This window comes from Bacillus sp. BACIII (genome assembly GCF_057836745.1).
Genome location: NZ_CM174437.1, coordinates 2,815,001 through 2,928,610 on the forward strand (window position 1 = coordinate 2,815,001; position 113,610 = coordinate 2,928,610).

A 113,610-nucleotide genomic window follows, 5' to 3' on the forward strand; every position below is an offset into this window, starting at 1 on the left:
GCGGGCCCCCGTCAATTCCTTTGAGTTTCAGTCTTGCGACCGTACTCCCCAGGCGGAGTGCTTAATGCGTTAGCTGCAGCACTAAGGGGCGGAAACCCCCTAACACTTAGCACTCATCGTTTACGGCGTGGACTACCAGGGTATCTAATCCTGTTCGCTCCCCACGCTTTCGCTCCTCAGCGTCAGTTACAGACCAGAGAGTCGCCTTCGCCACTGGTGTTCCTCCACATCTCTACGCATTTCACCGCTACACGTGGAATTCCACTCTCCTCTTCTGCACTCAAGTTCCCCAGTTTCCAATGACCCTCCCCGGTTGAGCCGGGGGCTTTCACATCAGACTTAAGAAACCGCCTGCGAGCCCTTTACGCCCAATAATTCCGGACAACGCTTGCCACCTACGTATTACCGCGGCTGCTGGCACGTAGTTAGCCGTGGCTTTCTGGTTAGGTACCGTCAAGGTGCCGCCCTATTTGAACGGCACTTGTTCTTCCCTAACAACAGAGCTTTACGATCCGAAAACCTTCATCACTCACGCGGCGTTGCTCCGTCAGACTTTCGTCCATTGCGGAAGATTCCCTACTGCTGCCTCCCGTAGGAGTCTGGGCCGTGTCTCAGTCCCAGTGTGGCCGATCACCCTCTCAGGTCGGCTACGCATCGTCGCCTTGGTGAGCCGTTACCTCACCAACTAGCTAATGCGCCGCGGGTCCATCTGTAAGTGGTAGCCGAAGCCACCTTTTATGTTTGAACCATGCGGTTCAAACAAGCATCCGGTATTAGCCCCGGTTTCCCGGAGTTATCCCAGTCTTACAGGCAGGTTACCCACGTGTTACTCACCCGTCCGCCGCTAACATCAGGGAGCAAGCTCCCATCTGTCCGCTCGACTTGCATGTATTAGGCACGCCGCCAGCGTTCGTCCTGAGCCAGGATCAAACTCTCCGATAAATGGATCACAGACTAAGTTCACTGCATCCTGCAGTAACGTCTGTGTGATCTGCATCGTGCAGACCTTAGTTTGACTGACTACGCACATCGCTGTGCGATTTATTTAAAACTTTGAATTAACAGGTACGTTTTGTCTTGTTTAGTTTTCAAAGATCATCACCGCTTGTTGAAGCAGCTTTATTATCTTACCACTCAGCTTCTTTTATGTCAACAACTTTTTTCAAGTCGTTTTCGAAGCTTTTTGTTGTTGTCTGCTGTTCATCAGCGACGTTTAATAATATACCATGCACCCGCTAAATATAGCAAGTGTTTTTTTCATCTTTTTTTAAAACTATAATTCGTTATATTCATCTCCGCTGCGGCATACGATGTAATCAAGCATGGACAAGATAAGGAGGCGTCATCAGTGAACCACTTCTACGTGTGGCACATCAAAAGGATAAAACAGCTGCTTATTATTATTATTGCCGCATTTGCAGCAGCCAGCTTTTTTTATATACAGAGAGCTGTCCCCCTTCCTGTATTTTTAACCGATAACGGTCCAAAAGCGATTTCTAAAGGGGAGACGAAATCAGACGAAGTGGCATTAACATTCGATATCAGCTGGGGCGATGAAAAGGCGGTTCCGATTCTGAACGCGCTGAAGGCAAACGGCATTAAAAACGCCACTTTTTTTCTGTCAGCTTCTTGGGCGGAACGGCACCCGGACACAGTCGAACGTATGATTAAAGACGGGCATCAAATCGGAAGCATGGGCTATGCGTATAAGAACTATACCAGTCTAGAGGATCAAGACATCAAGAAGGATATCCTCAGAGCCCAGACAGCATTTAAGAAAATGGGTGTGAAGAATGTTCATTTACTCCGCCCGCCGACCGGACAATTTAATAAAAAGGTTCTTACCATTGCACAGCAGTACCACTATTCAGTGGTTCATTACAGCATTAACTCACAGGATTGGAGAAATCCCGGCCCTGATAAAATCATTGAAAATGTAAACAGTCATATAAAAGGCGGCGACATTGTTCTGCTGCACGCCTCTGATTCAGCAACGCAAACGGAAGAAGCGCTCCCCGCCATCATTCACAATTTAAAACAAAAGGGTCTTAAAAACGTGACTGTCGGTGATCTGATCGCAAATACTGACGTCAAGTCATCAGAAGTGAAATAGGCTACCTCTGGGCAAACTTCGGCAGCATTAACAGCTGAAATGCGTTGCAGCCCATCAGCGGAATCAGCATCAAATAAAGCCAGTCCTCATTATTCACCCTTAACGCAGGAACCCATTCAAGCGCTGTAATAACAACCATTAAAAATAACGATGAAACGAACGTATTTTTTGAGGACTGCTTTTGTTTTATATATGCCGTCAACAGGCCGACAGCAAGAAGGGCAAGCGGAAGCCAGACAAACCCTGCAATCGAGTCATCCCGCTCACCAAAAAACAAAAATCTCACATACATTAAATCAAAAGCAACAAACAGAATGATAAACAGCTGAAGCAGATTCCAAAGCGAGCTTGATCTGAGGATTTCAAGGGCAAAACGGTGCACTGTCAAAAATACAAAAAATCCCATTTGACTGATCACACTGAAGATCATGCCTACTCCGATAAACCAGATTAGAACGGAGAAAATCTGACCGGCCTCAAAATTCAGAAAGAACCCCTTATACTCCCCCCACTTCAGTGCAAATCCCACGACGCTTGTAATAAGAGCGCCCACAGCTAAAATCGAAAAGAAAAATCGAACAAGCCCGCGGCTTTTCATCTCTTATTCATCCCCCTGACAATCGCGTTCAGCGATATTTTGTTATGTATAAATCCATTCCGGTGAATCATATTAAAAGTAAGAACAAGTAAGGAAGGAGCTTACGCATGTCAAAAGCCAAAACGCTATTGATAAGCTGTTTTGTTGTATTATCTGTAACAGCTTGCGCTCCAAAAGACCAAGCAGCGGATATGGATTATGACCAGACTAAAAAAATGGTTGTCGATATATTAAAAACAGATGATGGAAAAAAAGCAATTAAGGAAATATTAAATGACGATGCGATGAATGAGGCATTGGTGATTGATCAGAATGCCATTAAAGGCACAATAGAGAAAACCCTCACCTCTAAAAAAGGGGCGGAGTTCTGGAAAACCATCTTCGAAGACTCAAAGTTCGCCGAGAGCTTTGCAAAGACACTTCAGCCCGAGCACGAAAAAATCATAAAAAAACTGATGAAAGACCCTGATTATCAGAAAAGTTTTATGCAGATCATGCAGGACCCCGGCATGGATAAAAAATACTACGAGCTGGTGAAAAGCCAAAAATTCCGCAGTTACTTAGAAGATGTGATTACAGAGACACTTTCCAGCCCGCTTTTCAAAAAGCAATTTGAGGATGAACTGAAAAAAGCGGCTTCAAGCTCTGAAAAAGAAAGCTAATAAAAGGCCGGGCCGTATTGATCCCGGCCCCTTTTTTATTCAGCTGTTTTTTCAATAACTTTTTGGGCGATCCCCATATAAATTTCTCCGATCGGATGGCTTCTGTCATAAACAGAAGGCGCAAACTGGTCTTTGTCCCAATCAGGCTGTTTTAAAGGAATTCTGCCAAGCAGCGGCACCTGCAATTCCTCTGCAAGCTTATCCCCTCCGCCTTGGCCGAACACATATTCTTTCTCGCCGGTTTTTGCACTTTCATAGTAAGCCATATTTTCAATGACCCCTACAACTTCATGATCTGTCTTAATCGCCATAGAACCCGCTCTCGCCGCTACAAATGCAGCCGTAGGATGCGGCGTTGATACGATAATCTCTTTGCAGCTCGGAAGCATCGTGTGTACATCGAGCGCAACATCCCCCGTGCCCGGCGGCAGATCGAGAACGATGTAGTCAACCTCTCCCCAGTCAACCTCATGGAAGAAGTTGTTCAGCATCTTACCGAGCATAGGCCCTCTCCAAACAACCGGAGCGTTTTCTTCGACGAAAAAGCCCATAGACATGACCTTTACTCCAAATCTTTCGACAGGAAGCAGTTTTTCTCCTTCTACTGTCGGACGAACTGTAATACCCATCATGTCAGGCACGCTGAATCCGTATATATCCGCATCGATCAGGCCGACTTTTTTGCCGAGCCGAGCAAGAGAAATGGCCAGATTGACGGAAACCGTTGATTTGCCGACCCCGCCTTTTCCGCTTGCCACTGCCAGAAAGACCGGCGGATGTTTCCTATTCAGTAAGGTTTCACTTTCAGACGCCGGCTGGCTGAATTTCGCCAATGTCTCTTCCGGCAGCTCTTCAAACCGAAGACCGACAGTTTCCGCTCCTGCTTCTTTTAGAACAGATACCATTTCCTGCTGAATGCTCATTTGCTCAGCCGTCCCCGTTTTTGCCAATGCAATTTTCACACTGACATGCCGTTTTTCCGGCTTGACCTTTACTTCCTTAACGGCATCCAATTCTCCCAGCGGTCTATGAAGAAAAGGTTCGCGCATTTTTCCGATTATATTTCTAACTTCATCTTCTCTTATCATCGAACCCTCACCCTTTGTGTATTCGTTTACAAGTGGTATTATACCATATATTAATTATAGAATCGGCGAAAAACCCTCCTTACTCGGGAGGGTCGCCTTTCTCTGTGAAGTATCTCAATACGCCCTTATACACGGAAGAAGCGATGATGTCCTGATATTTAGGCTGGCCGAGCCTTTTCGCTTCTGCCGGATTGGATAAAAATCCGATCTCCACCAGCGCGCCCGGTTTGGTTACATTCTGCATTAAGTATATGCCGTGTATCCGTTTCGCCTTTCTCGTCGTATTCTCCAAGTTAATTCTCAGTTCATCTTGTATATACTTTGCCACTTTTTCATTCTCTTCGTATTTTCCATAGTAAAAACTTTGGGCGCCGCTCCATCTCGGTGACGGTATGGCGTTCAGATGAATGCTGATATAAAGCTCCGCCTCTGAACGGTTGATGAGTTCCACACGCTTTCTAAGGTCTTCCGCTTTGCGTCTGCTGTAGCCTTTCGTCCCTTTAGGCGCCAAGTCGGTATCCGTCTCCCGCGTCATGATGACCAAAGCCCCTTGCTCCTGTAAATAGTCTCTCACCCTAGAGGCCACCTCAAGAGTAATATCTTTTTCAAGATGACTGCCTCCCGTAGCGCCGCCGTCCGGTCCGCCGTGTCCCGGATCGAGATAGATGATCTTCCCGCTCAGCGGCAGGCTCCACGGCCGCCAGGAATCATCATTATGAAATTGAAACCGGAATAAACACAATAATATGATAAAGCCAAGTAAAAAACCGAGCCATTTCAGTTTTTTTCTCATACTTTTCCCTCCCGCTTGTCCCCGTTATTAATAAGTATGGGACAAGGGAAGAAATTATGATTACCTCATGCGGAGCTTACATTGTTTTTCTCTTTGCAGGAATCCTTCCGTCCACCAGCTGTTGATAAACCGGCAGGACGCTTCATAGATTTCTTTTTGTTCTATGGAAGAATATTGCTCATGCGTCCAATTGCAAAGATATTCAAAAAAATCGACCGTCAGTTCTTCCTCTTCTTCAGCCGAACGCGCGTTTGCCCTCTGCAGGGCCTCGCCATAATAGCCAAAGACGCCGAACCGGCCGCCTAATAAATACGCTTCTATTGCAAAATCTATGCACCCTTCACTGAGAATCCCGTTTTCGTCCTGAAAAAAGGGAAACAAGGGGGTGAGACACGCTTTTACGGATTGAATGATTTGCGTCAGTGACAGCTCCTTGAGTAAATTTTTCTCAAGCTCATAATCCTTCTGCCGTTTCACGTCTGAAAAAGATAAAACCTCTGCCATTGCCATTTCACTCTCCTTTTTACTGTTATTTTGAAAGGAATAAGGAAAAAGCATGCTTTGTTGATAGTGGAAATCCTCCCAAATGAAGGGGTTTCATGTTAACTGGGAGAATAAAGAGCAGAGGTGACGTTATGAAAAAGCTGTTTCAATACAATTGGACGGTACGTGATGAGTGGTTTGCGATATGTGAAAAGCTGAGCCGAGAGGAACTGACGAAATCCCGGACGGGCGGAATGGAGAGCATCTTGCGGACTTTATTTCATATCATTGATGTCGAAATCAGCTGGGCTCGTGCCATTTTAGGTAAAGCTGATGTTTTGCCCGCTGAGTCTGATGATGCCAGCATACAGGATCTCCGGAAGCTCTCTGAACAGTATCGGGAGGATGTCATTCAAGCGGTCTCCGGCAAAGGAACGGACCTTGTTAAGCCGGGCTAGATGGACCAAACCTTTCATAAAGATGATATTCTCCGCCATATCCTTACGCATGAGATTCACCATATGGGACAACTGTCGGTTTGGGCCAGAGAAATTGGAATAGAACCGGTTTCAGCTAATGTGATCAGCCGCCCGCAGTAAAAAGCCGCAAAAAAACAGCATCGGTCACGGGATGCTGTTTTTATATTTTGATGCTTCTTGTTACGGAGTATGTATTAATGTATTCATCCAGAACGAGGCCGCCCTTGTCCTCATAAAAACCCGCAACCATGAAGCCTGCGTCAATCTGGCCTTTAATTTGATCCTCTAACGTATGGCCGAATTCAAATGCTTCATGATTCTCCATGAGTTCCTGTACTTTTTTCTTGCTCAGATCTTTTTCATCCGAAAACGGAATGGAATACTTTACTTTTAGGACGCCCTCCTGCTCTAAATCCATATCAAATAAGAACACGACGGGATTTACAAAACCGGAGATTAACGATCCGCCCTTTTTTAATACGCGATAGGCTTCTTTCCATACCGGGAGAACTGAATCAACAAAGCAATTCGATACCGGATGCACGATAAAATCAAATGACTCATCATCAAAACAGCTCAGATCATTCATGCTGCCTTTGACAGTCCGAAGTGTAAGGTGATCCCGTTCGGCAACCATTCTGTCTTGCGCAAGCTGCTTTTCCGAATTGTCAAAGACGGTGACATCAGCTCCTGCAGCAGCCAGCACCGGGCCTTGCTGTCCTCCTCCTGAAGCGAGACAAAGAACCTTCAAACCGTCTATGGATGGGAACCAATCCTCCGGCACGTCTTTTGCGGGGGTCATTCTGATGCTCCAATTGCCTTTTTTCGCTTCACCAATCGTATGGGAATCAACCGCAACCGTCCATTCATTGCCCGTTTCGACTTTTTTATCCCATGCCTTGCTGTTATGTATGGCTAACTTATTCATTATAACTGCGCTCCTTATTGGTAATGAATAGAGTATAACAAAACAATTCTAGAAATACATTGGATAACCTCTTCGATATGAGAAAAAAATACAAAAAAACCACAACCAAGAAGTTGTGGTTTTTGCAATCCAAAACGATTAACGTTTTGAGAACTGAGGTGCACGACGAGCGCCTTTAAGACCGTATTTTTTACGTTCTTTCATACGAGCGTCACGAGTCAGAAGACCAGCACGTTTAAGTGTTGCACGGTATTCTGGATCTGCTTCAAGCAAAGCACGAGCGATACCGTGACGGATTGCTCCAGCTTGACCAGATAAGCCGCCTCCATGTACGTTTACTAAAACATCATAAGTACCAGCTGTTTCAGTTAAAGTTAATGGTTGTTTGATATCTTCGATTAGAGCTGGAGATGGAATGTGCTCGCTGATTTCACGATTATTAACGACGATACGACCTTCTCCTGGAACTAAGCGCACACGCGCTACAGAACTTTTACGACGGCCAGTACCGTAATATTGAACCTGTGCCAAATTGGTAACCTCCTTTTTAATTAACCGCGAAGTTCGTAAACTTCAGGTTTTTGTGCTTCATGTGGATGCTCAGAACCACGGTATACGTTCAATTTTTTGAACATTTGACGACCTAGAGAACCTTTTGGAAGCATGCCTTTGATAGCAAGCTCAAGCATTTTCTCAGGGTAGTTTGTACGCATTTCAAGAGCAGTTCTTGATTTCAGACCGCCTGGGTGCATTGTGTGACGGTAGTAGATTTTATCAGTTAACTTTTTACCAGTTAACTCGATTTTTTCAGCGTTGATGATGATCACATGATCTCCAGTATCAACGTGCGGTGTGTAAGTCGGTTTGTGTTTCCCGCGAAGGATAGATGCAACTTCTGTAGAAAGACGTCCTAAAGTCTTGCCAGCTGCATCAACAACTAACCACTTGCGTTCAATAGTACTTGCGTTAGCCATAGGTGTTGTACGCATTTAATTCCCTCCTAAATGATCTGTCATTTTTTCATAAACTTCTGTTACGTTCTATTTCACAACACAATAAGTTCCGGGGCTTATCGTGGGGTTGAAATACATACCATATGATATCTTATAACTTTATGCAGACTCTGTCAAGAAAATGTTACACCTGGTTTAGTTGTCATAGCAAACGCGCCATAAATACAGCCCGTGCCCCGGTGCGGTGCGCCCCGCGGCTTCGCGATCCTTCACTTCCAGCATTGCTTTTACATCATCAGGAGAAAATTTTCCAGTTCCTGTGTCCAATAACGTTCCGGCAATGATTCTGACCATATTATACAGAAATCCGTTTCCGGTGATCCGCATTTGCAGACCGTCTCCGGTCTCAGTCCAATCCAGTTCGTAAACTGTTCTGACTTTATCCTGAACCGCGGTATCAGCCGCGCAAAAACTTGTGAAATCATGTGTCCCGATGAGGTGCCTTGAAGCTTCCCTCATTTTCTGCACATTAAGCTGATATGCAAAATGGTAAGCGTAATGTCGTTTAAATACGTCCGGGTGTTTCTCCGTATATACAAAGTAGCGATATTCCTTTTGGACTGCGCTAAATCGTGCATGGAACCCATCATCCGCAATCTCTGCTGTTTTGACGGCAATATCATCAGGCAGCAGGGCATTGAGCGCAAACGGCCATTTTTCAGCCGGAATGGACAGCGGCGTATCAAAATGAATGACCTGCCCGGCAGCATGAACATCGCTGTCAGTGCGGCCCGATGAGATGACAGGCACCCTGCCGTCCGTTTTGTGGATGACGGCCAGCGCCTTTTCCAATTCACTTTGAACGGTCCGTTTTCCAGGCTGAACCTGATATCCGTTAAATAAATGCCCGTCATAAGCAATGGTACATTTCATTCTCATTCAGCAGCACCTCTAACTTCTTAAGAAAAACAATAATACGGCTAATACGATGATGAGCAGAATGGCTCCGGTATCCTTTCCGGTCCAGACGAGCTTTCTGTATTTCGTTCTCCCCTCACCGCCCTGGTAGCCTCTCGCCTCCATGGCGACCGCGAGCTCTTCCGCGCGTTTAAAGGCGCTGACAAACAGCGGAACAAGCAGCGGAACAACAGCTTTGATTCTGTCTTTCACCGGACCGCTTGTAAAATCCGCCCCCCTCGCCATTTGCGCCTTCATGATTTTATCCGTCTCTTCCATCAGCGTCGGGATAAAGCGCAGCGAAATCGACATCATTAACGCGAGTTCGTGTACGGGCAGCTTCACCTTTTTAAATGGATTCAAGAGCTGCTCCATTCCATCCGTTATTTCAATCGGCGTTGTCGTCAGCGTCAGCAGCGTCGTCATAAAGATGAGATAGACGAAACGGAGAGAGATAAAAATCCCCTGTACAAGTCCGCCCTCATATACTTTAAACCAGCCAAGCTGAAAAATGACAGACCCTTCATGCGTCATGAAGATGTGCAGTAAAAACGTAAACGCCACAATCCAGATAATCGGCTTAAGCCCCTTCAGTAAAAAGCTGAAAGGCACTCGCGTTAAGGCGATCACCCCAAATGTAAATAAACCGAGCAAAGCGTACGTCTGCACGTTGTTTGCCAAAAAGACGATACATACAAAAAGAAAGATGCTGACAAGTTTTGTTCGCGGGTCCAACCGGTGAATAAGCGATGAACCGGGAACATACTTTCCGATAATCATGCTGTCCATCATTGGTCCTTTTCCTCCTGAAAGAAAGCCTTAATTTCGCTGGCGGCATCCTGCAGGGTCAGCATGGGTTTCTCATACTTGACGCCGAGAGCCGTCTCAAGCCGTCTCTGAAACTTCACCGATTCAGGAAGATCCAGACCCATTTCGGCCATCTCTTCACCTTTTGCAAACAAGTCGCGCGGACTTCCCGTCGCTTTAATGGTTCCTTTATGCATGACGATCATCTCGTCGGCATAGCGGGCAGCATCCTCCATACTGTGGGTGACGAGAATGGTAGTTAAGTTCCCACGCTTATGAAGCGCATAGAACATGTCCATAATGTCCTGGCGCCCTCTGGGATCAAGGCCGGCCGTCGGTTCATCCAAAACCAGCACTTCCGGCTCCATCGCGAGAACGCCCGCAATCGCCACTCTGCGCATCTGACCGCCGCTGAGCTCAAACGGCGAACGATCCAAAATGTCTTCCGGGAGGCCCACAAGCTCCAGCATCTCTTTCGCCTTTCGTTCACCGTCTTCTTTTTTCACACCGAAATTCATCGGTCCGAATGAGATGTCCTTCAGCACAGTCTCCTCAAACAGCTGATGTTCGGGAAATTGGAAAACGATTCCGACTTTTTTCCGCAAAGTCTTAAGATTTTTATTTTTTTTACCGGCTGCCAAAATCGTGCTGCCGAGTTCAAGCTGCCCTTTAGTAGGTCTCAGCAAACCGTTTAAATGCTGTAAGAGCGTCGATTTGCCCGACCCTGTATGCCCGATGACGGCCACATAGCTGCCCTCTTTTATCACGGCATTGATATCATACAGAGCAAGCCGTTCAAACGGTGTCTTCATTTGATAGCGATGTTCTACATCTTTGATTTTAATGTCCACAGCTCATTCACCAGCCCTTCCTGAGTCAGATGGTTTTTCGTTAACGCCAGTCCGCTTTCTTTCAAAAGCAGGCTGAGCTGGAATGAGAAAGGCAAATCAAGACCGATGCGAACCAAGTCTTCATTTAATTTAAAAATCTCTTCAGGCGGGCCTTCTGCATACTTCCTGCCGCCGTTCATTACAATGATTCTGTCCGCCCTTGCGGCTTCTTCCAGGTCATGTGTAATCGAAATGACGGTGGCCGTGCCCTGATCTTTTAAGCGTCTGACAGTATCAAGGACTTCTTCTCTCCCGATCGGGTCAAGCATGGATGTCGCTTCATCCAAAATCATAATATCAGGACGAGCAGCAATAATCCCTGCGATCGCCACTCTTTGTTTTTGACCTCCGGAGAGATGGTGCGGCTCTTGATCAAGAAAATCCTGCATATTGACTTGTTTGACAGCCCAATCTACTCTCTCGATCATTTCTTCGCGCGGAACACCATTGTTTTCTAAACCAAAAGCCACATCATCGCGAACCGTTGTTCCGACAAATTGGTTATCGGGATTCTGAAAGACCATCCCTATTTTTTTTCGCACATCCCACACGGTATCTTCAGTCAGTTTGATGCCGCCGACTTCAATATCTCCGGCCTCAGGCAAAATCAGTCCGTTCAGCGCTCTGGCCAAAGTCGACTTCCCTGAACCGTTGTGGCCTACGATAGCAAGCCATTCTCCTTCGTATACCTCCAGACTCACACCGTCCAGCGCCGGTCTTTCTGCATCTTTGCGGTATCGAAATAAGATGTCTTTTACGGATATAAGCTGTTTTTGATCCACGGGTGCCTGGCCTCCTCTCAGCTATAGCTCTGCTTTTCTGTCTCATAATAAAAAGTTCTGGTATCTAAAAAAAGGGCATAGATCCAGTTAGAAACTGTCCCGCCCTTCTTTAGATACACAAAAATATGTGATTAAACCAATTCGATGATTGCCATTGGTGCACCGTCACCACGGCGAGGACCAAGCTTCATAATACGTGTGTATCCGCCTTGGCGCTCCTCGTAACGAGTTGCAATGTCAGAGAATAATTTTTGAAGTGCATCTTGGTTATTTTCTTCATTTGCAACCTCGTTGCGAATGTATGCAGCAGCTTGACGACGAGCATGCAAGTCACCGCGCTTACCAAGAGTGATCATCTTTTCAACAACAGAGCGAAGTTCTTTCGCACGTGTTTCAGTTGTTTCAATTCTTTCGTTGATGATCAAATCTGTTGTAAGATCACGAAGCATAGCTTTACGCTGTGAACTCGTACGTCCTAGTTTTCTGTATGACATGTGATGTCCCCTCCTTTAATGGAATGCTGTTTCTAAATAAAAAACACACGAAAATCCTAGTTCACATGGAAACTAGATCAATCGTCTTTGCGAAGGCCGAGTCCAAGTTCTTCTAGTTTCGCTTTCACTTCTTCAAGTGATTTGCGTCCCAGGTTGCGAACTTTCATCATATCTTCTTCCGTCTTGTTCGCAAGTTCTTGAACCGTGTTAATGCCCGCACGCTTCAAGCAGTTGTAAGAACGGACAGAAAGATCAAGTTCCTCAATCGTCATTTCAAGAACTTTTTCCTTTTGATCCTCTTCTTTTTCAACCATGATTTCAGCATGCTGAGCTTCGTCAGTTAAACCAACGAATATATTAAGGTGTTCAGTTAAAATCTTAGAACCGAGAGCAATTGCTTCCTTCGGTCCAGTGCTTCCGTCAGTCCAAACATCAAGTGTAAGTTTGTCATAGTTTGCAACCTGGCCTACACGAGTGTTTTCTACCTGATAAGATAAACGAGAAACTGGCGTAAAGATTGAATCGATCGGAATCACGCCGATTGGCTGATCGTCTCTTTTGTTCGAATCAGCAGGTGTATACCCACGTCCTCTTTGTGCAGTAAGGCGAACTCGGAAACTCGCATTCTCACCAAGAGTCGCGATATGAAGATCCGGATTAAGGATTTCAACATCGCTGTCGTGTGTAATATCAGCTGCTGTGACAGTTCCTTCACCCTGTACATCAATTTCGAGCGTCTTCTCTTCATCAGAGTAGATTTTCAATGCAAGCTTTTTAATGTGCAAGATAATCGTTGTAACATCTTCCACAACGCCTTCGATTGTCGAGAATTCGTGCAGTACACCATCTATCTGGATCGATGTTACAGCGGCACCAGGGAGTGAGGATAAGAGGATACGACGTAAGGAGTTACCCAGAGTTGTACCATATCCACGCTCAAGCGGCTCTACGACAAACTTACCAAATTTGGCATCGTCGCTGATTTCAACCGTTTCGATTTTTGGTTTTTCAATCTCGATCATTACTTAAAACCCTCCTTCAAAACGTCGAAACCTCGAATAGAATCATATGAGATTCCATCCGAAATTCCCCATTGTTTAGTCCCGTATGTGCTCAGGCAACGAGTCGGTGCATTCGTTTCATAAATAACTGTATCATAACCCATTATTGACAGGGACACAAAATCTATACAAACAAATTACACGCGGCGACGTTTTGGTGGACGGCATCCATTATGAGGAACAGGAGTTACGTCTCTGATAGCTGTAACTTCAAGTCCGGCAGCTTGTAAAGCACGGATTGCAGCTTCACGGCCAGAACCTGGTCCTTTAACAGTTACTTCAAGAGTTTTAAGTCCGTGTTCGATTGAACCTTTAGCAGCTGTTTCAGCAGCCATTTGCGCAGCAAAAGGAGTAGATTTACGAGAACCTCTGAATCCTAGAGCTCCGGCACTTGACCAAGAAATAGCATTACCATGAGTATCAGTGATCGTAACGATCGTGTTATTGAAAGTTGAACGAATATGAGCGATTCCTGACTCAATATTCTTTTTCACGCGACGTTTACGCGTGTTTTGTTTACGAGCAGCAGCCATTGTTTAGGTACCTCCCTTACTTACTTATTTTTTCTTGTTAGCTACAGTACGACGCGGACCTTTACGAGTACGCGCATTGTTTTTAGAGTTTTGTCCGCGAACAGGCAAACCTCTGCGATGGCGGATTCCGCGGTAGCTTCCGATTTCGATCAGACGCTTGATGTTAAGAGAAACTTCACGGCGAAGGTCACCTTCTACTTTCAGTTTGTCAATAACATCACGGATTTTACCAAGTTCTTCTTCAGTAAGATCACGCACACGAGTATCTTCAGAAACACCAGCCTCTTTCAAGACTTGCTGAGCCGTTGTGCGGCCAATTCCGAAGACATATGTTAAAGAAATAACAACACGTTTGTCACGTGGGATATCTACACCAGCAATACGAGCCATTCTCTGGGCACCTCCTTATTAATTATCCTTGTTTTTGTTTATGCTTTGGATTTTCACAGATCACCATTACTTTTCCTTTTCTGCGAATAACTTTACATTTCTCGCAGATTGGTTTAACTGATGGTCTCACTTTCATGTGTTTCCAACCTCCTTCAGTTTCCGGAGTGCTTTATTTGTAACGGTACGTAATCCTGCCACGAGTTAAGTCATATGGAGATAATTCTACCGTAACTTTGTCTCCAGGTAAAATGCGAATGAAGTGCATGCGGATTTTACCAGATACGTGAGCCAAAACCGTATGGCCATTTTCGAGTTCAACTTTGAACATCGCGTTTGGCAGAGTTTCGACTATCGTACCTTCCACTTCAATTACATCGTCTTTCGCCATTCAAGTGTTCTCCCTTCTTCAAATCAGTAACTTGCTCTCTGACAAATTTCAAAAGAGAAAATCTCAGTTATCCGTTTGTCACACGCCCTGTTTCGTTTATACTGTTCTGAACTTCCGGAGATACGCAATCATAAAGGGTGAATGATTGATATTCTTTTTCTAAGGAGAATGAAATGTACGCTTTTCTCCGTCTGCTTTAGTACATGATGATGAATCGTCATTCCGATAACAGCAGCTAGCCGGTTTTTCACCCGACCAATTGTAACCCTACAATCTGCCCAGGTGCGGAATGAAAAACATGTGTCATGGAATTCATTTCATCATCTAGACTTTTGTCAGTATATCAAAACCCGTTTCCGTAATCGCAATCGTATGTTCAAAATGAGCACACTTTTTCCCATCTACCGTTACAACCGTCCAGTTATCAGCCAATGTTTTCACATACCGGCTGCCAGCGTTAACCATCGGTTCTATAGCGAGAACCATACCAGGCTTCAGCCTAGGTCCTTTGTTTGGCGGACCGTAATGAGGAATTTGCGGATCCTCATGCAAGTCTTGACCAACACCATGTCCGACATACTCCCTAACAACTGAAAACTGCTCATTTTCGACATACGTTTGTATTGCGTGGGAAATATTCGACAAACGTTCACCTGGTTTTGCTTCCTTCAAGCCTTTATATAAAGACTCCTCTGTCACTTCCAGCAGTCGTTTATCATCATCACTGATGTTTCCTACCGGATATGTCCAAGCAGAGTCACCATGATAACCATTTAATTTAGCACCGATATCAATGCTGATAATGTCACCGTCACGCAAAACCCTTTTACCGGGAATTCCGTGAACGAGTTCTTCATTAACTGATACACAGATGCTCCCGCGAAACCCATTATACCCCTTAAAAGATGGGATTGCACCCTGCTTCTCAATAAAACGTTCGGCAATTTGATCCAATTCTTTTGTCGAGATTCCTGGTTTAATGTGCTTTTTCATCTCTTCATGAGTCAAAGCCACGATTCGCCCTGCTTCCCGCATGATGCTAAGCTCACGAGGGGTCTTACAGATAATCATTTGCTCAATCCTCCAAGAAGCTCTTTCACATCTTTGTACACGTCATTAATGTCCTGCTGGCCATTGACGTTGACAAGATATCCTTTCCCGGAATAAAAATCCAGTAAAGGCTGAGTCTGCTTCATGTTGACCTCAAGCCGTTTTGAGACGGTTTCCTCATTATCATCTGCCCGTTGATAAAGGTCTCCTCCGTCTTTATCACAAACACCCGGCGTTTTCGGCGGATTGAAAACCAAATGATAGGTTGTGCCGCAAACACTGCAAATTCTGCGTCCAGTCAAACGTTCCATTAAAGAGTCTTTGTCTACTTTAATGTTAATGACATAATCAATCGGCTTGCCGTATTCCTCAAGAATGTTTTCAAGAGCTTCAGCCTGAGCGACTGTTCGCGGAAATCCGTCCAGAAGAAAACCTCTTTCACAATCATCTTTGCCGAGTCTTTCTTTGACAATGCCGATTGTGACTTCGTCCGGTACGAGCTCGCCTTTATCGATATAAGACTTTGCTTCGAGTCCGAGTGGTGTCTCTTCTTTCATAGCAGCACGGAACATATCTCCCGTTGAGATATGAGGTATCCCATAATCCTCAACAATTCGTTCTCCCTGTGTGCCTTTACCGGCTCCAGGAAGTCCCATTAAGACTAAGTTCATTCGGATTTCCCCCGTCCTCTCTTATTTAGAGGAATGGTTAAAACCAGTCCTCTAATTTTTCATAAATCCTCGGTAATTACGTTTCACTAACTGGCTCTCCAGCTGCTTCATTGTCTCCAAGGCTACCCCCACGACAATTAACAAAGATGTTCCGCCAATCTGTGCACTTTGAGGCAATCCAGCGAATTGAATGAAAAAGATAGGAAGAATGGAAATCACGGCTAAGAATATAGAACCCACAAACGTAAGTCGATACAAAATGCTCGTAATTCTATCTTGAGTCATTTTCCCTGGACGAACCCCCGGGATATAGCCACCCTGTTTTTTAAGGTTATCTGCCATTTGTTCAGGGTTTACCTGCACAAAAGCATAGAAGTACGTAAAGGCGATAATTAATGCGACATAAACCGTCATGCCCACCGGATGTGTATTGTCAAAGTTGGCTTGAATCCACTTTGTCACATCGTTTGTTCCGAAAAATGACGCGATAGTACGCGGCGTTATAAGAAACGCAACCGCAAAGATTACCGGAATAACCCCTGCCGGATTCACTTTAAGCGGAAGGTGAGTTGACTGGCCTCCGCCAGCAGGTGAACGACCTTGCCCTTTTGCATATTGAATCGCGATTTTGCGTACGGCCTGCTGAATGAAAATAACACCAACAATTACGGCCAAAATCGCAATCACCAGTAAGGCGATTTTCACAATATGAATAAACAGCTGATCGCTGCTGCCGACAAATTGAGTCTCATAAATCTGCCCAACAGTTTTCGGAATACTAGCCACAATCCCCGCGAAGATGATGATCGAAATTCCGTTTCCTACTCCATTGGAAGTAATTTGTTCTCCCAGCCACATTAAAAAAGCAGTTCCTCCAGTGAGTACTAAAGCAATAATCAGATATGTCGATATACCGGATTTCTCAATCAGCATACCGTTTGCCAGGTTGTTAAATCCATAAGACATACCTAATGCCTGGATAAAACCAAGCACAATCGTAGAATATCTCGTGAACTGAGCTAATTTACGGCGGCCGACTTCACCTTGCTTAGACCACTCGGTAAACTTCGGCACAACATCCATCTGAAGCAGCTGAATGATGATCGAAGCAGTGATGTAAGGCGTAATTCCCATCGCAAAGATGGAGAACTGATAAAGCGCACCGCCGCCAAATGTATTAAGGAGATCAAAAACCCCCATCGAACTTTGTGTCTGTAACGCCTGAGCATTAACATATGGCACAGGGATAAACGCACCTATGCGAAAGACGATAAGCATGAGTAATGTGAAAATGATTTTATTCCGAATATCACTCACACGCATAAAGTTGGAGATTGTCTTAAACAAGTTAGATCACCTCAGCTGTACCGCCAGCAGCTTCAACAGCTTCTTTCGCAGAAGCAGAGAATTTATTGGCTTTTACAGTTAATTTTTTCTCTAATTTACCGTTGCCAAGAATCTTTACTCCTGCATTTAGTTTGCTAATAACACCAGTCTCAAGAAGAAGTTCAGGAGTGACTTCCGTTCCTTCCGCAAAACCGTTCAATTTGTCTACGTTCACAATAGCGTATTCCTTACGGTTGATGTTTGTAAAACCACGCTTAGGAAGACGTTGGAATAAAGGCATTTGTCCCCCCTCGAATCCAGGGCGCACACCGCCGCCGGAACGAGCGTTTTGACCTTTGTGACCTTTACCAGCTGTTTTACCGTTACCAGAACCAATACCACGACCTACGCGATTGCGCACTTTGCGTGAACCTTCTGAAGGCTTTAATTCATGAAGTTTCATTAGGACACCTCCTTAGCCTATAATTTATTTTTATTGTTCTTTAACAGAAACTAGATGAGATACTTTATTAATCATACCGCGGATCGCAGCGTTATCTTCATGAACGACAGTTTGGTTCGTTTTCTTTAAACCAAGTGTTCTGACAGTAACGCGCTGATCTTCCGGGCGACCGATTACACTGCGTTTGAGGGTAATTTCTAATTTAGCCATTAATGTTCCCTCCTTATCCTAACAGTTCTTCTACAGATTTTCCACGAAGCTTCGCAACATCTTCGGCACGTTTAAGCTCACTTAAACCTTGAAGTGTTGCACGGATCATGTTGATCGGTGTGTTAGAACCTAAAGACTTAGAAAGGATATCAGCAACGCCAGCAAGCTCAAGTACCGCACGTACAGGGCCTCCAGCGATAACTCCAGTACCTTCAGAAGCAGGTTTCAACAAGATATTGCCTGCACCGAAACGTCCGATGATTTCGTGTGGAATCGTAGTTCCAACCATTGGTACTTCAATCAAATTCTTTTTCGCATCTTCAACAGCTTTGCGGATTGCTTCAGGTACTTCTTGTGCTTTACCAGTACCGAAACCTACGTGACCGTTTTTGTCACCGACAACGACTAGAGCTGCGAAACGGAAACGACGACCACCTTTAACAACTTTCGCTACGCGGTTAACCGTAACTAAGCGTTCTTCTAACTCTAATTTGCTTGGGTCAATACGACGCATAATCATGTGTCCCTCCTTTTTTTATTAAAATTTCAGTCCAGCTTCACGAGCTGCATCGGCCAGAGCTTTTACACGTCCATGGTATAAGTATCCGCCGCGGTCAAATACTACGTCAGAAACACCTTTCTCAGAAGCGCGTTTCGCAACGAGTTCACCGACTTTAGCAGCAGCAGCGCTGTCACCAGTGCTTTCCACGTTCAAATCTTTGTCGAGAGTAGAGGCACTAACAAGTGTAACGCCATTTACATCATCGATGATTTGAGCATAAATGTGTTTGTTTGAACGGAACACATTCAGACGAGGTCTTTCAGCTGTGCCTGAAAGTTTAGCACGAACACGAGCATGTCTTTTTTGACGAGCAGCATTTTTGCTAGTTTTCGTAATCATCCTTGGTCACTCCTTTCTTCACTTTAAGCGGTCTTACTTAGCAGATTTACCTTCTTTACGGCGAACAACTTCACCTTCGTAGCGGATTCCTTTACCTTTGTAAGGCTCTGGAGAACGTACAGCGCGGATGTTAGCAGCAGTAGCTCCTACACGCTCTTTGTCTGTACCTTTTACAACTACTTTTGTTTGAGAAGGAACTTCGATTTCGATGCCCTCTTCAGGAACCATCTCAACAGGGTGAGAGTATCCAACGTTTAAAACAAGTTTGTTACCGGATTTAGCCGCACGATAACCGACACCGACTAATTCCAAACCTCTTTCAAATCCTTTAGATACGCCTTCAACCATGTTTCCAAGCAGACTGCGAGTCGTACCATGCAACGCACGGTGCTCTTTATGATCAGAAGGACGAGTGACTGTAAGCACGTTGTCCTCAATTTTGATTTCCATATCAGGATGGAAAGTACGAGTTAATTCTCCTTTTGGTCCTTTTACAGCTACAGTGTTGCCTTCGTTCAGCGTTACTGTAACTCCAGATGGGATCTCAAGCAGTTTTTTACCTACACGAGACATACTAAAACACCTCCATTCTTGTTAAACTTCTTACCAAACGTATGCTAGAACTTCTCCACCAGCTTGTTTTGCACGGGCTTCTTTGTCCGTTAAAACACCTTGTGATGTAGAAATAATCGCAATTCCAAGACCGTTAAGTACGCGAGGTACTTCATTTGATTTAGCGTATACACGCAAACCTGGTTTGCTGATTCTTTTAAGACCAGTGATAACGCGCTCGTTGTTTTGTCCGTATTTCAAGAAAACGCGGATGATACCTTGTTTGCTGTCTTCTACGAACTCAACGTCACGAATGAAACCTTCACGCTTTAAAATGTCAGCAATTTCTCTTTTCAATTTAGAAGCAGGAATTTCAAGCTTCTCATGACGTACCATGTTTGCATTGCGAATACGAGTCAGCATATCTGCAATTGGATCTGTCATAACCATTATATAATTACCTCCTTCCCATTCTTGGGGATTACCAGCTGGCTTTTTTCACGCCAGGAATTTGTCCTTTATATGCAAGCTCACGGAAACAAATACGGCAAAGTTTAAATTTACGAATGACTGAGTGCGGACGTCCGCAGCGTTCACAGCGAGTGTACTCTTGCACTTTAAACTTTGGTGTACGTTGTTGTTTCGCAATCATTGACTTTTTAGCCACGATTTCGCCTCCCTTTCATTGATTATTTCTGGAACGGCATACCTACTTGAGTTAATAGCTCACGAGCCTCTTCGTCAGAGTTAGCAGTCGTTACGATAACGATGTCCATTCCGCGAACCTTTGTTACTTTATCGTAGTCAATTTCAGGGAAGATTAACTGTTCTTTGATACCAAGAGTGTAGTTTCCGCGACCGTCGAAAGATTTCTTAGAAATCCCGCGGAAGTCACGTACACGCGGTAAAGATACAGAAATAAGTTTATCAAGGAAATCATACATGCGCTCTCCGCGAAGAGTTACTTTCGCACCGATAGGCATTCCCTCACGAAGACGGAATCCAGCAATTGATTTCTTCGCACGAGTAACGACAGGTTTTTGACCTGCGATAAACGTTAATTCTTCAACAGCACTGTCGATTGCTTTCGCATTTTGAACAGCATCACCAACACCCATGTTGATTACGATTTTTTCGATTTTTGGCACCTGCATAACAGAGTCGTAGTTGAACTTCGTCATTAAAGCAGGTGAAATTTCTTTATTGTACTTTTCTTTAAGGCGGTTCATGAGATAGACCTCCCTTCCTTTAATTACTATTTATCTAAAACTTGCCCAGATTTTTTAGCAATACGAACTTTTTTGCCATCTTCCACTTTGTATCCTACGCGAGTCACTTCACCTGTTTTAGGATCGAGCGGCATAACGTTTGATACATGAATTGGCGCCTCTTGATTAGAAATACCGCCTTGAGGGTTTGTTTGAGTCGGTTTAGAGTGTTTCTTCACCATGTTTACGCCCTCAACTAGAACGCGGTCCTTTTTAGGGAAAGCAGCAAGGATCGTACCTTGTTTGCCTTTATCTTTACCAGAGATAACCATTACTTTATCGCCTTTTTTCACATGCATCCTGATCGCACCTCCTTGAGTAAGGCATTTATTTCATTAGATAACTTCTGGAGCCAGAGAAACAATTTTCATGAAGTTGTTTTCACGTAATTCACGAGCAACCGGTCCGAAGATACGAGTTCCACGCGGGCTCTTGTCGTCACGGATGATAACACATGCATTCTCATCGAAGCTGATGTATGATCCGTCAGTTCTGCGTGCTCCGCTTTTTGTGCGAACGATAACAGCTCTTACGACTTCACCTTTTTTGACAACGCCTCCTGGTGTTGCTTGTTTAACCGTGCAAACAATTACATCACCAATGTTAGCCGTTTTACGTCCAGAACCGCCAAGAACTTTAATAGTAAGTACCTCACGCGCACCGGAGTTGTCAGCAACTTTTAAACGAGTCTCTTGTTGAATCATTATTTGTTACCTCCCTTCGGAAAAAGAATTCCGAACTTTATTAGATAATAACAGCTTCTTCGACAACTTCTACTAGACGAAAACGTTTAGTTGCAGATAATGGACGAGTTTCCATGATCTTCACGATGTCTCCGATTTTAGCTTGATTATTTTCATCATGTGCTTTTAATTTCTTTGAGTATTTTACGCGTTTACCGTAAATAGGATCCTTTTTGTATGTTTCAACAACAACAGTGATGGTTTTATCCATTTTGTCAGAAACAACACGGCCTTGGTAAACCTTGCGTTGGTTACGTTCGCTCATGCTCACGACCTCCCCTCAGTGATTATTTGTTAGCAGCAATTTCTCTTTCACGAATCACAGTTTTCATGCGCGCGATAGCTTTGCGCACTTCACGAATGCGAGCAGTATTTTCAAGTTGTCCTGTCGCTAATTGAAAGCGAAGATTGAAAAGTTCTTCTTTAAGAGACTTTACTTTTTGTTCAATTTCAGCAGTGGTAAGGTCACGAATTTCATTAGCTTTCATTTGATTCACCACCAATTTCTTCACGTTTTACGAACTTCGTTTTAATTGGCAATTTGTGAGATGCAAGACGAAGCGCTTCACGAGCTACCTCTTCAGACACACCAGAAATTTCAAATAAAACTTTGCCAGGTTTTACAACAGCTACCCAGCCTTCAGGAGCCCCTTTACCGGAACCCATCCGTACCTCAAGCGGTTTAGCAGTGTAAGGTTTTGAAGGGAAAATTTTAATCCAAACTTTACCGCCACGTTTCATGTAACGAGTCATCGCAATACGTGCAGCTTCGATTTGGCGGTTCGTGATCCAAGAAGCTTCAAGAGCCTGGATACCGTACTCACCAAAATGTACTTCAGTACCGCCTTTAGCGCGACCGCGCATTTTTCCGCGATGCTCTCTGCGATATTTAACGCGTTTTGGTAATAACATATTATTTTCCTCCTTCCTCAGTTTTCTTCTTAGTAGGAAGAACCTCTCCACGATAGATCCAGACTTTTACACCGAGCTTACCGTAAGTTGTGTCAGCTTCAGATGTTGCATAGTCGATGTCAGCACGTAAAGTGTGCAATGGAACAGTTCCTTCACTGTAGTATTCAGAACGAGCGATGTCAGCTCCGCCAAGACGGCCGGAAACCATTGTTTTCACACCTTGTGCTCCAGCACGCATAGTGCGTTGGATTTGTTGTTTCTGCGCACGGCGGAAAGAAATACGGTTTTCTAGTTGACGAGCGATGTTGTCAGCTACAAGCTGAGCATCAAGATCTGCTCTTTTGATTTCAAGAATGTTAATGTGTACACGCTTGCCAGTTAGGCTGTTAAGGGCTTTACGAAGTGCTTCAACTTCAGATCCGCCTTTACCGATTACCATACCAGGCTTAGCAGTGTGGATCGTAATGTTAACGCGGTTTGCTGCGCGCTCGATTTCTACTTTAGAAACAGAAGCGTCAGAAAGGCGTTTGCTAATGAATTCACGAATTTTTAAATCTTCGTGCAGGAAGTCAGCGTAATCTTTACCAGCGTACCACTTAGATTCCCAATCACGAATGACTCCGATACGAAGACCGACTGGATTTACCTTTTGACCCACTACTTATCCCTCCTTCTTTTCTGATACAACGATTGTAATGTGGCTCGTACGTTTGTTGATTTGGCTCGCACGTCCCATAGCACGCGGGCGGAATCTTTTTAACGTTGGGCCTTCGTCAACAAATGCCTGAGAAATAACCAGATTGTTAGCGTCCATCTCGTAGTTGTGCTCAGCATTTGCGATAGCAGATTTTAAAACTTTTTCGATGATTGGAGAAGCAGCTCTCGGTGTTAGGTTCAAGATAGATACTGCTTCGCCTACTTGCTTACCTCGAATCAGGTCCATTACTAGACGTGCTTTACGAGGAGCAATACGGACTGTTCTTGCAACAGCTTTAGCTTGCATTTAAAAGCCTCCTCTCTTAGCGTCTTGTTTTTTTATCGTCACTGGCGTGGCCTTTGTAAGTACGAGTCGGTGCGAATTCGCCCAACTTGTGGCCTACCATGTCTTCAGAAATGAATACAGGCACGTGTTTACGTCCGTCATATACTGCGATTGTGTGACCGATAAATTGTGGGAAAATAGTTGAACGGCGAGACCAAGTTTTTACAACTTGTTTCTTGTCCGTTTCATTTAATTTCTCGATTTTTGTCATCAAGTGTCCATCGACAAATGGTCCTTTTTTCAAGCTGCGAGCCATTTTGGAACCTCCCTTCGTGATTGCACTACGGTCCGAAATGAACCGTAGACAACCCCGTTATTTATTTTTACGACGACGTACGATAAATTTATCAGATTTGTTCTTTTTCTTACGTGTCTTGAATCCAAGAGTCGGTTTGCCCCAAGGAGACATTGGTGATTTACGTCCGATTGGCGCGCGACCTTCACCACCACCGTGCGGGTGATCGTTAGGGTTCATTACAGAACCGCGGACTGTAGGGCGGATGCCTTTCCAGCGAGAGCGTCCTGCTTTACCAACGTTGATAAGTTCGTGCTGCTCGTTACCTACTTGACCGATAGAAGCGCGGCAAGCAGAAAGGATCATGCGAACTTCACCAGAGTTAAGACGTACAAGAACGTATTTGCCTTCTTTACCAAGAACCTGAGCAGATGTACCAGCTGAACGTACAAGCTGTCCGCCTTTACCAGGTTTTAATTCAATGTTATGCACAACAGTACCAACAGGGATGTTGATAAGCGGAAGTGCGTTACCTACTTTGATGTCAGCTTCAGGGCCGGACATGATTTCAGTACCTACTTGAATTCCTTTTGGTGCAAGAATGTAACGTTTTTCTCCGTCTACATAGTTGATTAGTGCGATGTTAGCTGAACGGTTTGGATCGTATTCAACTGTAGCAACGCGTCCAGGTATACCATCTTTATCGCGTTTGAAGTCGATAACACGGTATTGGCGTTTGTGTCCGCCACCTTGGTGACGTACAGTCAATTTACCTTGGTTGTTACGTCCGCCTTTTTTGTGAAGGGGAGCAAGCAAGGATTTTTCCGGCTGGTCAGTCGTGATTTCAGCAAAATCTGAAGTTGTCATGCCACGACGTCCGTTAGAGGTCGGTTTATACTTTTTAATCGCCATTTTGAATTTCCCTCCTTCTTTTTACAGATAATTAAGCTTCAAAAATTTCGATTTCTTTGCTGTCTGCAGTAAGTTTTACGATCGCTTTTCTGCGACGGCTAGTCATACCAGTATAGCGGCCGACACGTTTTGATTTCCCTTTGTAGTTCATGATGTTGACTTTGTCAACTTTCACTCCAAAGATACTTTCAACTGCATCTTTCACTTCTGTTTTATTAGCTCTTACATCAACTTCAAAAGTATATTTCTTTTCAGTCATTAAATCAGCAGAACGTTCAGTAATGACGGGGCGCTTAAGAACATCACGAGGATCTTTCATTATGCAAGCACCTCCTCTACTTTTTCAACCGCAGCTTTTGTAATCAGAAGCTTCTCGTGGTTGACAACGTCTAACACGTTGATTCCGTTAGCTTGAACAACTGTAACTCCAGGGATGTTGCGTGCAGAAAGAGATACTGCTTCGTTTGCATCCGCAGTTACGATTAAAGCTTTTTTCTCAACAGACAATCCTTTAAGGATAGCTGTCATTTCTTTTGTTTTAACCGTATCAAGAGTAAGATCTTCAAGAACAATAATGTTGTTGTCGTTCACTTTAGAAGACAATACTGATTTGATTGCCAAGCGGCGAACTTTTTTAGGTAATTTGTAAGAATAGCTGCGTGGTGTTGGGCCGAATACGACACCACCTCCGCGCCATTGCGGTGAACGGATTGAACCTTGACGGGCACGACCTGTACCTTTTTGACGCCATGGTTTGCGACCTCCGCCGCGTACTTCAGAACGATTTTTTACTTTGTGAGATCCTTGACGTAAGGAAGCTCTTTGCATAAGAATAGCGTCGAATACTACGCTCTCATTTGGCTCAATTCCAAATACAGAAGCGTTTAATTCGATATCACCAGCAGTAGAACCGTTTTGGTTGTATAATGCTACTTTTGGCATGATCAATTTCCTCCTTTCCTAAGAGACTTATTTAGATTTAACAGCACTTTTTACAGTGATTAAAGTTTTTCTCGCACCAGGTACGTTACCTTTAATCAAAAGAAGATTGCGCTCAGCATCAACTTTTACGATTTCAAGGTTTTGGACAGTGATTTGATCTCCGCCCATGCGTCCAGGTAATAGTTTACCTTTGAATACACGGTTAGGATCTACAGGTCCCATTGAACCAGGACGACGGTGGTAGCGTGAACCGTGAGACATAGGTCCGCGAGATTGTCCGTGGCGCTTGATCGCACCTTGGAAACCTTTACCTTTAGATACTCCTGTTACATCTACGATTTCTCCTGCAGAGAAAATTTCAACCTTGACTTCCTGACCAATTTCATACGCATCCATATCCACGCCGCGTAATTCTTTAACGAAGCGCTTAGGAGCAGTTTCCGCTTTTGCAACGTGTCCTTTTTCCGGTTTGTTTGAAAGCTTTTCACGCTTATCGTCAAAACCAAGCTGGATCGCTTCATAGCCATCGTTTTCAGCTGTTTTCTTTTGAAGAACAACGTTTGGAGCTGCTTCAATAACAGTTACCGGGATAAGATCACCGTTCTCTGCGAATACTTGCGTCATACCAATTTTTCTTCCTAAGATTCCTTTGGTCATTCGTCACACCTCCTATTAAGATCATTCTATATTTTTGAATTAAAGTTTGATTTCGATATCGACACCAGATGGTAAGTCTAATCGCATGAGAGCATCAACAGTTTGTGGTGTTGGGTTCACAATGTCGATTAAACGTTTATGTGTACGCATTTCAAATTGCTCACGAGAATCTTTGTATTTGTGCACCGCACGAAGGATTGTGTAAACTGATTTTTCAGTTGGCAACGGAATCGGACCAGATACGCTGGCACCAGAACGTTTTGCCGTTTCAACAATCTTCTCTGCAGATTGATCAAGGATTCTATGATCATATGCTTTTAAACGAATACGAATTTTTTGTTTTGCCATTATTTTCCCTCCTTTTCGCCTACATCACGTTAGACAGTTCTCCGTGAGAAAAACCTGATCACCTTGCCATGGCAAAGCGGCCGGGTGTGTCAGCAACCTCTCACTTCATCGCAGTCAAAGACCAACATACACTATTATACAGAAAATAGACGTATGTTGCAAGGTTTATTTGAAGAACCTTGTGGTTTTCACACTTTGATTATTATACAGGTGATGTCTTGATTAATCAAGGATATGCCTGTTTTCTTTCAGAGATGGAAAGATGCGAATCGGCTGACAACTTCGGCAAAGCGGTCAGGCTCCTCCAAGTGAGGCGAATGGGCTGAGTTTTCAAACCAGTGCCATTCTTTATACGGCGCTTCAACCTTCTGATAATATTCGTAAGATGTCGTTCCCGGAACCGTCAAATCGAATTTGCCTGACATAAAACAGCATGGTATTTCAATAGAAGAAACTGATTTCCCGGCATCAAAGAAAATGAGATCCTCCCACAGATGTTTCAGGCTGAACATTTGTCCCCGCGCAGCCAAAAAGCTCCCTCTCACACCGTACGGTTCCCCAAACAGCATTCGTCCGCCTGCTTTTAGAGCGCCGATCGGATTGTGGGTGAAGCCTCCTCCCTTCATCTCGATACAAAGCAGAAACAAAGACCGCTGCACCTGTCCGTCCCATGGAGGTGCACCGATAAAATCCAGCGTCTTTTGCAGCAGGCGGTGCTTACGCTCCCTGCTCCATGCTGTCAGCTGCCGGTAAGCTTCTGCTTCCTCCTTTTGGATATTAACCACTTGACTGATACCGATATACGCATAATACAAATCAGATCTCTTTTGAAGAACGTGAAGCGCCAAAACTGATCCCCACGAATAGCCTGCGATATATACTTTTTGCCTGCCGAATTGCTTACATAAACGTTCGGTCAAATGAATGGTGTCGGCCGTCAGCTGATCCAAAGTCATAGATGATTCTGGAATATCTTTTGAATACGAGAGTCCCGCCCCTCTCTGATCCCAGTTCACAACAGTGAAATGCTCTTCCAGCTTTTTTTGGTATTTTCTCGCATAGCCGATTTGAGGGGTGCCGGGGCCGCCGTGCAAAAACAGAAGCAGCGGATTACTCCTGTCGTCGCCATTAATCATAACGGTCTGTTCGCAGTCGTTAATCAGCAATTGCTGAAGCATTGAAATCCGTTTGTTTGTCTTGAAGTTATCATTCATCACTCTGCTCCTAAAATTTGTATAATCTCTATTATACATTGAATCAGCCGGGAAACAAAAAAAACGAGGCCCCATAAGGGACCCCGCATGTATAAACGAGTCGATTACTCAGTGATTGTAGAAACAACGCCTGAACCAACTGTACGTCCGCCTTCACGAATAGAGAAACGAGTTCCTTCTTCGATAGCGATTGTAGAGATAAGTTCAACGATCATTTCAGTGTTATCTCCAGGCATAACCATTTCTACGCCTTCTGGAAGATTGATGATACCAGTTACGTCAGTTGTACGGAAGTAGAACTGAGGACGGTAGTTAGAGAAGAATGGAGTATGACGTCCACCCTCTTCTTTAGAAAGAACGTAAACTTCAGCTTTGAATTTGCTGTGTGGAGTGATTGTACCTGGTTTAGCAAGTACTTGCCCACGTTGGATGTCTTCACGAGCTACACCGCGAAGAAGTGCACCGATGTTGTCTCCAGCTTCAGCGTAATCAAGAAGCTTACGGAACATTTCAACACCTGTAACAGTTGTTTTGCTGTTTTCTTCTTGAAGACCGATGATTTCAACTTCGTCACCGACTTTAACTTGTCCGCGTTCTACACGGCCAGTAGCAACTGTACCACGACCAGTGATTGAGAATACGTCCTCAACTGGCATCATGAATGGTTTTTCAGTGTCGCGTTCTGGAGTTGGGATGTACTCGTCAACTGCAGCCATTAGTTCAAGAATTTTTTCTTCGTACTCAGCGTCGCCTTCAAGAGCTTTAAGAGCAGAACCTTTAACAACTGGTACATCGTCACCAGGGAAGTCGTATTCGCTAAGAAGATCGCGAACTTCCATTTCAACAAGCTCAAGAAGCTCTTCGTCGTCTACCATGTCGCATTTGTTAAGGAATACAACGATGTATGGTACACCAACGTTTTTAGAAAGAAGGATGTGCTCACGAGTTTGTGGCATTGGGCCATCAGCAGCAGATACTACAAGGATAGCTCCGTCCATTTGCGCAGCACCAGTGATCATGTTTTTAACATAGTCAGCGTGTCCTGGGCAGTCAACGTGTGCATAGTGACGAGTGTCAGTTTCGTACTCAACGTGTGCAGTAGAGATTGTGATACCGCGCTCACGTTCTTCTGGAGCACCATCAATTTGATCGTACGCCATAGCTGTACCTTTACCAGATTTCTTATGAAGTACTGTTGAGATAGCAGCAGTTAATGTTGTTTTACCATGGTCAACGTGTCCAATTGTACCGATATTGGCATGTGATTTGGAACGGTCGAATTTTTCTTTAGCCATTCTAAAATCCTCCTTAAGAGCTTTTAATTAGTGATGTATAGAGTGATAGAAAGTGAAAGCAAGCTTTCACTTCCTCATCTTACAATAGTAGTTATACTTGAGTTAAGTGGCAAAATCAATTATTCGCCTTTATTTTTTTTGATAATTTCTTCAGCAATGCTCTTCGGCACTTCTTCGTAGTGATCCATGAACATAGTGAACGTACCGCGACCTTGCGTGTTAGAACGAAGGGCAGTAGCGTAACCGAACATTTCAGCAAGAGGTACCATCGCACGCACAACTTGAGCGTTACCGCGCGCTTCCATACCTTCTACGCGTCCGCGGCGAGAAGTAATATCGCCCATGATGTCTCCCATGTATTCTTCAGGAATAACCACTTCAACTTTCATGACTGGTTCAAGAAGAACTGGGTTACATTTGCTGACTGCATTTTTCAATGCCATAGAAGCAGCGACTTTAAACGCCATTTCGTTTGAGTCAACATCATGGTAAGATCCATCAAAAAGTTTCGCCTTGATGTCGATTAGCGGGAATCCTGCTAGGACACCATTTTCAAGAGAGTCTTCAAGACCTGCTTGTACGGCTGGGATGTATTCACGAGGAACAACACCACCGACGATTGCGTTTTCGAATTCAAAGCCTGCGCCTTCTTCGTTCGGTTCAAATTCGATCCAAACGTGACCGAACTGACCGCGTCCGCCTGATTGACGTACGAATTTACCTTCAACTTTTGCACCGGTACGGAATGTCTCACGGTACGCAACTTGAGGAGCACCAACGTTAGCTTCAACTTTGAACTCACGCTTCATACGATCAACAATGATATCAAGGTGAAGCTCACCCATACCAGAGATGATTGTTTGACCCGTTTCAGGGTTTGTTTGTGTGCGGAATGTAGGATCCTCTTCAGCAAGTTTTGCTAAAGCGATACCCATTTTATCTTGGTCAGCTTTTGATTTAGGCTCAATCGCTACGTCGATAACTGGCTCTGGGAATTCCATGGATTCAAGGATTACAAGATCCTTCTCATCACAAAGAGTATCTCCAGTAGAAGTATCTTTTAGACCTACAGCAGCTGCGATGTCTCCAGCGTAAACAGTAGAGATCTCTTCACGGCTGTTAGCGTGCATTTGAAGGATACGTCCTACGCGCTCACGCTTGCCTTTTGTAGAGTTCTTTACATATGAACCGGAATCAAGTGTACCGGAATATACGCGGAAGAACGTCAGCTTACCGACATAAGGGTCAGTCATAACTTTAAATGCAAGTGCAGAGAATGGCTCTTCATCAGAAGAATGACGAACGATCTCTTCATCTGTATCAGGACGTACACCTTTGATTGCAGCAACATCAGTTGGCGCAGGAAGGTAGTCAAGAACAGCATCAAGTACAAGCTGAACACCTTTGTTTTTGAAAGCAGAACCAACAAGTACAGGGTAGAATTCAACATTCAGTGTACCTTTACGAATTGCAGCTTTCAGTTCAGGGATAGTGATTTCTTCACCTTCAAGGTACTTTTCCATAAGCTCTTCATCAAGCTCGGCTACAGCTTCAATCAGGCTGTTGCGAAGCTCTTCAGCTTGTTCTTTGTACTCTTCAGGGATTTCTTTCGCATCTGAACGAGTTCCAAGGTCATCTTCGTAGAAATACGCAACGTTTTCTACTAAGTCGATGATACCTTCGAAGTTGTCTTCAGCACCGATCGGCAATTGAATTGCGTGAGCGTTAGCTTGAAGACGGTCTCTTAAAGTTCCTACAGAGTAAAGGAAGTCTGCGCCGATTTTGTCCATTTTGTTGACAAATACAACACGCGGCACTCCGTAAGTTGTTGCCTGGCGCCAAACAGTTTCTGTCTGAGGCTCAACACCTGATTGAGCATCAAGTACGGCAACCGCACCATCCAGTACACGGAGTGAACGTTCAACTTCAACTGTGAAGTCCACGTGTCCCGGTGTATCGATGATGTTTACACGGTAACCTTTCCACTGTGCAGTTGTTGCTGCAGAAGTGATTGTGATACCGCGTTCTTGTTCCTGCTCCATCCAGTCCATTTGCGAAGCACCTTCGTGAGTTTCGCCAATTTTGTGGATACGGCCTGTGTAGAACAAGATCCGTTCTGTAGTCGTCGTTTTACCGGCATCGATGTGAGCCATGATCCCGATATTACGAGTTTTTTCTAAGGAGAACTCTCTTGCCATTGGGTAATTTCTCCTTCCTTATTAGGGAATTATTATTTTGATTATATGAATCCTACCAGCGGTAGTGAGCAAATGCTTTGTTCGCTTCTGCCATCTTGTGAGTGTCTTCACGTTTCTTAACGGCAGCACCAGTGTTGTTAGCTGCATCAAGAATTTCGTTAGCCAGGCGCTCTTCCATTGTTTTTTCTCCACGAAGACGCGCATAGTTAACCAACCAGCGAAGACCAAGAGTTGTACGGCGTTCAGGACGAACTTCTACAGGCACTTGGTAGTTAGCTCCACCTACACGGCGTGCTTTTACTTCAAGTACAGGCATGATGTTTTTCAATGCTTGTTCGAAAACCTCCATTGCATCATTGCCAGTGCGTTCTTTAATGATATCGAATGACTTGTATAGGATTGTTTGAGATTTACCTTTTTTACCGTCGATCATCATTTTGTTGATCAGGCGGGATACCAGCTTAGAGTTGTAAAGCGGATCAGGTAAAACATCTCTTTTTGCTACAGGACCTTTACGTGGCATCTGAATATCCTCCCTTCATAGTTTTAATGATTTATTTAATTACTTTGCTTTAGGGCGTTTCGTACCGTACTTAGAACGGCCTTGCGCACGGTTTTCAACTCCGGCAGTATCAAGCGCACCACGAACGATGTGGTAGCGTACCCCCGGTAAGTCTTTTACACGTCCGCCGCGGATCAGTACAACGCTGTGCTCTTGCAGGTTGTGACCGATACCAGGAATGTAGGCAGTAACCTCGATTCCGTTAGTCAAACGAACACGAGCATATTTACGAAGTGCTGAGTTCGGTTTTTTCGGTGTCATTGTACCCACACGAGTACATACCCCGCGTTTTTGTGGAGAAGATACGTTAGTGTGCTCTTTTTTAAAGCTGTTGTATCCTTTGTTTAGTGCAGGTGACTTAGAGTTTTCAACTTTGCTCACGCGTCCCTTGCGAATTAGCTGATTAATTGTAGGCATGTTGTGTTCCTCCCTTCATTACGTTTTATAACCCACATACCCAGGTGGTTCATCATTAGGCAAAAAACAATGTCTTTACACAAGATGGGCATCTTATATAAAAACAAAAAGTACGCTATAACATAATGGCAACAGCTGCTGCTCCCACTTCAATTCCGCAGGCTTTGCCGAGCTTTTTCATGGAATCTACCATACAGACGTCGATGTCTCGGTTCTTTGCAAGCTGGATCACGCCAGCCGTAAGAACTGTATCCGCGTCTTTTGCCACGACGACTTCCTTCACTGAACCTCGTTTCAGAGCTTTCACTGTTTGCTTCGTACCAATAATAATTGATTTGGCCTGTGATACTTTATCATAAGACATAAACATATCCTCCAAAGTAACAGGTTTTATTTCGAGCACCTTGGTTATATTATCACTCTGCGAGACGGATGTCAACATCGTATGACATTTTTTAGTGCAGTCCGCCGCCAGAATAATTGTAATACTGAGGAAAAGCTGTCGAAACAGCCTTTCCTGCAGCAGTTTCTATTATTCAGCCGGAACCATATCTTCCGAAGGCTGAACGTTTGAAACAGGTTTTACTTTTCTGTAATTCATCATACCGGTACCGGCCGGAACCAGTTTACCGATGATAACATTTTCTTTCAGGCCGAGAAGCTCATCGCGCTTGCCTTTAATCGCAGCATCCGTAAGAACACGTGTTGTTTCTTGGAATGATGCGGCAGACAAGAATGAATCTGTCTCGAGTGAAGCTTTCGTGATACCGAGAAGGACAGGACGCCCTGTAGCAGGCCGGTTGCCTTCAAGCAGCACTTTTTTGTTCGCTTCTGTGAATTGGTGAATATCAAGCAATGTGCCAGGAAGAACATCAGTATCTCCGGCATCGATCACACGGACTTTGCGAAGCATCTGGCGAACCATTACTTCTACGTGTTTATCGCCGATTTCAACCCCCTGCATACGGTAAACCTTCTGAACCTCATGCAGAAGATATTCTTGAACCGTTGTCAGGTCAGTGACTTTAAGAAGTTCTTTCGGATCGATAGAACCTTCTGTCAGCACTTGACCGCGGGTAATCTGATCTCCCTCAGCCACTTTCAGGCGTGAGTTGTAAGGTGCTGTGTATGAACGTGTCTCAACAGCGCCTTGAACAACAATTTCCTGCTGTTTGTCGCGGACTTCATTGATTTCGGCAATTGTACCGTCAATCTCAGAAATTGTCGCTTGACCTTTAGGATTACGCGCTTCGAAAAGCTCTTGGATACGCGGAAGACCTTGTGTGATATCGTCTCCGGCAACCCCGCCTGTGTGGAACGTACGCATTGTTAACTGTGTTCCAGGCTCACCGATAGATTGGGCAGCGATAATACCTACTGCTTCGCCGACTTCAACATCAGTTCCGGTTGCAAGGTTTCGTCCATAGCATCGTTTACATACACCATGAGGAGTGTTACATGTGAACGCGGAACGGATCCACACTTCTTCGATTCCGGCTTCAACGATTTCCAGCGCTTTATCTTCATCGATCAATTCGTTTTCGTTAATGAGCACAGCACCCGTCTCAGGATGTTTGATCTGTTTTCTGGCGAAACGTCCGATCAGACGCTCTTCCAGACGCTCGATGATTTCCGTGCCCTCTTTAAGCGGTTTTGCAAGAATACCGCGGTCAGTTCCGCAATCTGTTTCACGAATGATAACATCCTGCGCAACATCAACAAGACGGCGTGTAAGGTAACCTGAGTCAGCTGTTTTCAGGGCGGTATCGGCAAGACCTTTACGCGCACCGTGAGTGGAGATAAAGTACTCCAATACCGTCAGACCTTCACGGAAACTTGATTTGATAGGCAATTCAATGATTCGTCCAGCCGGGTTGGCCATCAGACCGCGCATACCCGCAAGCTGCGTAAAGTTAGATGCGTTACCACGGGCTCCTGAGTCACTCATCATGTAGATCGGGTTGACTTCGTCTAATGATTTCATCAGTTTGCCTTGGATAACATCTTTCGCTGAACTCCAAATTGAAATGACTCTTTCATATCGTTCTTCTTCGGTGATTAAACCGCGTCTGAACTGTTTCAAGACATTATCAACTTTGCTTTGTGCTTCTTCGAGGATTTCCTGCTTATCATCGAGAACGACGATATCAGAAACCCCTACCGTGATACCGGCTTTCGTTGAATATCTGAAACCGAGGTTTTTCATGCGGTCAAGCATCTTAGACGTTTCCGTGATATGGAATCGTTTAAAGATTTCCGCGATGATTTTACCCAAAATACCTTTTTTAAACGGTGCGTTGATCGGCTGCTCTGCAATCACAGCTTTTACGTCAGCACCTTTATCTAAGAAGAAACGGTCAGGCGTTTTCTCTTCAATGTTGCTCTTCGTAGGTTCATTCATGTAAGGGAATGACTCAGGAAGAATTTCATTGAAGACCAACTTACCGACTGTTGTAATTAACAGTTTTGAACGCTGCTCATCCGTAAATGTCACATTCTTCAGGGAGTTCGCTGCAACAGCTACTCTCGTATGAAGGTGGACATAACCGTTTTGATAAGCAAGAAGCGCTTCATCCGTATTTTTGAAGACCATACCCTCGCCGACTGCTCCGGCGCGCTCAAGTGTCAGGTAGTAGTTTCCTAATACCATATCCTGAGACGGCGTAACAACCGGTTTACCATCTTTAGGGTTCAAGATGTTTTGGGCCGCAAGCATCAGAATGCGGGCTTCAGCTTGAGCCTCAGCTGATAAAGGTACGTGAACCGCCATTTGGTCACCGTCAAAGTCAGCGTTATAAGCTGTACATACTAACGGGTGAAGACGGATGGCGCGTCCTTCAACAAGCGTAGGTTCGAAAGCCTGGATACCTAATCTGTGAAGCGTAGGGGCACGGTTCAGTAAGACCGGATGCTCCTTAATGACAGATTCAAGTACATCCCATACTTCTGGCTGCACGCGTTCGATTTTGCGTTTTGCGCTCTTGATGTTGTGAGCAAGACCTTTTTCAACAAGCTCTTTCATAACGAATGGCTTGAAGAGCTCAAGCGCCATTTCCTTCGGCAATCCGCACTGATACATTTTCAGATGCGGACCTACGACGATAACGGAACGTCCTGAGTAGTCTACACGTTTACCAAGAAGGTTTTGACGGAAACGTCCTTGTTTCCCTTTCAGCATGTGAGAAAGAGATTTTAACGGTCTGTTACCAGGGCCTGTTACAGGACGTCCGCGGCGGCCGTTGTCAATTAAAGCATCGACAGCCTCTTGAAGCATACGTTTTTCGTTCTGAACGATGATGCTTGGCGCACCAAGGTCCAAAAGGCGTTTCAAACGGTTGTTACGGTTGATGACACGACGGTAAAGGTCATTCAGGTCAGATGTTGCGAAACGTCCGCCGTCAAGCTGAACCATCGGTCTTAATTCAGGCGGAATAACCGGAAGCACATCGAGAATCATCCAAGACGGCTTGTTTCCTGAATTACGGAAGGCTTCAAGCACTTCAAGGCGTTTGATCGCACGTGTGCGGCGCTGGCCTTGAGAAGTTTTCAGCTCTTCTTTTAACATATCAACTTCTTTGACAAGGTCGATGTCCTGCAGAAGTTTATTAATGGCTTCCGCACCCATAGAGGCTTGGAATTTGTTTCCGTACTTATCCAGATACGCACGGTATTCCTTTTCGGATAAAAGCTGTTTCTTTTCGAGCGGTGTATTGGCCGGGTCAGTTACGACGTAAGAAGCAAAATAGATGACTTCTTCCAACGCACGCGGTGACATATCCAATACAAGACCCATACGGCTCGGAATACCTTTGAAATACCAAATGTGAGAAACCGGGGCAGCCAGTTCAATATGCCCCATTCTCTCACGACGGACTTTAGCCCGCGTTACTTCAACTCCGCAACGGTCACAAACTACGCCTTTATAACGAACCCGCTTGTACTTGCCGCAATGACATTCCCAGTCCTTAGTCGGTCCGAAAATGCGTTCGCAGAACAGGCCGTCCTTTTCAGGTTTCAATGTACGATAGTTTATCGTTTCAGGCTTTTTCACTTCACCAAAAGACCATGAACGGATTTTATCCGGTGAAGCAAGACCGATGTTCATATACTCAAAATTGTTCACATCTAGCAAGGGGCCTACCTCCCTTTTTATCTTCGGATTAACCGATGTCACTTGCCTTTATCAATCACAGACTATTCTTTCGTTACTGCGTCACGTTCAACGTCTGGAGATGCTGTTTCTTCCGGCGCTTCATCACCTGATAATGCAAGGCCGTCAGCTTGTTTCGCATCTTCCTCGTCTTCTAGATCTCTCATTTCTATTTCTTCTTCATCGCCTGAAAGGATTTTCACGTCCATACCTAAGCTTTGAAGCTCTTTGATCAATACTTTGAATGATTCCGGAACACCAGGCTCTGGAACATTGTCGCCTTTGACGATGGCTTCATATGTTTTCACACGTCCGACCACGTCATCGGACTTCACAGTCAGGATTTCTTGAAGCGTGTAAGCTGCGCCGTAAGCTTCAAGCGCCCAAACCTCCATCTCACCGAAACGCTGTCCGCCGAATTGGGCTTTACCGCCGAGAGGCTGCTGCGTAACAAGTGAGTAAGGACCTGTAGAACGGGCATGAAGTTTATCATCAACCATGTGTGCCAGTTTGATCATGTACATGATTCCGACAGATACACGGTTGTCGAACGGTTCTCCCGTACGGCCGTCATAAAGCACTGTTTTAGCGTCTCTTGACATGCCTGCTTCTTCAAGTGTTTCCCACACATCTTCTTCACGCGCGCCGTCAAATACAGGTGACGCGATGTGAATGCCGAGGTAGCGGGCAGCCATACCCATGTGAAGTTCTAATACCTGACCGATATTCATACGTGATGGTACACCCAGCGGGTTAAGCATGATATCGATTGGCGTGCCGTCAGGAAGGTAAGGCATATCTTCTTCAGGAAGAATCTTCGAGATAACCCCTTTGTTTCCGTGACGTCCGGCCATTTTATCACCTTCAGAAATCTTACGTTTCTGAACGATATATACGCGTACAAGCTGGTTCACTCCCGGAGGAAGTTCGTCTCCGTCTTCACGGTTGAAGACTTTTACGTCGTGGATAATTCCGCCGCCGCCATGAGGCACACGGAGAGAAGTATCACGGACTTCACGCGCTTTTTCTCCAAAGATCGCATGCAGAAGGCGTTCTTCAGCCGTAAGCTCAGTTACACCTTTAGGCGTTACTTTACCTACGAGAAGGTCTCCGTCGTTGACTTCCGCGCCGATACGGATAATTCCGCGGTCATCAAGGTTGCGAAGCGCGTCTTCCCCTACGTTTGGAATATCGCGGGTGATCTCTTCCGGTCCAAGCTTTGTATCACGTGCTTCTGATTCATATTCTTCAATGTGAATAGATGTGTATACATCATCTTTCACAAGGCGTTCACTCATGATGATGGCATCCTCATAGTTGTAACCATCCCATGTCATGAAGCCGACCATTACGTTGCGGCCGAGAGCAAGTTCACCAAGCTCCATTGAAGGGCCGTCAGCAAGGATTTCTCCTTTTACTACTTCATCGCCGACACTGACGATCGGACGCTGATTGTAGCACGTACCTTGGTTGGAGCGGACAAATTTCAGCAAGCTGTACTTATCCAGGTTGCCTTTTACTTTTTGGCCGTCAATTTCTTCATAGCGGCGCACCCATACGTTTTTCGCTTCCACCCGTTCAACGATACCAGGGTGTTTACAAATAACGGCTGCACCGGAGTCTTTACCGGATACGTATTCCATACCCGTTCCGACGATCGGAGCTTCCGGCTGCATCAAAGGCACAGCCTGACGCTGCATGTTCGCTCCCATGAGGGCGCGGTTCGAGTCATCGTTTTCCAAGAACGGAATACATGCTGTCGCAGCAGATACAACCTGCTTAGGAGATACGTCCATGTAATCCACGCGGTTGCGGGCTACAACGGTGTTTTCCCCTCTGAAACGGGCTACGATGCTGTCATCCAAGAAAGAACCGTCATCGCTCAGCTTAGCGTTCGCTTGGGCTACGACATAGTTATCCTCTTCATCAGCAGTCAAGTAGTCGATTCTAGGCGTTACTTTTCCTGTTTCAGGATCAACGCGGCGGTATGGCGTCTCAATGAAACCAAAGCGGTTTACTTTCGCAAATGATGACAATGAGTTAATCAAACCGATGTTCGGGCCCTCAGGCGTTTCAATCGGACACATACGGCCGTAGTGAGAGTAGTGAACGTCACGTACTTCCATACCTGCACGCTCACGCGTCAAACCGCCCGGTCCAAGAGCTGACAGACGGCGTTTGTGCGTCAATTCAGCAAGCGGGTTCGTCTGATCCATGAATTGAGAAAGCTGTGAGCTTCCGAAGAACTCTTTAATAGACGCAATAACAGGTCTGATGTTAATCAGCTGCTGCGGCGTGATTGTATTTGTGTCTTGAATAGACATTCTTTCACGTACGACACGTTCCATCCGGCTTAAACCGATACGGAATTGGTTTTGCAGGAGCTCACCTACAGAACGCAGGCGTCGGTTTCCGAGATGGTCGATATCATCAGTGTCGCCCACTCCGTGCAAGAGGTTGAAGAAGTAGCTGATAGAAGAAATAATATCAGCAGGCGTAATGTTTTTAATCGCCTCTTCAATGTAAGCATTGCCGATCACATTGATCGTCTGCTCTCCTTCTGCATCAGTAGGAGCATAGATTTTAATGGATTGAAGCATCACTTCATCCTCGACAACGCCGCCGTTAGGATAAAGTTTTCTGAAGCCGATTCCATTTTCTAAGTATGGCAGTACTTTATCAAGTGTTCTTCTGTCAAGAATCTGCCCTTTTTCAGCGAGGATTTCACCTGTTTCAGGATCCACCAGTGTTTCTGCAAGGCGCTGGTTAAACAGACGGTTCTTGATATGAAGCTTTTTATTAATTTTATAGCGTCCTACATTCGCAAGGTCGTATCGCTTAGGATCAAAGAAACGGGAATCCAGCAAACTTTTTGCGTTTTCTACTGTAGGCGGCTCTCCCGGACGAAGGCGCTCATAGATTTCAAGAAGCGCTTTGTCACTGTTTTCAGTGTTGTCCTTATCCAGTGTATTGCGGAGATATTCGTTCTCACCAATGAGATCGAGAATCTCTTGATCGGAACCGAAGCCGAGAGCACGCAAAAGAACCGTAACCGGCAACTTACGTGTGCGATCAATGCGGACATACACAACATCTTTCGCATCAGTTTCGTATTCTAACCATGCGCCACGGTTTGGAATGACAGTCGCGGTAAAACCTTTTTTACCGTTTTTGTCTACTTTACCACTGAAATATACACTTGGAGACCGAACAAGCTGAGATACGATAACACGTTCTGCACCGTTGATGATAAAAGTACCGGTATCTGTCATAATAGGGAAATCACCCATGAAGACATCCTGGTCTTTTACCTCTCCAGTTTCTTTGTTAATTAAACGAACCTTCACTCTCAGCGGAGCTGAGTAAGTCACATCACGTTCTTTTGACTCTTCAACGGGATACTTAGGATCTCCTAAACTGTAGTCAATGAACTCAAGAGAGAGGTTACCAGTGAAATCCTCAATTGGTGATATGTCTTGAAACATCTCTCTAAGACCCTCATCAAGAAACCACTGATAAGAAGAGGTTTGAATTTCAATGAGATTTGGTAATTCTAACACTTCGCTAATGCGAGCATAGCTTCTGCGCTGGCGGTGTCGTCCATACTGAACTAGTTGACCTGTCAACTGATTCACCCCTCAAATCATGCGTATTATATGTGTAATAAGCATTCCTTACGATAAAGAAATACTTTTACAAGACAAAAGAAAAAAGGGTTTCTAATTAAGAAAACCACATCCAAAAACAAATACCGATTTTATTAGCATTTCCATGTTTGTATAATTTATACATACACTATGATTATTCAGCATATCATGCAAAATATATACATTGGCATTTTACAATATTAACATAGCTGAAAATTCAAGTCAAACTTTTTTTGCTTTTATGATATAATAGCCTTTCTTTTTTTGAACGACGGAAACTTCGTCAAAAAGCTCCTTCAGTTTTTCAATGGCAGAAGGCCCGCCCTGTTTTTTCTGTATAACGATCCACAACTCACCTGAAGCCCTTAAATGCTCAGCGCTTTTTTCAAAAATGGCATGGACAACTTTTTTTCCGGCGCGGATTGGGGGGTTTGTAATAATAGAAGCAAATGTTTGAGCAGAATCAATATTTGAAAATAAATCACTCTGATAAATCCGAACGTTTTTTATTCCGTTTTTTTCTGCATTTTCATTTGACAGCTCTACGGCTCTTTCATTCACGTCAATCATGTGCACGGTCCGGTCTGTAAATTCACCGGCGAGCGACAGACCGATCGGGCCGTAGCCGCAGCCTGCATCCAGGAAGTCACCATCAACCTCAGGCTCTTCAAACGCTTCAATTAAGACACGCGAACCGAAATCAACTTCCTTTTTTGAGAAAACGCCGCTGTCACTTGTGAATGTATAAGATCTGTCCCGAAGTGTAAATGACCATGTCTGTTTATCGCTTTTGACTGAAGGTTTTTCTGAATAATAGTGTTCACTCATTATTAGAACCTCCTTTTTTAATGGCGCTTAAAGAAAAGCAAAGAAAAAGCCCGCCTCATAAAAGCGAGCTTCCCCTACAGGCAAGTGAAGATTACTTAACTTCTACAGAAGCGCCAACTTCTTCAAGTTTAGCTTTAAGCTCTTCAGCTTCTTCTTTCGCAATACCTTCTTTAAGTGGTTTTGGAGTGTTGTCAACAAGTTCTTTAGCTTCTTTCAAGCCAAGACCAGTGATTTCACGAACAACTTTGATAACTTTGATTTTCTGAGCACCTGCACCAGCAAGGATAAGGTCGAATTCGCTTTGCTCTTCAGCAGCGCCGCCAGCAGCAGCTCCGCCAGCTACAGCTACAGGAGCAGCAGCAGTTACGCCAAATTCTTCTTCGATTGCTTTTACTAGGTCGTTCAATTCAAGTACAGTTGCTTCTTTAACGGAAGCAATGATTTCTTCGATATTTAAAGCCATTTGAAATTCCTCCATTTGTTTTATTTTAGGGTAAAATCAGATTAAGCGCCTTGTTCTTCCTTTTGATCTGCAACTGCTTTAGCTGCAAGTGCAAGGTTGCGAACTGGAGCTTGAAGTACGCTAAGCAACATAGAAAGTAAGCCATCGCGTGAAGGAAGTTCAGCAAGAGCTTTCACTTCTTCAACAGAAGATACTTTACCTTCGATAACGCCCGCTTTGATTTCCAGAGCTTCGTGATTTTTCGCGAACTCGTTAAGAACTTTCGCCGGAGCGACAACATCTTCAGTACTGAATGCGATCGCATTCGGTCCAGTTAAGACATCATTCAAACCATCAAATTCAGCTTGTTCAACCGCACGGCGAGTCATTGTGTTTTTGTACACTTTGAACTCTACGTTAGCTTCGCGAAGCTGTTTACGGAGTTCAGTTACTTCAGAAACGTTAAGTCCGCGGTAGTCAACGATGATCGTTGATTTGCTTTCTTTCAGTTTAGAAGCAATCTCTTCAACAACAACTTTTTTTGTATCAATTGCGCTGCTCATGGTTACACCTCCTGTAGATTTTGTGTAACACTTATACCGCTAGGTGATCACGACTGTGACGACGATTTCATATAAAAAGCCTCCATGTGGACATGGAGGCTGTATATACAAGCATACGTAACGTAATAGCTGTGATATATATACACCTCGGCAGGATATTAAGCCTCAGCGGCCCCTGCTGTCTACGGTATAAATGACATATTATATTTTACAACATTTTGAATCATATCAGAATGCTGATCTAAAGTCAAATATTATTTTACGTTGAAAGTAGAAGCGTCTACTTTGACACCAGGGCCCATAGTAGAAGTAACGGCAACGTTTTTCACGTAAACACCTTTAGCCGCAGCCGGTTTTGCTTTCAGGATTGTATCATACATTGTTGTGAAGTTCTCAACAAGTTTTTCATCCTCGAAAGAAACTTTTCCGATCGGAACATGGATGTTACCAGCTTTATCAACGCGGTATTCAACTTTACCAGCTTTGATTTCGCCGATTGCTTTTTCTACTTCGAATGTAACAGTTCCTGTTTTAGGGTTTGGCATAAGACCTTTTGGTCCGAGCACACGGCCGATTTTACCGACTTCACCCATCATGTCAGGAGTCGCAACGATTACATCGAAATCGAACCAGCCCTGCTGGATTTTCGTGATGTAATCAGAATCGCCGACATAGTCTGCACCGGCAGCTTCAGCTTCTTTCGCTTTTTCGCCTTTAGCGAATACAAGCACGCGCTGAGTTTTACCAGTTCCGTTAGGAAGAACGACTGCTCCGCGGATTTGCTGATCGTTTTTACGAGGGTCAACCCCTAAACGGAAAGCAACTTCAACTGTAGCGTCGAATTTAGCTGTGTTTGTTTTTTTAGTAAGCGCCACTGCTTCAGCGACGTCGTAAGCTTTTGCACGGTCTACAAGCTTCGCAGCTTCAACGTACTTTTTACCTTTTTTAGCCATTTTAAAATTTCCTCCTTATGTGGTTATAGCGGAATAACCTCCCACGAATAAGGGTTGCGAACTTGTGAAAACTCGCAACCCGACAAGAAACAAATTAATCCTCGATAACGATACCCATACTGCGGGCAGTACCTTCAACCATGCGCATTGCCGCTTCAACGTCTGCTGCGTTTAAGTCAGGCATTTTCGTTTCAGCGATTTCGCGAACCTTATCGCGCTTAACGGTTGCCACTTTATTACGGTTTGGTTCACCAGAACCAGACTCAATTCCAGCTGCTTTTTTAAGCAATACTGCAGCAGGTGGAGTTTTTGTAATAAATGTAAATGAACGGTCTTCGTAAACCGAAATTTCAACAGGAATGATTAAACCAGCTTGGTCAGCTGTACGAGCGTTAAACTCCTTACAGAATCCCATGATATTTACACCGGCTTGACCTAGTGCAGGTCCAACTGGCGGCGCTGGGTTAGCTTTTCCAGCAGGAATTTGCAATTTTACAACTTTTACTACTTTTTTAGCCACGAGACACACCTCCTTAAGTCCGTGATGTGGTAATAGGGTAAACCCTCCCACTCAAGGTTTCATTCTTTATATGAATGACGAAATATCAAGCTAGCTGCCTTGGATTAGTCCAAGACGTACCTTTGCTATATTATCATTAATATATAGCAATTTCAAGTTTTTTCACATTACAATTTGTCGATCTGGGTAAATTCCAGTTCAACCGGCGTTTCACGGCCGAACATGTTAACGAATACCTTCACTTTGCTCTTATCATAATCAATCTCTTCAATTGATCCTGTAAAGTTGGCGAATGGCCCGTCTATGACTTTGACTGTCTCATTCAATTCAAAATCAATGTCGGTTTTCCGCTCATCCATGCCCATCCGTTTTAAAATGGTTTCCGCTTCGCCAGGAAGAAGCGGAGTCGGCTTTGAGCCTGAACCGGCTGATCCGACGAAACCGGTAACGCCCGGCGTGTTGCGGACCACATACCAGGAATCATCAGTCATGACGATTTCAACAAGCACATAACCCGGGAACACTTTCTTTTTGACTACTTTTTTCTTGCCGTTCTTAATATCAGTCTCTTCTTCTTCAGGAACGACCACGCGGAAAATTTTATCCTGCATTCCCATTGATTCCACACGTTTTTCAAGGTTTGCTTTTACTTTGTTTTCATAACCGGAATACGTATGAACAACATACCAATTCTTTTCCATTCTATCAGGACTCTGCAGTCCTTCCCTCCCCGCATTTAAAAATGAAGTGTAAAACAAAAAATAGGCTCAGAGCCTATGAATCCTTTTTTCAACACAATAAAAAACCCGCTGAACGGGTTTTGGCAAACGATATTATGATCTATTATAGCACGTATTGCTGATCATTATTCAACTATTAAACGAATTAATTGAGAAATTCCTGTATCAAGGAGGGCAAAAAAGATAACAAAAAAGATAACCGTTGAAATCACCGTGATCGTATAGCGCGTTAACTCTTTGCCTTTAGGCCAGCTAACCTTTTTCATTTCTTTCCCAACATCTTTAAAGAAACTCATCATGCGCATGTAAAAGACCTCCACAATTTAAAAAGCGAACACTATTTTGTTTCTAAATGAGCTGTATGTGAATTGCAAGTGCTGCAGTACTTCTTAACTTCTAACCGCTCAGCCGCTGATGCAGAGCTTTTCATTGTCGTATAATTACGATTTCCGCATGTTTTGCATGCCAGCGTAATCTTTTTTCTCATGTCGATACACCTTTTCCTAAATAGACATTCATTTATCTTAATAAAATAGCACAGTCAGAAAAATTCTGTCAATATGACATAGAAACCCGCTACAGGCTGATTTCTCTTATTTCTAAATACTTCTCAAGCTTGCGCTTCACGCGCTGCAGGGCATTATCAATTGATTTTACGTGTCGGTTTAAGTCATCTGAAATTTCTTGGTAACTTCTTCCGTCCAAGTACAAAACAAGCACCTTTCTCTCCAGATCGCTCAGCAGTTCTCCCATTTTCATCTCAATATCATCGAATTCTTCCTGATTAATAATCATTTCTTCAGGGTTTAACGTTTTTGCGCCTGAAATGACATCAAGCAGTGTTCTGTCTGATTCTTCATCAAAAATTGGCTTGTCTAAAGAAACATAAGAATTTAAAGGAATGTGTTTCTGACGGGTAGCTGTCTTTATTGCGGTAATAATCTGGCGGGTAATGCATAATTCTGCAAAAGCTTTAAATGAAGTAAGCTTGTCCTCCCTAAAGTCTCGGATAGACTTATATAAGCCTATCATCCCTTCCTGTACAATATCTTCTCTGTCGGCCCCTATTAAAAAATAAGACCTGGCTTTCGCCCGTACAAAATTACGGTACTTCGTAATCAAGTAATCTAACGCATCACTATCCCCAACATGAACCTTTTCAATGACCTGCTCGTCCTCCAACTGGCAAAACTGCACTTTGTTGAATTTTCCCTTGCTGTTCTGTAGATTCACTGCGATCCCCCCGGCGCACGTAGATAGAAATATTATACATTAATGGGCGAAAAAGCGTCAACCTAATCCAGGCCGCCGCGCCGCCACTTTTCAAACGTTTTCAAAACCTCTTCGGACAGTTCGATTTTACCCGGGGGTTTTTCGGAAGTGATCTTTGAAACCCGTCTTTGAATCCGGCGTTCTATCGCATCCACTTCCCTCAGCAGCTCCCGGGCGGATTTGCGGAGAGCCCCTTGTCCGAAAATCGCCCACTGCTCCGTGTAATCAGAGGTTGCGACATGAATCTGTGTCGCGATATTATTCAGCGCCTGTGCAAGCTTCTCAATCCGCTCATCCGCCGTTTCATTCTCCCGTGTGAAAATCACTTCGACTCTGTGATTCGTGTGTTTTTTCTCTATGCCTTTTACCAGATGTGCGTCAAACACCACAATGACTTTGATTCCCGTGTACGACTGATACTCCGCCATCTTCTGAATCAGCACATCTCTCGCTTCTTCAAAACTGTTCGCTTTTAAATCCTTTAGCTGCGGCCAAGCTCCGATCATGTTGTATCCGTCTACTAATAGGATGTCCATTTGTCTTTATTCCCCTAAAGGATTGCGTTTCCGGTAGACTTCATACATCAGAAGGCCGGCCGCTACCGATGCATTCAGAGACGTGACTTTTCCGGCCATCGGAAGTTTAATGAGAAAATCACATTTCTCTTTCACAAGACGGCCCATTCCTTTGCCTTCGCTTCCGATAACGAGCGCCAAAGGCATTTTGCCGTCCATAGCGCGGTAGTCTTCCCGGGCGGATGCATCCGTTCCCACGATCCAAATGCCCCGCTCCTTCATCTCATCAAGTGTCCGGGCAAGATTGGTCACCTTCACGACGGGAATATGTTCAATGGCACCGGTCGATGCTTTTGCGACTGTTGAAGTCAGCCCGACCGCTCTGCGTTTCGGAATCACGATGCCGTGCGCGCCGACAGCGTCAGCCGTTCTCATGATGGAACCGAGATTATGAGGGTCTTCCAGCTCATCCAATATGAGAAAGAAAGGCTGTTCGTTTCTCTGTTCCGCTCTTTTATATAATTCGTCTAATTGTGCATATTCATATGCCGCCACCTGGGCGACAACTCCCTGATGCTGCCCCTCCACCATCTGATCGAGTTTTTTTCTCGGCACAAATTGAATGGTGACGCCGCGCTTTTTAGCAAGCTCCATCACTTGCTGCGCCTGTCCTTTTACCGTGTTTTCCGCCATCCATAACTTATAGAGTTTGCGATCCGACTTTAACGTCTCAATTACCGCGTTTTTTCCTATGACGTAATCATGTTGCTGACTCATTTGTTTTCCTCCCTGACGTCCCGACTTGTATAGCTTCTGTAATCAGCTGATTCAGTCTTTCTTCTCTTTTCTCAAGAAAAAGATATCCGAGCAAAGCCTCAAAAGCTGTACTATGGCGGTACGTCTGTACATCTGTGTTTTTAGGCGTCGTCCCTGATTTCGCGTTTCTTCCCCTTCTCACCACGGCTTCCTCTTCCTCCGTGAAAAAGGATTCTTCCTGAAGGCGGAACAGAATGTCTGCCTGTGATTTTGCCGATACGATCCGGCTCGCCTTCTTATGAAGGTCATTCGGTTTCGTATGGCCCTGCTTAAGCAGGTGATGCCGGACATATATTTCAAAAATGGCATCACCCATATAAGCGAGCGCAAGACCGTTTAACTGCTTTGAATCTTTGATTTGTTCAAATTGAAGCATCCGCTTACTCTCCCCGCTTCCAGCGAGTTCCCTGAGCCGTATCTTCAAGAATGATATTCATGCTTTTCAGCTGATCGCGAATTTGGTCTGACAAAGCAAAATCGCGATTGCGGCGGGCTTCATTCCTCTTCTCGATCAATTCTTCAATCTCTTCATCGACAAGCTCTTCTTCGCCGAGCGTAAGTCCGAGAACGGATCCGATTCGGTCAAACATGCTGATGAAAGCTTTAATGACGTGATCCGCCGTATTGTCCTCCTGCATGTAGTAGTTGGCAAGCTTCGCCAAATCAAACCAAACGGAAATCGCATTCGCCGTATTAAAATCATCATCCATCGCTTCTTCAAATGCAGCGCGGTGCTCTTCGATTTTAGCGAGCCATTCATCATCATTGTCAGTCAGATTCGTGCTGCTAATCAAACGATGGTTTAAATTGCTGTAGGCCGTCTTCAGGCGGTTAAACGCGTTTTTTGTTTTCTCAAGCAGCTCTTCCGAATAGTTGATCGGGTGGCGGTAATGAACGGACAGCATGAAAAATCTCAAAAGCTGCGGGTCATACTGCTTAATGATATCGTGCACCAAAACAAAGTTGCCGAGCGATTTTGACATTTTTTCATTATCTATATTGATGTAACCGTTGTGAAGCCAGTATTTTGCGAATGTCTTGCCTGTTAATGCTTCAGATTGGGCGATTTCGTTCTCATGGTGCGGGAATGTCAGGTCCTGACCGCCGGCATGAATATCGATTTCGTCACCCAAATATTTTTTCACCATTGCGGAGCATTCAATGTGCCAGCCCGGGCGGCCTTTTCCCCAAGGGCTATCCCATGAAATTTCTCCGTCTTTGGCGGCTTTCCAAAGAGCAAAGTCCAGCGCATCCTCTTTCTTCTCGCCGACACGGATACGAGCGCCCGATCTGAGTTCATCAATTGATTGCTGTGAAAGCTTGCCGTAGCCTTCGAAGGCTCTTGTTTTGAAATAGACGTCGCCTTCCGATTCATAAGCGTAGCCTTTTTTAATCAGCTCGCTGACAAATTCAATAATGGCGTCCATGTTCTCCATGACTCTAGGGTGAAGGTCCGCTTTCCGGCATCCGAGGGCGCCCACATCTTCAAAATAAGCTTTAATAAACCGCTCAGAAACGGTCGGAACGTCCTCGCCGAGCTCATTAGCCGCCTTAATCAATTTGTCATCAACATCAGTGAAATTCGATACGTATTGAACATCGTATCCCTTATACTCCAAATAGTTGCGTACGGTATCATACACAATCGCCGGACGGGCGTTTCCGATATGAATATAGTTGTATACAGTCGGTCCGCACACGTACATTTTTACTTTTCCTTCCTCAAGAGGAACGAATGTTTCCTTTTTCCGTGTCAATGTATTATAAAGTGTAATGGTCATTTTTGGTTGATCCTTTCTTTTTATCTTCCAGTTCAGCCTGCAGCTCAAAAATCTGCTGCTCCAATGCTCTTAACCGGTCAGCAACCGGATCGGGCAAGTCTTGGTGATTGAGATCGCGTTTGATCTTTCTTCCGTTCTGAATGACGACTTTTCCAGGTATGCCGACAACGGTTGAAAAGTCGGGAACATCACGCAGCACAACGGAGCCGGCACCTACTTTAGAGCCTTGCCCGACTGTTATAGAGCCGAGCACCTTCGCCCCCGTTGCAATTAAAGCATCATCTTTAATGGTCGGATGCCGCTTTCCCTTTTCTTTTCCCGTTCCCCCGAGAGTGACACCTTGGAATACCGTCACGTTATTGCCGATTTCACATGTTTCCCCTATGACGACCCCCATACCGTGATCAATGAAAAACCTTCTCCCGATGGTCGCGCCGGGATGGATTTCAATTCCGGTAAAGAAACGGGCAATCTGTGATATCAGGCGCGCAAGGAAGAAAAATCTCCGTTTATATAAAGCATGTGCAATCCGATGCGCCCATATAGCATGTAAACCAGAATAAGTTAAAACAACTTCAAAATAGCTTCTTGCTGCCGGATCTTGATCGAACACTGTATCTATGTCTTCTTTTAGCATTTTAAAAAACACATGCTTCCCCCCATTCTCTCCCCGCTCCAGTCTGTTTTTCCGCCTATAAAAAAAGCGCCTCTGCATGTAAACATGACAGAGACGCTTTTACCGCGCGGTTCCACTCTGTTTGAAAAACAAAACGATGTTTTCCCAACTTTAAAGCCGGTAACGGCGGCGGCCGCCTTTAAATACTGATTTCCGCAGAAATGTTCTTCAAAGGTCTTAAGGGCGCACTTCTAAAACATAACGCATGAATCTCTCTCAGCCGATGAAGATTCTTTCTGTAATGGTCATTGTTTTATACTCTTCCCTGTCAACAATCGTATATTCAAATGCTTTTCAGGCGTTTTACGGCTGTTTCTCTGCCGATCAGCTCAATAGCCTGCGGAAGCTCCGGACCGTGCGTCTGGCCGGTAACCGCTACACGAATCGGCATGAACAGCTTTTTGCCTTTATGGCCTGTTTCTTTCTGAACGGCTTTAATTGAGGCTTTGATCTGCTCTGGCGTGAATTCTTCAAGCTCTTCAAGCTTCGCAGCAAATACACTGAGCACTTCAGGCACCTGTTCTTCTGCCAGAACGGCTTTTGCCTCTTGATTATACTCGATCTCATCCTTAAAGAACAAATCAGTCAGCTCGACAATTTCAGCACCGTAGCTCAATTGCTCATGGTAAAGAGAGATTAACTTACGCACCCATTCCTGCTCTTCAGCAGAAAGTTCAGTGCCGACTTTTCCTGCTTTTTGCAGGTGAGGCAGGGTCAGTTCAACAACTTGATCAAGATCCAGCGCTTTGACATATTGGTTGTTGACCCATTTCAGTTTATGCATATCAAACAGAGCCGGTGACTTAGATAAACGATTCACATCAAAAATTTCAATAAATTGTTCTCTTGTGAAGAGCTCTTCTTCACCGACAGGAGACCAGCCGAGAAGTCCGATAAAGTTAAACAGCGCTTCAGGCAGGTAACCCAGCTCATCATACTGCTCAATAAACTGGATAATTGATTCATCACGTTTACTTAATTTTTTGCGGCTTTCATTCACGATAAGCGTCATATGTCCGAATTCAGGAATATCCCAGCCGAACGCCTGGAAAATCATGATTTGTTTCGGTGTATTTGAAATATGGTCCTCACCGCGGAGCACGTGCGTCATTTTCATTAGGTAATCGTCAATTGCGACAGCAAAGTTATACGTCGGTGTACCGTCTTTTTTAACGATGACGAAGTCGCCGATACCGTCTGATTCAAAAGAAATCTCGCCTTTTACGATATCGTTAAAAGTGATGATTTTCCCTTCCGGCACGCGGAAACGGATGCTCGGCTGTCTTCCTTCGGCTAAAAACTGCTCCTGCTCTTCCTGAGTCAGGTTTCTGTGTTTGCCTGAATAGCGCGGCATTTCCCCGCGGGCGATCTGCTCTTCACGTTCTTTCTCAAGTTCTTCTTCCGTACAGAAACATTTATAAGCAAGCCCTTTCTCAAGAAGCGCTTCATAATACTCTTTGTAAATGTCATTTCGTTCAGACTGGCGGTACGGGCCGTATTCTCCGCCGACATCCACACTTTCATCCCAGTCTATGCCGAGCCATTTCAGATAGTTAAGCTGGCTTTGCTCCCCGCCTTCGATATTTCGCTTTTTGTCCGTATCCTCAATCCGGATAATAAACTTTCCGCCTTGGCTGCGGGCAAATAAATAGTTAAAAAGCGCCGTTCTGGCGTTACCGATATGCAAATGTCCGGTCGGACTCGGTGCATAGCGGACGCGTACTTCATTTCCCATGTTCAAATACTTCCTTTCATCTCATCTGTAGCCTCTAGCCGAATATATGTATCTATTCTACCACCAAATAGACCGGGCATCAAAATAATGATCAGGCTTTTTGGATCAGAACGGTCGCCTGAGCGGCAATTCCTTCGGCTCTTCCGGTAAACCCGAGCTTTTCTGTCGTTGTTGCTTTTACATTTACTTGAGAGACGTCTGCCTCAAGGCCTTCCGCTATTCGTTTTCTCATCGCATCAATATGCGGCGCCATTTTCGGCTTTTGCGCAATAATCGTGCAGTCTATATTTCCGAGTACGTACCCTTTTTCTTTGACAATGTTCCAGACATGCTGAAGCAGCTTAAAAGAATCCGCATCCTTGAATTCCGGATCAGTATCCGGGAAATGCTTGCCGATATCTCCTTCACCCACCGCTCCGAGGCACGCATCTGCAACCGTGTGCAGCAATACATCCGCATCGGAATGCCCGAGCAGCCCTTTTTCATAAGGAATTTCAATTCCGCCGATGATGAGAGGACGGCCTTCCGTTAGTTGATGCACGTCAAATCCTTGTCCGATTCTAAACATTATGATTCCCACTTTCCGCTTTCATGATTGCTTCCGCTGATATCAAATCATCCGGCGTTGTCAGCTTAATATTGGTATAACTGCCTTCAACGATACTCACCTGATATCCATCAAGACGCTCGACGAGACTGGCATCATCCGTACCTAAGAAGCCTTTGTTTTCCGCTTCCCTATGCGCCTTTTTCAATAAAGAAAGACGAAAAGCCTGCGGCGTTTGAACGGCCCACAAGCTTGAACGGTCAAAGGTCTCCGCGACCCGGGAGCCTTCCGCCCGTTTTATCGTGTCTTTCACAGGAACAGCCAGGACAGCCGCTCCCGTCTCTTCTGCTGTTTCAACGAGTTTATCGATATGCTGATGCGTGACAAACGGTCGCGCCCCGTCATGAACAAGGACGACGGACTCCTTATTAATCACTTTCAGTCCTTCATATACACTATGCTGACGCTCCGCTCCGCCGGTGACAAGCTCAATTTCCGCTTTAACCGGAAACTGGGCAAGCAGCTGACGAAAATCTTCCCGTTCACTCTCGTTTATCACCAGGATTATTTTCTGACAAGGTGCGTGGCTTTCAAAAACCCGCAGTGTGTGTATAATAACAGGCGCACCCTTTAAGCCGATGAACAGCTTATTTTTCCCGGCCTTCATCCGTTTCCCTTGTCCGGCAGCCGGAATGACTACGACATACTCCATCATTAACTCCCTCTTAAAGAGCCTTCTCAAGCAGCTTAGGCTTGGCAAAAATCATTCGCCCCGCCGCTGTCTGCAGCACGCTGGTTACGAGCACATCAATATGTTTCCCTATATAATTGCGGCCTTCTTCCACAACGATCATTGTTCCGTCATCCAAGTAAGCCACACCTTGATTATGCTCTTTCCCGTCCTTAATCACCTGCACATTCATTTCTTCACCCGGGAGCACAACCGGCTTCACCGCGTTTGCAAGGTCATTAATATTCAGTACCGCAACCTTCTGAAGCTCACATACTTTATTTAAATTAAAATCATTCGTCACAACGACACCGGATGTCAGCTTCGCAAGTTTGACAAGCTTGCTGTCAACCTCTTGAATGTCTTCGAAGTCGCCTTCATAAATTTCAACCGTAATATCCAGTTCCTTTTGAATGCGATTCAAAATATCCAGTCCGCGGCGTCCTCTGTTGCGTTTTAAAACATCTGAAGAATCAGCGATATGCTGTAATTCCTCAAGCACAAATTGAGGAATGACAATGACTCCTTCTAAAAAGCCCGTCTGACAAATATCTGCAATTCTCCCATCAATAATAACACTTGTATCCAAGATTTTCAGCCTTTTCTCCTGCTCCTCTTGCTCCTCATCCGCACTTCCCTTTTTCTTCTGCATTCTTGCAGAAATGGAGAACAGACCGATCAGTTCATCCTTTTTCTTAAATCCGACCTGGAAGCCCAGATAACCGAGAAAGAAAGCCAAAAAGACCGGGATGATGGTGCTGAATATACGGTACGGAATATTGTCCAGCGGAATCACGTTTACAATGAGATATGCGATGATAAGTCCAAAAACCAATCCGAGACTTCCGAATAACAGATCCGGCACCGGAGCTCTCAGCAAAGAATCTTCAATCCATTTCACCCAATTAATCACATATTCTGTCGTCCATATACTGATGAGAAAAAAGATAATAGCACCAATTGCAGCAGACGTATATGCGTTTGTTATTAAAGGTATGTCCTGTATATTTGACAGTACAAACAATTCAGGTATTAAAAAGATACCGACAACGCCGCCCACAATAATGAAGAACGCCTGAACTATTCGTTTTAACATACCTCCACCTCCTTTTAAGTAACATTTTTCAGCAGGCTGTCAAAGCCTACAAATATCAGAATAAACAAAAACTAACAATAATATACCCGGATTCTGACAGGTTTAAGCGATACTTAAAGCTGTCTATCTATATAGTGTTTTTCTTGAAGACGTTTTAAACCTTTTTTGATTTTTTGAGCGCGCACCTCGCCGATGCCTTCCACATCATCCAGCTCTTCAACAGTGGCTTCCGTTATGCTTGGCAAAAATCCGAACGCCTCAACCACATTTTCAACAATCGGCATCGGCAGACGCGGAATTTTATTCAGCAGTCTGTACCCTCTCGGCAGCACATAATCATCAAGGTTGGTAGAAGCGGGATATCCAAGCAGCTTAAACAGAATGGAATCATCAAGCAGATCGTAGCTGGACATATCCTGAAGCTCTTTTAACAGCACGAACGGATCTTTGATTTTTTCTTTTACATAGTCTTTGATGAAAAGAGCCGCTTCTTCTTCCATATCTGTAATCAGTTCAATCACCTGCAGACGGATTAAGTGGCCTTCCGTTCCGAGTTCTTTAATATACATGTTGATTTCATTTTTTATACGGAGCACCATTTCATAGCGGTGCATAACGGACAGCACGTCACTGAATGTCACGAGCTCCTCAAACTCTAAAGCGTTTAAAGCCGTAATCGTTTTGTCTAAAATGGTTTTATACTTCTCTAGCGTTTGAATGGCCTGGTTTGCTTTTGTTAAAATAAATCCTATGTCCTTCAGTGTGTATTTCATACTGTCCTGGTATAACGTAATGACATTTCTGCGTTCAGAAATGGCGATGACGAGACAGCCGGTCTGCTTCGCCACCCGTTCCGCCGTACGGTGCCTCATTCCCGTTTCTGAAGAAGAAATGGTCGCTTCCGGCATAAGCTGTGTATTCGCATAAAGAATTTTCTGACCGGAATCACTTAAAATAATGGCACCGTCCATTTTGGCCAGCTCGTATAGGTGAGCGGGCGCAAATGATGTATTAATATGAAAACCGCCATCCACGACTTGCTTTACCTTATCATTGTATCCGACAACAATCAGGCCGCCCGTATTTGCCCGAAGTACATTCTCTATCCCGGCTCTGAGCGGCGTGCCCGGTGCAACGAACTGCAGAATTGCAGACAGGTCAAGCTCTTGTTTCGCCCCTTTTTTCTCTTTTTCCATCTATTATGATCCTCCTAATGAAGTACGAAGCGCTTCTGCAACATTTGCTACTCCGACAACCTCAATCCCTTTTGGTATTGTCCATCCGCCTGCATTCGCCTCAGGTATGACCATACGCTTGAAGCCGAGTTTCGCCGCTTCTTTTACGCGCTGTTCGATTCTTGACACCCTGCGGACTTCTCCTGTCAGACCCACTTCACCGATAAAGCAATCTGCAGGATTCGGCGGTGTATCTCTGAAGCTTGAAGCAATGCTGACGGCTACTGCCAAATCAATCGCCGGTTCATCCAGTTTGACCCCGCCGGCGACTTTTAAGTACGCATCTTGATTCTGAAGCAATAGCCCCACCCGCTTCTCAAGCACAGCCATGATTAACGACACCCTGTTGTGGTCAATCCCTGTAGCCATGCGGCGCGGGTTTCCAAAGCTGGTCGGTGATATGAGCGCCTGAATTTCAACCAGAATCGGTCTCGTTCCTTCCATTGACGCAACGATACTCGAACCCGAAGCCCCGGCAGAACGCTCCTCCAAGAAAATTTCCGAAGGGTTCAGCACTTCTGTAAGCCCCTCTTCCCGCATTTCAAAGATGCCCATTTCATTTGTTGAGCCGAAACGGTTTTTTACAGCCCGCAAAATACGGAATGTATGGTGCCGCTCTCCTTCAAAGTATAGAACGGTATCGACCATATGCTCAAGCAATCTCGGCCCAGCGATCGATCCTTCTTTTGTGACGTGTCCGACGATAAAAATCGGAATGCCGTTTGTTTTCGCGATTTTCATCAATTCAGCCGTACACTCTCTTACTTGTGATACACTGCCGGGAGCTGAGGTGATGTCGCTTTGGTAAACGGTCTGAATGGAGTCTACAACAACAAATGCGGGATTCATCTCTTGTATAGCAGACGAAATATACTCCATATCGGTTTCAGATAAAACATGTAACAATTGGCTGTTGATTCCAAGCCTGTCGGCGCGCAGCTTCGTTTGCTTCACGGATTCCTCCCCGGAAATGTAAAGCACGCTGCCGGCCGTGTCTGCTAATTGTGCGGATACTTGAAGAAGGAGCGTTGATTTCCCGATGCCGGGGTCGCCGCCGATTAATACTAACGAGCCCTTCACAACGCCGCCGCCAAGCACTCTGTTGAATTCTTCGAGCTTGGTGTGAACACGGGGTTCTTCTGATGTTTCAATTGATGTAATGGGTGATGGTTTCTGGACGGTTTGAACGGAGTGGGAGAAAGCCGCCCGCCGATTCGCCGGCTCTTTTTTGACGGTTTCTTCCACCATTGTATTCCAAGCCCCGCAGCCCGGGCATTTCCCCATCCATTTTGCGGATTCATAACCGCATGAGTGGCAGATGAATTTTGTTTTTGATTTAGCCATATATGCTGTAAGACCTCTTCCTTATCGAATATTTCTCTATATAACAAAGTGAGGCATACACTTGCTTACGTATGCCTCATGTTTGTCACTATATTAGTTCGTTTTAGCAGTTGTTTTTACGACAAATTCGCCGTCTTCAACGTCAAGAACGATGTGCTGGCCTTTATCAATATTGCCTCTGAGAAGCTCTTCTGATAACCGGTCCTCCACATGCTTTTGAATCGCTCTTCTTAACGGACGTGCGCCGTATTCCAAGTCGACGCCCTCGTCTGCTACTTTTGCTTTTGCAACATCCGTCAGCTCTATAGAGAGATCTTGTTCTTTCAGACGTTTTGTTAATTGGTCAGACATAAGCGACACGATGTCTGTAAGATGTTTTTTCTCAAGGGAGTGGAAGACGATAATTTCGTCAATCCGGTTGATAAATTCAGGTCTGAAGGCACGCTTCAGCTCTCCCATGACTTTGTCTTTCATGTCTTTATGGTTTTGTGATTCATCCTGCACATTGAAGCCCACATATTTGTTGCGTTTCAGCTCGCTCGCTCCGACGTTTGACGTCATAATCAGGATCGTATTGCGGAAATCAACAGTGCGTCCCTTTGAATCAGTCAAGCGTCCGTCTTCAAGCACTTGCAGAAGAATGTTAAACACATCAGGATGCGCTTTTTCAATTTCATCAAGCAGTACGACAGAGTAAGGTTTTCTTCTCACTTTTTCCGTCAGCTGGCCGCCTTCATCATAGCCGACATATCCCGGAGGAGAACCGACAAGACGTGAAGTCGAATGTTTCTCCATATATTCGGACATATCCACTCTGATCATCGCTTCTTCATCACCGAAAATAGATTCCGCCAGCGCTCTTGCCAGCTCTGTCTTCCCTACGCCTGTAGGGCCTAAGAAGATGAATGAACCGATCGGACGTTTCGGATCCTTCAAACCGGCTCTTGCACGTCTGACAGCCTTCGCAACGGCTACAACGGCTTCATCCTGGCCAATGACGCGGGAGTGCAGAATACTTTCCATATTGAGAAGCTTATCTGTTTCCGTTTGCGCAATTTTAGATACAGGCACCCCGGTCCAGCTGGATACCACCATTGCGATATCCTCTACAGAAACTTCGGAGTTCTCCTGGCCTTGTTTTTCTTTCCACGTTTTTTTCGTATCTTCCACCTGTTCTCTCAAGCGCTGCTCCGTATCACGAAGAGAAGCCGCTTTTTCAAACTCCTGGCTTTGAACGGCAGCGTCTTTTTCCTTACGAACTTCATCGAGTTTCTGCTCAAGCTCTTTTAAGTTCGGAGGCGTTGTGAAGGAACGGAGACGTACTTTTGAACCAGCTTCGTCAATTAAATCGATCGCTTTATCCGGAAGGAAGCGGTCAGAAATATAACGGTCAGACAATTTAACCGCCGCTTCGATCGCTTCATCGGTAATGGATACGCGGTGATGCGCTTCATAGCGGTCACGAAGACCTTTTAAGATCTGAATGCTTTCATCGACTGACGGCTCATCCACCTGAATCGGCTGGAAGCGGCGCTCCAGAGCTGCGTCTTTTTCGATATATTTGCGGTATTCATCAAGCGTCGTCGCTCCGATGCACTGAAGCTCTCCGCGAGCGAGTGAAGGTTTTAAAATATTCGACGCGTCAATCGCACCTTCTGCTCCTCCAGCTCCGATCAGTGTGTGCAATTCGTCAATGAATAAAATGATATTGCCCGCCTGACGTATTTCATCCATTACTTTTTTCAAACGGTCTTCAAATTCTCCGCGGTATTTCGTGCCGGCTACAACCGTTCCCATGTCTAATGTCATTACGCGTTTATCACGTAAAATTTCCGGCACTTCATTGTTGATGATCTGCTGTGCGAGACCTTCAGCAATCGCAGTTTTACCTACACCCGGTTCTCCAATCAGAACGGGATTATTCTTTGTTCTGCGGCTTAATACTTCAATAACGCGCTGAATTTCTTTGCTTCGGCCGATAACCGGATCAAGGCTGTCTTCCCTCGCAATCGCGGTTAAATCACGCGCCAGACTGTCAAGCGTCGGCGTGTTTGCGCTGCTATTTGTCCCTGCTCCGGATGTCCCTGTTTCATTGCTTCCGAGAAGCTGCAGAACCTGCTGTCTCGCCTTATTGAGACTGACACCCAGATTATTCAGAACTCTCGCGGCGACTCCCTCACCTTCACGAATCAGCCCAAGAAGTATGTGCTCTGTTCCTACATAAGAATGACCGAGCTTTCTGGCTTCATCCATTGATAGTTCTATTACCTTTTTGGCTCGAGGCGTATAATGAGGGACAGAGGTGGTGCTTTCCTGCCCTCGGCCAATCAAACTTTCCACTTCTTTCTGCATTTTATCTGAATTGAGGCCAAGCGCTTCTAAAGCTTTAAATGCTATCCCTTCACCTTCACGGACTAACCCCAATAATATATGTTCAGTTCCGATATTTGTATGGCCTAAGCGCAGTGCTTCTTCCTGTGCCAGTGCCAATACCTTTTGAGCCCGCTCTGTAAATCTTCCAAACATCATATCGAATCATCCTCCTGTCTATTTGCACTCATTTCTAAATGCAGCCTTTCCCTGATAAGAGCCGCTCTTCTCGCGTCTCTTTCGTTCGGCCGTAATGCGCCGCCCGAATATTGCTGGAGAAAACCGGGCTGTGTCAAAATCATCAGTTCATTAAGTATATTGCTTGATAGCCCTTTAATGATCCCCAGGTCTATCCCCAGCCGAACGTCAGAAAGGCATTTCGCCGTTTCCTTTGATTCAATCATTCGGCAGTTGGATAAAACTCCGTAAGATCTGAATACCCGGTCCTCTAATTCAATTTTCGAGGTTTGATAAAGCGCTTCTCGGGCTGAGCGTTCCTGCTCAATCAGCTGGGCAGCCACACTATTCAAATCATCGACGATGTCCTGTTCTGATTTTCCAAGTGTGATTTGATTTGAAATTTGAAAGATATTTCCTAATGCTTCGCTGCCTTCCCCGTAAATTCCTCTAACAACTAAACCTAATTGGTTAATTGCCGGTATAATTCGATTCATTTGCCTAGTTAGCACAAGACCCGGCAAATGCATCATGACCGAAGCCCTTAGTCCCGTCCCTACATTTGTAGGACAGCTTGTTAAGTATCCTCTCTTCTCTCCAAAAGCGTAATCCACTTTCTCCTCAATCCAGTCATCAACCTGGTTTGCCGCTTTTATGGCGTTGAGAAGCTGGAAGCCGGGGAAGAGACATTGAATTCTGATATGATCTTCTTCATTTAACATAATGCTGACTTCTTCATTTTCAGAAAGCAGACAGCCGCCAAACGGTGATTCCGTTAAATTCGGGCTGATCAGATGCTTTTCCATCAGCACCCGTTTTTCCAAAGGCTGAGCTTCACTCATTCTGATTAAATGAAATTGACCGATATCAGGCAGTTCTTTCCCTGAAAAATGATCTTCGAATTGCTGAATAATGGATGAGGCTTCTTCATTCGTATACCGGGCAGGAAACTTTATATTTTCAAAGTTTCTGGCCAACCGTATACGGCTGCTGAGTACAATGTCACTTTCAGGTCCCTTTTGCTTCATCCAATTGCTTAATGCGTCCTGAATAAAATGCTTGAGCGACATTACCCTTGTTCCTCCTCACTGTCTGTGCCTTTTAATTTCTGCTCTAACGACCGGATCTGATCCCTGACCTGCGCCGCCTTTTCAAACTCTTCCTGGTGTATTAAAGATTCAAGTTCCTTTTTTAACATTTCCATTTGCCGTCTTACATGCAGGTTTCCGCCTATACGTTTCGGAATTTTCCCGGCATGCACCGTGTTCCCGCTGTGGACTTTTCGCAAGATCGGCGTAATTTGGCTGTGAAATGTATCGTAACACTCCGCACAGCCGAACCGCCCTGTTTTTCTCAGCTGTTGAAACGTCATGCCGCATTTCTTACAGGCCGTGCCTTGCTCTGAATAGCCGAACATTTGAGAACCCGTGTTTTGAAAGGAAGACTCCATATTCAGCAGCCCTGATAATAAATTATGAATCGAGAACCCTTGGTTTCCACTTATACCGTATGAATCACTATTTTCTTTTGCACATTGTTCGCAAATATGAACTTCTTGCTTTTCTCCATTAACAACTTTCGTAAAGTGAAAAGTGGCCGGTCTCTCATTGCACTCTTGACAAATCAATCTTTTCACCCGCTTACTTTAGTTTTAAAGATGTGAGCATCGCCTTCATCATTCTGGCTCTTAGTTCATCCCGTTCAGGCAAATCAATATATAGAACTGAACGATCCATTACACTCACCATCATTTTAGCTTCTCTTTCCGAAATAACCCCGTCCTCTAACAGTCTGAGAATAATGTCATCAGAGGCTGCCTGGGACAAGTGGGTATGAATCTGCGAAATAATATTATTGATGAGGACGACTTCGTTATTCATTTTAACTTTGATAATACGAATATAACCGCCGCCTCCCCGTTTACTTTCAACAATATATCCTCTTTCGCTTGTGAATCTGGTGTTGATGACATAATTTATTTGGGAAGGAACACACTGAAATTTATCAGCAATTTCACTGCGTTTGATCTCTAAAATTTCTTTGCCATTTTGATCTAATACTTGTTTTAAGTACTGTTCAATGATGTCAGAAATATTATGTCCCACTCAACCCCCTCCTTTATTGACTTTGACTATATTTGACTTTAATCTTACTATAAGGTGTTTCGCAAAATTTTTCAACTGTATCGCTCTATCTCTATTATTTCCACTTTGCACAAGCATAAAACCTGCTTTTACAAAAAGGTATATCGTTACTTTTCTCATATTATATAACGTATGCAGAAAAACACAAAAAAGACAGCTCATCATGAGCTGTCTTTACCGTATGATTGCTTGGCGGCGTCCTACTCTCACAGGGGGAAACCCCCGACTACCATCGGCGCTGAAGAGCTTAACTTCCGTGTTCGGCATGGGAACGGGTGTGACCTCTTCGCTATCGCCACCAAACCATTGAGAGTGTTCTCTCAAAACTAGATAACAGTAAGCATACATTCAAAAATGGTTAAGTCCTCGATCGATTAGTATCTGTCAGCTCCATGTGTCGCCACACTTCCACCTCAGACCTATCAACCTGATCATCTTTCAGGGATCTTACTTCCTTGCGGAATGGGAAATCTCATCTTGAGGGGGGCTTCATGCTTAGATGCTTTCAGCACTTATCCCGTCCGCACATAGCTACCCAGCGATGCCCTTGGCAGAACAACTGGTACACCAGCGGTGCGTCCATCCCGGTCCTCTCGTACTAAGGACAGCTCCTCTCAAATTTCCTGCGCCCGCGACGGATAGGGACCGAACTGTCTCACGACGTTCTGAACCCAGCTCGCGTACCGCTTTAATGGGCGAACAGCCCAACCCTTGGGACCGACTACAGCCCCAGGATGCGATGAGCCAACATCGAGGTGCCAAACCTCCCCGTCGATGTGGACTCTTGGGGGAGATAAGCCTGTTATCCCCGGGGTAGCTTTTATCCGTTGAGCGATGGCCCTTCCATGCGGAACCACCGGATCACTAAGCCCGACTTTCGTCCCTGCTCGACTTGTAGGTCTCGCAGTCAAGCTCCCTTGTGCCTTTACACTCTGCGAATGATTTCCAACCATTCTGAGGGAACCTTTGGGCGCCTCCGTTACCTTTTAGGAGGCGACCGCCCCAGTCAAACTGCCCACCTGACACTGTCTCCCCGCCCGATAAGGGCGGCGGGTTAGAAGGTCAATACAGCCAGGGTAGTATCCCACCGATGCCTCCACCGAAGCTGGCGCTCCGGTTTCCAAGGCTCCTACCTATCCTGTACAAGCTGTACCAACATTCAATATCAGGCTGCAGTAAAGCTCCACGGGGTCTTTCCGTCCTGTCGCGGGTAACCTGCATCTTCACAGGTACTATAATTTCACCGAGTCTCTCGTTGAGACAGTGCCCAGATCGTTGCGCCTTTCGTGCGGGTCGGAACTTACCCGACAAGGAATTTCGCTACCTTAGGACCGTTATAGTTACGGCCGCCGTTTACTGGGGCTTCAATTCGCACCTTCGCTTACGCTAAGCGCTCCTCTTAACCTTCCAGCACCGGGCAGGCGTCAGCCCCTATACTTCGCCTTACGGCTTCGCAGAGACCTGTGTTTTTGCTAAACAGTCGCCTGGGCCTATTCACTGCGGCTCTCTCGGGCTTGCACCCTAACAGAGCACCCCTTCTCCCGAAGTTACGGGGTCATTTTGCCGAGTTCCTTAACGAGAGTTCTCTCGATCACCTTAGGATTCTCTCCTCGCCTACCTGTGTCGGTTTGCGGTACGGGCACCTCTCACCTCGCTAGAGGCTTTTCTTGGCAGTGTGGAATCAGGAACTTCGCTACTATAATTCGCTCGCCATCACAGCTCAGCCTTCACGGGAAACGGATTTGCCTATTTCCCAGCCTAACTGCTTGGACGCGGATATCCAATACCGCGCTTACCCTATCCTCCTGCGTCCCCCCATTGCTCAAATGGTGAGGAGGTGGTACAGGAATATCAACCTGTTATCCATCGCCTACGCCTTTCGGCCTCGGCTTAGGTCCCGACTAACCCTGAGCGGACGAGCCTTCCTCAGGAAACCTTAGGCATTCGGTGGACGGGATTCTCACCCGTCTTTCGCTACTCATACCGGCATTCTCACTTCTAAGCGCTCCACAAGTCCTTCCGGTCTTGCTTCACAGCCCTTAGAACGCTCTCCTACCACTGTTCGAAGAACAGTCCGCAGCTTCGGTGATACGTTTAGCCCCGGTACATTTTCGGCGCAGAGTCACTCGACCAGTGAGCTATTACGCACTCTTTAAATGGTGGCTGCTTCTAAGCCAACATCCTGGTTGTCTAAGCAACTCCACATCCTTTTCCACTTAACGTATACTTTGGGACCTTAGCTGGCGGTCTGGGCTGTTTCCCTTTCGACTACGGATCTTATCACTCGCAGTCTGACTCCCAAGGATAAGTCATCGGCATTCGGAGTTTGACTGAATTCGGTAACCCGGTAGGGGCCCCTAGTCCAATCAGTGCTCTACCTCCGAGACTCTTACCTTGAGGCTAGCCCTAAAGCTATTTCGGAGAGAACCAGCTATCTCCAGGTTCGATTGGCATTTCACCCCTACCCACACCTCATCCCCGCACTTTTCAACGTGCGTGGGTTCGGGCCTCCATTCAGTGTTACCTGAACTTCACCCTGGACATGGGTAGATCACCTGGTTTCGGGTCTACGACCACGTACTCATGCGCCCTATTCAGACTCGCTTTCGCTGCGGCTCCGCATCTTCTGCTTAACCTTGCACGGAATCGTAACTCGCCGGTTCATTCTACAAAAGGCACGCCATCACCCGTTAACGGGCTCTGACTACTTGTAGGCACACGGTTTCAGGATCTATTTCACTCCCCTTCCGGGGTGCTTTTCACCTTTCCCTCACGGTACTGGTTCACTATCGGTCACTAGGGAGTATTTAGCCTTGGGAGATGGTCCTCCCGGATTCCGACGGAATTTCACGTGTTCCGCCGTACTCAGGATCCACTCTGGAGAGAACGAAGTTTTGACTACAGGGCTGTTACCTCCTATGGCGGGCCTTTCCAGACCTCTTCATCTACCTCGTTCCTTTGTAACTCCGTACAGAGTGTCCTACAACCCCAAGAGGCAAGCCTCTTGGTTTGGGCTGATCCCGTTTCGCTCGCCGCTACTCAGGGAATCGCATTTGCTTTCTCTTCCTCCGGGTACTTAGATGTTTCAGTTCCCCGGGTCTGCCTTCTCATATCCTATGTATTCAGATATGGATACCACTCCATTACGAGTGGTGGGTTTCCCCATTCGGAAATCTCCGGATCAAAGCTTGCTTACAGCTCCCCGAAGCATATCGGTGTTCGTCCCGTCCTTCATCGGCTCCTAGTGCCAAGGCATCCACCGTGCGCCCTTTCTAACTTAACCGTTAAAAAGAATCACTACGTGATATCTTGCATTACAATTGAATGTGAATTACTTCTGTTATCTAGTTTTCAAAGAACATTATCTCGAAGAATCGAATGATCCTTCAAAACTAAACAAGACAGGGAACGTTCTGTTTATAAGACCCAAGGTCTTATATTCCGTTAAAATCCTTAGAAAGGAGGTGATCCAGCCGCACCTTCCGATACGGCTACCTTGTTACGACTTCACCCCAATCATCTGTCCCACCTTCGGCGGCTGGCTCCATAAAGGTTACCTCACCGACTTCGGGTGTTACAAACTCTCGTGGTGTGACGGGCGGTGTGTACAAGGCCCGGGAACGTATTCACCGCGGCATGCTGATCCGCGATTACTAGCGATTCCAGCTTCACGCAGTCGAGTTGCAGACTGCGATCCGAACTGAGAACAGATTTGTGGGATTGGCTTAACCTCGCGGTTTCGCTGCCCTTTGTTCTGTCCATTGTAGCACGTGTGTAGCCCAGGTCATAAGGGGCATGATGATTTGACGTCATCCCCACCTTCCTCCGGTTTGTCACCGGCAGTCACCTTAGAGTGCCCAACTGAATGCTGGCAACTAAGATCAAGGGTTGCGCTCGTTGCGGGACTTAACCCAACATCTCACGACACGAGCTGACGACAACCATGCACCACCTGTCACTCTGCCCCCGAAGGGGACGTCCTATCTCTAGGATTGTCAGAGGATGTCAAGACCTGGTAAGGTTCTTCGCGTTGCTTCGAATTAAACCACATGCTCCACCGCTTGTGCGGGCCCCCGTCAATTCCTTTGAGTTTCAGTCTTGCGACCGTACTCCCCAGGCGGAGTGCTTAATGCGTTAGCTGCAGCACTAAGGGGCGGAAACCCCCTAACACTTAGCACTCATCGTTTACGGCGTGGACTACCAGGGTATCTAATCCTGTTCGCTCCCCACGCTTTCGCTCCTCAGCGTCAGTTACAGACCAGAGAGTCGCCTTCGCCACTGGTGTTCCTCCACATCTCTACGCATTTCACCGCTACACGTGGAATTCCACTCTCCTCTTCTGCACTCAAGTTCCCCAGTTTCCAATGACCCTCCCCGGTTGAGCCGGGGGCTTTCACATCAGACTTAAGAAACCGCCTGCGAGCCCTTTACGCCCAATAATTCCGGACAACGCTTGCCACCTACGTATTACCGCGGCTGCTGGCACGTAGTTAGCCGTGGCTTTCTGGTTAGGTACCGTCAAGGTGCCGCCCTATTTGAACGGCACTTGTTCTTCCCTAACAACAGAGCTTTACGATCCGAAAACCTTCATCACTCACGCGGCGTTGCTCCGTCAGACTTTCGTCCATTGCGGAAGATTCCCTACTGCTGCCTCCCGTAGGAGTCTGGGCCGTGTCTCAGTCCCAGTGTGGCCGATCACCCTCTCAGGTCGGCTACGCATCGTCGCCTTGGTGAGCCGTTACCTCACCAACTAGCTAATGCGCCGCGGGTCCATCTGTAAGTGGTAGCCGAAGCCACCTTTTATGTCTGAACCATGCGGTTCAAACAACCATCCGGTATTAGCCCCGGTTTCCCGGAGTTATCCCAGTCTTACAGGCAGGTTACCCACGTGTTACTCACCCGTCCGCCGCTAACATCAGGGAGCAAGCTCCCATCTGTCCGCTCGACTTGCATGTATTAGGCACGCCGCCAGCGTTCGTCCTGAGCCAGGATCAAACTCTCCGATAAATGGATCACAGACTAAGTTCACTGCATCCTGCAGTAACGTCTGTGTGATCTGCATCGTGCAGACCTTAGTTTGACTGACTACGCACATCACTGTGCGATTTATTTAAAACTTTGAATTAACAGGTACGTTTTGTCTTGTTTAGTTTTCAAAGATCATTACCGCTCGTTGAAGCAGCTTTATTATCTTACCACTCAGCTTCTTTTATGTCAACAACTTTTTTAAATCGTTTTCGAAGCTGTTTGTTTTGTCTGCTGTTCATCAGCGACGTTTAATAATATAACACCCTTTTGAAAGTATGACAATAGTTTTTTTAAAAAAAGTCCCTGTTTATTTTCATTCATACTTATTTCAGTTTCTCTTCTATAGAAAGAATGCTGTCTTGTGGTTTGGTATATTTTCTTGTATAGTAAGATTGAACTAAATACTTGATGACCACAAGGGGAGCATTAAAGCTGAGAGTGAACGTTTTGTTCTGACCCTTTGAACCTGTTAGTTAACGCTGGCGTAGGGATGTGGCAAAGCCAAATGAATTGCAGTTTTGTAAGCAGCGCGCGGACCTTTTCCCATCCTTCCCCGCGCTGCTTTTTTGTTTATCCTTGATACGGTTGTCTGACCAGGGGGAAAACTATGAATCATTCAACACAGCTTGTGCGCTTAATAGAAATAGCGATTATGACCGGAGCGGCCGTCATTCTGGACATTGTGTCAGGTATGTTTCTCCGGATGCCACAAGGCGGATCAGTCTCTATTATGATGATTCCGATTTTTTTGATTTCATTCCGCTGGGGAGTGAAGGCCGGGCTTACGACAGGCTTTTTAACAGGGATTGTCCAGATCGCCATCGGCAATTTGTTTTTGCAGCACCCGGTGCAGCTATTTCTTGATTATATCGCGGCGTTTGCAGTTCTCGGTTTCAGCGGCTTGTTTGCTTCCGGTGTCCGTGAAACGGCATTGGCTAAAAAAAGAGGCGCATTAACGGTGTATGTGATAAGCGGCGTTTTTATCGGCAGTGTGCTGCGGTATGCGGCACATGTGATCTCCGGAGCGGTCTTTTTCGGAAGCTATGCTCCGAAGGGCACTCCGGTCTGGATTTATTCGCTCGTCTACAACGCGACCTATATGATTCCTTCTTTTATCCTTTCGGCCATTGTCCTTATCTTATTATTCATGACGGCGCCGCGGCTTCTTGAAACCAAGCGGGCAAATTGAAACAGCAGGCGGGTTATGCCTGCTGTTTTTTTATCCAGAGCTGCGTTCTTCTTTCGAATCGCCCAGTTCTTTTGTAAGTTCATTTATGCTTTGTTTTATGTTTCCTTTGCCTGAAAAATTCTCAATGATCTCTTTTACATTGATTCCGGAAGATGCTTTTAAACTTTCCTGAAGACCGGCCATTAAATTGGTTGCATAGCCCGTGACTTTATTGGCTCCGCCGTTTTCACCGCTTCCTCCCGTATCAACGACAGTTATTTTATCAATGTTGGAAAGAGGCGCCGAGACTTGCTTCGCATACTCAGGCAGCATTTTCACAATCATATCGAGGATTGCGGCCTGCCCGTATTTTTCGAAGGCTTCAGCAATTTTCTCTTTAGCTTCCGCTTCCGCAAGACCTTTCAGGCGGGTGACTTCCGCTTCGGTTTCTCCTCTCGCCTTTTCAGCCTCCGCTTTAGCAAGACCGTCAATTCTCACGCGTTCAGCTTCCGCTTTGGCCATCGCTTCAATACTATACTGTTCGGCATCTGCTTCTGCGAGCTGCTTCGCCTTTGCAGCTGCGGCCGCTTGTTCTACCGAATAACGGTCGGCATCGGCCTTTTTCTTCACTTCAGAGTCATACTGGCGCTCACGGCGGAGAATTTCTTTTTCTTCCAATTCAATCTGCTTTTGCCGCTCAATAATTTTAATCTGCATTTCCTGCTCTGTCACCTGCTGGCGGGCTTTTGCTGTTTCGAGGTCATATGCCTGGTCGGCATTGGCTTTTGCTGTGTCCTGCTCTCTTCTGTATTCCGCCATTTTCAGCTGATTGATTTTTTCCGCTTCAGCTATTTCAGTCGCCCGCTCCAGCTCTGATTTTTTTGCGTCTTTATCAGCCGCCGCGCGTTTAATTCTCGTCTCTTTATCCGCTTCTGCCGTGGCTATGTCCGCATCCCGCTTGACTTGGGCGATTCGCGGCTTACCTAATGATTCTAGATAGCCATTTTTATCGCGGACATCTTTAATCGTAAAGGAAACGATCATCAGTCCCATTTTGGCAAGATCCTGAGACGCAACCCGCTGGACTTCCTGAGAAAACTTTTCCCTGTTTTTATAAATTTCTTCAACGGTCATGGAGCCTAGGATGGAACGCAGATGGCCCTCCAGCACCTCACGCGCCTCCTGCTCGCGGTCCTCCTTAGACTTCCCTAAAAATTGTTCAGCTGCTGTTGCGATTTCCCCGATGGAGCCGCCGATTTTTATAATGGCGGTTCCGTCGGCCATTACCGGCACCCCTTGTTCTGTATAAACTTCAGGTGTAGAGACATCAAGCTTGCTTGAAAGTAAACTGAGAGGTTCCGCCTGCTGGAACACCGGAAGCACGAACGTTCCCCCGCCCCGGACGATTTTCAGACGATTTCCGCCTTCATCAATGTGGACGTTCTTATTGCCCAAATAGCTTCCGGTTACGATAAGGGCTTCGTCAGGCCCCGCCGTCCGGTACTTCGTAATAAATACAGCAATAAGTGCGATGAGTAAAAAGAATACGATTCCGATAACGATGATAATCGGCATAGTCATAACAGTTCCCCCTTAGATATCAGATTGGTTCATGCGGCATCACAAAAAGCACTCCGTCTTTCACGTCAATCACTAATACGGCCGTTCCGTACTGAATCTGTTCTTGATCAAAGCTGACCGCAGATTTAGAAATAGCGCCTCCGATTCCCTCTATGATCACTTCCCCATAGCCGTCTTTCGGAACGGAAGTAATAACCCTGCCGATTCTGCCCTTTAAATCCGACTCCCGGTATACGAGCGATTCTTCCGCTGATGAAAGCGGTACAAGGACAAAGAAGTGAAGCAGGCTGACCAAAAAAACTGAAAGCACAAATGAAAGTAATGCAATGACAGGATTTGAAAGCGGAGTTGCGATTTCGCCGATGTAACCTGAGGCTGAAAAGATGGTCAAAAACGACAAAATCAACGTTGGATTTACGAATGAAACAGGAATGGCTTCCGAGACGCCGTGAAACACATCTTGAAAAAACAGAATCAAAAGCGTGAGGCTCCCCGCAATAATCAGTGTGTAAAGATAGATCGTTTCAAGCGGCAGATGAAATACGACCACATTCTTTCCTCCTTTCGGCCTGGATGTCGGAGTGTTACTTTATATACGGTTGCAAAGGAAAATGGTTTCAATTTTCTGATAAGAAAGGCTGATTACATGATTATCCAATCCGGATATGATATGTTTACTCCAAAGGAGGAGATAGGATGAGCATTTTTAATGAAGCCAGACAGCAGACTTGGGAAGAACTGAAAGGACTCTCTGATGAGGAATTCAACCAAAAGCCCGCGGCTGATGAGTGGAGCGTGCGCGAAGTCCTTGACCATTTAAAGAAAATTGACGAATCAGCGCAGGCCCTTTTATCAAAGCAGGCAAAAGACGCACCGTTAAAAGAAATAGAAGAAAAACCGATGGAGTTTATAGAGGACAGAACAACTAAACATCCGGCACCGTCACAGCTTGAACCTGAGCAAAACCGAATATCAGTCATCGAAGCGAAACAAGAATTAGATACAGCAAGACAGCAGCTGACCGCCGTTATTTCGTCATTAAACGAGGAAGACTTTGAACGTGTGCTTCTGCATCCCGTTTTTCAAGAACTGACGATCCGCCAGTGGATTGATTTTATCGGTCATCATGAAAAGCGCCACATTAATCAAATAAAAGAAATTAAACAAAAAATCGAGAAGGTCTGACTCAGACCTTCTCGATTTTTTTCTTGACGCGTTTCGGTTCATAGGAATGGATGGCGACCGAATCACCCGTGCATATGTCTCCCGGCCGTTCAACAATACAGACAATTCCTCTTCTGCCCATTGCGTGCCTCACAAATGCCGCAGCGAGTTTTGGCTGATCCGGGTAAAAGGATTGAATGATTTCTCCCGGCTGAATGCACGGATCATTTTCTCCCTCGCACAACAGAGACGCACCGCTTGGAAATATCATTCTGCTTCCTTCTTTAAGCGGCGTCAGTGCAGAAAAACCGCTGATTGCGATATTAGCGCCGAGCCATTCTGGAAAGATATGAGAAACCCCCATCGCCGCCGCAATCTCATCACATTCCTCCATGGACACGATTGAAATTTGTCTCCGGTTAAAAATTTCCGTCCCTCTTTGATACATTGGCTCCCGTGCACCGGCTTTTTTTGTCAGTCCGAAATGAAGATCACCGGGAAACCCGCCGTATTCCGCACGAAGCTTGTCCATCTTTTTGGTAACAAATTGTTCCGTATCCGCTATATATACGCCTTCCGCCTTTGCTGTTATGCACTTCCACATCACCCGTCACCGCCTTTTTCTTGACATTATCCTTAAAAAACCCCGCTCTGTAAAGGAGCGGGGTTCAATTATTATACCGTTTTCGGCGTTAAGTCAAAGCAGCGTTTGTAAATCCAGTTGTATGCTTTCTCATTCAAGTCTCTTGGATTTCCGAAGGTTTGCGGATCTTTCATGGCTTCTTTTGATAAGCGCTCAATCATGTCCGGAGACACACCTTGTTCTTCTAAGCTCGGCACCTCTAAATCTTTTACAAGGTCATACATCCAATTGACGGACGCTTTGGCCGCTTCTTCGGTTGTCATGTTGCTTGTATCGATTCCGAATGCTTTGGCGATGCGGGCAAATTTTTCCGGATATCCCTTCCAGTTGTATTCCATTACCGGCCCCATCATTGCTGCGACGCATTGCCCGTGAGCGACAGGGATGATGCCGCCGAGTGTCTGACTCATTGCATGCGCAGCGCCAGCGGATTCACTGCCGTATGAAAGTCCGGCAAGCATCGCCGCCTGTGCCATGCCGTATCTCGCTTCCAAATCCTCTCCGTCCGCGAACGCACGCTTAATATAATGCGCCCCATATTCAATAGCCATTAAAGCCACGGCATCAGTGATCGGCTGCGCGAATTTCATCGTATAGCACTCAATGGCGTGCGCGAGAGCATCGATACCTGTCATGGCCGTCACATGCGGAGGCATGGACGTATGCAGCTCAGGATCAATGACTGTTAAATGCGCGGCGATAAGTGGTCCGCCCGTATTGAATTTAAATTCTCTTTCCTCGTCTGTAATGACCGCCCATTGCGTAACCTCTGAACCCGTTCCGGCAGTTGTCGGGATCGTCGTCAGCGGAGGAATACGGTTTTCCAGCGGCTTTTTGCCTTCCGCGGCTTCATAATCAAGCACGCTACCTTCGTGTGTCGCTTCTACTCCGATCGCTTTCGCCGTATCCATGGAGCTTCCGCCGCCGACAGCCACAAGGCCGTTGCAGCTTTCTTTTTTATACAGTTCAGATCCTTCGTTCACAAGACGTACAGGCGGGTTCGGCTCCACTTTGTTAAACAGGACGACTTCGATGCCTGCTTCCTGCAAGGATTCAATAACCGGGTTTGCCACTCCCGCATTATAAATTCCCGGGTCTGTTACGAGCAGCGCTTTTGTGACGCCAAGCGCTCTGACTTCTTTTCCCGCATGCTGAATCGCGCCGATTCCGTGCTTAATAACTGTCGGGATTTCGAATGTATGGAATTTATGCATGCTTTCTACTTTCATATTTAATGTCATATTATATCTCCTCCTCGTTATGCTTGAAACCAGTTAACAGGTGCAGGTTTCGTGTTGCGGTAAATATGTTTGACTTCCGTGTATTCTTCCAGACCGATTTTGCCGAGTTCGCGGCCGAAGCCTGATTGTTTGTACCCGCCCCACGGCGCTTGCGCGAAATACGGATGAAAATCATTGATCCAAACCGTACCCATCCGCAGTTTTGCGGCTACGCGTTCGCATTTTTCAATATCCTTTGACCATACCGCTCCGGCCAGCCCGTAAATGGTATCGTTGGCGAGTCTGACCACTTCTTCTTCAGAAGAGAATGACTCGACTGTTAAAACGGGGCCGAAGATTTCCTCTTGGACAATTCTCATGTCAGACTTGCAGTTTGAGAAAATAGTAGGTTCATAGAAGAAACCGTTTTGAAGGGCGGGATCATCAGGACGTTTGCCGCCTGTTTCCAGCTTTGCCCCTTCTTCGATTCCGATTTCTACGTATTTTTCAACTTTGGCCCGATGCTCGGCGGAAATCAGCGGACCGCTTTCCGTATCTTCATGAAAACCGTTTCCTAATTTGATGCGTTTCGTGCGCTTGATTAATTCGGCTAAAAATTCATCATGAATGGCTTCGTCCACTAAAAGGCGCGAGCCTGCCGAACAAACTTGGCCGGCATGAAAAAACACGGCGTTGAGCGCTTGATCTGCAGCTGTTTCGAGATCCGCATCTTTAAACACGATATTCGGATTTTTGCCGCCAAGCTCAAGGGCAATCTTTTTCACATTGCCGCTTGCCGCCTGCATGATTTTTTTGCCTGTTTCAATTCCGCCCGTAAAGGACACCAAATCGACGTCAAGGTTTCTCGCCAGCTCATCCCCGACAGAAGCGCCCGGTCCAAGCACAAGATTGGCGGCTCCTTTCGGAATACCGGCTTCTTCTATTAATTGAAAGACTTTAATGGTTGTCAGCGGAGTTATCTCGCTCGGCTTTAAAACGATCGTATTTCCGGCCGCAAGAGCGGGAGCGATTTTCCAGCTCGCCTGAAGGAGCGGATAGTTCCACGGCGTAATTTGTCCGCATACGCCGATTGGCTCTCTGACGATTTTACTTACGGAATCGGGAATCGGAGATGAGATGACCTCGCCTCCGTCTTTATCCGCCAAACCGGCATAATACTGAAATACATTTGCGATATCATCCATGTCGGCTTTGCTTTCTTCAATGGTTTTCCCTGTGTCCAGCGATTCCAGCTCAGCTAATTCGTTCAGATCTCGCCTGATTAATTCCGCAATTTTCAGAACAAATTGACCGCGCTCAAGTCCCGAAAGCACCGGCCACTCCCCTTCATCAAATGCTTTTCTGGCTGCGGCGATGGCTTTCACCGCATCGTCCCGGTCTCCTTCACATACTGTTGCAATTTCTTCCTGATTAAATGGATTGATGATACGGCGGGTCTGTTTTTTTTCTGCACTGATCCATTCGCCGCCGATATAAAGCGTTTTGCTCATAAGAGTCCTCCTTACCGAAAAGTAAGTTTGTTAAATAAAAATTTAATGTTTTTAACAATGTTAATTTAACACATGTTTTTTAACCTGTCAAAACCTTGTTTGTCCGCTTAGGTTTTGACATTTTGCCATGATTCGTTAAGATTAAGAACATAAAGAAATGACTTAATCAATTTAATCTTCAAGAGGAAAAGAGGGACAGTATGGATGAGAATCCAGAATTTGCAGCTATAGAACAAGCAAGGGATCTTGTCATTGATTCCATTGCTGAGACGATGGATCTGTACGGAATCACCCGGAGTGTCGGAATTTTATACGGAACAATGTATATGAGGGATGAAATGACGCTTGATGAAATGCGTGAGGAACTGCAGATGAGCAAACCGAGTATGAGCACAGGCGTCAAAAAGCTGCAGGATTTAAATGTGGTCAAAAAAACCTTCCACCGCGGCACGCGGAAGCATACATTTGTAGCGGAAAAGGATTTCTTTACGTTTTTCACGAATTTCTTCCCGCCGAAATGGGATCGGGAAGTTCAGGTGAATTTGTCCGCCATCGTACAGGCCCAGGCGGATTTGCAGGCCGTTTTGCTGGCAGAAGAAGGAAGCGCGGAATTACAGGAAGAAGCGCGGCAGTTATATGATCAGCTTGAAAGCTCGAAGGCCTATTATCATTGGCTGAAGCGGCTCGCCGATTCAGTCCGGAGCGGAGAGATTTTTAAATTTATTCCGATAGAAACAGACGAAAAAACGCCTGAATCGTAATCAGGCGTTTTTTCTTCGTCATTTTTCGACGTGATTTGATTATTTTCGAGGAAATATAGGAACATAACCCCATTTACTTCCATTAAAATTGATGGTAAATTTTTATAGGTATGGTCGTTCTTTTTTAAGAACGATCGACAAATTTTTTTAAGGGGGATTTTGATATGAAACAAAAGTTTTTCTCAACTGTCATGGCAAGTTTATTCGGCTTGGCTTTACTGCTTTCTCTGCCGACAGCGTCATTCGCCGCTGAATCAGGTTCAACCGTTCACGAGCCGGAAATGTCCACAAAGGCGACCGCTACCTTATTTGCAAAATACACAGGTGCCAGCCAGCAGGAATGGTCATTTTCTGATATCGAATTGACGTACCGCCCGAACACGATTCTGAGCTTAGGCGTTATGGAATTTACCCTTCCAAGCGGATTTGCGGCTACAACAAAGGATACAATCAACGGACACGCTTTGCGTGAAAGACAGATTCTGAATAACGGCAAAACAGTCAGACTTCCGTTAAACATTGATTTGCTCGGCGCAGCGGAATTTAAGCTTTCTCTTAATAATAAAACGCTGCCTGCTGCAGGTACATATAAGTTCCGTGCAGAAAATAAATCATTAAGCATCGGCTCTAAATTCTATGCTGAGGACACAATTGTTGTTCAAAAGCGCAGCACACCGCCGACACAGCCTTGCAACTGCAAATAATTGCGAAAAACGGACCGGCACAAGCCCACCGCTTGTCAGCCGGTCTTTTTTTGTGCCGTTTTTTCTTCCGGCTCTCACATTGACAAACCTTTGAAACAGGAGTACATTCTTGTTTGTTGTATTTGGAGTGACGAAAACAGTTTCTTAAGGAGTTATGAGGATTGGGAAAAATCAAAAATAAACAATTTGCCGTCATCGGACTCGGCCGTTTCGGCGGAAGCATCTGCAAAGAGCTTTTTAAAATGGGGCATGAGGTGCTGGCCGTCGATATCAGCGAAGAGCGGGTCAACGCATACTCCTCTTATGCCACTCATGCCGTGCGGGCAAATGCGACGGAAGAAAGCGAACTTCAATCGCTCGGCATCAGAAATTTTGAATATGTCATCGTGGCAATCGGCGCCAACATTCAGGCGAGCACGCTGACGACGCTGTTATTGAAAGAACTGAACATCCCTAACATTTGGGTGAAGGCGCAAAATTATTATCATCACAAAGTGCTTGAGAAAATCGGCGCTGATCGTGTTATTCACCCGGAAAAGGATATGGGCGTGAGGATTGCGCAAAGCCTGTCGGATGAAAACGTCTTAAATTATATTGATCTGTCAGATGAATACAGCATCGTAGAACTGTCAGCCACGAAAAAACTCCATTTAAAAACCATTCTTGACCTCGGCGTCCGTGCCAGATTCGGCTGCACCATTCTCGCCGTGAAACATAATGGAGACATTCAGCTGTCCCCTTCTCCGGAGACTGTCGTCCATGAATGTGACTGCCTTGTGCTGATGGGGCATAAACGTGATATTAAAAGATTTGAAACAGAGGGAATGTAAAAAAAGCCGGCTGCGGCCGGCTTTTGTGATGCTTATGTTTCTTCATTTAACTGGACGGCGGTTTGGTCAACCCAGCCGATCAGCTTGTCTTTCACCTGAAATTGATACCAGACGGATCCGCCGTTTTGCTTCTCAGAGACAACTTTAATATGCTGGCCGGTAAACTTTTGCGCCGATGCCAGTTTAATAGAATGCTGCTCTTTCGACGGCTTGGACCAAACATCTTCCATGGCGTAGTCTTTGATGGCGCCTTTCTTATCAACTGCTTTAAGAGAGGCATTGATTTTGTCAAATTCATTCAGGTTATAGGTTTCTATGACATCTTTAATTTTTTCCGCATAGTCGGGATCTGTGGCATAGCCGGATTTTTGAAGGGCTGCCGCAGCTGATTTATAATCGTCCGCTTCTATGACGGGTTTATACTTCTTTTTATTCCAAGACGTTCCTTTGACAAATAATTTGGCGTGGTCATCCATGGATTCAAAAAACGTGTTGTACTTACGGAATTTTGCCCGAATCGTTTTTCGTTTCCCTTTTTCAAATTCATCTGTTTTCATCGTGACGTGTTTTCCTTTATAATCACCTTTTACACCGAACAGGTTGCGCGCTTTTCCAGCAAGCTCACTGTTCCCCCAATCCGATTCGAGAATGGCCTGTGCAAGGGTGATGCTCGGAAGGACATGATATTTCTCATATAAAATCTGAGCATGCCCGGAAAGGCTGTCAATAAAGACCTGCTGCCCGTCCACCTCTTCAGGCGGTTTTTCTTCCGTCGCTATGAATTTCGAAAACACCATTGATACCAGAAATAATCCGAATATAAGAGATACAGCAAAAAGGCATCCAAGCACCCTTTTGGTCTTTGCTTTCTTTTTCATATCAACCTTCCTTTAATTCCGGAATCACTAGATTTATAATTTTACTGGTCATTGATGAAAATTTCAATAAAATAGGGAAAAAGACGGAGAAAGAACATGTGTGCAAACAAAAAACCCCTCAAAGAGGAGTCTTTTTTTATGCCATGCTCAGCTGAGGACCGAACAATTCAAATTGAACGGAATCAGATTTAAACCCGAGTGCAAGAATCATATCTTTCATTTGCGTCATAAACGGTGCTGAACCGCACAAGTAAAATTCAGTATCTTGATTCAGATGCAGCTGCTCTAAGAAGCTTTGATCAATCCGGCCGCTGTAAAAAGGCTTGTCCCCTGAGCGGTCTTGTTCCGACGGTTCACTGTATACATAAATGACGTTAATATTCGGATCGCCTGCCGCAGCTTGCTCGACTTCTTTGCGGAACGCGGCGTACTCTCCGTTTTTCGCGGCATGAATAAAAGTAATAGAACGCTCCGGCTGTTTTTCGGCGGCTGTTTTCAGCATGCTCATCATCGGCGTGATTCCGGAACCGGCACTGAGAAGAACAGCCGGTTTTTCGGCGGAAGACAGTTTGAAATCCCCGGCGGGTGCGCTGACTTCAAGTTTATCTCCTTCTTGAACTTCATTGTGGAGATGAGAAGAAACCGCTCCGTCCTTTTTCACGGAAATCCGATATTCGCCTTTTCGGGCAGCATCAGACAGGCTGTATTGGCGAATGTGCGTATAAGGAGAATCTGCAATCCGCACTTTAATGCTGATATATTGCCCCGCTTCAAATTCAGGAAGCGCAGAGCCGTCGCTCGGTTTGATATAAAATGATGTGATGTCTTTGCTTTCTTCGGTTTTCTTTATCACCGTAAATTCTTTATATCCCTGCCATCCGGCCTCATTGTACATATCTTTTTCAATGCCGATGAAAGCCTCTGCAATAACACCGTAAGCTTTTTCCCATGCTCCCATAATGTCAGGAGTTGCGGCATCCTGAAGCACATCCTTGATCGCCAGAAGCAGATATTTTCCGACAATCGGATAATGCTCCGGCTTTACCCCGATGCTTGTGTGTTTATGGCCGATCTGTCTGACCGCCGGAATGATTTGTTCTAATTGATCAATATTCGCCGCAGCCGCAATGACTGCATTTGCCAATGCTGCGCGCTGCGTCTGTTTCTTTTGGTTCGTTTGGTTAAACATATTTAACAGTTCGGGATGATCTTGAAACATCAGGTTATAAAAGCGTCCTGTGATGTTTTCTCCATGTGTTTTCAATACGGGTACTGTGCTTTTGATGATGTCTATTGTTCTCTCATCCAGCATGTTAATCCTCAACCCTTCTAAAGATGTATTTTTAATATATCTTTATAGTAAGAGATATTTCGAATAAAAGATATATCTTAAATGAATCTTTAGAAAAGTCGTCACAATATTGTGTTCAGTTTGGAATCGTTGGTTATTATTTCCTTTTTTCACCTATTGGAACCGGGACACATATGCTAGAAATTATACGTTTACACATGAAAGCAGGGAATTGTATGGTTTCTTATATGGATTACACGTCTCCGAATACACAGTTCACATATGATGTGAATGAGAGCCGTTTTTTCACTAAAGATCATCGGAACTTTATCAATGTATTGGGGATTAAACAGTTAAACACGCTTGAAAATATTTCATTACTGGATATCTTTTTGAGCAAGACCAATGTGATTGAACCGCATACCCATCAAAATGCCGCTGAATTGGTGTACTGTATTTCGGGTTCCGCAACCGTGTCGATGCTGAATCCGTTCACCCGGAAAATACGAAATTACCCGCTCACCCCCGGGCAAGTGGCAAATATTCCGCAGGGGTGGTGGCATTATGAGATCGCGACTTCAGATAATACCCATCTTTTGGCCATATTTGACGCCCATACGCCTGAAGTGATTTACGGCTCGGATATTCTCCGCCTCACGCCGCCCGAGATCATGGCGCATACGTACTGTCTGAATGAACAGGAATGGGAAAAAGCTGTTTCACCGATCCGCAAATCAACTGTGATAGGTCCCGATAAATACTGCGGGCAGTCTGAAAATACGGGTATTCACGATATGAATAAACCTTATCAGCCAAATACGCATTATCCGAATGATCCGTATCGGCATTATGATCCGCCGTTATATTGGGGGTATTAAACGGAGAGCAGGAGCGGCATTAAAAAAAGCCCCTCATGAAAGAGGGGCTCTTAATCATTACGGTCCGGTTCCGCAGCTTACTTTGTACTCACCTTCGGGCAATTTTTTTGAATCACATATTTCTGAAGCAGACGTGAAGACCACAGAGAAAGAGCGGGGAGCGCTGTTAAAAGAAGTGCCACTGCGCTGAAAGAGTTAGTAGAAGATAGATTTTCCTCTTATTCCTTTCATTTAGTTGTTAGAAATGAAGCAGAACACAGAGGCTGCTGCAGAGGATTAAAAACTTATAAAGGTATGGAAGCCAAGGGGCTCGCCCCCCTGACCTCTACGCTGCCAGTGTGGAGATGATAGGGTTTGCTGACCAGTCTTTCTGATAAAAAATCTTCTGTTTGGCGAAAAATGAACAAGTTGGTCCCAAATAGGATTGTAAATTAAAGTTAATTTCCCACTAGACCTGCCATCAAAACGCCCATCACAATCAAGAATAATAGTAAAAGTAAACAAAGTGCTAGGATAACAAAAGAAATATTCTTTGCAATTCCTTTAGGTGATTTGATTGCCAGAATACTCCCCACGACAATTCCTAGAATTCCAAGCGCCCAATGAATATGAGGCAGAAAGCACACTGTGAATAAAAGGATGATAAGCGGCACGATCCCAAAATACTTTCTCATTTCTCTCCTTTCTATTTTCCCTCCATTAAATTGATAAATTGAAAAGAAAATTGAACTTATAAATATTGAGTGCCATATTTTTTAAATATTAGCATAGAATTATCGTTCGAGCTTTATGGCGACGGATACATACGCAAGGTTATCTGCGCAGTTCATTATGGAAACACCTACGGAAGGAATTTCGTGTGAAGGACTTAAAGGGGGATAGATGGCTTATTGTATTTGATTCTCTTTTTCCCTTGAGACTTATGAAGTTGGGAGATGATCAAATGACTGATTTTGAACGAAAAGTTATTATATGTCCCGCTTTGAGAAAAACCCCTCCATTGAACAATTGAAAGGAAAAAACAGGTGGATGTTTTGAAACTAATGAAGAAAACTAAAAAAGCCTTTTCCGAAGAAAAGGCTTTATACGTTCAAGTTTGAAGGCGGTCAGAAGCTACTTTGATTGTATCCTGTGCTTGTTTTTCTACCGAGTTCATACCCAACCCACATACTAAAGTCAATGTCAGACCCAGGACGATGAAGATGCTCTTTTTAAAATTCATACAGGCACTCTCCTTCTTAGGTTTGATTACGATCAGATGAAACTTGATATGATCCATCAAATGAAACAGCTGATGCCGTTAGACCGACCCCTGACATTAAAACGACAGCCGATACAATGATAAATACGCCTTTTCTAAAATTCATACAGGCATTCTCCCCTCTGAATTTGTTTTTGTGTTTGAATCATTTTTCGATGATAAAAATAAGATTTGTCATATTGTTTTGACTCTGCATAAACAGCAGCCGTATCAAGAGCAATATCTTCTACATACGAATAGTTTTTATTTTTCTCAAGGTAATCAATTGTTTTTTTGATTCCCATTTGGTCTATTGCATTAATATATAAAGCATCCAAATATTTTTGCAGAGATTCAAACAGCTTATCCCCGTGATATATCGCTGATGAAAGTCCCTTTTTGCTGATTTGAATCGCCTCGCTTGTTTTCCCTTGTTTAAATAGAAGTTTTGCGTATGTAAACAAGGAATGCGGGAGGTTACCCAATTTATACTTTTCAGATATCTCCGCTGCTTTTTTTAAGTAGATTTCAGCTTTACTATACTCTTCTAGGTCTCCGTAATTCTTTCCTATGTTGTAATAAGCAGAACTGAGCAGCCTTTCATTATTGTTTACTTGTTTCGACAACTCTAAAGCTTTTTCTAAATGCGGCAAACTTTTTTCAAAGCGTTTAAAGTCAACATAATTCCCCGATATGACGAATAGACATTGAATTTTCCGGACTTTATACAACTCATACTGATCGTAAATATCGAGCGCTTGCTTTACGTGATGCATGGAGACGTGGCTTTGTTTCATACCGTAATATGCTTCAGCCAATTTAAAATGAAACTCCGCTCTCTCAATTTCATCATGCACATGAACAAGTTGTTTTTCAGCCTCTCTATAAAAGCCGATCGCCTTTACATACTGCTTTTGATCAAATTCATACATGCCGCGGAAAAATAAAGAGTAATAGCACAGCAGGCCGGAAATTCCTTTATTTGATGCTTCGATTTTTTCCAGCAGCTCGTCAATTGTCGGTCTCACGCGGGTCGTCACCGGTTCTAAATAATCCAGCATGAGCTGATGGCGGAATTTCATGAGGGTGTAGTAAATCAGTAAATACTCGTCTTCTTCCATCTCATTTATTTCCTGCTCCACCTCCGCCTTCAAAATTTCCGCATCCGGAACACTGAACTGACGTATCATTTTGTACCATTCATTAATTTTAACGCCTACCTCCGATGATGGTAAAACAGAACTCACAAGGCCACTCCTCCTTTTATATAATATTCTAACATTTCCATAATATGTTTAGTAAAATAAATGCAGTTTTTTGCGGTCTGCCGGAAAATGATCATAGTTTTATTGAATAAAGGAAACATTATTTCTATACCATTAGACTTATTACAGATTACTTATTTTCACTTAAATGTTGGAAATGGCCATTCAATTTGCGATAATAAAACTAATGTATAGGGAATATAAATGGGAGGGATTAAGGATGTGTCATTTAAAATGAGCATTACTTTATCACTCAAATGTTTTAAGCTCTATGAAAGTGTGTACTTTGGAATAGGTTTATAAGTAGACTCTCTTCAAGTCTACTTTATTTTTTCTCATAAATAAACGAGGTGAAAATCAATGGATGGTATAAAATTTTTGGAAAATGTGTCTCGACTCGGAGTAATCATTTTGGTGTTCTCCGGATATGCTATTTATTGGAAATTAGGTAAAGCAAAAAGAGAGCGAGGGCTTACAAAATTTGAAGCTTGTCTTAGGTTCTCTGTCATGTTTGGCATAATAGCATGGGGTCTTTCGTTTCTTGCTTTGAATTTGTGGTCCTAATCTTTTTTGTCGATATTTGACTTATCCTGTCTAAACAGATTAAAACCAGATAAATATACCCTCCTTTGGTAAAAAATGTGTTACTATGTAGTTGCTTGTACAATTTTCCAAAAGGGGGAGTTATAATGTTGAAAAGATTTCTTTTTCTGGCGTCGGTTTTCTTTCTTGCTATTGCGACAATAGCACCAGCAGCTTCAGCAGCACAGTTGAATCCTAAGGACGGTTTAGATGGCTTAACTGAAGAACAAATTGAAAAATCTGTTGCAGAAGTTGAGCACATCTTTACTAAAATTCTAGTTTTTGATAAAGAGACCGGCTATACAGTCAAAGAAGATGAGCTTGAAAAGTCTCCTTATCCTCCAGCTCAAAAAGAGGGCATGATCGCTTTCGCTAATTATATGAATAAGGAATATAATTATACGGATGCCCAAATCAGTAGTGTTCAAGGATGTTTAGAGGATGCACTTAACTTAAGTAAAGGTGCTTTGAATCAAGTTCAAAGAGCAATTGAAAAGGGCGAGTGGCTGACTGTTGTAGGATTTCTAGGAACTATAGGTTTAGCAATTTCCCCACCAGCAGTATTTGCATTCTTCCTGCTATGTGGTGCTCCAGTAGCAAAGATTGCTCCGCAAGAAAATTGATAAACAACAAAGCCGCCTTTAAAGGCGGCTTCTTCAATCCTAATTGAAGGCGAAAAGCAACTAAACTTCCTCAAAATAAATTTTTCGTCCCCAAATTGTCCCCAATTGCTTTTTGGGGCTATTGGCTCTGTTCCAGACAAATAAAAAAACCCTTATAGAATAAGGGTTTAAAGGTATGGAGCCAAGGGGGCTCGAACCCCTGACCTCTACGCTGCCAGCGTAGCGCTCTCCCAGCTGAGCTATGGCCCCGTGCGGTAACGTCATGTTTTATTATAGACGAGTTTCCTTCGAATTTCAAGCCGAAAATTCAGTTTGCTTACATTTTTCTGAGACGTTTTTCAAACATAGAAAAGACCCTCCGGGGGCCTCTTCGTTTATCGCACGAGCATGATTAAAATGATGCCGAGGATGACACGGTAAATGGCGAACGGGACAAGCTTAATCCGATTAATAAGCCGAAGAAAAAATTTGACGACTAAGAGAGCGACGACAAAGGCGCAGATAAAACCGACAAGAAAAAATGGAATCATGTCAGGAGAAAGACTGCTCCAGTATTTCACCAGCTTCAGAAGGCTTGCACCCGCCATAATCGGAATGGCCATGATAAATGTAAAGTCTGCGGCTGCCCGATGATTCAAGCCGAGAATGACACCTCCGGCAATCGTTGAGCCTGATCGGGAAAAGCCGGGCCACAAGGCGAGACATTGGAATAAACCGACACAGAAAGCCTGTTTGTAGGTGATTCTGTCTACCGTATTGATCGTATCTTTTCTTTTATTGACCCAGTCCGCAATCAGCATAAGCACGGCTCCGGCAATTAGTCCGTAAGCGACCGTTCTGACGGAGAATAGATAGCGGTCAATGAAATCCTCAAATAAAAAGCCGAGCACTGCGGCCGGAACAAGACCGACAGCGATTTGCGCGATGGTCAGCCTGTATCCTTTCTGCTGGTCGCGCGTCACGTTTTTTTTGAGGCCGAGTAAATTTAATATCCGATCCTTAAACACAATGGCCACTGCCAGGATCGAACCGAGCTGGATCACCACTTTGAAGGAATTGGCGGCTTCAGGATTCATCAGGCTTCCGGATTTCAGCCAGATGTCATCCGCTATGATCATATGTCCCGTGGAAGAAACCGGCGCGTATTCCGTCAGCCCTTCCACGATCCCCAAAACGGCTGCTGTGAACATCTCCCATAGTGTCATCCTATTCTTCCCTTCATTTATCATTTACAAAAGAGAAGCTCTCCTCTGAAGGAAAGCCTGTCTTATAATAAATATCATGTCGGTTCCGATTTTATGACTTCGATACGGCATCATTTTTTTCTTCTTCATATAAATGCGAGCGCATTTTGAACCAATCAAACAGATGGGTCGTGACCACTTTGATGACCGCGTAGCCCGGGATGGCTAAAATAATGCCGACAACCCCGAACAGCTTTCCGGCGGTTAAAAGAACAAAGATGATGGTAATCGGGTGAATGTGAAGATTTTTCCCCATGATCTGCGGCGAAATTAATTTTCCTTCCACGAGCTGGACAACGGTCCATACAATCGCAAGCTTCAGCAGCATAAGAGGCGAAGTGACCAAAGCGATAATAATCGCCGGCGTGATGGCAATGGTCGGCCCTAAATACGGAACAACGCTCGTACAAGCGGCAATGACCGCAAGCAGTGACGCATAATCAAGTCCGATAATCAGATAGCCGATAAATAATAAAAACCCGATGCAGAAGCTGACGATGACCTGTCCTCTGATATAGGAGCTTAATCTGTGGTTCATTTCACTCAGCATCGTATACGTTTGTTCTTTCAGACGGGTGGGCACAAATTTCAAGATATAGATTGGCAGTTTTTTGCCGTCTTTCAGCAAATAGAACAAAATAAACGGCACGGTCACAATTGAAATAATCACTTCCGTCAGCGCACCGATAAAATTCCCGACTCCGGTAAATGTGCTGTTTGCAATTGTCGCCGCCTGCGCCGATACTTTATTGGCAAGATCGGAAATGTTGATATTCATCGTCTTTTGCGCCTGATTTACAAAATCGCTTCCGATCAGGCTTTTCGTCTGATCTTCAACGATGTCCACATATTTTGGCAGGTTGTCGATCAGGCTCATGATCTGTTCCTTTAAAAACGGAATAATAGAAACGATCGTAATCGTAATCAGCCCTATAATAATGAGGTAAAGGAGCAGGATGGAATAGACTCTTTTCACTCTTATTTTTTCCAATATATCTACGATCGGATTAAGCAGATAATAAACAATTCCTGTCAAAATAACGGGGAGTGCAATCGTTTTGAGCAGGACGATAATGGGTGTGAAAATAAATGATGTCTTCATAAAGACAAGGATATTGAGACCGATGAGCAGCAATACAAGCAAAAACAAGACAAATTTATTGTCTAAGAAAAACTGTTTAAATCTGCCGCCCCATGTTTGCAATGTTTCCACTATTGTTCCTCCATCATATGTATTTTACTTAAATTGTACACTATCGTTCCTATAATGAAAAATAATAACCGGTCTCTATGGGAATTTTTCCTATACTTTTGGCGGACAGCCTTTTTTCCATTTATGTTTCTTTGAAAAACAGCTATAATGTAAGCCAATACATAGAAGGAGCGATAGCAATGATTCGATTTGCAACAGTCGGAACGAATTGGATTACAGAACGATTTCTGGAGGCGGCTTCTGCTATTGATGATTTTCAATTAACGGCGGTTTATTCCAGAACTGAGGAACGCGCTGCGGAATTTGCCGGCAAGCACGGTGCAGCTCATTATTTCACCAGCCTGAGAGAATTGGCGGAAAGCGAAGCCTATGATGCGGTGTATCTCGCCAGCCCGAATGCATGCCATAAGGAGCAGGCAATCCTTTTTATGGAACACGGCAAGCATGTGCTGTGCGAAAAACCGTTTGCGTCTAACGCAAGGGAAACGGAAGACATGATTCACGCAGCCAAAGCAAACGGCGTTCTCTTGATGGAGGCCATGAAAACGACGTTTTTGCCGAACTTCAGCATGCTTCAAAACCACTTACATAAAATCGGGCCGATCAGGAGATTCACAGCAAGCTACTGCCAATATTCATCACGATATGATGCATATAAAAACGGAACGGTGCTTAATGCGTTTAAGCCTGAATTATCGAACGGTTCGTTAATGGACATCGGCGTATACTGCATTTATCCGGCCGTCGTCCTGTTCGGCAAACCGAAAAACGTCATTGCGACCGGTCATAAACTAGCATCCGGCGTTGACGGCGAGGGCACGGTTATTTTGTCATACGACGGGTTTGAAGCGGTACTGATGCATTCAAAAATATCAAATTCGTTTGCCCCGGCGGAAATACAGGGTGAAGACGGCACAATCGTGCTGGACAGCATTCACGGACCGGAGCGGGCGGAAATCCGCTATCGTGACGGACGGATGGAGGACATTTCCGTTCCTGATCTGAAACCGGCGATGTATTATGAAACGGCTGAATTCATCAGCCTTCTTCGGAACGGACAGCAGGAGTCTTCCGAAAATACCTTTGAACGCTCTTTCATTACGGCAAGCATTATGGAAGAAGCGAGAAAACAAATCGGAATTGTCTTTCCCGCCGATCAAAACTAAAAACATCCGCCCGGGTTTCGGGCGGATGTTTTTTATTTGGACGCTAACAGGTCAGCGAACGCTTTTGCATAGTGCGGAAGGTCGGGCGGGCGGCGGCTTGATACAATATGGCCGTCAGTTACGACAGCTTCATCCAGCCACTGTGCCCCGGCATTTGTCATGTCGTCTTTGATGCCGGGCGTGCTCGTTACTTTTTTTCCTGCGAGAATTCCGGCAGATATGAGCACCCAGCCTGCGTGGCAGATCTGGCCGATCGGCTTTTTCTGCTCGTTCATCGTACGGATGATGTCCAAAACTTCCGGATATCTTCTCAGTTTGTCAGGAGCCCAGCCGCCAGGCACGAGCACGGCATCATACTCCTGAATAATCAGGCTCTTAAAATCGTAATCCGCCGTCGCGGGCACGCCGTATTTTCCTTTGTATGAACGGCCGGCTTCTTCTCCTATTAAATGGACGATCGCGCCTTCCTCCCTCATCCGGTAGACGGGATACCAAAGCTCTAAGTCTTCAAAGTCGTCACTGACAAGCGCTATGACTTTCTTGCCTTCTAATCTCATCACTGCCACTCCCTTCTTTTTTTCAAGTGTATCGCTTTTTTCAGCTGAGGAAAAGAAACAGCTCGTTACAGCTGTTCTTCGTCTTCAGACTGAATCGTAAATTTCCGTGTGACCTGCTGCAGTTCTTCGGCCATGTTCGCAAGCGTTTCAGCAGAGGAACTGATTTCTTCCATGGAGGCCAGTTGCTCTTCGGCTGACGCGGCGATGTCTTGAATGCCGGCGGACCCTTCTTTGGCGACTGAGGTAATGTGCTCCACCGCGTTTGTCACGTTTTGCGACCCGGCCGCAAGCTGCTCAAGCGTTCCGTTCATATGCTGCAAAGCGCCTGAAATCTGAGTCGTCATTCCCGAGATTTTTTTGAAGCTTTCGGCCGTTTGGTCCGTAATATCGAGGCCTTCTTTCACGTCTTGATTCACCGCTTGGAATACAGAAAGCGATGTGGCGATTTCTTTGACGATTTCCTGAATCAGCGTTTCGATTTCCTTGGCGGAGTCGGCTGATTGTACGGCAAGCTTTCTCACTTCTTCCGCAACGACGGAGAAACCGCGCCCGTATTCGCCGGCTCTGGCCGCTTCGATAGCCGCGTTTAGAGCAAGCAGGTTTGTTTGATCGGCAATGCCGTTAATGACGTTCAGAATGCTCTTAATGTCATGCGACTTCGTTTCCAGCCCTTTTACGACCGCTTCCGCCTGCTGTACGGAACGATCAATTGTTTTCATCTGGCCGACCGTTTTCGCCACTAATTTTTCTCCGCTTCCGGCCGTATCAGAGGTTTGAATGGCCGATTCGGTAATTTCCGCCGATACATTCGCCGTCTCAGCAATGCCCGTATTCATTTGGGACAGGTGATCAGCACTTTCTTCCAATTTCTCGCTTTGTAATTCGTTTCCGTTTGAGAATTGCTCAATCGCCAGTGTGATATGCTCGGTCGCCTTGCTTGTCTGACCGGCAGATGCCGTCAGCTCTTCGGATGAAGAAGCGACATGTTCGACGGATGATTGAATGACACCGATGACAGACCTGAGTGATGCCGACATCTCATTGAAACTTTGACTGAGCTGACCGAATTCATTTTTCGACCTGATGTTAATAACTTCGGTTAAATCGCCGTCACTGATTTTAGCTGATGTCGAGACAAGTTTTTTGAGCGGTTTTGAAATCGAGCGAACGATAAAGAAGATTAAAATCCCGCCGACGATAAGAGAAACCGCAAGAATGATCAGCGCCATTTCCATGACAGGCGCGGCTGCGTCATGTATCTCACTGACAAAGAATGTGCCGGCGATTTTCCAGCCCGTCAGTTTATTTGTCGTGAAGGCCATTTTCTTTTGCTGTCCTTCAAACGTGTATTCAAACGATCCGCTTGATTTAGAAAATACTTCTTTCGTCCACTCTCCGGAGCCTTCCGTTCCCGCTTTGATGGTCGGATGGGCAATGTATTTTTTATCTCCCGTTGTAATGAAAGCAAATCCTTTATGACCGATCTGTACGCGTTCGGAAGCGTTCAAAAGGTCGCCCAGTTTAATATCCAGCGCTACAACGCCTGAGCCGTCTTTTGTCTGCTGGGCAATCGTAACGACCGTTTGTCCGGTTGCAGCGTCCTTATAAGGATCGGTAAACACCGGCTGTCCGCTTTTTTCTACCGCTTTTGTATACCACTCGCGCGTGAGCGGATTGAAATCGGACGGCACGTCAGCGGACGGATATTTCACAAACGCTTTGTCGGCGGACGCGGCATACATTGATGTGATATCGTCATTTACGGTGACATACTGCTTCATATTTTCAAGCAGGTCGGATTTATTTTTTTTGTTCATTTTTTCCTTTGTGATTGATTCACTGTAATAGTCAAGTGCTTTCAGCTTGCCTTTGAGCATGTTTTCCAGCACGCTGTTCAGTTCGCTGACATTTCCTTGAGCGCTCCGGGTCAGTTCGTTTTCTAATGTACTCCCTGCCGTTTGGTAGCTGAAGTAGGCAAGTATGCCGACCGGAAGCACCAATACGGCTAAAAATGCCGTGATAAGCGGCTTGCTGATGGATGGCTGTTTGATCCAATGTATCAGTTGTTTCATTTTTTTCGTCTCCTTCTTTGAAAAGCTAAATTTATTATCGACAGCTAGGATAAAAGATTTATTAAAAAAACTAAAAAAAACACCCAAACAGCACATTTGGGTGTTCTATGACCTATTATTCTATTTTAAATTGTTTCGTCATATCACGTAATTCTTCCGCCATCTGGGATAACGTTTCTGAAGACGAACTGATTTCTTCCATGGAAGCCAGCTGTTCTTCGGCGGAGGCCGCGATATCCTGAATGCTGGCTGAACTTTCTTTTGCGATGGACGCGATTTGCTCAGAAGCTCCTGAAATCTGCTGCGAACCGGCTGTCAGCTGTTCTACTGTCGCATTCATGTTTTGAATTTCTCCGGCGATCTGGTTCGTCATTTCCGAAATCCGCCTGAAGCTCGTTTCGGTCTGATTCGTAATATCCAGCCCGCTCTCCACCTCTTTGTTGACGGATTGGAACATGCCAAGAGATGTATTGATTTCGTTGACGATTTCTATAATTAAGCTTTCGATTTCTTTCGCTGAATCGGCAGACTGCACCGCAAGTTTTCTCACTTCTTCTGCGACGACGGAGAAGCCCCGGCCGTATTCACCGGCACGCGCGGCTTCAATTGCGGCGTTCAGCGCAAGAAGATTTGTCTGATCGGCGATTCCGTTAATGACACGGAGAATGTTTGTAATGTCTTTTGATTTTGTTTCAAGCCCGCGCACCACTTGTTCAGCTTCTTTCACTGACCGGTCAATGACGTTCATTTGACCGACCGTCTGGTGGACGAGCTTTCCGCCTGAATTGGCGACTTCCGCTGATGTGACGGAGGATTCGGTAATGACGGCAGATGCTTTCGCCATATCTTTGAGTCCGCTGTTCATTTGGTAAATATGTTCCGCGGCGCTTTCAATTTTTTCACTTTGGCTTTCATTTCCGTTAGAAAATTGTTCGATTGCCAGTGTGATATGTTCGGTTGCCTTGCTTGTCTGCTCCGCTGAAGCCGTCAGCTCCTCTGAAGAAGACGCGACGTTATTCACGGAATCCTGAATGGCATGGATCAAAGACCGAAGTGAAGCTGCCATATTGTTAAAGCTCTTGCCAAGCTCGCCTAATTCGTCTTTTGACTGAATCTCGATCGTTTCGGTTAAATCGCCTTCACTGATCTGTTTCGATGATGTCACAAGCTGTTTGAGCGGTTTTGTGATTGAACGGATAATCAGCACCATGACGATGGTTCCGATGACAATTGCTATCACCAGAACGAGCAGGGACAGATGAAGGATCGGCAGCGCCGCTTCATGAATTTCGTCCTGATACATCGTTCCGCCGATTTTCCAGCCTGTCAGCCCGTTCGTATCATAAGCCATTTTCTTTTCCTGGCCGTCGTATTTGTATTGAAAATCACCTTTTTTGCTGCTGTACAGCTGTTCAGCCCAATCCCCGTCTAATGCTGTGCCTGACGTGCGGTTCGGGTGGGCGACCACTTTTTTGTCTTTCGTCAGGATAAAAGCGTAGCCGGATTTTCCGATGCTCACTTTCTTTGTCGTTTTCAGAAGCTCTTCGATTTTCATATTGATGGCGATGACCCCTGAGCCGTCTTTCGTCTGCTGAGCGATCGTCACGACCATCGTATTAGTGGAAGCCGTGCGGTAAGGATCTGTTACAACAACTTTCCCCTTGTTTTCCACGGCTTTTTTATACCAGTCTCTTTCAAGGGGATTATATCCTTTAGGCATCTGCACATCGGGATACCGTGTGAAATGGCCTTCCGTGTCACTCGTATAGATGGATTCCACATCTTTATTGATTTTCAAATACTCTGTGAATTTATCCATAATTTGCGATTGGTTTTTCGGCTTGTACCGATCCTTGGTGAGCCAATCGCTGAAATATGCGGTTCCGTCTTCCTTCTGGCTGATGCTGGTATTGATCATATTATTAATCTGCTGCACATTATCTAATGCGCTTCCCATCATCTGGCTGTCAAGCGTGCTTACCGCCGACTGATATGCGATAAAAGCCAGCGTTGAAATCGGCAGGATAAGAATGGTCAAAAAAGAAATGAGCAGTTTTCTTGTAAGCGATCTCTGCTTGATGATTTGCATTATTTTTTTCATCTGCTATATCTCCTCTTACGTGTTTACCCTTCATATCGGCGATTATGGGTAAATATACATACCCAAAAAGAAGAAATATAACAAAACATACTTTTTACCTATTGAAAAAGTAGTCTTTTAGACTTAATTAAAAACTTATTTTAAAGCGTTTTGTCAGCTCGCGTAATTCTTCCGCCATTTTTTCCAGCGTGACGGCGGATGAACTGATCTCTTCCATAGAGGCGAGCTGCTCTTCAGCAGAAGCCGCAATGTCCTGAATGCCGGCCGCGCTTTGTCTGGAGACGGCCGCGATATCCTCTGAAGCGTTCGATACTTCCTGAGATCCGGCGGAAAGCTGTTCTACGGTTGCATTCATATTTTGCAGTTCACCGGCAATCTGATTTGTTTTGACGGAAATGTCCCGGAAGCTTTTTTCCGTTTCGTCCGTCAGCTGAAGTCCGCTTTTCACCTCGTGATTGACGGATTCCAGCATTCCAAGCGATGTATGAATTTCTTTAACGATTTCATGGATTAAGGTTTCGATTTCTTTTGCTGAATCGGCTGATTGGACGGCAAGCTTTCTCACTTCTTCGGCAACGACTGAAAAACCGCGTCCGTATTCTCCCGCTCTTGCCGCTTCAATGGCTGCATTTAAAGCGAGAAGATTCGTTTGATCGGCAATGCCGTTAATGACGCGCAAAATGCTGGTGATGTCCTGCGATTTGAGCTCAAGCCCTTTTACGACTTGTTCCGCTTTACTTACGGATTGGTCAATGGTGTCCATCTGGCCTGCTGTTTTCTTAACAAGCCGCTCTCCGGCACCGGATATCTCCGCCGATTCAATAGAAGTTTCCGTCACAACGGCTGCCGCTTCCGCCAGATCGCTGAGCCCGTCTTTCATGTCATTCACTTGGGCTGTCGCTTTTTCAATGCTTCCACTTTGGTCTTCCGTACCATTAGAAAACTGTTCAATCGCAAGGGTGATATGTTCCGTTGCTTTGCTCGTCTGCTCGGCGGAAGCCGTCAGCTCCTCTGAGGAGGAAGCGACATGTTCAACAGAGTCCTGAATTCCCTGAATAAGCGTCCGGAGTGAATCTGTCATATGATTAAAACTTTTACTGAGCACGCCAAGCTCATCTTGAGAGCTGACTTGAATGGTTTCCGTCAGATCTCCGCTTCTGATTTTTTCCGCTGACGCTGCGAGACGTTTTAACGGTTTTGTAATAGAGCGGATGACAAAATAAATGAAAACCATTCCTGCGGCAACCGCTATGGCCAAAATGATAATGGCTGTGATCAAAACCGGTCTTGCCGCATCCTTGATTTCATCAACGGACATGGTTCCGCTGATCTTCCATCCTGTCGCTTCATTGGTCACGTATGCCATTTTTTTCGCTTTCCCGTCCAGTGTATATTCAAAGTCGCCTTTTTGCCCGCTGTATAATGTATCAACCCATTTTCCTGATACCGCCGCGCCGGCTTTTTCATCACTGTAGGCAACGGCTTTTTTATTTTTGCTGAGGATAAAGGCGTATCCTTCTTTTCCGATATTGACTTCTTTTGTCATCGTAATGAGATCGTCGATTTTAATATCAATGGCGACGACGCCTGATCCGTCTTGCGCCGCGCGCGCCATGGTGACGACCATCTTTTTGTTTGAGATGGACTCATAAGGGTCCGTGATGATGGTTTGGCCTTTATTCTCCATGGCTTCCTGATACCAGCTTCTATCAAGCGGATTGAAGTCGGCCGGCATATCAGCATGCGGATAACGGGTAAACGCGCCTTCCTTGCTGCTTGAAAATACAGCGGCAGCTTTATCATTGCTTTCTATGAACTGCTTGAATTTTTCTTTCATTTCCGTTTGGTTTTTTTCTTTAAATTTTGCGCTTGTCGCCCATTCGCTGAAATATGCTGAGCTTTTTGTAAACGTCCCGATCCGGTCATCAATCATATTGTTTAAGATTTGCACATTCCCTTCGGCGCTTTCCATCATTTGATTTTCAACGGATGAGGCAGCCGAACGATAGGCGCTGGCAGCCAGCACTGCTACCGGAATGATTAAGATCAGTAAAAATGAAATGATGAGTTTTCTGGCTATTGATTTTTTTGCGATGTTTTTTGCTGTTTTTTTCAATTTTGTAAACCTCTTTCAATCATTTACTGTTTATATCGGCAATCTCCCTTTTTATTACATTGAAAATTTAGTCATAAATGAAAAATAGTTCTATATACTCTTTTTACAGGTAAGACTTTTTATTTAATTTTCCCGGTGCAGCCATAAAAAAAGACGCCTCCCATCCGGAAAGCGTCCTTTTTTACTAGTTGATTTTAAATTGTTTCGTTAATTCCCGCAGTTCTTCGGCCATTTGCGCCAAAGTGTCGGCGGATGTGCTGATTTCTTCCATAGATGCAAGCTGTTCTTCTGCGGATGCGGCAATATCCTGAATGCTTGCTGCGCTTTCCCGTGATACGTCCGCAATATCGGTTACCGCGGCTGAGACATGCTGAGAGCTGTCTGACAGCTGTTCAACCGTTCCGTTCATGGATTGCAGCTTCTCGGCGATGTCGTTTGTCATGCCGAAGATATTCTGGAAGCTTTCTTTCGTTCGGTCCGTCACCGCAAGTCCTGATTGCACTTCTTCATTAACGGATGTAAACATATGAAGCGACGTATTAATTTCAGCCGTGATTTCCTGAATGAGTTTTTCAATCTCTTTTGCAGAACCGGCGGATTGGACGGCAAGCTTTCTCACTTCTTCGGCTACCACTGAGAAGCCCCGCCCGTATTCACCGGCTCTTGCCGCTTCAATGGCTGCATTTAACGCAAGCAGGTTTGTCTGATCGGCAATGCCGTTGATGACTCTTAAAATATGAGCGATGTCTTTTGATTTGGCCTCAAGACCTTTTACAACAGCTTCCGCCTGCTGGACGGATTGATTGATGAGATTCATCTGCCCGACAGTTTGCTGCACATATTCTTCCCCGGTCCCGGCAGCTTCCTTCGATTGTTTAGATGCTTCCGTAATGGATGATGATGTGCGGGAAACGGCGGTGAGCCCGTCATTTATATGATTCAGCTTGGCTGAGCTTGAATCGACTTTTTCACTCTGCTCTTCGTTTCCGTTTGAAAACTGCTCAATCGCCATCGTAATATGCTCCGTCGCTTTGCTTGTCTGCGAAGCTGAAGCGGTCAGCTCTTCTGATGACGCGGCCACGTTGTCGACTGAGTTTTGGATCGCGCTGATCAGTCCGCGCAGAGATTCTCCCATTTCATTAAAGCTTGCACCCAGTTCGCCCAGTTCATCTTTCGAGCGGATCTCAATGGTTTCAGTCAGGTCTCCGCCGCTGATTTGTTTAGACGAGCGGACAAGGCGTTTCAGCGGTGTTGTAATGGATCTGACAATAAACAGAATTAAAATTCCTCCGATGATAATGGATGCTGCAAGGACGATCATTCCCATCGTCAGCACCGGTTGTGAGGCGTCTTTAATTTCGGTGAGCTCCATGCTCCCCTCTATTTTCCAGCCGGTCAGTTTATTTGTCGTAAACGCCATTTTTTTATTTTCATCACCAAGCTTGTATGAAATCATTCCGCTTTCTTTGCTGTATACCTCATTCAGCCACGGGGTTGAGACTTTATCGCCCGGTTTGTGGTCTTTATGCGCGACATAGGTTTTATTTTTAGATGTAATAAACATGAAGCCTTTTTGGCCGATTTTGATTCCCTGCATTCGCTTCAGCAGCTGGTCAATCGTAATATCCATGGCCACTACTCCTGTTCCGTCCTGCATCTGCTTTGCCACGGTGACGACCATGCTGCCGTCGCTTGCTGCGGTGTAAGGGTCGGTGACAACGAGCGTGCCGCCGGCCTTTACAGCGTCTTTATACCATGGGCGTGTTCTCGGATCGTAATCAGCCGGAGTATTTTCCTTCGGCGCCTGTGTGTAGCTGCCGTCTTCCGTTCCTCCGTAAATGCGGGCTACGTCCTTATGAATAGACGTGTATTGCCCGAACTTTTCTTTAAGAGCGGACATGTTTTTCTTTGAGAATGATGACCCTTTTAAGGTTTCACTAAAAAATTCAATCGCCTTTGCTTTTGCGCCGATATCATTTGTAATCGTTGTGTTAAAAGATTCGATGTTGTTTTTCGCGTTGCCTGAAATCTGATCATCCAGCGAATTGCTCGCCGTATGGTACGAACTGAATTGTAACACGAGAATCGGTATGATTAAGATCAAGATAAATGAAATGATTAATTTACGTGAAATCGAAGCCTTCGTGCACCAATTGATGAATTTTTTCATATTAAGCTGCTCCTTCATGTGTGATACCTTATATATCGGCTCAATTTTCACATTTTGTTAACATTTCCTCCTTTTTCATGACTTGATTTTCATTGCCCAAGCTTCCTGCATATCTTATAAAAAAAGATAGGGGGGGCGGCAGATGATTATCATTTCCGGCCAAGTGCTTCGGCCCCAGGACATTGCTAATTGGCAAACGGAAGAAAGCCTTGTTCCGTATCTAAATGAACTGACCCATTCTCCCGTACAATTTGATTACGGATCGATTGCTGAACTGATGTTTGAAGCACGGGTGCGGCGCCATATTGTGGAAGCCGCAAGAGAACTGCACGGATCAGGCGCAAAATTTGCAACGTTCGCCAAAACATACGGAAATACGGCTTATTGGAGACTGACGCCGGAAGGAGCCCTGGAGCTGAAGTACAGAATTCCCGCTTCAAAAGCGATTCGGGATATTGTTGAAAACGGGGCGTTTTATGCATTTGAATGCGCGACGGCCATTGTTGTGATTTATTATCTGGCCGTTTTAAAGACAATCGGTGAAGAGCGGTTTGACCGCCGTTTCCCGGATATTACTTTGTATGACTGGCACTATGAGCATCTGCCGATCTACACGGAAACCGGCAGCCACTTTTTAAGGGGAGATTGTTTATATTTTAAAAATCCTGATTTTAATCCTGCAAAGGCCCAGTGGCGGGGAGAAAATGTCATTGTGATGGGGAATGACCGATATTTCGCCCACGGTCTCGGGATTCTGACCGCTGAACAGATTATCCAGAAATTGAATTCTTTAAGAAAAAGAGATGCCGTGCAGTCAGCTTATCTGCTTTCTCAGGCGACAAGGCTTGATGCGCCCGCGCTTTATCAGATGATGCATTAAAACAATCCCATCGTCTGTCAATGTGACGATGGGATGTGAAATGCTTTTCTTTTTCGGTAAAAAGCCGTCGTGCCGAGCGCTTGGTTTGCCGCCCATTCAAACTTCTCTAAATCATGGCGGGTGACGGCTCTGTCCCATCTGCTCCATTTAATGGCCCGGACAAAGTAATACCCTTTAATCGGCGCCATGGTGACTTTGGAATGCGGAAAATCTTCAAAAACAAACTCAATATTTCCTCTTTTTTTATAGGACATTTGAAGAATCTTCATCTTCCATCACCTCACAGCATCTTGATTATGATCGGCACAAGCGGTCCAAAACAGCTTTCACATCTGTCGGCCCTTCAAGTTTCGCGGCGGACTGGCCCGCCCATAAAGACATGTACTCCGCATCTCCCGATTGAGCCGCATGCCCGCGCATCGGCTTTGTGAGCGTATTATGCAGCGGATAAGGCAGCGTATTCCCCTCGTCAGCTTCATATGTTTTCATGAACTGATTCACGATTCCGCGCGCCTGTTTTCCCGAAAACAAGGTGGTCAGCCGTGTGTCGGCTCCTTTTGATTCGGCAATGGCTTTTTGATATGCCGGTGAAGCGCTGCTTTCTTCACAAAGGAGAAACGGCGTGCCGACTTGAACGCCGTCCGCACCTAAACATCGGGCCGCCTGCACCCCGCGGCGGTCAAAAATGCCGCCTGCCGCAATGACCGGGATATTCAGCGCGTCTTTTGCCTGCGGAATGAGCGCCATAAGACCGAGAGCCGGTTCTCCTTTAACCGGCAGAAACGATCCGCGATGTCCCCCGGCTTCTATTCCTTGAAGGATAACGGCGTCCATTCCCCGCTCTTCAAAAGCCTTCGCCTCCTCCGGCGTTGTCGCCGTGCCGAACAGGAAGCAGCCGTTTTTCTTCAGCTTTTCCGCCGTTTCTTCCGGCGGCAGGCCGAAGGTGAATGAGCACGCTTTGACCCCGTAACGGATCAGAAGGTCCGCTTTTTCTTCAAAATCGTTCCACTCTTCTTTCAGATCGGAGAACGGCTTGGCGTCTTTTGCCCTTGGGATGCGCGCTTTCCATTGTTCAATCAGTTCCTCCTCAGGCATCTGCCTTTCTTCCGGGACGAACAGATTCACTTGAAAGGAGCGGTCGGTCAGGTCTTTCATCTCGATAAGCTGTTTTTCAAGCGCCGGCGGGCTGACGTATCCTGAAGCGAGGCTTCCGAGCGCCCCTTCATTTGATACCGCCGCAGCCAGGCGCGGCGTGACAAGCCCTCCGGCCATCGGCGCCTGAATGACCGGCTTTGTTAATGATAAGGCGTCCATCCACTCACTCATTTGCGGATGCCTCCGTTTCAGCGTGGATTTTGATATAACATGTTCTGTTTCTCGGACCGTCAAATTCGCAAAAATAAATGCCCTGCCACGTTCCGAGGATCAGGCGCCCGCCTTCTATGATGACATGCTGGGATGCGCCCGTTGTACTCGCCTTCATATGTGCCGCCGTATTTCCCTCCATATGCCGGTCCAGTTCGTGCTCCCACGGATACACTTCGTCAAACCTGCGGAGCATATCCCTTTTTACATCCGGGTCGGCATTTTCATTGATGGTAATGCCGGCGGTAGTATGGGGACAGTATATGAGCGCCAAACCGTTTTTCACGCCGGTTTCGCGGAGAAACGCTTCCGCTTCATGTGTGATGTCGATCATTTCATCCCGTCTGTTTGTTTGAATCTGCAATTGTTTCAGCATATGAATGCCTCCTCTCTTTTTCTCTTCCTTTCCCATATTCGTTTCTGTATTTGTCTTTTCCTGTCGGATCGCGATGATAAACGCAGATCATAAAAAACTTCAGCCCAAAAACTGAAGTTTTTTACCATATATATACGCGGGCCTCATAAGGCTTTAAAAGGAAGGATGTCACATGCCGATGCATCTGTGTTTCCATGTTTGCGAGCACGAGCGCATCGGCAGCAAGCGGATAACCGGGATGCCTGTATAATGCGGGAGTTTTAGACAGATTGGTGATGATCAGGGCGGTTTCCGTTCCGTTTTTTCTTAGGTAGGCATAAATCTGCCGGTCTTTTGGAAGCAGCAATTCATAAGTTCCGCTGATCAATACGTCATGTTCTTTTCTGAGGGCGATCAGCCGTTTGTAGAAATGGTATACAGATGTTTCATCCTTCATTTGCGATGCAGCATTCAGCCATGTGTGATTCGGATTCACCCCGAGCCACGGAGAAACATCAGAAAACCCGCCGTTCGCCGTCCCGCTCCATTGCATCGGTGTCCGTGAATGATCCCGGCCCTTCTTCCAGATCGTCTTCATCACTTTTTCATGCGGAACGCCGCGGGACGTCTCTTTTTCATACAGCTGTTTGATTGTGACGTCGTCGTAATCTTCAATGGATGGGAACGAAACATTGGTCATGCCGAGCTCCTGTCCCTGGTAAATAAACGGCGTGCCTTTCATCAGCATATACATCGCGGCAAGTGCCTTAGCGCTTTCTGTCAAAAACCGTTCGTCACCCCATACCGAAACGGATCGGGGCTGGTCGTGATTTTCCATAAATAACGCATTCCAGCCCTTTCCTTCAAGGCTGTTCTGCCATTCGGACAAAACGCGCTTAAGCGCCGGGATGCAAATGCTTTGATCATCATCCGTATCCCAAAGACCGAGGTGTTCAAATTGAAAAATCATATGGAAGACGCCGTTTTCTTCACCGGCCCAATCAGCCGCCTCCCAAGCCGTCACCCCGTTCGCCTCGCCGACCGTCATGATCGGATAATGTGAAAATGTTTCCCGCTTCAGCTCTTTTAAGAGATCCACAATGCCTTCTGTATTCATATGATACGGGAAGGACGGGACATACGGGAGACCGTCCGGATTCGGCATGTCAGGGAGCCCTTCTTTTTTCTTGATGTGAGAAATGGCATCCACCCGGAAGCCGTCAATTCCTTTATCAAGCCACCAGCGGATCATCTCATAAACGGACTGCCTCATCGTTTCGTTTTCCCAATTTAAATCAGGCTGTTTTTTATCAAACAGGTGAAGGTAATACTGGTTTGTCTTTTGATCATATTCCCACGCCGATCCGCCGAAAATGCTTTCCCAATTGTTCGGCTCTTTGCCGTTTTTTCCGTCTCTCCAGATGTACCAGTCCCGTTTTTCGGAATCTTTCGCTGAGCGCGATTCGATAAACCAAGGATGTTCATCACTCGTATGGTTGACGACGAGGTCTATAATCAGCTTCATGCCGAGCGCATGGATATCCGCGAGGAGCCGGTCAAAATCCTCCATCGTCCCGAATTCTTCGGCGATTTGTTTGTAATTTCGAATATCGTAGCCGTTGTCGGCGCCCGGCGAGTCAAAAACGGGGCAAAGCCAGATCACATCAGCCCCCAACTCTTTTATGTAATGAAGCTTTGCTCTGATGCCGTTTATGTCGCCGATTCCGTCCCCGTTCGAATCCATAAAGCTGCGGGGATAAATTTGATAGACGGACGCCGTTTTCCACCAATCCGTTTTCATACCGTTCACTCCTTTCTCTACAGCATATGAAGGAGCGGGATGAAGAAGCATTTTTTTCGCAAAAAAAGCCTCATTGCAAAAGCAGGAGGCTCAGAAATCGGTTTTTTTAATTTCAACAAAGCGGATATGGTGGTCTTCTGCTTCAAGCACCTTGAATTCGCATCCTTCAGCATGAAACACATCACCGTTTTTCAGCTCCATTTTTTGTGTGAGGAGCCAGCCCGCAATCGTGTCTATGTCTTCATTTTCGATCGCGATATCAAGAAGATCATTCACCTCTTCTATCAGCGCTTTTCCGTCCATCACATAATGATGCTCGCCTTTTTTGACGATGTGGGGCATTTCGTCCTGGTCATATTCATCCCGGATTTCGCCGACGATTTCCTCCAATATGTCTTCGACGGTCACAAGTCCCGCCGTACCGCCGTATTCGTCAACAAGAATCGCCATATGAATCCGCTCCTTCTGCATGCGGATTAACAGCTCCTGGACAGGGATGCTTTCAATGACTCTGATGACCGGACGCATCATTTCTTTTAACTCGATGGAGCGGCCGAGAAAATACGCTTTAAATAAATCCTTGTTGTTAATAATGCCGAGAATGTGGTCTTTATCTTCCTTAATGACCGGATATCGCGTATACCGCTCGTTGATGATCAGGTGCATAGCTTCATCAGCTGACTGCTCGAGCGAGATGGCGGCGATTTCGGTGCGCGGCACCATGATTTCTCTGGCGACACGGTTATCGAATTCAAATATTTTGTTGACGTAACGAAATTCGGATTGATTGATTTGACCTTTTTTATAGCTTTCAGACAAAATCAGCCGCAATTCCTCTTCACTGACCACGACTTCATGTTCTTTCACCGAATGAAATCCGAACAGCTTGACCAAAAATCCGGCTGAGCCGTTTAACAGCTTGATAAACGGATACATCACTTTATAAAAGAGAATGAGCGGTTTCGCCGTCCACAGACTGACGGCTTCAGCTTTTTGAATGGATATCGTTTTCGGCGCAAGCTCGCCGATGACGACGTGCAGATACGTAACAGCGATAAACGCCGCAATAAACGTGACGACGTGCGTAATGGATGACGGCATTCCGATCAGACTGAAAACAGGATGAAGAAGCCGCTGAATTGTCGGTTCGCCGAGCCAGCCGAGTCCGAGCGCCGTAATCGTAATGCCGAGCTGGCACGCTGATAAATACTCGTCGAGATTTGTAATCACCCTGTGCGCCGCAAGCGCCCGGCTGTCACCGGTTTCAACCAGCTCTGCAATTTTTGAACCGCGGATTTTGACAATCGCAAATTCCGCAGCGACAAAGATGGCCGTTAATCCGATTAACAGCAAAATGAGAATCAGTTTTAATATAAGCAAAAAAACCCCTACCGCAAACGGTAAGGGGCCACCTCCTTCGTGTTAATTCTCATCACGACCATTTAAGAAAATCATCACAAAACGAAGCAGCTCGAATAATGAAACGAGCGCCGCAGCCACATACGTCAGCGCAGCGGCGTTCAGCACTTTATTCACGCCGTGTTCTTCACTGTTGCGAATGAATCCTTCCGACACGATAATCCGCTTCGCCCTCGCGCTGGCATTAAACTCGACAGGCAGTGTGACAAGCTGGAAAAAAACAGCGGCAGAAAACAAAATAATGCCGAGCCCGATTAAATTCAAGCTGCCAAGGAGCATTCCGCCCAAGAAAAGCAGAGGGGCGACTCCGGAGGCAAAATTGACGACCGGAAAAATTTTGTGCCTCAACACAAGCGCGCCGTAAGATTCCTGGTGCTGCAAAGCATGTCCGACTTCATGGGAAGCGACGGAAATGGCGGAAATGGAGCGGCCGTAATAGACCGGCTCAGATAAACGCACCACCCGCTCCGTCGGGTCGTAATGGTCTGTTAAAGTGCCTCTTACCGGTTCTACCGGCACATCATATAAACCGTTTATATCAAGAATCCGTCTTGCCGTTTCCGCCCCGGTCCGCTGACTGGAAGCTTCCACGTCTGAGTATTTCTGAAAATTACTTTTCACTTTAAATTGTGCCCAAAACGACAATCCCAATGCAGCAATTGTTAAAAAGACAAACAGCATATTATCCTCTTCCTTTTTCTCTTATATCGTACGATCTGCTTATATATTATTTTAATGATTGCCCGCTTTCCTGTACAGAAATCCGCTTCTTTTTTCTGACAGGAATCAATCCTCCGAGCAAAATCAGAACACAGCCGGCCATTGCGGTATAAAACGGAAACGTGCCGACAGTCCCTTTTGCGAAAGCGAGCCATGAAAAGCTGCCGGACATATGATCATATCCATTTAAATCGAAAATAAGCAATACGGCCGCTGAAGCGAGCAGCTGCGCTCCGGCCAGCGCCGCCAGCAGTTTTCGAATGACTGTCATCTGACTCACCCTTTTTCGGTCCGCTTTCTTTATCATATGAAAAAATGAAGGTGAATATGTTTTCGCTGATTTTTGAAAGACATCAAACGAACTGGGACATACTGTATAAAAAAGATACAGGTGTGATCCATCATGAAAGTGACAAATGGCGAAAAAGAACAGCTGAGCAATGCGATAGACAGAATGAATGAGGGGCTTGACGCCTTCATCCAGCTCTATAATGAATCGGAAAACGACGAGCCTCTCATTCAGTTTGAGGATGAGACGGCCGATTTAATCAGACAGGCGCGTGACTCATACGGGCAGGAACAGCTGAATGAAAAATTAAACACAATTATTAAGCAGATTTTGTCCATCTCTTTCTCGAAAGAGGAGCCGGCCGAATGAAATCAAACCGTATCTTTATTTCCTGGCTGAGATGGCCGTTATATATCCGGATCGGACTGATCATTATCGCCTTGATCTTATTGTTCGGCCAATTGATTTACATGCTTGAACCGAAGCAATTCACGTCTGTGTTTGAAGGGGTTTGGTGGGCGGTTATTACGGTAGCCACGGTCGGTTACGGCGATTATGTTCCGCAGACGCCGCTCGGGCAGATTGCCGGCATGGTGCTTGTATTAAGCGGAGCGAGTTTTGTGACCGCCTATTTCGCTACGCTTTCTTCAGCCGTGTTCAGCAAACAGCACCGTTATATCGAAGGGAAGGTCGCCTTTAAAGGCAAGGGGCACGTCATTCTTATCGGGTGGAATGAGAAGTCGCATATGCTGCTGAAAGAACTGCAGCACATCGCACCGTCAAAAACTGTCGTCCTGATTGATGATTCATTAAGGGAAGGGCCGCTTATTGAAAATGTCCATTTCATCCGCGGACATGCCGCTGATGACAGCACGCTCAATAAAGCGAATATTACGGAAGCCGATACCGTCATTCTGACAGCAGACCAGCAGAAAAATGAATCCGAAGCTGATATGCTGTCGGTATTAACGCTTCTCGCCATCAAAGGGCTGCATCCGTCCGTTTATTGTATCGTGGAAATTTTAACAGAACGGTATGTCAAAAACGCCGAACGCGCAGGAGCCAATAAGATCCTGTGCACATCACGCCTGTCGAGCCGGGTGATGTTTGAGCATTACCGGGTCAAAATGCAGCTTGCCAAGCCGCAGACGCTGTCCGATCTGACGCTGGAGAAAAAGGTTCGCATCATTCCCGTCCCCGAGGAATTACAGGGCTCCTCTTATCATGATTGTGCGCGCTATTATCTCAAACGGAATACAACGATTATCGGCATACAAAAAGAAGAGGGGCCGATGCTGACCCCTCCCCTGTCATACCAGGTGCTCAGCACTGATCTTTTTTTGGCGCTTTAATGCAGCAGGACATCTTCCAGCTCTTTCACGAGCGAGATGCCGATATCTATATATGAGCGGTCAATTGCCGCATCCCGGCGTTTCGGCTCGGAGAATTGGTTGAATAATGATTCAAAAACTCCGCCGCCTGCTGCATCATCCGTTTCCTGCTGATAGACGTGCCTCAGCAAAAAGGGTGTGCCGATTGTAACGGCCGTTCCCCGTTCATCAAGGCGTCCTTTATTTGCTTCAACAGGGATACGGAGAAACAAATAGCCGTCCTGATCGGAAATTTTGTAATCAAAGAATCCCCGGTCATATTCCCAGCCGCCTCCGATGGTATAACCGATCGGTTTCAGCACCTGTTCCAATTCGCGGAGTAAAAAAGACTGTCCTTCAAGTGAAGATGGTATGCTGATCATGTCCATACGCTCCTTTTAGTCTTTAGCGTCCCCGGTCTGCGATATCTTCATACGGCTTCCGCAAAGAATCAGGAGCAGCAGACAGACGCTGAAAAGAGGTAACGGCGCATTCAATCAGAACATACGTCACAATTGCGGAGAGAGCGGCATCCGGCGAAATGAGGAAAACGGCTGCATACAGACAGCACTTCGTAATGAGCGAATACATCCAGCCCACCTTCAGTTTCAGCCGGACCATATCCGTAAACAAGCCGAGGGGAAGAGCGAAAAAAATGATCGTTTGTAAGAGGGAAGCAGAGGACGGGTTCAGCGCAAAAAAGACAATAGCAGCGGAACAGAAGGAAATGACGGTATGCTTACATAAGAGCCGTGTCAATTCATCATCACACCTTTCACGGTTTAAAAAAGGCTGACCCGTCATGCGGGCCAGCCATTCTTTTTATTTCTCAAGGCGTTTTTCAAGCTCTGCTTTTTTCTCTTCAAAGCCCGGTTTGCCGAGAAGCGCGAACATGTTCACCTTGTAGGCTTCAACACCCGGCTGATCAAACGGGTTGACTCCGAGCAGATAACCGCTCATTGCCACCGCTTTTTCAAAGAAATAGACGAGATATCCAAATGTATATGCGTTAAGCTCCGGAATGTTGACGATTAAGTTCGGCACTTTTCCGTCTGTATGGGCCAGCATCGTACCTTGGAACGCTTTTTTATTGACGAAATCGACCGTTTTGCCGGCTAAGTAGTTTAAGCCGTCGAGATCATTTTCCGCTTCTTCAATTGTCAGCTCATGCTTCGGTTTTTCTACGTTTAATACAGTTTCAAACAGATCTCGTCTGCCTTCTTGCACGTATTGGCCGAGAGAGTGAAGGTCTGTTGAGAAGTTTGCGGAGGAAGGATAAATTCCTTTCTCGTCTTTTCCTTCACTTTCACCGAAGAGCTGCTTCCACCATTCTGCAAAGTACTGCAGGGCTGGCTCGTAGTTAATGAGCATTTCAATGGTTCTGCCTTTATTGTACAGAACGTTGCGGACGACGGCATATTGGTAAGCCGCATTCTCTTCTAATTCCGAGCTGGAAAAGTCTTTGCTTGCATCAAGCGCGCCCTTCATCATTTCGTCGATATCAGCCCCGCTTACCGCAATCGGCAGAAGGCCCACCGCAGTCAGAACGGAGAAACGTCCGCCGACATCATCAGGAATAACGAATGATTCGAAGCCTTCTTCGTTAGAAAGCGTTTTTAAAGCGCCGCGCTCTTTGTCAGTCGTCGCGTAAATCCGCGCTTTCGCTTCTTCTTTTCCGTATTTTTCTTCAAGAAGTTTGCGGAAAATCCGGAAAGCGATGGCAGGTTCCGTCGTCGTTCCTGACTTTGAAATGACATTGATAGAGAAATCAGCGTCTTCCAAAAGATCCATAACGTCTTTCATATAAGTTGAGCTGATATTGTTGCCGATAAAGATGACTTGAGGGTTTTTGCGTTTATCTTTCGGCAGAACATTATAGAAAGAATGGTTGAGCGCTTCAATCGCCGCTCGGGCGCCTAAGTATGAACCGCCGATTCCGACGACGAGAAGCACGTCTGAATCTGATTTGATTTTTTCAGCGCTTTTTTTAATGCGCGCAAATTCTTCTTTATCGTAGTTTTCAGGGAGGTCCACCCATCCTAAAAAGTCGCTTCCGGCGCCTGTTTTTTCGTGGATATTATGATGTGCCGTTTTTACGAAATCACGTGCGTATGTAAGTTCATGTTCATTGAAAAAAGGTAACGCTCTTGAGTAATCAAAGCGTACATGCGTCATTTGCTTGTCCCTCCATCACGGTGAATTGTTTTCTCTTCCACTTTATATGAACTCTACTTCTAAATCAAGTCATGAAGAAGGCTTGGCGGATACGGGATTTGCGTTAAAAATGCATTCATTTTTTCTTACAATGTATCGGTTTTGAGATAGGTATTGTACAGAACGTTATATTTGTATGTATGGTGAGAAAGATCACTAATCAAATGACGAAAAATGCAACAAAGGTGATTGCACGCGCAATAAATCAAATACTTCCATTTTTAAAAATAGTGTCTATATTTGGGGTATCATGTTAAGATGAAAATAATTTCAAACCGGGAGGTGATTTTATGACTAAAACCATTGGTCTTATTTGTGGAAGTTTACGAAAAAACTCGTATAATCGAGCAATTGCTCAATCATTGATTGACTTGGATCATTCAGCGCAATTTCGTTGGATTGAAATAGACCGTCTTCCTTTTTTTAACGAAGATTTAGAAATGGCCGGAGCGCCAGAATCCGTAACATCCTTTAGAGCAGATATACAAGACGTTGACGGCGTCATCATTGTAAGTCCAGAGTACAATTCCGGAATGCCAGGGGTATTAAAAAATGCATTGGACTGGGCATCGAGACCGCGGACCTCTTCTGTTTTCAACAGAAAACCGGTTGGCTTAATCGGAGCAACCCCCGGAGGGTTCGGTACTGCCTTTGCCCAAATGCAAATGAGAGAAGTACTTGAAGCTATGCAAGTCAATGTGCTGCCCTTTCAAAAAATGCTGATTTCGCAAGTCCATGAGAAAATGGATTCCACTCAAAACATACTTACGGATGAACAAACAAACCGTTATCTTCAACGCTATTTACAACAGTTCATCCATTGGATTGATTATGCTCCGGTTCCCGTTCCAGATGAATAAAAGGATCATAACCCTCACTAAAAGTCACCTCAGAAGCTTTCTATCTATACAACATATTCTTAAATTGTTTACAGAAAATACAATATATGGATTTACCTTCGACAAACTTACTTGTTGAATTTAAGGAGGATGATAAAATGTCTGATCTTTATTCCCGTCTTTCAAAAGATGATGCTGCTGTTCTTTTGGTGGATCATCAAACCGGCCTTATTTCCGGTCTGGTACGTGACTATGGTGTTGATGAATTTAAGAACAATGTATTGGCTCTTGGCGATACGGCTAAATTCTTTGATTTACCGGTTATTTTAACAACAAGTTTCGAAAACGGACCTAATGGCCCACTCATGCAGGAATTGACGGATCTCTTTCCTGATGCACCAAAAATAGCCCGTCCTGGACAAATTAATGCATGGGATAACGAAGACTTTGTGAAAGCCATTGAAGCAACTGGGAAAAAACAGCTTATTATCGCAGGTGTAGTTACAGATGTCTGCGTTGCGTTTCCTGCACTTTCCGCAATCAAGGCAGGTTACGAAGTGTTTGTTGTGACAGATGCTTCGGGAACATTCAGTAAGCAAGTAGCAGATGCATCATTAACCCGTATGGCTCATGGGGGCGCACAGCTTATGAACTGGTTTAGTGTAGCATGCGAGTTGCAACGTGATTGGCGCAACGATGTTGAAGGGTTTGGCGCATTAATTTCCAGTCATCTTCCCGGCTACCAAAACTTAATGGGGAGCTACATGGGAGCGCAGCGCGATCTTAGTACACAAAATGCATAAAAAAGAGCGCTGATTAAATCAGCGCTCTTTTTTATTCTTACTTTTCTTCATCTTCATGATTCTATGCGCCGACTCGCTCTTTCAACATACAAAAAAGATAAGGGAGTCAAATCCGCATCATATTCAATACGATACGGATGAAACGGTTTTCCATAGTTGTTTCACTTGCTCCTGATTCACTACGGTTAGATCTGCAGGATGGGACCTTACAGAGACGCCTTCAGGATGGCCAGCACGTCATCTTTGTTCAGTTTTTGGAAATTGCCGAATCCGCCATGTTCCATTTCTTTTGCGGCGATATCTGCGATCAGCTCAAGCTTGTCTTCGCCGATGTCATAATCCGCAAGACGGGACGGCGCGCCGAGGCTTGACCAGAACGCTGATAACTTATCGATTCCTTCTAAAGCAATTTCTTTATCTGTTTTGCCTTCGGTATCAATGTCAAACATGTTGAGCATGAGGTTTTTAAAACGGTCTACATTTGTATCAAGCGTGTATCTCATCCAGTTCGGGAACAGAATCGCAAGTCCTCCCGCGTGAGGGATGTCATAAACCGCTGAGACGGCGTGCTCCATCGTATGGGAAGCCCAATCGCCGAAATAACCCATTTGCAGCGTGCCGTTTAATGCGATCGTACCCGCATATAAAATCGTTTCACGGTGCTTATAGTTCTCAAGGTCTTCCAAAAGTTTCGGCGCTGTCTCAATCACCGTCTGAAGCACCGCAAAACACATTCTGTCCTGAAGCGGCGTGTTTTCAACATTGTGGAAGTATTGTTCAAATACGTGGCTCATCATATCCACCATGCCGTATACGGTTTGGTTTTCCGGAACGCTGAATGTATTCTCAGGGTCTAAAATAGAGAAACGCGGATGAGTGACATTGCTGCCCCATACGTATTTTTCATTCGTTTCCCAATTTGTGATAACGGAATCAGGGTTCATTTCAGAGCCTGTCGCCGCAAGCGTCAGCACCGTGCCGAACGGAAGCGCGTCCTGTGCCGTTACTTTTTTGCTGTAAATGTCCCATGCGTCTCCGTCATACTTCGCTCCGGCCGCAATCGCTTTTGTACAGTCGATGACACTTCCGCCGCCGACTGCGAGAAGAAAATCAATTTCATGCTGTCTGCACAGCTCAATTCCTTTTTTCACCGTTGCCAGACGCGGGTTCGGTTCAACGCCCGCAAGCTCATGAACGGCTGCGCCTTCTTCTTTTAAGATGCCTGTTACTTGGTCATACAGGCCGTTTCGCTTAATGCTGCCGCCTCCGTATACAAGCAGCACGTTTTTCCCGTATTGCTTCAGCTCTTTTTTCAATTGGTCGATTTGACCTTTTCCGAAAATCAGTTTCGTCGGATTGTAGTACGTAAAGTTCTCCATTTATCATAACCTCCAAAAAAAAATCGTAAGGGAATTACTATAACACAGAAAAAAAGGAGCTGCCAATTCAGCCGCCCCCTTTATTCTATTACAATGATGCCTTCAGTATCGCAAGCACATCTTCTTTCTGCAGTGATTTGAACTGTCCGAATGCGCCGTTTGCCATTGCTTTATCTGCAATCGTATCCAGCTTTTCATCTGAAATATCATAATCAGCGAGTCTGTTCGGAGCGCCGAGGCTCGTCCAGAAAGCAGACAGTTTGCTGATCCCTTCAAGCGCGATCTCTTCATCTGATCTGCCTGCCTCGTCAATGTCAAAAACACGGACGGCAAGCTGCTTAAAGCGGGCCGGATTTTCTTTGAGCACATGTCTCATCCAGTTCGGGAACAGAATCGCCAAACCTCCAGCGTGCGGGATATCGTACACCGCTGACACCGCATGCTCGATGTTGTGTGTAGCCCAATCCCCTCTTGCGCCCATTGACAGCATTCCGTTTAATGCGATGGTGCCTGTATATAAAATCGTCTCACGAAGCTCATAGTTCTCCAGATCATTGATCAGCTTCGGCGCTGTTTCAATCACCGTGCGCAGAAGTGATTCACACATCCGGTCCTGATACGGCGTGTTTGACGTGTGGTGGAAATATTGTTCAAACACATGACTCATCATATCGACCATGCCGTAAATGGTGTGGTCTTTCGGAACGGTAAATGTGTTTACCGGATCAAGAATAGAGAATTTAGGATAAACGAGCGGGCTTCCCCATCCGTATTTCTCCTGTGTTTCCCAGTTTGTGATCACTGATCCGGCATTCATTTCTGAACCGGTCGCCGCAAGCGTCAGCACTGTTCCGAACGGCAGCGCTTCTTTCGGCTGGTGTTTTTTCGTGACGATATCCCACGCATCACCATCATATTTAGCGCCCGCCGCGATAGCTTTCGTGCAATCAATGACACTTCCGCCGCCGACGGCCAATAAGAAATCGATGCTGTGTTCTTTACAGAGCGCAACACCTTTGTTCACTGTTGAGACACGCGGATTCGGCTCTACGCCTGCCAATTCATGCACCGTAACTCCGGCTTTTTTCAGCAGCCCGGTTACTTGATCGTAAAGACCGCTGCGCTTAATGCTGCCGCCTCCGTATACGAGCAGCACGTTTTTTCCGTACGGCTTGATTTCTTCTGGAAGCTTTTCAACCTCTCCCTTTCCGAAAATCAATTTTGTCGGATTCCAATATGTAAAGTTTTGCATGACATCTCCTCCTTTGGATTTATATTATGCAGAAAGTTGACGTTCAATGTAAAGCAATCCGCTTTTTTGACGGCACATCACACGGTTTCATAACAGCGCGTTCCCGGGAAAGGCACTGATACAGCATGAGACAGGATGTGATTTTTACGGCGGAGAATGAAACATGCATAGTTTCTTTGCTTTGTCACAATCTATAACTGTTTCACGAATTCATAGAGGAGGTTGTTTACATGAGTGTTATTCAGCGTATCTGTCTCGTTTTAACAATTATCGGCGCGATTAACTGGGGACTGATCGGATTTTTCCAATTTGATTTAGTAGCAGCCATCTTCGGCGGCCAAGGATCAGCTCTGTCGCGGATTATTTACGGCCTTGTCGGCATCGCCGGTCTCATCAATCTCGGCCTGCTGTTTAAGCCGAACGAAGAAACATCCCGCGAGGAAGCGGCAAATCCAGAAGTCAGATAAACATAAAAAAAGCACCGAACATACATATCCGGTGCTTTTTTTGATGCTTATTTTTTGATAAGGTCTTTGCGGTTAGACTGTTCGATCCACTCTTCAAGCTTATCTTTCAGTGTGTTGAAACCTTGCGGAGCAGATGCTTCTTCAGAAACTTGAGCCGCTTTCGGTTTTCTTGGCTTGCTTTCTTTTCTTTCAGGCGCTGCTTGAGTCGCACGGATAGAAAGGCTGATTTTGCCTTTTTCTTCGTCAACTGCAAGAACTTTCACTTGTACTTCGTCACCGATAGAAAGGTGCTCGTTAATGTCTTTTACGAAACCGTGAGTGACTTCAGAAATGTGAACAAGTCCTTGAGTTTCTTCATCTAATGCAACAAACGCACCATACGCTTGTAATCCTGTTACTTTACCAGTGTAAACACTGCCCACTTCAAATTTTGCTGCCATTCATAACAACTCCTAAGTTAAATTAAATACAGTTTATACGCAATTTAAAATTATATCATACAAGTTTGTTTTTCGCAAAGGGAACTTTTTTGTATGATGATGTTTAAGCACAGAAAAAGGAGGGTATACTGTGATTACGAAGGCTTTCTAGTATTCCCCCCCTTTTATTTGGATGCGAACCGGGTTCGTATCTTTTTTTATGCCCTTTTTTCAACAAACCGTTTGATTCTGACGAGCGCTTCCTGAATCTGCTCAATAGATGTTGCATAGGAACATCTGATATACCCTTCGCCGCTCGGGCCGAATACATTCCCCGGAACGACGGCTACTTTTTCTTCAAGAAGCAGCTGTTCCGCGAATTCTTCTGAACTCATGCCTGTCGATTGAATGGAAGGAAAAGCATAAAACGCTCCGCCCGGATGGTGGCAGCCGAGTCCGATTTCGTTCAATGTTTCCACAATCAGATTTCGGCGTCTCCGGTAGCTTTTTTTCATTCGTTCGACGTCTTCCTGACCGTTTTTCAGACCTTCAAGCGCTGCGTACTGCGCCATAGAAGGCGCGCACATCATTGCGTGCTGATGAATTTTGAGCATGGCATCCCTGATTACGGGAGGCGCCGCCGTAAATCCGAGTCTCCATCCCGTCATGGCAAATGCTTTGGAGAACCCTGAAATCAGAATCGTCCGCTCCTTCATGCCGCCGATGGCCCCCATGCTCGTGAAAGGCTCATCATACGTCAGCTCGGCATAAATTTCATCGGCAAGCACGATCAAGTCATGTTTTTCAGCGAAGGCAGCGATCGATTCAAGTTCTTCTTTCGAATAGACGGAACCGGTCGGATTTGACGGCGAGCAAAGAAGCAGCGCTTTCGTTTTGTCCGTCAGGGCCGCTTCAAAATCGGCCGGGGATGCTTTGAAACCTTTTGCAGCGACAGTCTGAATCGGCACCGGCTTCGCCCCCGTCAGCGTCACGAGTGATTCATATGCGACAAAACACGGTTCGGGAATTAACATTTCCTCTCCGGGATTCATAATGGCACGGACAGCGAGATCAAGCGCCTGGCTTGCCCCTACCGTAACAATCAATTCACTGTCAGGCGAATAATTCAGGCCGAACCGCTGATCTAAATAGCGGCTGATCTCTTCCCTCAATTCATAAAGACCCGCATTTGCGGTATAAGCCGTGTAGCCCTGTTCTAAAGAAAGGATACTCGCTTCCCTCACATTCCAAGCCGTCACAAAGTCAGGCTCTCCCACTCCCAGTGAAATGACGCCTTCCATCGTAGCGGCCAGATCAAAGAATTTACGGATGCCTGACGGTTTAATCTGCTGCACATAATCAGATAAATAAGAAGTCTTCGTTTCCATTTACGGAGACACCACGATTCTTTTGTCATCGTCTCCGCTTTCAAAGACTTTGCCGTCATGCTTATATTTTTTCAGGATGAAGTGCGTTGTCGTGGAAACGACAGACTCAAGGGTGGACAGTTTTTCAGAAACGAAGCTCGCCACGTCTGACATCGTATTGCCGCGGATGACGACAGATAAGTCATACACTCCTGACATCAGGTACACTGATTCGACTTCCTGGAATCTGTATATCCGTTCAGCTACTTCATCAAAGCCGACATTTCGTTTCGGAGTGACTTTTACGTCAATCATCGCCGTGACGCCTTCCAGCCCGTCGACTTTGCGCCAGTCGATCATCGCCGCATAATCAATGATGACTTTTTCCTTTTCAAGCTTTTCAATGATGCTTTTGACTTCATCGGCGGGAATGTTCGCCATTTTCGCGATCGTTTCCGCATCAACGCGGCTGTTTTCGTCTAAAATTTCTAATATTTCTGTTTCTTTTTCGGTCAGCTTCATACGTTTCACACCTTTGCATTATCAAAAATCTTCATGACATTATATCACGATTTTCGACAAATGCTAAGAAAAACCCGCAAGAAACCAAAGCTAAAATCTGACAATAAAAAAAGCCATTACACTACAACACAGAAAGGACGGAGAAGACGCTCATGGAAGCTGTTTCACCGATTAAACGGGCCGCGATACACGGAGTTGAGCTGTATTACGAGCATTATGAGAATCCCGGCAGACAGACGCTCGTCTGCGTACACGGTTTTTTATCTTCGGCATTCAGCTTCAGAAAACTGATTCCGCTGCTCAGAAACCATTATGATATTATCGCCGTTGACCTGCCTCCTTTCGGACAATCGGAAAAGTCACGGACGTTCGTATACACTTATGCAAACCTCGCCAAGCTTCTGATCGGACTTCTGGAAAAACTCAATATCAGCCGGGCCGCGCTCGTCGGCCATTCGATGGGCGGCCAGATTTCCTTATCCGCGTCTCTGCTTAAACCCGAGCTATTTACTAAAATCGTCCTGCTGTGCAGCTCGGGGTATTTAAAACGCTCGCATCCGTCGATTATAGTCGGAACGCATATCCCTTGTTTTGACCTGTATCTTAAATATTGGCTTTCAAAAGACGGCGTGCTGAAAAACCTGTTAAATGTCGTGCACGACCGGACGCTTATCGACCAGGAAATGATTGACGGTTATGAAAAACCATTTACAGACCGCCAGATTTTCAAAGCGATGACAAGGTTCATCAGACACAGAGAGGGCGATTTGGACTCCGAGGATTTGAAGAAAATACAAAACCCCGCTCTTTTAATATGGGGGGAGGAAGACCGGGTCGTGCCGGTTTCAGTCGGAAAACGGCTTCATCACGACCTGCCGGAATCTATTTTATATTCGCTTAAAGATACGGGGCACCTCGTCCCCGAAGAGCGTCCTGAGTTTGTTTCAGAGCGGATTTTTGAATTTGTCCAATAAAAAAACCGGCGTTTCCGCCGGTTTTAAGGGGTGCAGGAGCTGCTTTCTTTTATGAGCAGAAGCTGCGCGGCGGCCTTTTGGCAGTCTTCGATCGGAAGCTTTTGTTCAAATGAAACTTCAAAGATGTCCTGTATGGCTTCTGCCAGCTTGCCGGCGCTGTCTTCACGATATACGGCCTGAACGATATCGACGGCTTCTGTCTCATAAAATTCTTCTCCATATTTAAACGGGTCCCACTTGGCAATGATTTTCATCATTTCCATGACCGCTTGGCTTTCTTCCATTTTCATCACCGCTTATAATAAAGTTTGCAAATCTATTTTATCATAGATACGATGTGAAAAATAATGATACAACAGGAGTGACATACATGAACTTTGACCTTCGAGAAAACCGCTTTGGCACTCAATCGGTGAAATGGGACAAGGCGGAAGCGTTATTCGGCGTATCGGACGCACTTCCGATGTGGGTGGCCGATATGGATTTCCGCGCTCCCGAAGCAGTCACAGACGCATTAAAAGCCCGTCTTGACCATGGCATATTCGGTTATACGTCTCCTGATGAAAACACA

122 protein-coding genes, 1 tRNA gene, 4 rRNA genes, 6 pseudogenes, 1 riboswitch and 2 other annotated features (2 of these 136 only partly in view) are annotated in these 113,610 nt (G+C 45.4%); of the genes and pseudogenes, 20 read left to right on the top strand and 113 right to left on the bottom strand.

Annotation, left to right across the window (positions count from 1 at the left end):
- A 16S ribosomal RNA gene (locus ACXN9U_RS13635) occupies positions 1-942 on the bottom strand (it extends 608 nt beyond the left edge of the window).
- A 406-nt stretch (positions 943-1,348) separates the two neighbouring features.
- Between ACXN9U_RS13635 and pdaB the strand changes: the two genes are divergently transcribed.
- Positions 1,349-2,113 (top strand): polysaccharide deacetylase family sporulation protein PdaB, encoded by a 765-nt coding sequence (gene pdaB, locus ACXN9U_RS13640; protein WP_045926996.1) that lies wholly within the window; start codon positions 1,349-1,351, stop codon positions 2,111-2,113.
- Between the two features lies 1 nt (position 2,114).
- Here pdaB and kbaA read toward each other — a convergent pair whose 3' ends face one another.
- The gene (kbaA, locus tag ACXN9U_RS13645; RefSeq protein WP_007410420.1) at positions 2,115-2,711 is read right to left on the bottom strand and encodes a KinB-signaling pathway activation protein; all 597 of its coding nucleotides are present in this window, start codon (positions 2,709-2,711) and stop codon (positions 2,115-2,117) included.
- A 107-nt stretch (positions 2,712-2,818) separates the two neighbouring features.
- On the opposite strand from kbaA, the gene gerD reads away from it, so the two are divergent.
- Positions 2,819-3,373: a spore germination lipoprotein GerD gene (gene gerD / locus ACXN9U_RS13650; RefSeq protein ID WP_016935887.1), complete on the top strand. Its 555-nt coding sequence runs from the start codon at positions 2,819-2,821 to the stop codon at positions 3,371-3,373.
- 35 nt (positions 3,374-3,408) lie between these two features.
- On the opposite strand, the gene ACXN9U_RS13655 is transcribed toward gerD, so the two are convergent.
- The 3 genes from ACXN9U_RS13655 to ACXN9U_RS13665 form a co-directional block, all read right to left on the bottom strand.
- Positions 3,409-4,461 carry an Mrp/NBP35 family ATP-binding protein gene (locus ACXN9U_RS13655; protein ID WP_489201800.1) on the bottom strand — a complete coding sequence of 351 codons (1,053 nt, stop codon included), beginning with the start codon at positions 4,459-4,461 and terminating at the stop codon, positions 3,409-3,411.
- 79 nt (positions 4,462-4,540) lie between these two features.
- On the bottom strand, positions 4,541-5,254 hold the full coding sequence (gene cwlD / locus ACXN9U_RS13660; protein WP_159353711.1) for an N-acetylmuramoyl-L-alanine amidase CwlD: 714 nt from the start codon (positions 5,252-5,254) through the stop codon (positions 4,541-4,543).
- Between the two features lie 60 nt (positions 5,255-5,314).
- Entirely contained in the window at positions 5,315-5,758 is a 444-nt protein-coding gene (locus ACXN9U_RS13665) for a DUF2521 family protein (protein ID WP_224988808.1), read from the bottom strand.
- A gap of 131 nt (positions 5,759-5,889) precedes the next feature.
- Here ACXN9U_RS13665 and ACXN9U_RS13670 point away from each other — a divergent pair.
- Positions 5,890-6,336: pseudogene (locus ACXN9U_RS13670) on the top strand (DinB family protein).
- A gap of 40 nt (positions 6,337-6,376) precedes the next feature.
- On the opposite strand, the gene ACXN9U_RS13675 reads toward ACXN9U_RS13670, so the two are convergent.
- The 73 genes and pseudogenes from ACXN9U_RS13675 to ACXN9U_RS14035 form a co-directional block, all read right to left on the bottom strand.
- Entirely contained in the window at positions 6,377-7,144 is a 768-nt protein-coding gene (locus ACXN9U_RS13675; RefSeq protein ID WP_224988797.1) for a class I SAM-dependent methyltransferase, read from the bottom strand.
- Positions 7,145-7,282: 138 nt separating this feature from the next.
- Positions 7,283-7,675 (bottom strand): 30S ribosomal protein S9, encoded by a 393-nt coding sequence (gene rpsI / locus ACXN9U_RS13680; RefSeq protein WP_003225846.1) that lies wholly within the window; start codon positions 7,673-7,675, stop codon positions 7,283-7,285.
- A gap of 20 nt (positions 7,676-7,695) precedes the next feature.
- Positions 7,696-8,133, bottom strand: a complete 438-nt coding sequence (gene rplM, locus ACXN9U_RS13685) for a 50S ribosomal protein L13 (RefSeq protein WP_003156556.1) — start codon at positions 8,131-8,133, stop codon at positions 7,696-7,698.
- 159 nt (positions 8,134-8,292) lie between these two features.
- Positions 8,293-9,036, bottom strand: a complete 744-nt coding sequence (gene truA, locus ACXN9U_RS13690) for a tRNA pseudouridine(38-40) synthase TruA (protein WP_060963740.1) — start codon at positions 9,034-9,036, stop codon at positions 8,293-8,295.
- Between the two features lie 12 nt (positions 9,037-9,048).
- Positions 9,049-9,846 (bottom strand): energy-coupling factor transporter transmembrane component T family protein, encoded by a 798-nt coding sequence (locus ACXN9U_RS13695; RefSeq protein ID WP_016935894.1) that lies wholly within the window; start codon positions 9,844-9,846, stop codon positions 9,049-9,051.
- A complete protein-coding gene (locus ACXN9U_RS13700; protein ID WP_224988801.1) occupies positions 9,843-10,712 on the bottom strand; it encodes an energy-coupling factor ABC transporter ATP-binding protein in 870 nt (289 codons plus the stop codon). The genes ACXN9U_RS13695 and ACXN9U_RS13700 overlap by 4 nt, the downstream gene beginning before the upstream one ends.
- A complete protein-coding gene (locus tag ACXN9U_RS13705) occupies positions 10,688-11,533 on the bottom strand; it encodes an energy-coupling factor ABC transporter ATP-binding protein (protein ID WP_016935896.1) in 846 nt (281 codons plus the stop codon). The genes ACXN9U_RS13700 and ACXN9U_RS13705 overlap by 25 nt, the downstream gene beginning before the upstream one ends.
- Before the next feature lie 131 nt (positions 11,534-11,664).
- Positions 11,665-12,027, bottom strand: coding sequence for a 50S ribosomal protein L17 (gene rplQ / locus ACXN9U_RS13710; RefSeq protein WP_003156550.1), 363 nt, complete (start codon positions 12,025-12,027; stop codon positions 11,665-11,667).
- Positions 12,028-12,104: 77 nt separating this feature from the next.
- The gene (locus tag ACXN9U_RS13715) at positions 12,105-13,049 is read right to left on the bottom strand and encodes a DNA-directed RNA polymerase subunit alpha (protein WP_003156549.1); all 945 of its coding nucleotides are present in this window, start codon (positions 13,047-13,049) and stop codon (positions 12,105-12,107) included.
- 176 nt (positions 13,050-13,225) lie between these two features.
- Entirely contained in the window at positions 13,226-13,621 is a 396-nt protein-coding gene (rpsK, locus tag ACXN9U_RS13720; protein ID WP_003156547.1) for a 30S ribosomal protein S11, read from the bottom strand.
- 24 nt (positions 13,622-13,645) lie between these two features.
- The gene (gene rpsM, locus ACXN9U_RS13725) at positions 13,646-14,011 is read right to left on the bottom strand and encodes a 30S ribosomal protein S13 (protein ID WP_003156545.1); all 366 of its coding nucleotides are present in this window, start codon (positions 14,009-14,011) and stop codon (positions 13,646-13,648) included.
- A gap of 22 nt (positions 14,012-14,033) precedes the next feature.
- Positions 14,034-14,147 (bottom strand): 50S ribosomal protein L36, encoded by a 114-nt coding sequence (gene rpmJ / locus ACXN9U_RS13730; protein WP_003156543.1) that lies wholly within the window; start codon positions 14,145-14,147, stop codon positions 14,034-14,036.
- 33 nt (positions 14,148-14,180) lie between these two features.
- Complete coding sequence (gene infA, locus ACXN9U_RS13735) at positions 14,181-14,399, bottom strand: translation initiation factor IF-1 (protein ID WP_003156508.1); 219 nt, start codon at positions 14,397-14,399, stop codon at positions 14,181-14,183.
- A pseudogene (locus tag ACXN9U_RS13740) lies at positions 14,377-14,650 on the bottom strand (KOW domain-containing RNA-binding protein). Before ACXN9U_RS13740 ends, infA begins: the two are co-directional and overlap by 23 nt.
- Before the next feature lie 73 nt (positions 14,651-14,723).
- Entirely contained in the window at positions 14,724-15,470 is a 747-nt protein-coding gene (gene map / locus ACXN9U_RS13745) for a type I methionyl aminopeptidase (RefSeq protein WP_003156505.1), read from the bottom strand.
- On the bottom strand, positions 15,467-16,120 hold the full coding sequence (locus tag ACXN9U_RS13750) for an adenylate kinase (RefSeq protein ID WP_045927001.1): 654 nt from the start codon (positions 16,118-16,120) through the stop codon (positions 15,467-15,469). Before ACXN9U_RS13750 ends, map begins: the two co-directional genes overlap by 4 nt.
- Before the next feature lie 51 nt (positions 16,121-16,171).
- Positions 16,172-17,467: a preprotein translocase subunit SecY gene (gene secY, locus ACXN9U_RS13755; RefSeq protein ID WP_016935898.1), complete on the bottom strand. Its 1,296-nt coding sequence runs from the start codon at positions 17,465-17,467 to the stop codon at positions 16,172-16,174.
- 1 nt (position 17,468) lies between these two features.
- Entirely contained in the window at positions 17,469-17,909 is a 441-nt protein-coding gene (gene rplO / locus ACXN9U_RS13760) for a 50S ribosomal protein L15 (protein ID WP_003156499.1), read from the bottom strand.
- A 30-nt stretch (positions 17,910-17,939) separates the two neighbouring features.
- Positions 17,940-18,119 (bottom strand): 50S ribosomal protein L30, encoded by a 180-nt coding sequence (rpmD, locus tag ACXN9U_RS13765; RefSeq protein ID WP_003156497.1) that lies wholly within the window; start codon positions 18,117-18,119, stop codon positions 17,940-17,942.
- 13 nt (positions 18,120-18,132) lie between these two features.
- Positions 18,133-18,633 (bottom strand): 30S ribosomal protein S5, encoded by a 501-nt coding sequence (gene rpsE / locus ACXN9U_RS13770; RefSeq protein WP_003328273.1) that lies wholly within the window; start codon positions 18,631-18,633, stop codon positions 18,133-18,135.
- A 24-nt stretch (positions 18,634-18,657) separates the two neighbouring features.
- Positions 18,658-19,020, bottom strand: a complete 363-nt coding sequence (gene rplR, locus ACXN9U_RS13775) for a 50S ribosomal protein L18 (protein ID WP_013350816.1) — start codon at positions 19,018-19,020, stop codon at positions 18,658-18,660.
- A 33-nt stretch (positions 19,021-19,053) separates the two neighbouring features.
- Complete coding sequence (gene rplF, locus ACXN9U_RS13780; protein WP_060963745.1) at positions 19,054-19,593, bottom strand: 50S ribosomal protein L6; 540 nt, start codon at positions 19,591-19,593, stop codon at positions 19,054-19,056.
- A 30-nt stretch (positions 19,594-19,623) separates the two neighbouring features.
- Positions 19,624-20,022 (bottom strand): 30S ribosomal protein S8, encoded by a 399-nt coding sequence (gene rpsH / locus ACXN9U_RS13785; RefSeq protein WP_003156489.1) that lies wholly within the window; start codon positions 20,020-20,022, stop codon positions 19,624-19,626.
- A 31-nt stretch (positions 20,023-20,053) separates the two neighbouring features.
- Positions 20,054-20,239 (bottom strand): 30S ribosomal protein S14, encoded by a 186-nt coding sequence (gene rpsN, locus ACXN9U_RS13790; protein WP_003156488.1) that lies wholly within the window; start codon positions 20,237-20,239, stop codon positions 20,054-20,056.
- 22 nt (positions 20,240-20,261) lie between these two features.
- Complete coding sequence (rplE, locus tag ACXN9U_RS13795; protein ID WP_003156487.1) at positions 20,262-20,801, bottom strand: 50S ribosomal protein L5; 540 nt, start codon at positions 20,799-20,801, stop codon at positions 20,262-20,264.
- A gap of 26 nt (positions 20,802-20,827) precedes the next feature.
- On the bottom strand, positions 20,828-21,139 hold the full coding sequence (gene rplX, locus ACXN9U_RS13800) for a 50S ribosomal protein L24 (RefSeq protein ID WP_014469620.1): 312 nt from the start codon (positions 21,137-21,139) through the stop codon (positions 20,828-20,830).
- Between the two features lie 36 nt (positions 21,140-21,175).
- A complete protein-coding gene (rplN, locus tag ACXN9U_RS13805; RefSeq protein ID WP_007410404.1) occupies positions 21,176-21,544 on the bottom strand; it encodes a 50S ribosomal protein L14 in 369 nt (122 codons plus the stop codon).
- A 40-nt stretch (positions 21,545-21,584) separates the two neighbouring features.
- Positions 21,585-21,848, bottom strand: coding sequence for a 30S ribosomal protein S17 (gene rpsQ, locus ACXN9U_RS13810; RefSeq protein WP_016935900.1), 264 nt, complete (start codon positions 21,846-21,848; stop codon positions 21,585-21,587).
- A gap of 22 nt (positions 21,849-21,870) precedes the next feature.
- Positions 21,871-22,071 carry a 50S ribosomal protein L29 gene (rpmC, locus tag ACXN9U_RS13815; RefSeq protein ID WP_003156482.1) on the bottom strand — a complete coding sequence of 67 codons (201 nt, stop codon included), beginning with the start codon at positions 22,069-22,071 and terminating at the stop codon, positions 21,871-21,873.
- Positions 22,061-22,495 carry a 50S ribosomal protein L16 gene (gene rplP, locus ACXN9U_RS13820; protein WP_003156478.1) on the bottom strand — a complete coding sequence of 145 codons (435 nt, stop codon included), beginning with the start codon at positions 22,493-22,495 and terminating at the stop codon, positions 22,061-22,063. The genes rpmC and rplP overlap by 11 nt, the downstream gene beginning before the upstream one ends.
- A 1-nt stretch (position 22,496) precedes the next feature.
- Positions 22,497-23,153: a 30S ribosomal protein S3 gene (rpsC, locus tag ACXN9U_RS13825; RefSeq protein ID WP_003156476.1), complete on the bottom strand. Its 657-nt coding sequence runs from the start codon at positions 23,151-23,153 to the stop codon at positions 22,497-22,499.
- A 3-nt stretch (positions 23,154-23,156) separates the two neighbouring features.
- A complete protein-coding gene (gene rplV, locus ACXN9U_RS13830) occupies positions 23,157-23,498 on the bottom strand; it encodes a 50S ribosomal protein L22 (RefSeq protein ID WP_003156475.1) in 342 nt (113 codons plus the stop codon).
- Between the two features lie 16 nt (positions 23,499-23,514).
- Positions 23,515-23,793: a 30S ribosomal protein S19 gene (rpsS, locus tag ACXN9U_RS13835; protein ID WP_003156472.1), complete on the bottom strand. Its 279-nt coding sequence runs from the start codon at positions 23,791-23,793 to the stop codon at positions 23,515-23,517.
- 57 nt (positions 23,794-23,850) lie between these two features.
- Positions 23,851-24,684: a 50S ribosomal protein L2 gene (gene rplB, locus ACXN9U_RS13840; protein WP_003156470.1), complete on the bottom strand. Its 834-nt coding sequence runs from the start codon at positions 24,682-24,684 to the stop codon at positions 23,851-23,853.
- Positions 24,685-24,715: 31 nt separating this feature from the next.
- Positions 24,716-25,003 (bottom strand): 50S ribosomal protein L23, encoded by a 288-nt coding sequence (rplW, locus tag ACXN9U_RS13845; protein WP_003156467.1) that lies wholly within the window; start codon positions 25,001-25,003, stop codon positions 24,716-24,718.
- Complete coding sequence (rplD, locus tag ACXN9U_RS13850) at positions 25,003-25,626, bottom strand: 50S ribosomal protein L4 (protein ID WP_016935901.1); 624 nt, start codon at positions 25,624-25,626, stop codon at positions 25,003-25,005. Before rplD ends, rplW begins: the two co-directional genes overlap by 1 nt.
- Before the next feature lie 27 nt (positions 25,627-25,653).
- Positions 25,654-26,283 carry a 50S ribosomal protein L3 gene (rplC, locus tag ACXN9U_RS13855; RefSeq protein WP_007410402.1) on the bottom strand — a complete coding sequence of 210 codons (630 nt, stop codon included), beginning with the start codon at positions 26,281-26,283 and terminating at the stop codon, positions 25,654-25,656.
- Between the two features lie 39 nt (positions 26,284-26,322).
- The gene (rpsJ, locus tag ACXN9U_RS13860; protein WP_003156464.1) at positions 26,323-26,631 is read right to left on the bottom strand and encodes a 30S ribosomal protein S10; all 309 of its coding nucleotides are present in this window, start codon (positions 26,629-26,631) and stop codon (positions 26,323-26,325) included.
- A gap of 248 nt (positions 26,632-26,879) precedes the next feature.
- Positions 26,880-27,845 carry an alpha/beta fold hydrolase gene (locus tag ACXN9U_RS13865; protein WP_060963746.1) on the bottom strand — a complete coding sequence of 322 codons (966 nt, stop codon included), beginning with the start codon at positions 27,843-27,845 and terminating at the stop codon, positions 26,880-26,882.
- A gap of 104 nt (positions 27,846-27,949) precedes the next feature.
- A complete protein-coding gene (tuf, locus tag ACXN9U_RS13870; protein WP_003156451.1) occupies positions 27,950-29,140 on the bottom strand; it encodes an elongation factor Tu in 1,191 nt (396 codons plus the stop codon).
- A gap of 119 nt (positions 29,141-29,259) precedes the next feature.
- The gene (gene fusA / locus ACXN9U_RS13875) at positions 29,260-31,338 is read right to left on the bottom strand and encodes an elongation factor G (protein ID WP_060963747.1); all 2,079 of its coding nucleotides are present in this window, start codon (positions 31,336-31,338) and stop codon (positions 29,260-29,262) included.
- 52 nt (positions 31,339-31,390) lie between these two features.
- Positions 31,391-31,861 carry a 30S ribosomal protein S7 gene (gene rpsG, locus ACXN9U_RS13880; RefSeq protein ID WP_003156447.1) on the bottom strand — a complete coding sequence of 157 codons (471 nt, stop codon included), beginning with the start codon at positions 31,859-31,861 and terminating at the stop codon, positions 31,391-31,393.
- Positions 31,862-31,900: 39 nt separating this feature from the next.
- Positions 31,901-32,317 (bottom strand): 30S ribosomal protein S12, encoded by a 417-nt coding sequence (gene rpsL, locus ACXN9U_RS13885; RefSeq protein WP_003156445.1) that lies wholly within the window; start codon positions 32,315-32,317, stop codon positions 31,901-31,903.
- A 115-nt stretch (positions 32,318-32,432) separates the two neighbouring features.
- Entirely contained in the window at positions 32,433-32,681 is a 249-nt protein-coding gene (locus ACXN9U_RS13890; RefSeq protein WP_045927004.1) for a 50S ribosomal protein L7ae-like protein, read from the bottom strand.
- Positions 32,682-32,849: 168 nt separating this feature from the next.
- On the bottom strand, positions 32,850-36,449 hold the full coding sequence (gene rpoC / locus ACXN9U_RS13895; RefSeq protein ID WP_016935905.1) for a DNA-directed RNA polymerase subunit beta': 3,600 nt from the start codon (positions 36,447-36,449) through the stop codon (positions 32,850-32,852).
- Positions 36,450-36,511: 62 nt separating this feature from the next.
- Positions 36,512-40,093 (bottom strand): DNA-directed RNA polymerase subunit beta, encoded by a 3,582-nt coding sequence (gene rpoB, locus ACXN9U_RS13900; RefSeq protein WP_003156440.1) that lies wholly within the window; start codon positions 40,091-40,093, stop codon positions 36,512-36,514.
- Between the two features lie 243 nt (positions 40,094-40,336).
- Entirely contained in the window at positions 40,337-40,942 is a 606-nt protein-coding gene (locus tag ACXN9U_RS13905) for a class I SAM-dependent methyltransferase (protein WP_060963748.1), read from the bottom strand.
- A 91-nt stretch (positions 40,943-41,033) separates the two neighbouring features.
- Entirely contained in the window at positions 41,034-41,405 is a 372-nt protein-coding gene (gene rplL, locus ACXN9U_RS13910; RefSeq protein ID WP_045927006.1) for a 50S ribosomal protein L7/L12, read from the bottom strand.
- Positions 41,406-41,446: 41 nt separating this feature from the next.
- Complete coding sequence (gene rplJ / locus ACXN9U_RS13915) at positions 41,447-41,947, bottom strand: 50S ribosomal protein L10 (protein WP_060963749.1); 501 nt, start codon at positions 41,945-41,947, stop codon at positions 41,447-41,449.
- Positions 41,948-42,010: 63 nt separating this feature from the next.
- Positions 42,011-42,153: a sequence feature (ribosomal protein L10 leader region), on the bottom strand.
- 48 nt (positions 42,154-42,201) lie between these two features.
- Complete coding sequence (gene rplA, locus ACXN9U_RS13920) at positions 42,202-42,900, bottom strand: 50S ribosomal protein L1 (protein WP_013350805.1); 699 nt, start codon at positions 42,898-42,900, stop codon at positions 42,202-42,204.
- Between the two features lie 94 nt (positions 42,901-42,994).
- Positions 42,995-43,420, bottom strand: coding sequence for a 50S ribosomal protein L11 (gene rplK, locus ACXN9U_RS13925; RefSeq protein WP_003156430.1), 426 nt, complete (start codon positions 43,418-43,420; stop codon positions 42,995-42,997).
- Between the two features lie 167 nt (positions 43,421-43,587).
- Complete coding sequence (gene nusG, locus ACXN9U_RS13930) at positions 43,588-44,121, bottom strand: transcription termination/antitermination protein NusG (RefSeq protein ID WP_003156423.1); 534 nt, start codon at positions 44,119-44,121, stop codon at positions 43,588-43,590.
- Positions 44,122-44,285: 164 nt separating this feature from the next.
- The gene (secE, locus tag ACXN9U_RS13935; protein ID WP_003156422.1) at positions 44,286-44,465 is read right to left on the bottom strand and encodes a preprotein translocase subunit SecE; all 180 of its coding nucleotides are present in this window, start codon (positions 44,463-44,465) and stop codon (positions 44,286-44,288) included.
- A 32-nt stretch (positions 44,466-44,497) separates the two neighbouring features.
- Positions 44,498-44,647 carry a 50S ribosomal protein L33 gene (rpmG, locus tag ACXN9U_RS13940; protein ID WP_003156421.1) on the bottom strand — a complete coding sequence of 50 codons (150 nt, stop codon included), beginning with the start codon at positions 44,645-44,647 and terminating at the stop codon, positions 44,498-44,500.
- 89 nt (positions 44,648-44,736) lie between these two features.
- On the bottom strand, positions 44,737-45,393 hold the full coding sequence (sigH, locus tag ACXN9U_RS13945; protein WP_003156415.1) for an RNA polymerase sporulation sigma factor SigH: 657 nt from the start codon (positions 45,391-45,393) through the stop codon (positions 44,737-44,739).
- 62 nt (positions 45,394-45,455) lie between these two features.
- Positions 45,456-45,968 carry a ribosome-dependent mRNA decay endonuclease Rae1/YacP gene (gene rae1 / locus ACXN9U_RS13950; protein WP_013350802.1) on the bottom strand — a complete coding sequence of 171 codons (513 nt, stop codon included), beginning with the start codon at positions 45,966-45,968 and terminating at the stop codon, positions 45,456-45,458.
- A 6-nt stretch (positions 45,969-45,974) separates the two neighbouring features.
- Complete coding sequence (gene rlmB, locus ACXN9U_RS13955) at positions 45,975-46,724, bottom strand: 23S rRNA (guanosine(2251)-2'-O)-methyltransferase RlmB (RefSeq protein ID WP_060963750.1); 750 nt, start codon at positions 46,722-46,724, stop codon at positions 45,975-45,977.
- The gene (locus tag ACXN9U_RS13960; RefSeq protein ID WP_016935909.1) at positions 46,708-47,139 is read right to left on the bottom strand and encodes a Mini-ribonuclease 3; all 432 of its coding nucleotides are present in this window, start codon (positions 47,137-47,139) and stop codon (positions 46,708-46,710) included. The genes rlmB and ACXN9U_RS13960 overlap by 17 nt, the downstream gene beginning before the upstream one ends.
- A 4-nt stretch (positions 47,140-47,143) precedes the next feature.
- A complete protein-coding gene (gene cysS / locus ACXN9U_RS13965; RefSeq protein ID WP_016935910.1) occupies positions 47,144-48,544 on the bottom strand; it encodes a cysteine--tRNA ligase in 1,401 nt (466 codons plus the stop codon).
- Positions 48,541-49,193, bottom strand: a pseudogene (gene cysE / locus ACXN9U_RS13970) (serine O-acetyltransferase). Before cysE ends, cysS begins: the two are co-directional and overlap by 4 nt.
- A 74-nt stretch (positions 49,194-49,267) precedes the next feature.
- Positions 49,268-49,501: a binding site (T-box leader), on the bottom strand.
- Between the two features lie 2 nt (positions 49,502-49,503).
- The gene (gene gltX, locus ACXN9U_RS13975) at positions 49,504-50,955 is read right to left on the bottom strand and encodes a glutamate--tRNA ligase (RefSeq protein ID WP_060963751.1); all 1,452 of its coding nucleotides are present in this window, start codon (positions 50,953-50,955) and stop codon (positions 49,504-49,506) included.
- 91 nt (positions 50,956-51,046) lie between these two features.
- Positions 51,047-51,523, bottom strand: a complete 477-nt coding sequence (gene ispF, locus ACXN9U_RS13980; protein WP_016935912.1) for a 2-C-methyl-D-erythritol 2,4-cyclodiphosphate synthase — start codon at positions 51,521-51,523, stop codon at positions 51,047-51,049.
- Complete coding sequence (ispD, locus tag ACXN9U_RS13985; protein ID WP_060965083.1) at positions 51,516-52,214, bottom strand: 2-C-methyl-D-erythritol 4-phosphate cytidylyltransferase; 699 nt, start codon at positions 52,212-52,214, stop codon at positions 51,516-51,518. Before ispD ends, ispF begins: the two co-directional genes overlap by 8 nt.
- Positions 52,215-52,227: 13 nt before the next feature.
- Positions 52,228-53,328 (bottom strand): PIN/TRAM domain-containing protein, encoded by a 1,101-nt coding sequence (locus tag ACXN9U_RS13990; protein WP_016935914.1) that lies wholly within the window; start codon positions 53,326-53,328, stop codon positions 52,228-52,230.
- A gap of 113 nt (positions 53,329-53,441) precedes the next feature.
- Positions 53,442-54,524 carry a DNA integrity scanning diadenylate cyclase DisA gene (gene disA, locus ACXN9U_RS13995; protein WP_003156401.1) on the bottom strand — a complete coding sequence of 361 codons (1,083 nt, stop codon included), beginning with the start codon at positions 54,522-54,524 and terminating at the stop codon, positions 53,442-53,444.
- 3 nt (positions 54,525-54,527) lie between these two features.
- Entirely contained in the window at positions 54,528-55,907 is a 1,380-nt protein-coding gene (radA, locus tag ACXN9U_RS14000; RefSeq protein ID WP_060963752.1) for a DNA repair protein RadA, read from the bottom strand.
- 93 nt (positions 55,908-56,000) lie between these two features.
- The gene (gene clpC, locus ACXN9U_RS14005; RefSeq protein WP_060963753.1) at positions 56,001-58,436 is read right to left on the bottom strand and encodes an ATP-dependent protease ATP-binding subunit ClpC; all 2,436 of its coding nucleotides are present in this window, start codon (positions 58,434-58,436) and stop codon (positions 56,001-56,003) included.
- Entirely contained in the window at positions 58,433-59,524 is a 1,092-nt protein-coding gene (gene mcsB, locus ACXN9U_RS14010) for a protein-arginine kinase McsB (protein WP_003156398.1), read from the bottom strand. The genes clpC and mcsB overlap by 4 nt, the downstream gene beginning before the upstream one ends.
- The gene (gene mcsA / locus ACXN9U_RS14015) at positions 59,524-60,081 is read right to left on the bottom strand and encodes a protein-arginine kinase activator protein McsA (RefSeq protein WP_016935918.1); all 558 of its coding nucleotides are present in this window, start codon (positions 60,079-60,081) and stop codon (positions 59,524-59,526) included. The genes mcsB and mcsA overlap by 1 nt, the downstream gene beginning before the upstream one ends.
- A 13-nt stretch (positions 60,082-60,094) precedes the next feature.
- Positions 60,095-60,559 (bottom strand): transcriptional regulator CtsR, encoded by a 465-nt coding sequence (ctsR, locus tag ACXN9U_RS14020; protein WP_016935919.1) that lies wholly within the window; start codon positions 60,557-60,559, stop codon positions 60,095-60,097.
- Between the two features lie 226 nt (positions 60,560-60,785).
- A 5S ribosomal RNA gene (gene rrf / locus ACXN9U_RS14025) occupies positions 60,786-60,901 on the bottom strand.
- A gap of 51 nt (positions 60,902-60,952) precedes the next feature.
- A 23S ribosomal RNA gene (locus ACXN9U_RS14030) occupies positions 60,953-63,881 on the bottom strand.
- A gap of 174 nt (positions 63,882-64,055) precedes the next feature.
- Positions 64,056-65,605, bottom strand: a 16S ribosomal RNA gene (locus tag ACXN9U_RS14035).
- Together the 16S, 23S and 5S rRNA genes form the textbook arrangement of a ribosomal RNA operon.
- Positions 65,606-66,033: 428 nt before the next feature.
- Positions 66,034-66,134: riboswitch (TPP riboswitch) on the top strand.
- A 99-nt stretch (positions 66,135-66,233) separates the two neighbouring features.
- Here ACXN9U_RS14035 and thiT point away from each other — a divergent pair.
- Positions 66,234-66,815, top strand: a complete 582-nt coding sequence (gene thiT / locus ACXN9U_RS14040; RefSeq protein ID WP_060964474.1) for an energy-coupled thiamine transporter ThiT — start codon at positions 66,234-66,236, stop codon at positions 66,813-66,815.
- A 30-nt stretch (positions 66,816-66,845) separates the two neighbouring features.
- On the opposite strand, the gene floT is transcribed toward thiT, so the two are convergent.
- Positions 66,846-68,375, bottom strand: coding sequence for a flotillin lipid rafts scaffold protein FloT (gene floT / locus ACXN9U_RS14045; RefSeq protein WP_101605402.1), 1,530 nt, complete (start codon positions 68,373-68,375; stop codon positions 66,846-66,848).
- A gap of 19 nt (positions 68,376-68,394) precedes the next feature.
- Positions 68,395-68,925, bottom strand: a complete 531-nt coding sequence (locus ACXN9U_RS14050; RefSeq protein WP_489201801.1) for an NfeD family protein — start codon at positions 68,923-68,925, stop codon at positions 68,395-68,397.
- 146 nt (positions 68,926-69,071) lie between these two features.
- On the opposite strand from ACXN9U_RS14050, the gene ACXN9U_RS14055 reads away from it, so the two are divergent.
- A complete protein-coding gene (locus ACXN9U_RS14055) occupies positions 69,072-69,560 on the top strand; it encodes a DinB family protein (RefSeq protein WP_489201802.1) in 489 nt (162 codons plus the stop codon).
- 1 nt (position 69,561) lies between these two features.
- Here ACXN9U_RS14055 and ACXN9U_RS14060 read toward each other — a convergent pair whose 3' ends face one another.
- The 3 genes from ACXN9U_RS14060 to betB all read right to left on the bottom strand — a co-directional run bounded on the left by ACXN9U_RS14060 (position 69,562) and on the right by betB (position 72,913).
- On the bottom strand, positions 69,562-70,143 hold the full coding sequence (locus ACXN9U_RS14060) for an MOSC domain-containing protein (RefSeq protein WP_489201803.1): 582 nt from the start codon (positions 70,141-70,143) through the stop codon (positions 69,562-69,564).
- Positions 70,144-70,214: 71 nt separating this feature from the next.
- Positions 70,215-71,423 (bottom strand): choline dehydrogenase, encoded by a 1,209-nt coding sequence (gbsB, locus tag ACXN9U_RS14065; protein ID WP_438420460.1) that lies wholly within the window; start codon positions 71,421-71,423, stop codon positions 70,215-70,217.
- A 17-nt stretch (positions 71,424-71,440) separates the two neighbouring features.
- Positions 71,441-72,913 carry a betaine-aldehyde dehydrogenase gene (betB, locus tag ACXN9U_RS14070; RefSeq protein ID WP_198698055.1) on the bottom strand — a complete coding sequence of 491 codons (1,473 nt, stop codon included), beginning with the start codon at positions 72,911-72,913 and terminating at the stop codon, positions 71,441-71,443.
- A gap of 200 nt (positions 72,914-73,113) precedes the next feature.
- On the opposite strand from betB, the gene gbsR reads away from it, so the two are divergent.
- The 3 genes from gbsR (at position 73,114) to ktrA (ending at position 75,208) form a co-directional block, all read left to right on the top strand.
- On the top strand, positions 73,114-73,674 hold the full coding sequence (gene gbsR, locus ACXN9U_RS14075) for a transcriptional regulator GbsR (RefSeq protein ID WP_489201804.1): 561 nt from the start codon (positions 73,114-73,116) through the stop codon (positions 73,672-73,674).
- Positions 73,675-73,838: 164 nt separating this feature from the next.
- Positions 73,839-74,378 (top strand): biofilm surface layer hydrophobin BslA, encoded by a 540-nt coding sequence (bslA, locus tag ACXN9U_RS14080; protein ID WP_016938176.1) that lies wholly within the window; start codon positions 73,839-73,841, stop codon positions 74,376-74,378.
- 161 nt (positions 74,379-74,539) lie between these two features.
- Positions 74,540-75,208 carry a potassium uptake protein KtrA gene (ktrA, locus tag ACXN9U_RS14085; protein ID WP_060964467.1) on the top strand — a complete coding sequence of 223 codons (669 nt, stop codon included), beginning with the start codon at positions 74,540-74,542 and terminating at the stop codon, positions 75,206-75,208.
- 32 nt (positions 75,209-75,240) lie between these two features.
- Here ktrA and ACXN9U_RS14090 read toward each other — a convergent pair whose 3' ends face one another.
- Both ACXN9U_RS14090 and hmpA read right to left on the bottom strand, forming a co-directional pair.
- Positions 75,241-76,086 carry a glucosaminidase domain-containing protein gene (locus ACXN9U_RS14090; protein WP_060964466.1) on the bottom strand — a complete coding sequence of 282 codons (846 nt, stop codon included), beginning with the start codon at positions 76,084-76,086 and terminating at the stop codon, positions 75,241-75,243.
- A gap of 136 nt (positions 76,087-76,222) precedes the next feature.
- Entirely contained in the window at positions 76,223-77,398 is a 1,176-nt protein-coding gene (gene hmpA, locus ACXN9U_RS14095) for an NO-inducible flavohemoprotein (protein ID WP_060964465.1), read from the bottom strand.
- Between the two features lie 215 nt (positions 77,399-77,613).
- Here hmpA and ACXN9U_RS14100 point away from each other — a divergent pair, with 215 nt between their 5' ends.
- A complete protein-coding gene (locus ACXN9U_RS14100) occupies positions 77,614-78,255 on the top strand; it encodes a cupin domain-containing protein (protein ID WP_060964464.1) in 642 nt (213 codons plus the stop codon).
- 1,356 nt (positions 78,256-79,611) lie between these two features.
- On the opposite strand, the gene ACXN9U_RS14105 is transcribed toward ACXN9U_RS14100, so the two are convergent.
- The gene (locus tag ACXN9U_RS14105) at positions 79,612-80,742 is read right to left on the bottom strand and encodes a response regulator aspartate phosphatase (RefSeq protein WP_060964461.1); all 1,131 of its coding nucleotides are present in this window, start codon (positions 80,740-80,742) and stop codon (positions 79,612-79,614) included.
- Positions 80,743-81,120: 378 nt separating this feature from the next.
- Between ACXN9U_RS14105 and ACXN9U_RS14110 the strand changes: the two genes are divergently transcribed.
- Positions 81,121-81,324, top strand: a complete 204-nt coding sequence (locus tag ACXN9U_RS14110; protein WP_060964460.1) for a hypothetical protein — start codon at positions 81,121-81,123, stop codon at positions 81,322-81,324.
- A gap of 125 nt (positions 81,325-81,449) precedes the next feature.
- On the top strand, positions 81,450-81,965 hold the full coding sequence (locus ACXN9U_RS14115; protein WP_060964459.1) for a hypothetical protein: 516 nt from the start codon (positions 81,450-81,452) through the stop codon (positions 81,963-81,965).
- A gap of 176 nt (positions 81,966-82,141) precedes the next feature.
- On the opposite strand, the gene ACXN9U_RS14120 is transcribed toward ACXN9U_RS14115, so the two are convergent.
- The 3 genes from ACXN9U_RS14120 to ACXN9U_RS14130 all read right to left on the bottom strand — a co-directional run bounded on the left by ACXN9U_RS14120 (position 82,142) and on the right by ACXN9U_RS14130 (position 84,422).
- Positions 82,142-82,214, bottom strand: a tRNA-Ala gene (locus ACXN9U_RS14120).
- 125 nt (positions 82,215-82,339) lie between these two features.
- A complete protein-coding gene (locus tag ACXN9U_RS14125) occupies positions 82,340-83,170 on the bottom strand; it encodes an undecaprenyl-diphosphate phosphatase (protein WP_045925819.1) in 831 nt (276 codons plus the stop codon).
- Positions 83,171-83,261: 91 nt separating this feature from the next.
- The gene (locus ACXN9U_RS14130) at positions 83,262-84,422 is read right to left on the bottom strand and encodes an AI-2E family transporter (protein WP_060964458.1); all 1,161 of its coding nucleotides are present in this window, start codon (positions 84,420-84,422) and stop codon (positions 83,262-83,264) included.
- A 179-nt stretch (positions 84,423-84,601) separates the two neighbouring features.
- On the opposite strand from ACXN9U_RS14130, the gene ACXN9U_RS14135 reads away from it, so the two are divergent.
- A complete protein-coding gene (locus ACXN9U_RS14135) occupies positions 84,602-85,588 on the top strand; it encodes a Gfo/Idh/MocA family protein (RefSeq protein ID WP_060964457.1) in 987 nt (328 codons plus the stop codon).
- Positions 85,589-85,620: 32 nt separating this feature from the next.
- Here ACXN9U_RS14135 and ACXN9U_RS14140 read toward each other — a convergent pair whose 3' ends face one another.
- The 8 genes and pseudogenes from ACXN9U_RS14140 to ACXN9U_RS14175 form a co-directional block, all read right to left on the bottom strand.
- Positions 85,621-86,145 carry a type 1 glutamine amidotransferase domain-containing protein gene (locus ACXN9U_RS14140; protein ID WP_060964456.1) on the bottom strand — a complete coding sequence of 175 codons (525 nt, stop codon included), beginning with the start codon at positions 86,143-86,145 and terminating at the stop codon, positions 85,621-85,623.
- 65 nt (positions 86,146-86,210) lie between these two features.
- On the bottom strand, positions 86,211-87,182 hold the full coding sequence (locus ACXN9U_RS14145) for a methyl-accepting chemotaxis protein (RefSeq protein WP_420913151.1): 972 nt from the start codon (positions 87,180-87,182) through the stop codon (positions 86,211-86,213).
- A pseudogene (locus ACXN9U_RS14150) lies at positions 87,177-88,313 on the bottom strand (HAMP domain-containing protein); the annotation flags it as partial. The gene ACXN9U_RS14145 and the pseudogene ACXN9U_RS14150, both read right to left, overlap by 6 nt.
- A gap of 19 nt (positions 88,314-88,332) precedes the next feature.
- The gene (locus tag ACXN9U_RS14155; protein WP_414826723.1) at positions 88,333-89,283 is read right to left on the bottom strand and encodes a methyl-accepting chemotaxis protein; all 951 of its coding nucleotides are present in this window, start codon (positions 89,281-89,283) and stop codon (positions 88,333-88,335) included.
- Positions 89,278-90,318, bottom strand: a pseudogene (locus tag ACXN9U_RS14160) (HAMP domain-containing protein); the annotation flags it as partial. The pseudogene ACXN9U_RS14160 and the gene ACXN9U_RS14155, both read right to left, overlap by 6 nt.
- Positions 90,319-90,445: 127 nt before the next feature.
- A complete protein-coding gene (locus ACXN9U_RS14165) occupies positions 90,446-91,399 on the bottom strand; it encodes a methyl-accepting chemotaxis protein (RefSeq protein WP_489202502.1) in 954 nt (317 codons plus the stop codon).
- Positions 91,394-92,344, bottom strand: a pseudogene (locus ACXN9U_RS14170) (HAMP domain-containing protein); the annotation flags it as partial. The gene ACXN9U_RS14165 and the pseudogene ACXN9U_RS14170, both read right to left, overlap by 6 nt.
- 274 nt (positions 92,345-92,618) lie before the next feature.
- A complete protein-coding gene (locus ACXN9U_RS14175) occupies positions 92,619-94,604 on the bottom strand; it encodes a methyl-accepting chemotaxis protein (protein ID WP_489201805.1) in 1,986 nt (661 codons plus the stop codon).
- 142 nt (positions 94,605-94,746) lie between these two features.
- On the opposite strand from ACXN9U_RS14175, the gene ACXN9U_RS14180 reads away from it, so the two are divergent.
- Entirely contained in the window at positions 94,747-95,484 is a 738-nt protein-coding gene (locus tag ACXN9U_RS14180) for a protein-glutamine gamma-glutamyltransferase (RefSeq protein ID WP_060964452.1), read from the top strand.
- A gap of 17 nt (positions 95,485-95,501) precedes the next feature.
- On the opposite strand, the gene ACXN9U_RS14185 is transcribed toward ACXN9U_RS14180, so the two are convergent.
- From ACXN9U_RS14185 to ACXN9U_RS14215, 7 genes are all read right to left on the bottom strand, one after another.
- On the bottom strand, positions 95,502-95,753 hold the full coding sequence (locus tag ACXN9U_RS14185; RefSeq protein WP_060964451.1) for a hypothetical protein: 252 nt from the start codon (positions 95,751-95,753) through the stop codon (positions 95,502-95,504).
- Positions 95,754-95,778: 25 nt separating this feature from the next.
- Positions 95,779-96,810, bottom strand: coding sequence for an NAD(P)H-dependent flavin oxidoreductase (locus tag ACXN9U_RS14190; RefSeq protein ID WP_060964450.1), 1,032 nt, complete (start codon positions 96,808-96,810; stop codon positions 95,779-95,781).
- Positions 96,803-97,225, bottom strand: coding sequence for a secondary thiamine-phosphate synthase enzyme YjbQ (locus ACXN9U_RS14195; protein ID WP_060964449.1), 423 nt, complete (start codon positions 97,223-97,225; stop codon positions 96,803-96,805). Before ACXN9U_RS14195 ends, ACXN9U_RS14190 begins: the two co-directional genes overlap by 8 nt.
- A gap of 121 nt (positions 97,226-97,346) precedes the next feature.
- Positions 97,347-99,005, bottom strand: coding sequence for a glycoside hydrolase family 13 protein (locus ACXN9U_RS14200; RefSeq protein WP_489201806.1), 1,659 nt, complete (start codon positions 99,003-99,005; stop codon positions 97,347-97,349).
- A 90-nt stretch (positions 99,006-99,095) separates the two neighbouring features.
- A complete protein-coding gene (locus ACXN9U_RS14205) occupies positions 99,096-100,385 on the bottom strand; it encodes a hemolysin family protein (protein ID WP_060964447.1) in 1,290 nt (429 codons plus the stop codon).
- 42 nt (positions 100,386-100,427) lie between these two features.
- Positions 100,428-101,105: a zinc metallopeptidase gene (locus ACXN9U_RS14210; RefSeq protein ID WP_007408641.1), complete on the bottom strand. Its 678-nt coding sequence runs from the start codon at positions 101,103-101,105 to the stop codon at positions 100,428-100,430.
- A 46-nt stretch (positions 101,106-101,151) separates the two neighbouring features.
- Positions 101,152-101,415, bottom strand: a complete 264-nt coding sequence (locus tag ACXN9U_RS14215) for a YuzI family membrane protein (RefSeq protein WP_060964446.1) — start codon at positions 101,413-101,415, stop codon at positions 101,152-101,154.
- A gap of 132 nt (positions 101,416-101,547) precedes the next feature.
- Between ACXN9U_RS14215 and ACXN9U_RS14220 the strand changes: the two genes are divergently transcribed.
- Positions 101,548-101,802 carry a protein mistic gene (locus tag ACXN9U_RS14220; RefSeq protein WP_438420479.1) on the top strand — a complete coding sequence of 85 codons (255 nt, stop codon included), beginning with the start codon at positions 101,548-101,550 and terminating at the stop codon, positions 101,800-101,802.
- Positions 101,799-102,785: a potassium channel family protein gene (locus ACXN9U_RS14225; RefSeq protein ID WP_060964444.1), complete on the top strand. Its 987-nt coding sequence runs from the start codon at positions 101,799-101,801 to the stop codon at positions 102,783-102,785. The genes ACXN9U_RS14220 and ACXN9U_RS14225 overlap by 4 nt, the downstream gene beginning before the upstream one ends.
- Here the strand turns inward: ACXN9U_RS14225 and ACXN9U_RS14230 are convergent.
- The 3 genes from ACXN9U_RS14230 to ACXN9U_RS14240 are packed head-to-tail and all read right to left on the bottom strand — an operon-like array spanning position 102,782 to position 104,978.
- Positions 102,782-103,186, bottom strand: coding sequence for a YugN-like family protein (locus ACXN9U_RS14230; protein WP_016938149.1), 405 nt, complete (start codon positions 103,184-103,186; stop codon positions 102,782-102,784). The genes ACXN9U_RS14225 and ACXN9U_RS14230 overlap by 4 nt on opposite strands.
- Positions 103,187-103,208: 22 nt before the next feature.
- Positions 103,209-103,607, bottom strand: a complete 399-nt coding sequence (locus tag ACXN9U_RS14235; RefSeq protein ID WP_489201807.1) for a transporter — start codon at positions 103,605-103,607, stop codon at positions 103,209-103,211.
- Between the two features lie 18 nt (positions 103,608-103,625).
- Positions 103,626-104,978: a glucose-6-phosphate isomerase gene (locus ACXN9U_RS14240; RefSeq protein WP_014472188.1), complete on the bottom strand. Its 1,353-nt coding sequence runs from the start codon at positions 104,976-104,978 to the stop codon at positions 103,626-103,628.
- 329 nt (positions 104,979-105,307) lie between these two features.
- On the opposite strand from ACXN9U_RS14240, the gene ACXN9U_RS14245 reads away from it, so the two are divergent.
- Together ACXN9U_RS14245 and ycaC are read left to right on the top strand one after the other, a co-directional pair.
- Positions 105,308-105,877, top strand: coding sequence for an NADPH-dependent FMN reductase (locus ACXN9U_RS14245; protein WP_489201808.1), 570 nt, complete (start codon positions 105,308-105,310; stop codon positions 105,875-105,877).
- Between the two features lie 137 nt (positions 105,878-106,014).
- Positions 106,015-106,659 (top strand): isochorismate family cysteine hydrolase YcaC, encoded by a 645-nt coding sequence (gene ycaC, locus ACXN9U_RS14250; RefSeq protein WP_016938145.1) that lies wholly within the window; start codon positions 106,015-106,017, stop codon positions 106,657-106,659.
- Positions 106,660-106,865: 206 nt separating this feature from the next.
- On the opposite strand, the gene ACXN9U_RS14255 is transcribed toward ycaC, so the two are convergent.
- Both ACXN9U_RS14255 and ACXN9U_RS14260 read right to left on the bottom strand, forming a co-directional pair.
- Positions 106,866-108,038 (bottom strand): iron-containing alcohol dehydrogenase, encoded by a 1,173-nt coding sequence (locus ACXN9U_RS14255; RefSeq protein ID WP_060964442.1) that lies wholly within the window; start codon positions 108,036-108,038, stop codon positions 106,866-106,868.
- Positions 108,039-108,126: 88 nt separating this feature from the next.
- Positions 108,127-109,290 (bottom strand): iron-containing alcohol dehydrogenase, encoded by a 1,164-nt coding sequence (locus tag ACXN9U_RS14260; protein WP_060964441.1) that lies wholly within the window; start codon positions 109,288-109,290, stop codon positions 108,127-108,129.
- 230 nt (positions 109,291-109,520) lie between these two features.
- Between ACXN9U_RS14260 and ACXN9U_RS14265 the strand changes: the two genes are divergently transcribed.
- Complete coding sequence (locus ACXN9U_RS14265; protein ID WP_003152104.1) at positions 109,521-109,757, top strand: DUF378 domain-containing protein; 237 nt, start codon at positions 109,521-109,523, stop codon at positions 109,755-109,757.
- Positions 109,758-109,804: 47 nt separating this feature from the next.
- On the opposite strand, the gene yugI is transcribed toward ACXN9U_RS14265, so the two are convergent.
- The 3 genes from yugI to ACXN9U_RS14280 all read right to left on the bottom strand — a co-directional run bounded on the left by yugI (position 109,805) and on the right by ACXN9U_RS14280 (position 112,065).
- The gene (gene yugI / locus ACXN9U_RS14270; protein ID WP_013353366.1) at positions 109,805-110,197 is read right to left on the bottom strand and encodes a S1 domain-containing post-transcriptional regulator GSP13; all 393 of its coding nucleotides are present in this window, start codon (positions 110,195-110,197) and stop codon (positions 109,805-109,807) included.
- 197 nt (positions 110,198-110,394) lie between these two features.
- Entirely contained in the window at positions 110,395-111,564 is a 1,170-nt protein-coding gene (locus ACXN9U_RS14275; RefSeq protein WP_060964440.1) for an aminotransferase, read from the bottom strand.
- Complete coding sequence (locus ACXN9U_RS14280) at positions 111,565-112,065, bottom strand: Lrp/AsnC family transcriptional regulator (protein WP_016938141.1); 501 nt, start codon at positions 112,063-112,065, stop codon at positions 111,565-111,567.
- A gap of 152 nt (positions 112,066-112,217) precedes the next feature.
- Between ACXN9U_RS14280 and ACXN9U_RS14285 the strand changes: the two genes are divergently transcribed.
- Positions 112,218-113,039 carry an alpha/beta fold hydrolase gene (locus tag ACXN9U_RS14285; RefSeq protein ID WP_060964439.1) on the top strand — a complete coding sequence of 274 codons (822 nt, stop codon included), beginning with the start codon at positions 112,218-112,220 and terminating at the stop codon, positions 113,037-113,039.
- Between the two features lie 23 nt (positions 113,040-113,062).
- On the opposite strand, the gene ACXN9U_RS14290 is transcribed toward ACXN9U_RS14285, so the two are convergent.
- Positions 113,063-113,323 carry a DUF1871 family protein gene (locus ACXN9U_RS14290; RefSeq protein ID WP_045925833.1) on the bottom strand — a complete coding sequence of 87 codons (261 nt, stop codon included), beginning with the start codon at positions 113,321-113,323 and terminating at the stop codon, positions 113,063-113,065.
- A gap of 86 nt (positions 113,324-113,409) precedes the next feature.
- Here ACXN9U_RS14290 and ACXN9U_RS14295 point away from each other — a divergent pair, with 86 nt between their 5' ends.
- Positions 113,410-113,610, top strand: partial view of a MalY/PatB family protein gene (locus tag ACXN9U_RS14295; RefSeq protein ID WP_060964438.1) — the beginning only. 966 nt of this gene lie beyond the right edge of the window; 201 of the gene's 1,167 nt are visible here — the first part of the coding sequence; the start codon lies at positions 113,410-113,412; its stop codon lies beyond the right edge, outside the window.

Coding starts and splice junctions, on each gene's coding strand:
- kbaA (WP_007410420.1), bottom strand. CDS start 2,711: ATGAAAAGCCGCGGGCTTGTTCGATTTTTCTTTTCGATTTTAGCTGTG.
- gerD (WP_016935887.1), top strand. CDS start 2,819: ATGTCAAAAGCCAAAACGCTATTGATAAGCTGTTTTGTTGTATTATCT.
- ACXN9U_RS13655 (WP_489201800.1), bottom strand. CDS start 4,461: ATGATAAGAGAAGATGAAGTTAGAAATATAATCGGAAAAATGCGCGAA.
- cwlD (WP_159353711.1), bottom strand. CDS start 5,254: ATGAGAAAAAAACTGAAATGGCTCGGTTTTTTACTTGGCTTTATCATA.
- ACXN9U_RS13665 (WP_224988808.1), bottom strand. CDS start 5,758: ATGGCAGAGGTTTTATCTTTTTCAGACGTGAAACGGCAGAAGGATTAT.
- ACXN9U_RS13675 (WP_224988797.1), bottom strand. CDS start 7,144: ATGAATAAGTTAGCCATACATAACAGCAAGGCATGGGATAAAAAAGTC.
- rplM (WP_003156556.1), bottom strand. CDS start 8,133: ATGCGTACAACACCTATGGCTAACGCAAGTACTATTGAACGCAAGTGG.
- truA (WP_060963740.1), bottom strand. CDS start 9,036: ATGAGAATGAAATGTACCATTGCTTATGACGGGCATTTATTTAACGGA.
- ACXN9U_RS13695 (WP_016935894.1), bottom strand. CDS start 9,846: ATGATGGACAGCATGATTATCGGAAAGTATGTTCCCGGTTCATCGCTT.
- rplQ (WP_003156550.1), bottom strand. CDS start 12,027: ATGTCATACAGAAAACTAGGACGTACGAGTTCACAGCGTAAAGCTATG.
- ACXN9U_RS13715 (WP_003156549.1), bottom strand. CDS start 13,049: ATGATCGAGATTGAAAAACCAAAAATCGAAACGGTTGAAATCAGCGAC.
- rpsK (WP_003156547.1), bottom strand. CDS start 13,621: ATGGCTGCTGCTCGTAAACAAAACACGCGTAAACGTCGCGTGAAAAAG.
- rpsM (WP_003156545.1), bottom strand. CDS start 14,011: ATGGCTCGTATTGCTGGTGTAGATATCCCACGTGACAAACGTGTTGTT.
- rpmJ (WP_003156543.1), bottom strand. CDS start 14,147: ATGAAAGTGAGACCATCAGTTAAACCAATCTGCGAGAAATGTAAAGTT.
- infA (WP_003156508.1), bottom strand. CDS start 14,399: ATGGCGAAAGACGATGTAATTGAAGTGGAAGGTACGATAGTCGAAACT.
- map (WP_003156505.1), bottom strand. CDS start 15,470: ATGATTATCTGTAAGACCCCTCGTGAGCTTAGCATCATGCGGGAAGCA.
- ACXN9U_RS13750 (WP_045927001.1), bottom strand. CDS start 16,120: ATGAACTTAGTCTTAATGGGACTTCCTGGAGCCGGTAAAGGCACACAG.
- rplO (WP_003156499.1), bottom strand. CDS start 17,909: ATGAAACTTCATGAATTAAAGCCTTCAGAAGGTTCACGCAAAGTGCGC.
- rpmD (WP_003156497.1), bottom strand. CDS start 18,119: ATGGCTAAATTAGAAATTACCCTCAAACGCAGTGTAATCGGTCGCCCG.
- rpsE (WP_003328273.1), bottom strand. CDS start 18,633: ATGCGTCGTATTGACCCAAGCAAATTAGAGTTAGAAGAACGCTTAGTT.
- rplR (WP_013350816.1), bottom strand. CDS start 19,020: ATGATTACGAAAACTAGCAAAAATGCTGCTCGTCAAAAAAGACATGCT.
- rplF (WP_060963745.1), bottom strand. CDS start 19,593: ATGTCTCGTGTAGGTAAAAAACTGCTTGAGATCCCATCTGGAGTTACA.
- rpsH (WP_003156489.1), bottom strand. CDS start 20,022: ATGGTTATGACAGATCCAATTGCAGATATGCTGACTCGTATTCGCAAT.
- rplE (WP_003156487.1), bottom strand. CDS start 20,801: ATGAACCGCCTTAAAGAAAAGTACAATAAAGAAATTTCACCTGCTTTA.
- rplX (WP_014469620.1), bottom strand. CDS start 21,139: ATGCATGTGAAAAAAGGCGATAAAGTAATGGTTATCTCTGGTAAAGAT.
- rplN (WP_007410404.1), bottom strand. CDS start 21,544: ATGATTCAACAAGAGACTCGTTTAAAAGTTGCTGACAACTCCGGTGCG.
- rpsQ (WP_016935900.1), bottom strand. CDS start 21,848: ATGAGCGAACGTAACCAACGCAAGGTTTACCAAGGCCGTGTTGTTTCT.
- rpmC (WP_003156482.1), bottom strand. CDS start 22,071: ATGAAAGCTAATGAAATTCGTGACCTTACCACTGCTGAAATTGAACAA.
- rplP (WP_003156478.1), bottom strand. CDS start 22,495: ATGTTATTACCAAAACGCGTTAAATATCGCAGAGAGCATCGCGGAAAA.
- rplV (WP_003156475.1), bottom strand. CDS start 23,498: ATGCAAGCTAAAGCTGTTGCAAGAACAGTCCGTATTGCTCCTCGTAAA.
- rpsS (WP_003156472.1), bottom strand. CDS start 23,793: ATGGCTCGCAGCTTGAAAAAAGGACCATTTGTCGATGGACACTTGATG.
- rplB (WP_003156470.1), bottom strand. CDS start 24,684: ATGGCGATTAAAAAGTATAAACCGACCTCTAACGGACGTCGTGGCATG.
- rplW (WP_003156467.1), bottom strand. CDS start 25,003: ATGAAAGATCCTCGTGATGTTCTTAAGCGCCCCGTCATTACTGAACGT.
- rplD (WP_016935901.1), bottom strand. CDS start 25,626: ATGCCAAAAGTAGCATTATACAACCAAAACGGTTCTACTGCTGGTGAT.
- rplC (WP_007410402.1), bottom strand. CDS start 26,283: ATGACCAAAGGAATCTTAGGAAGAAAAATTGGTATGACGCAAGTATTC.
- rpsJ (WP_003156464.1), bottom strand. CDS start 26,631: ATGGCAAAACAAAAAATTCGTATTCGTTTAAAAGCATATGATCATAGA.
- ACXN9U_RS13865 (WP_060963746.1), bottom strand. CDS start 27,845: ATGAATGATAACTTCAAGACAAACAAACGGATTTCAATGCTTCAGCAA.
- tuf (WP_003156451.1), bottom strand. CDS start 29,140: ATGGCTAAAGAAAAATTCGACCGTTCCAAATCACATGCCAATATCGGT.
- fusA (WP_060963747.1), bottom strand. CDS start 31,338: ATGGCAAGAGAGTTCTCCTTAGAAAAAACTCGTAATATCGGGATCATG.
- rpsG (WP_003156447.1), bottom strand. CDS start 31,861: ATGCCACGTAAAGGTCCTGTAGCAAAAAGAGATGTTTTACCTGATCCG.
- rpsL (WP_003156445.1), bottom strand. CDS start 32,317: ATGCCTACAATTAATCAGCTAATTCGCAAGGGACGCGTGAGCAAAGTT.
- ACXN9U_RS13890 (WP_045927004.1), bottom strand. CDS start 32,681: ATGTCTTATGATAAAGTATCACAGGCCAAATCAATTATTATTGGTACG.
- ACXN9U_RS13905 (WP_060963748.1), bottom strand. CDS start 40,942: ATGAGTGAACACTATTATTCAGAAAAACCTTCAGTCAAAAGCGATAAA.
- rplL (WP_045927006.1), bottom strand. CDS start 41,405: ATGGCTTTAAATATCGAAGAAATCATTGCTTCCGTTAAAGAAGCAACT.
- rplJ (WP_060963749.1), bottom strand. CDS start 41,947: ATGAGCAGCGCAATTGATACAAAAAAAGTTGTTGTTGAAGAGATTGCT.
- rplA (WP_013350805.1), bottom strand. CDS start 42,900: ATGGCTAAAAAAGGTAAAAAGTACGTTGAAGCTGCGAAGCTTGTAGAC.
- nusG (WP_003156423.1), bottom strand. CDS start 44,121: ATGGAAAAGAATTGGTATGTTGTTCATACGTATTCCGGTTATGAAAAC.
- secE (WP_003156422.1), bottom strand. CDS start 44,465: ATGCGCATGATGAGTTTCTTTAAAGATGTTGGGAAAGAAATGAAAAAG.
- rpmG (WP_003156421.1), bottom strand. CDS start 44,647: ATGAGAAAAAAGATTACGCTGGCATGCAAAACATGCGGAAATCGTAAT.
- rae1 (WP_013350802.1), bottom strand. CDS start 45,968: ATGGACATCCTATTAGTAGACGGATACAACATGATCGGAGCTTGGCCG.
- rlmB (WP_060963750.1), bottom strand. CDS start 46,724: ATGAGTCAGCAACATGATTACGTCATAGGAAAAAACGCGGTAATTGAG.
- ACXN9U_RS13960 (WP_016935909.1), bottom strand. CDS start 47,139: ATGCTTCAATTTGAACAAATCAAAGATTCAAAGCAGTTAAACGGTCTT.
- cysS (WP_016935910.1), bottom strand. CDS start 48,544: ATGACCATTACACTTTATAATACATTGACACGGAAAAAGGAAACATTC.
- gltX (WP_060963751.1), bottom strand. CDS start 50,955: ATGGGAAATGAAGTACGCGTCCGCTATGCACCGAGTCCGACCGGACAT.
- ispF (WP_016935912.1), bottom strand. CDS start 51,523: ATGTTTAGAATCGGACAAGGATTTGACGTGCATCAACTAACGGAAGGC.
- ispD (WP_060965083.1), bottom strand. CDS start 52,214: ATGGAGTATGTCGTAGTCATTCCGGCTGCCGGACAAGGGAAACGGATG.
- ACXN9U_RS13990 (WP_016935914.1), bottom strand. CDS start 53,328: ATGTTAAAACGAATAGTTCAGGCGTTCTTCATTATTGTGGGCGGCGTT.
- disA (WP_003156401.1), bottom strand. CDS start 54,524: ATGGAAAAAGAGAAAAAAGGGGCGAAACAAGAGCTTGACCTGTCTGCA.
- radA (WP_060963752.1), bottom strand. CDS start 55,907: ATGGCTAAATCAAAAACAAAATTCATCTGCCACTCATGCGGTTATGAA.
- clpC (WP_060963753.1), bottom strand. CDS start 58,436: ATGATGTTTGGAAGATTTACAGAGCGGGCTCAAAAGGTATTGGCACTG.
- mcsB (WP_003156398.1), bottom strand. CDS start 59,524: ATGTCGCTCAAGCATTTTATTCAGGACGCATTAAGCAATTGGATGAAG.
- thiT (WP_060964474.1), top strand. CDS start 66,234: ATGAATCATTCAACACAGCTTGTGCGCTTAATAGAAATAGCGATTATG.
- floT (WP_101605402.1), bottom strand. CDS start 68,375: ATGACTATGCCGATTATCATCGTTATCGGAATCGTATTCTTTTTACTC.
- ACXN9U_RS14055 (WP_489201802.1), top strand. CDS start 69,072: ATGAGCATTTTTAATGAAGCCAGACAGCAGACTTGGGAAGAACTGAAA.
- ACXN9U_RS14060 (WP_489201803.1), bottom strand. CDS start 70,143: ATGTGGAAGTGCATAACAGCAAAGGCGGAAGGCGTATATATAGCGGAT.
- gbsB (WP_438420460.1), bottom strand. CDS start 71,423: ATGACATTAAATATGAAAGTAGAAAGCATGCATAAATTCCATACATTC.
- betB (WP_198698055.1), bottom strand. CDS start 72,913: ATGAGCAAAACGCTTTATATCGGCGGCGAATGGATCAGTGCAGAAAAA.
- gbsR (WP_489201804.1), top strand. CDS start 73,114: ATGGATGAGAATCCAGAATTTGCAGCTATAGAACAAGCAAGGGATCTT.
- bslA (WP_016938176.1), top strand. CDS start 73,839: ATGAAACAAAAGTTTTTCTCAACTGTCATGGCAAGTTTATTCGGCTTG.
- ACXN9U_RS14090 (WP_060964466.1), bottom strand. CDS start 76,086: ATGAAAAAGAAAGCAAAGACCAAAAGGGTGCTTGGATGCCTTTTTGCT.
- hmpA (WP_060964465.1), bottom strand. CDS start 77,398: ATGCTGGATGAGAGAACAATAGACATCATCAAAAGCACAGTACCCGTA.
- ACXN9U_RS14100 (WP_060964464.1), top strand. CDS start 77,614: ATGGTTTCTTATATGGATTACACGTCTCCGAATACACAGTTCACATAT.
- ACXN9U_RS14110 (WP_060964460.1), top strand. CDS start 81,121: ATGGATGGTATAAAATTTTTGGAAAATGTGTCTCGACTCGGAGTAATC.
- ACXN9U_RS14115 (WP_060964459.1), top strand. CDS start 81,450: ATGTTGAAAAGATTTCTTTTTCTGGCGTCGGTTTTCTTTCTTGCTATT.
- ACXN9U_RS14125 (WP_045925819.1), bottom strand. CDS start 83,170: ATGACACTATGGGAGATGTTCACAGCAGCCGTTTTGGGGATCGTGGAA.
- ACXN9U_RS14135 (WP_060964457.1), top strand. CDS start 84,602: ATGATTCGATTTGCAACAGTCGGAACGAATTGGATTACAGAACGATTT.
- ACXN9U_RS14140 (WP_060964456.1), bottom strand. CDS start 86,145: ATGAGATTAGAAGGCAAGAAAGTCATAGCGCTTGTCAGTGACGACTTT.
- ACXN9U_RS14145 (WP_420913151.1), bottom strand. CDS start 87,182: ATGTCGGCATCACTCAGGTCTGTCATCGGTGTCATTCAATCATCCGTC.
- ACXN9U_RS14155 (WP_414826723.1), bottom strand. CDS start 89,283: ATGGCAGCTTCACTTCGGTCTTTGATCCATGCCATTCAGGATTCCGTG.
- ACXN9U_RS14165 (WP_489202502.1), bottom strand. CDS start 91,399: ATGACAGATTCACTCCGGACGCTTATTCAGGGAATTCAGGACTCTGTT.
- ACXN9U_RS14175 (WP_489201805.1), bottom strand. CDS start 94,604: ATGAAAAAATTCATCAATTGGTGCACGAAGGCTTCGATTTCACGTAAA.
- ACXN9U_RS14180 (WP_060964452.1), top strand. CDS start 94,747: ATGATTATCATTTCCGGCCAAGTGCTTCGGCCCCAGGACATTGCTAAT.
- ACXN9U_RS14185 (WP_060964451.1), bottom strand. CDS start 95,753: ATGAAGATTCTTCAAATGTCCTATAAAAAAAGAGGAAATATTGAGTTT.
- ACXN9U_RS14190 (WP_060964450.1), bottom strand. CDS start 96,810: ATGAGTGAGTGGATGGACGCCTTATCATTAACAAAGCCGGTCATTCAG.
- ACXN9U_RS14195 (WP_060964449.1), bottom strand. CDS start 97,225: ATGCTGAAACAATTGCAGATTCAAACAAACAGACGGGATGAAATGATC.
- ACXN9U_RS14200 (WP_489201806.1), bottom strand. CDS start 99,005: ATGAAAACGGATTGGTGGAAAACGGCGTCCGTCTATCAAATTTATCCC.
- ACXN9U_RS14210 (WP_007408641.1), bottom strand. CDS start 101,105: ATGCTGTTTGTCTTTTTAACAATTGCTGCATTGGGATTGTCGTTTTGG.
- ACXN9U_RS14215 (WP_060964446.1), bottom strand. CDS start 101,415: ATGACAGTCATTCGAAAACTGCTGGCGGCGCTGGCCGGAGCGCAGCTG.
- ACXN9U_RS14220 (WP_438420479.1), top strand. CDS start 101,548: ATGAAAGTGACAAATGGCGAAAAAGAACAGCTGAGCAATGCGATAGAC.
- ACXN9U_RS14225 (WP_060964444.1), top strand. CDS start 101,799: ATGAAATCAAACCGTATCTTTATTTCCTGGCTGAGATGGCCGTTATAT.
- ACXN9U_RS14230 (WP_016938149.1), bottom strand. CDS start 103,186: ATGATCAGCATACCATCTTCACTTGAAGGACAGTCTTTTTTACTCCGC.
- ACXN9U_RS14235 (WP_489201807.1), bottom strand. CDS start 103,607: ATGACGGGTCAGCCTTTTTTAAACCGTGAAAGGTGTGATGATGAATTG.
- ACXN9U_RS14240 (WP_014472188.1), bottom strand. CDS start 104,978: ATGACGCATGTACGCTTTGATTACTCAAGAGCGTTACCTTTTTTCAAT.
- ACXN9U_RS14245 (WP_489201808.1), top strand. CDS start 105,308: ATGACTAAAACCATTGGTCTTATTTGTGGAAGTTTACGAAAAAACTCG.
- ycaC (WP_016938145.1), top strand. CDS start 106,015: ATGTCTGATCTTTATTCCCGTCTTTCAAAAGATGATGCTGCTGTTCTT.
- ACXN9U_RS14255 (WP_060964442.1), bottom strand. CDS start 108,038: ATGGAGAACTTTACGTACTACAATCCGACGAAACTGATTTTCGGAAAA.
- ACXN9U_RS14260 (WP_060964441.1), bottom strand. CDS start 109,290: ATGCAAAACTTTACATATTGGAATCCGACAAAATTGATTTTCGGAAAG.
- ACXN9U_RS14265 (WP_003152104.1), top strand. CDS start 109,521: ATGAGTGTTATTCAGCGTATCTGTCTCGTTTTAACAATTATCGGCGCG.
- yugI (WP_013353366.1), bottom strand. CDS start 110,197: ATGGCAGCAAAATTTGAAGTGGGCAGTGTTTACACTGGTAAAGTAACA.
- ACXN9U_RS14275 (WP_060964440.1), bottom strand. CDS start 111,564: ATGGAAACGAAGACTTCTTATTTATCTGATTATGTGCAGCAGATTAAA.
- ACXN9U_RS14280 (WP_016938141.1), bottom strand. CDS start 112,065: ATGAAGCTGACCGAAAAAGAAACAGAAATATTAGAAATTTTAGACGAA.
- ACXN9U_RS14285 (WP_060964439.1), top strand. CDS start 112,218: ATGGAAGCTGTTTCACCGATTAAACGGGCCGCGATACACGGAGTTGAG.
- ACXN9U_RS14290 (WP_045925833.1), bottom strand. CDS start 113,323: ATGGAAGAAAGCCAAGCGGTCATGGAAATGATGAAAATCATTGCCAAG.